104 protein-coding genes (1 of these 104 cut by a window edge) are annotated in these 113,732 nt (G+C 63.1%); 48 read left to right on the forward strand and 56 right to left on the reverse strand.

The window, feature by feature from the left end; translation table 11 throughout:
* Positions 1-1,360, forward strand: the final stretch of a protein-coding gene (locus ABIB73_RS00645) for a valine--tRNA ligase (RefSeq protein WP_354220419.1). Its footprint begins 1,508 nt before the window's first position; only the last 1,360 of its 2,868 coding nucleotides appear in the window; its start codon lies off the left edge, out of view; the stop codon is at positions 1,358-1,360.
* 2 nt (positions 1,361-1,362) lie between these two features.
* Here ABIB73_RS00645 and ABIB73_RS00650 read toward each other — a convergent pair whose 3' ends face one another.
* A complete protein-coding gene (locus tag ABIB73_RS00650) occupies positions 1,363-1,965 on the reverse strand; it encodes a DNA-3-methyladenine glycosylase (protein ID WP_354220421.1) in 603 nt (200 codons plus the stop codon).
* A 130-nt stretch (positions 1,966-2,095) separates the two neighbouring features.
* Between ABIB73_RS00650 and lipA the strand changes: the two genes are divergently transcribed.
* Together lipA and ABIB73_RS00660 are read left to right on the forward strand one after the other, a co-directional pair.
* Positions 2,096-3,052 (forward strand): lipoyl synthase, encoded by a 957-nt coding sequence (lipA, locus tag ABIB73_RS00655; protein ID WP_354220423.1) that lies wholly within the window; start codon positions 2,096-2,098, stop codon positions 3,050-3,052.
* Positions 3,053-3,058: 6 nt separating this feature from the next.
* Positions 3,059-3,541 carry a type II toxin-antitoxin system RatA family toxin gene (locus ABIB73_RS00660; RefSeq protein WP_354220425.1) on the forward strand — a complete coding sequence of 161 codons (483 nt, stop codon included), beginning with the start codon at positions 3,059-3,061 and terminating at the stop codon, positions 3,539-3,541.
* Positions 3,542-3,570: 29 nt separating this feature from the next.
* On the opposite strand, the gene ABIB73_RS00665 is transcribed toward ABIB73_RS00660, so the two are convergent.
* Genes ABIB73_RS00665 through ABIB73_RS00690 form a run of 6 tightly spaced genes read right to left on the reverse strand, consistent with a single transcriptional unit; the run spans position 3,571 to position 8,697 of the window.
* Complete coding sequence (locus ABIB73_RS00665; protein ID WP_354220427.1) at positions 3,571-4,386, reverse strand: c-type cytochrome; 816 nt, start codon at positions 4,384-4,386, stop codon at positions 3,571-3,573.
* Complete coding sequence (locus ABIB73_RS00670) at positions 4,386-6,008, reverse strand: b(o/a)3-type cytochrome-c oxidase subunit 1 (protein ID WP_354220429.1); 1,623 nt, start codon at positions 6,006-6,008, stop codon at positions 4,386-4,388. Before ABIB73_RS00670 ends, ABIB73_RS00665 begins: the two co-directional genes overlap by 1 nt.
* Complete coding sequence (locus ABIB73_RS00675; RefSeq protein WP_354220431.1) at positions 5,995-6,558, reverse strand: cupredoxin domain-containing protein; 564 nt, start codon at positions 6,556-6,558, stop codon at positions 5,995-5,997. Before ABIB73_RS00675 ends, ABIB73_RS00670 begins: the two co-directional genes overlap by 14 nt.
* Positions 6,555-6,731 carry a hypothetical protein gene (locus ABIB73_RS00680; protein ID WP_354220433.1) on the reverse strand — a complete coding sequence of 59 codons (177 nt, stop codon included), beginning with the start codon at positions 6,729-6,731 and terminating at the stop codon, positions 6,555-6,557. The genes ABIB73_RS00675 and ABIB73_RS00680 overlap by 4 nt, the downstream gene beginning before the upstream one ends.
* Positions 6,732-6,739: 8 nt before the next feature.
* Positions 6,740-7,978, reverse strand: a complete 1,239-nt coding sequence (locus tag ABIB73_RS00685) for a cytochrome c (protein WP_354220435.1) — start codon at positions 7,976-7,978, stop codon at positions 6,740-6,742.
* An 11-nt stretch (positions 7,979-7,989) separates the two neighbouring features.
* Positions 7,990-8,697 (reverse strand): c-type cytochrome, encoded by a 708-nt coding sequence (locus ABIB73_RS00690; RefSeq protein ID WP_354220437.1) that lies wholly within the window; start codon positions 8,695-8,697, stop codon positions 7,990-7,992.
* Between the two features lie 983 nt (positions 8,698-9,680).
* Here ABIB73_RS00690 and ABIB73_RS00695 point away from each other — a divergent pair.
* A complete protein-coding gene (locus tag ABIB73_RS00695; RefSeq protein ID WP_354220439.1) occupies positions 9,681-9,860 on the forward strand; it encodes a hypothetical protein in 180 nt (59 codons plus the stop codon).
* Positions 9,861-9,999: 139 nt separating this feature from the next.
* Positions 10,000-10,779, forward strand: a complete 780-nt coding sequence (locus tag ABIB73_RS00700; protein ID WP_354220441.1) for a mechanosensitive ion channel family protein — start codon at positions 10,000-10,002, stop codon at positions 10,777-10,779.
* 6 nt (positions 10,780-10,785) lie between these two features.
* On the opposite strand, the gene ABIB73_RS00705 is transcribed toward ABIB73_RS00700, so the two are convergent.
* On the reverse strand, positions 10,786-11,397 hold the full coding sequence (locus tag ABIB73_RS00705) for a CinA family protein (RefSeq protein WP_354220443.1): 612 nt from the start codon (positions 11,395-11,397) through the stop codon (positions 10,786-10,788).
* A 3-nt stretch (positions 11,398-11,400) separates the two neighbouring features.
* Positions 11,401-12,597, reverse strand: a complete 1,197-nt coding sequence (locus tag ABIB73_RS00710) for a bifunctional 2-C-methyl-D-erythritol 4-phosphate cytidylyltransferase/2-C-methyl-D-erythritol 2,4-cyclodiphosphate synthase (RefSeq protein WP_354220445.1) — start codon at positions 12,595-12,597, stop codon at positions 11,401-11,403.
* A gap of 281 nt (positions 12,598-12,878) precedes the next feature.
* Here ABIB73_RS00710 and dusB point away from each other — a divergent pair, with 281 nt between their 5' ends.
* Genes dusB through ntrC form a run of 3 tightly spaced genes read left to right on the forward strand, consistent with a single transcriptional unit; the run spans position 12,879 to position 16,504 of the window.
* Positions 12,879-13,880: a tRNA dihydrouridine synthase DusB gene (gene dusB / locus ABIB73_RS00715; protein ID WP_354220447.1), complete on the forward strand. Its 1,002-nt coding sequence runs from the start codon at positions 12,879-12,881 to the stop codon at positions 13,878-13,880.
* Positions 13,877-15,052, forward strand: coding sequence for a two-component system sensor histidine kinase NtrB (locus tag ABIB73_RS00720; RefSeq protein WP_354220449.1), 1,176 nt, complete (start codon positions 13,877-13,879; stop codon positions 15,050-15,052). The genes dusB and ABIB73_RS00720 overlap by 4 nt, the downstream gene beginning before the upstream one ends.
* A gap of 9 nt (positions 15,053-15,061) precedes the next feature.
* Positions 15,062-16,504, forward strand: a complete 1,443-nt coding sequence (ntrC, locus tag ABIB73_RS00725; protein ID WP_354220451.1) for a nitrogen regulation protein NR(I) — start codon at positions 15,062-15,064, stop codon at positions 16,502-16,504.
* 154 nt (positions 16,505-16,658) lie between these two features.
* Here ntrC and ABIB73_RS00730 read toward each other — a convergent pair whose 3' ends face one another.
* Positions 16,659-16,805, reverse strand: coding sequence for a hypothetical protein (locus tag ABIB73_RS00730; protein WP_354220453.1), 147 nt, complete (start codon positions 16,803-16,805; stop codon positions 16,659-16,661).
* 209 nt (positions 16,806-17,014) lie between these two features.
* Between ABIB73_RS00730 and ABIB73_RS00735 the strand changes: the two genes are divergently transcribed.
* From ABIB73_RS00735 to hflX, 4 genes are all read left to right on the forward strand, one after another.
* Entirely contained in the window at positions 17,015-19,426 is a 2,412-nt protein-coding gene (locus ABIB73_RS00735) for a sensor histidine kinase (RefSeq protein WP_354220454.1), read from the forward strand.
* 17 nt (positions 19,427-19,443) lie between these two features.
* Positions 19,444-20,814, forward strand: a complete 1,371-nt coding sequence (ntrX, locus tag ABIB73_RS00740; protein ID WP_354220456.1) for a nitrogen assimilation response regulator NtrX — start codon at positions 19,444-19,446, stop codon at positions 20,812-20,814.
* Positions 20,815-21,053: 239 nt separating this feature from the next.
* Complete coding sequence (gene hfq, locus ABIB73_RS00745; protein ID WP_007591126.1) at positions 21,054-21,302, forward strand: RNA chaperone Hfq; 249 nt, start codon at positions 21,054-21,056, stop codon at positions 21,300-21,302.
* An 11-nt stretch (positions 21,303-21,313) separates the two neighbouring features.
* Positions 21,314-22,696, forward strand: a complete 1,383-nt coding sequence (gene hflX / locus ABIB73_RS00750) for a GTPase HflX (RefSeq protein ID WP_354220458.1) — start codon at positions 21,314-21,316, stop codon at positions 22,694-22,696.
* Positions 22,697-22,998: 302 nt separating this feature from the next.
* On the opposite strand, the gene mazG is transcribed toward hflX, so the two are convergent.
* On the reverse strand, positions 22,999-23,856 hold the full coding sequence (gene mazG / locus ABIB73_RS00755; RefSeq protein ID WP_354220460.1) for a nucleoside triphosphate pyrophosphohydrolase: 858 nt from the start codon (positions 23,854-23,856) through the stop codon (positions 22,999-23,001).
* A gap of 125 nt (positions 23,857-23,981) precedes the next feature.
* Here mazG and queC point away from each other — a divergent pair, with 125 nt between their 5' ends.
* Complete coding sequence (gene queC / locus ABIB73_RS00760) at positions 23,982-24,695, forward strand: 7-cyano-7-deazaguanine synthase QueC (protein ID WP_354220462.1); 714 nt, start codon at positions 23,982-23,984, stop codon at positions 24,693-24,695.
* 193 nt (positions 24,696-24,888) lie between these two features.
* Here the strand turns inward: queC and ABIB73_RS00765 are convergent, their stop codons facing one another.
* From ABIB73_RS00765 to nthA, 3 genes are read right to left on the reverse strand one after another with little or no spacing between them, the layout of a single operon-like run.
* Positions 24,889-25,263 (reverse strand): nitrile hydratase accessory protein, encoded by a 375-nt coding sequence (locus ABIB73_RS00765; protein ID WP_502918379.1) that lies wholly within the window; start codon positions 25,261-25,263, stop codon positions 24,889-24,891.
* A complete protein-coding gene (nthB, locus tag ABIB73_RS00770) occupies positions 25,263-25,922 on the reverse strand; it encodes a nitrile hydratase subunit beta (RefSeq protein WP_354220466.1) in 660 nt (219 codons plus the stop codon). Before nthB ends, ABIB73_RS00765 begins: the two co-directional genes overlap by 1 nt.
* Positions 25,919-26,554, reverse strand: a complete 636-nt coding sequence (gene nthA / locus ABIB73_RS00775; RefSeq protein ID WP_354220468.1) for a nitrile hydratase subunit alpha — start codon at positions 26,552-26,554, stop codon at positions 25,919-25,921. The genes nthB and nthA overlap by 4 nt, the downstream gene beginning before the upstream one ends.
* A gap of 122 nt (positions 26,555-26,676) precedes the next feature.
* Here nthA and ABIB73_RS00780 point away from each other — a divergent pair, with 122 nt between their 5' ends.
* The 4 genes from ABIB73_RS00780 to ABIB73_RS00795 all read left to right on the forward strand — a co-directional run bounded on the left by ABIB73_RS00780 (position 26,677) and on the right by ABIB73_RS00795 (position 31,091).
* A complete protein-coding gene (locus tag ABIB73_RS00780; protein WP_354220470.1) occupies positions 26,677-27,483 on the forward strand; it encodes an enoyl-CoA hydratase/isomerase family protein in 807 nt (268 codons plus the stop codon).
* Between the two features lie 113 nt (positions 27,484-27,596).
* Positions 27,597-29,069 (forward strand): DASS family sodium-coupled anion symporter, encoded by a 1,473-nt coding sequence (locus ABIB73_RS00785; RefSeq protein ID WP_354220472.1) that lies wholly within the window; start codon positions 27,597-27,599, stop codon positions 29,067-29,069.
* Between the two features lie 236 nt (positions 29,070-29,305).
* Positions 29,306-30,436: a methionine ABC transporter ATP-binding protein gene (locus ABIB73_RS00790; RefSeq protein WP_502918380.1), complete on the forward strand. Its 1,131-nt coding sequence runs from the start codon at positions 29,306-29,308 to the stop codon at positions 30,434-30,436.
* Positions 30,426-31,091 (forward strand): methionine ABC transporter permease, encoded by a 666-nt coding sequence (locus tag ABIB73_RS00795; protein WP_354220476.1) that lies wholly within the window; start codon positions 30,426-30,428, stop codon positions 31,089-31,091. The genes ABIB73_RS00790 and ABIB73_RS00795 overlap by 11 nt, the downstream gene beginning before the upstream one ends.
* Positions 31,092-31,097: 6 nt before the next feature.
* Here ABIB73_RS00795 and ABIB73_RS00800 read toward each other — a convergent pair whose 3' ends face one another.
* Complete coding sequence (locus tag ABIB73_RS00800; protein ID WP_354220478.1) at positions 31,098-32,087, reverse strand: helix-turn-helix domain-containing protein; 990 nt, start codon at positions 32,085-32,087, stop codon at positions 31,098-31,100.
* A 182-nt stretch (positions 32,088-32,269) separates the two neighbouring features.
* Between ABIB73_RS00800 and ABIB73_RS00805 the strand changes: the two genes are divergently transcribed.
* The 3 genes from ABIB73_RS00805 (at position 32,270) to ABIB73_RS00815 (ending at position 36,881) form a co-directional block, all read left to right on the forward strand.
* Positions 32,270-33,466: a serine hydrolase domain-containing protein gene (locus tag ABIB73_RS00805; protein ID WP_354222505.1), complete on the forward strand. Its 1,197-nt coding sequence runs from the start codon at positions 32,270-32,272 to the stop codon at positions 33,464-33,466.
* Between the two features lie 15 nt (positions 33,467-33,481).
* Entirely contained in the window at positions 33,482-35,479 is a 1,998-nt protein-coding gene (locus ABIB73_RS00810) for a primary-amine oxidase (RefSeq protein ID WP_354220480.1), read from the forward strand.
* Positions 35,480-35,558: 79 nt separating this feature from the next.
* On the forward strand, positions 35,559-36,881 hold the full coding sequence (locus ABIB73_RS00815; RefSeq protein WP_354220482.1) for an adenylate/guanylate cyclase domain-containing protein: 1,323 nt from the start codon (positions 35,559-35,561) through the stop codon (positions 36,879-36,881).
* A 416-nt stretch (positions 36,882-37,297) separates the two neighbouring features.
* Here the strand turns inward: ABIB73_RS00815 and ABIB73_RS00820 are convergent, their stop codons facing one another.
* The gene (locus tag ABIB73_RS00820; RefSeq protein WP_354220484.1) at positions 37,298-37,855 is read right to left on the reverse strand and encodes a helix-turn-helix domain-containing protein; all 558 of its coding nucleotides are present in this window, start codon (positions 37,853-37,855) and stop codon (positions 37,298-37,300) included.
* A 226-nt stretch (positions 37,856-38,081) separates the two neighbouring features.
* Between ABIB73_RS00820 and ABIB73_RS00825 the strand changes: the two genes are divergently transcribed.
* Complete coding sequence (locus ABIB73_RS00825) at positions 38,082-38,909, forward strand: hypothetical protein (protein WP_354220486.1); 828 nt, start codon at positions 38,082-38,084, stop codon at positions 38,907-38,909.
* On the opposite strand, the gene ABIB73_RS00830 is transcribed toward ABIB73_RS00825, so the two are convergent.
* Entirely contained in the window at positions 38,866-40,101 is a 1,236-nt protein-coding gene (locus ABIB73_RS00830) for a M24 family metallopeptidase (RefSeq protein WP_354220488.1), read from the reverse strand. The two genes, ABIB73_RS00825 and ABIB73_RS00830, sit on opposite strands and share 44 nt — an antisense overlap.
* A 408-nt stretch (positions 40,102-40,509) precedes the next feature.
* On the opposite strand from ABIB73_RS00830, the gene ABIB73_RS00835 reads away from it, so the two are divergent.
* On the forward strand, positions 40,510-40,824 hold the full coding sequence (locus ABIB73_RS00835) for a hypothetical protein (protein WP_354220490.1): 315 nt from the start codon (positions 40,510-40,512) through the stop codon (positions 40,822-40,824).
* Here ABIB73_RS00835 and ABIB73_RS00840 read toward each other — a convergent pair.
* The 12 genes from ABIB73_RS00840 to ABIB73_RS00895 form a co-directional block, all read right to left on the reverse strand.
* Positions 40,766-41,800 (reverse strand): TniQ family protein, encoded by a 1,035-nt coding sequence (locus tag ABIB73_RS00840; protein WP_354220492.1) that lies wholly within the window; start codon positions 41,798-41,800, stop codon positions 40,766-40,768. The genes ABIB73_RS00835 and ABIB73_RS00840 overlap by 59 nt on opposite strands.
* Before the next feature lie 11 nt (positions 41,801-41,811).
* Positions 41,812-42,813 carry an ATP-binding protein gene (locus ABIB73_RS00845; RefSeq protein WP_354220494.1) on the reverse strand — a complete coding sequence of 334 codons (1,002 nt, stop codon included), beginning with the start codon at positions 42,811-42,813 and terminating at the stop codon, positions 41,812-41,814.
* A 13-nt stretch (positions 42,814-42,826) separates the two neighbouring features.
* Positions 42,827-45,175 carry an integrase catalytic domain-containing protein gene (locus ABIB73_RS00850; RefSeq protein WP_354220496.1) on the reverse strand — a complete coding sequence of 783 codons (2,349 nt, stop codon included), beginning with the start codon at positions 45,173-45,175 and terminating at the stop codon, positions 42,827-42,829.
* Positions 45,169-45,933 carry a hypothetical protein gene (locus ABIB73_RS00855; protein WP_354220498.1) on the reverse strand — a complete coding sequence of 255 codons (765 nt, stop codon included), beginning with the start codon at positions 45,931-45,933 and terminating at the stop codon, positions 45,169-45,171. Before ABIB73_RS00855 ends, ABIB73_RS00850 begins: the two co-directional genes overlap by 7 nt.
* Positions 45,926-46,135: a hypothetical protein gene (locus ABIB73_RS00860; protein ID WP_354220500.1), complete on the reverse strand. Its 210-nt coding sequence runs from the start codon at positions 46,133-46,135 to the stop codon at positions 45,926-45,928. The genes ABIB73_RS00855 and ABIB73_RS00860 overlap by 8 nt, the downstream gene beginning before the upstream one ends.
* 485 nt (positions 46,136-46,620) lie before the next feature.
* Positions 46,621-47,496, reverse strand: coding sequence for a tyrosine-type recombinase/integrase (locus ABIB73_RS00865; RefSeq protein ID WP_354220502.1), 876 nt, complete (start codon positions 47,494-47,496; stop codon positions 46,621-46,623).
* Entirely contained in the window at positions 47,497-47,763 is a 267-nt protein-coding gene (locus tag ABIB73_RS00870; RefSeq protein ID WP_354220504.1) for a hypothetical protein, read from the reverse strand.
* Positions 47,760-49,835: an AAA family ATPase gene (locus ABIB73_RS00875; RefSeq protein WP_354220506.1), complete on the reverse strand. Its 2,076-nt coding sequence runs from the start codon at positions 49,833-49,835 to the stop codon at positions 47,760-47,762. Before ABIB73_RS00875 ends, ABIB73_RS00870 begins: the two co-directional genes overlap by 4 nt.
* Entirely contained in the window at positions 49,832-50,419 is a 588-nt protein-coding gene (locus ABIB73_RS00880; RefSeq protein ID WP_354220508.1) for a hypothetical protein, read from the reverse strand. The genes ABIB73_RS00875 and ABIB73_RS00880 overlap by 4 nt, the downstream gene beginning before the upstream one ends.
* Positions 50,420-50,502: 83 nt before the next feature.
* Positions 50,503-51,306 carry a metallophosphoesterase gene (locus tag ABIB73_RS00885; protein ID WP_257194679.1) on the reverse strand — a complete coding sequence of 268 codons (804 nt, stop codon included), beginning with the start codon at positions 51,304-51,306 and terminating at the stop codon, positions 50,503-50,505.
* A 4-nt stretch (positions 51,307-51,310) separates the two neighbouring features.
* Positions 51,311-51,847: a hypothetical protein gene (locus ABIB73_RS00890; RefSeq protein WP_354220510.1), complete on the reverse strand. Its 537-nt coding sequence runs from the start codon at positions 51,845-51,847 to the stop codon at positions 51,311-51,313.
* A gap of 8 nt (positions 51,848-51,855) precedes the next feature.
* Positions 51,856-52,461, reverse strand: a complete 606-nt coding sequence (locus ABIB73_RS00895; RefSeq protein WP_354220512.1) for a hypothetical protein — start codon at positions 52,459-52,461, stop codon at positions 51,856-51,858.
* Positions 52,462-52,793: 332 nt separating this feature from the next.
* Between ABIB73_RS00895 and ABIB73_RS00900 the strand changes: the two genes are divergently transcribed.
* Positions 52,794-52,997 carry a hypothetical protein gene (locus ABIB73_RS00900; RefSeq protein ID WP_257194682.1) on the forward strand — a complete coding sequence of 68 codons (204 nt, stop codon included), beginning with the start codon at positions 52,794-52,796 and terminating at the stop codon, positions 52,995-52,997.
* A 48-nt stretch (positions 52,998-53,045) separates the two neighbouring features.
* On the opposite strand, the gene ABIB73_RS00905 is transcribed toward ABIB73_RS00900, so the two are convergent.
* On the reverse strand, positions 53,046-53,753 hold the full coding sequence (locus tag ABIB73_RS00905) for an outer membrane protein (protein ID WP_354220514.1): 708 nt from the start codon (positions 53,751-53,753) through the stop codon (positions 53,046-53,048).
* A 409-nt stretch (positions 53,754-54,162) separates the two neighbouring features.
* On the opposite strand from ABIB73_RS00905, the gene ABIB73_RS00910 reads away from it, so the two are divergent.
* The 5 genes from ABIB73_RS00910 (at position 54,163) to ABIB73_RS00930 (ending at position 59,218) form a co-directional block, all read left to right on the forward strand.
* Positions 54,163-55,884, forward strand: a complete 1,722-nt coding sequence (locus ABIB73_RS00910) for a hypothetical protein (protein ID WP_354220516.1) — start codon at positions 54,163-54,165, stop codon at positions 55,882-55,884.
* Positions 55,885-55,968: 84 nt separating this feature from the next.
* Entirely contained in the window at positions 55,969-57,177 is a 1,209-nt protein-coding gene (locus ABIB73_RS00915) for a hypothetical protein (RefSeq protein ID WP_354220518.1), read from the forward strand.
* A gap of 333 nt (positions 57,178-57,510) precedes the next feature.
* Positions 57,511-58,251, forward strand: a complete 741-nt coding sequence (locus ABIB73_RS00920) for a hypothetical protein (protein ID WP_354220520.1) — start codon at positions 57,511-57,513, stop codon at positions 58,249-58,251.
* Positions 58,252-58,272: 21 nt separating this feature from the next.
* Entirely contained in the window at positions 58,273-58,731 is a 459-nt protein-coding gene (locus ABIB73_RS00925; RefSeq protein ID WP_354220522.1) for a hypothetical protein, read from the forward strand.
* A 121-nt stretch (positions 58,732-58,852) separates the two neighbouring features.
* The gene (locus ABIB73_RS00930) at positions 58,853-59,218 is read left to right on the forward strand and encodes a hypothetical protein (RefSeq protein WP_354220524.1); all 366 of its coding nucleotides are present in this window, start codon (positions 58,853-58,855) and stop codon (positions 59,216-59,218) included.
* Between the two features lie 1,086 nt (positions 59,219-60,304).
* Here ABIB73_RS00930 and qatD read toward each other — a convergent pair.
* The 4 genes from qatD to ABIB73_RS00950 all read right to left on the reverse strand — a co-directional run bounded on the left by qatD (position 60,305) and on the right by ABIB73_RS00950 (position 65,046).
* The gene (qatD, locus tag ABIB73_RS00935) at positions 60,305-61,048 is read right to left on the reverse strand and encodes a Qat anti-phage system TatD family nuclease QatD (protein WP_354220526.1); all 744 of its coding nucleotides are present in this window, start codon (positions 61,046-61,048) and stop codon (positions 60,305-60,307) included.
* Positions 61,045-62,319, reverse strand: a complete 1,275-nt coding sequence (gene qatC, locus ABIB73_RS00940) for a Qat anti-phage system QueC-like protein QatC (RefSeq protein WP_354220528.1) — start codon at positions 62,317-62,319, stop codon at positions 61,045-61,047. The genes qatD and qatC overlap by 4 nt, the downstream gene beginning before the upstream one ends.
* Positions 62,316-62,948 carry a Qat anti-phage system associated protein QatB gene (qatB, locus tag ABIB73_RS00945; protein ID WP_354220530.1) on the reverse strand — a complete coding sequence of 211 codons (633 nt, stop codon included), beginning with the start codon at positions 62,946-62,948 and terminating at the stop codon, positions 62,316-62,318. Before qatB ends, qatC begins: the two co-directional genes overlap by 4 nt.
* Positions 62,949-63,165: 217 nt before the next feature.
* Entirely contained in the window at positions 63,166-65,046 is a 1,881-nt protein-coding gene (locus ABIB73_RS00950) for a KAP family P-loop NTPase fold protein (protein ID WP_354220532.1), read from the reverse strand.
* Between the two features lie 404 nt (positions 65,047-65,450).
* On the opposite strand from ABIB73_RS00950, the gene ABIB73_RS00955 reads away from it, so the two are divergent.
* The 3 genes from ABIB73_RS00955 (at position 65,451) to ABIB73_RS00965 (ending at position 66,993) form a co-directional block, all read left to right on the forward strand.
* Positions 65,451-65,837, forward strand: coding sequence for a hypothetical protein (locus tag ABIB73_RS00955; protein WP_354220534.1), 387 nt, complete (start codon positions 65,451-65,453; stop codon positions 65,835-65,837).
* Positions 65,837-66,463 (forward strand): DUF6036 family nucleotidyltransferase, encoded by a 627-nt coding sequence (locus tag ABIB73_RS00960; protein WP_354220536.1) that lies wholly within the window; start codon positions 65,837-65,839, stop codon positions 66,461-66,463. Before ABIB73_RS00955 ends, ABIB73_RS00960 begins: the two co-directional genes overlap by 1 nt.
* A gap of 260 nt (positions 66,464-66,723) precedes the next feature.
* The gene (locus ABIB73_RS00965; protein ID WP_354220538.1) at positions 66,724-66,993 is read left to right on the forward strand and encodes a hypothetical protein; all 270 of its coding nucleotides are present in this window, start codon (positions 66,724-66,726) and stop codon (positions 66,991-66,993) included.
* Between the two features lie 97 nt (positions 66,994-67,090).
* On the opposite strand, the gene ABIB73_RS00970 is transcribed toward ABIB73_RS00965, so the two are convergent.
* Together ABIB73_RS00970 and ABIB73_RS00975 are read right to left on the reverse strand one after the other, a co-directional pair.
* Entirely contained in the window at positions 67,091-67,636 is a 546-nt protein-coding gene (locus ABIB73_RS00970) for a hypothetical protein (RefSeq protein ID WP_354220540.1), read from the reverse strand.
* 18 nt (positions 67,637-67,654) lie between these two features.
* Positions 67,655-69,229, reverse strand: a complete 1,575-nt coding sequence (locus ABIB73_RS00975; protein ID WP_354220542.1) for a T6SS phospholipase effector Tle1-like catalytic domain-containing protein — start codon at positions 69,227-69,229, stop codon at positions 67,655-67,657.
* Between the two features lie 284 nt (positions 69,230-69,513).
* Between ABIB73_RS00975 and mblB the strand changes: the two genes are divergently transcribed.
* From mblB to ABIB73_RS01015, 8 genes are all read left to right on the forward strand, one after another.
* The gene (mblB, locus tag ABIB73_RS00980; RefSeq protein WP_354220544.1) at positions 69,514-70,665 is read left to right on the forward strand and encodes an anti-phage 6A-MBL system MBL-fold protein; all 1,152 of its coding nucleotides are present in this window, start codon (positions 69,514-69,516) and stop codon (positions 70,663-70,665) included.
* 4 nt (positions 70,666-70,669) lie between these two features.
* Positions 70,670-72,982 (forward strand): anti-phage 6A-MBL system cap2_3 protein, encoded by a 2,313-nt coding sequence (gene cap2-3 / locus ABIB73_RS00985; RefSeq protein ID WP_354220546.1) that lies wholly within the window; start codon positions 70,670-70,672, stop codon positions 72,980-72,982.
* Between the two features lie 61 nt (positions 72,983-73,043).
* Positions 73,044-73,931 carry a hypothetical protein gene (locus ABIB73_RS00990; RefSeq protein WP_354220548.1) on the forward strand — a complete coding sequence of 296 codons (888 nt, stop codon included), beginning with the start codon at positions 73,044-73,046 and terminating at the stop codon, positions 73,929-73,931.
* A 125-nt stretch (positions 73,932-74,056) separates the two neighbouring features.
* Positions 74,057-75,640 (forward strand): hypothetical protein, encoded by a 1,584-nt coding sequence (locus ABIB73_RS00995; protein ID WP_354220550.1) that lies wholly within the window; start codon positions 74,057-74,059, stop codon positions 75,638-75,640.
* Between the two features lie 516 nt (positions 75,641-76,156).
* Entirely contained in the window at positions 76,157-77,677 is a 1,521-nt protein-coding gene (locus ABIB73_RS01000) for a Wadjet anti-phage system protein JetA family protein (protein WP_354220552.1), read from the forward strand.
* Between the two features lie 49 nt (positions 77,678-77,726).
* The gene (locus ABIB73_RS01005) at positions 77,727-78,308 is read left to right on the forward strand and encodes a DUF4194 domain-containing protein (protein ID WP_354220554.1); all 582 of its coding nucleotides are present in this window, start codon (positions 77,727-77,729) and stop codon (positions 78,306-78,308) included.
* Positions 78,308-81,742 carry an SbcC/MukB-like Walker B domain-containing protein gene (locus ABIB73_RS01010; RefSeq protein ID WP_354222507.1) on the forward strand — a complete coding sequence of 1,145 codons (3,435 nt, stop codon included), beginning with the start codon at positions 78,308-78,310 and terminating at the stop codon, positions 81,740-81,742. Before ABIB73_RS01005 ends, ABIB73_RS01010 begins: the two co-directional genes overlap by 1 nt.
* A gap of 2 nt (positions 81,743-81,744) precedes the next feature.
* Positions 81,745-82,926, forward strand: a complete 1,182-nt coding sequence (locus ABIB73_RS01015) for a Wadjet anti-phage system protein JetD domain-containing protein (protein WP_354220556.1) — start codon at positions 81,745-81,747, stop codon at positions 82,924-82,926.
* A 155-nt stretch (positions 82,927-83,081) separates the two neighbouring features.
* Here the strand turns inward: ABIB73_RS01015 and ABIB73_RS01020 are convergent, their stop codons facing one another.
* The 4 genes from ABIB73_RS01020 to ABIB73_RS01035 form a co-directional block, all read right to left on the reverse strand.
* On the reverse strand, positions 83,082-84,347 hold the full coding sequence (locus tag ABIB73_RS01020; RefSeq protein ID WP_354220558.1) for a transposase: 1,266 nt from the start codon (positions 84,345-84,347) through the stop codon (positions 83,082-83,084).
* Between the two features lie 379 nt (positions 84,348-84,726).
* Positions 84,727-85,818, reverse strand: coding sequence for a ComEC/Rec2 family competence protein (locus ABIB73_RS01025; protein ID WP_354220560.1), 1,092 nt, complete (start codon positions 85,816-85,818; stop codon positions 84,727-84,729).
* A gap of 54 nt (positions 85,819-85,872) precedes the next feature.
* Positions 85,873-87,156: a type II toxin-antitoxin system HipA family toxin gene (locus ABIB73_RS01030; RefSeq protein WP_354220562.1), complete on the reverse strand. Its 1,284-nt coding sequence runs from the start codon at positions 87,154-87,156 to the stop codon at positions 85,873-85,875.
* Positions 87,153-87,455, reverse strand: a complete 303-nt coding sequence (locus ABIB73_RS01035; RefSeq protein WP_257194719.1) for a helix-turn-helix domain-containing protein — start codon at positions 87,453-87,455, stop codon at positions 87,153-87,155. Before ABIB73_RS01035 ends, ABIB73_RS01030 begins: the two co-directional genes overlap by 4 nt.
* A 1,290-nt stretch (positions 87,456-88,745) precedes the next feature.
* Between ABIB73_RS01035 and ABIB73_RS01040 the strand changes: the two genes are divergently transcribed.
* The 4 genes from ABIB73_RS01040 to ABIB73_RS01055 all read left to right on the forward strand — a co-directional run bounded on the left by ABIB73_RS01040 (position 88,746) and on the right by ABIB73_RS01055 (position 94,979).
* Positions 88,746-89,765, forward strand: a complete 1,020-nt coding sequence (locus ABIB73_RS01040; RefSeq protein ID WP_354220564.1) for a TRAP transporter substrate-binding protein — start codon at positions 88,746-88,748, stop codon at positions 89,763-89,765.
* Positions 89,766-89,789: 24 nt separating this feature from the next.
* A complete protein-coding gene (locus ABIB73_RS01045; RefSeq protein ID WP_354220566.1) occupies positions 89,790-91,673 on the forward strand; it encodes a TRAP transporter large permease in 1,884 nt (627 codons plus the stop codon).
* 22 nt (positions 91,674-91,695) lie between these two features.
* Positions 91,696-93,345: an acyl-CoA synthetase gene (locus ABIB73_RS01050; protein ID WP_354220568.1), complete on the forward strand. Its 1,650-nt coding sequence runs from the start codon at positions 91,696-91,698 to the stop codon at positions 93,343-93,345.
* Between the two features lie 257 nt (positions 93,346-93,602).
* Positions 93,603-94,979 (forward strand): autotransporter outer membrane beta-barrel domain-containing protein, encoded by a 1,377-nt coding sequence (locus tag ABIB73_RS01055; protein ID WP_354220570.1) that lies wholly within the window; start codon positions 93,603-93,605, stop codon positions 94,977-94,979.
* A gap of 79 nt (positions 94,980-95,058) precedes the next feature.
* Here the strand turns inward: ABIB73_RS01055 and ABIB73_RS01060 are convergent, their stop codons facing one another.
* The 9 genes from ABIB73_RS01060 to ABIB73_RS01100 form a co-directional block, all read right to left on the reverse strand.
* The gene (locus ABIB73_RS01060; RefSeq protein WP_354220572.1) at positions 95,059-96,036 is read right to left on the reverse strand and encodes a TRAP transporter substrate-binding protein; all 978 of its coding nucleotides are present in this window, start codon (positions 96,034-96,036) and stop codon (positions 95,059-95,061) included.
* A 40-nt stretch (positions 96,037-96,076) separates the two neighbouring features.
* Positions 96,077-97,390, reverse strand: coding sequence for a TRAP transporter large permease (locus ABIB73_RS01065; protein WP_354220574.1), 1,314 nt, complete (start codon positions 97,388-97,390; stop codon positions 96,077-96,079).
* A gap of 2 nt (positions 97,391-97,392) precedes the next feature.
* On the reverse strand, positions 97,393-97,992 hold the full coding sequence (locus ABIB73_RS01070) for a TRAP transporter small permease (RefSeq protein WP_354220576.1): 600 nt from the start codon (positions 97,990-97,992) through the stop codon (positions 97,393-97,395).
* Positions 97,993-98,148: 156 nt separating this feature from the next.
* Positions 98,149-98,946 (reverse strand): MBL fold metallo-hydrolase, encoded by a 798-nt coding sequence (locus ABIB73_RS01075; RefSeq protein WP_354220578.1) that lies wholly within the window; start codon positions 98,944-98,946, stop codon positions 98,149-98,151.
* Between the two features lie 13 nt (positions 98,947-98,959).
* Positions 98,960-99,736: a TatD family hydrolase gene (locus tag ABIB73_RS01080; protein WP_354220580.1), complete on the reverse strand. Its 777-nt coding sequence runs from the start codon at positions 99,734-99,736 to the stop codon at positions 98,960-98,962.
* A 12-nt stretch (positions 99,737-99,748) separates the two neighbouring features.
* The gene (gene metG / locus ABIB73_RS01085; protein ID WP_354220582.1) at positions 99,749-101,713 is read right to left on the reverse strand and encodes a methionine--tRNA ligase; all 1,965 of its coding nucleotides are present in this window, start codon (positions 101,711-101,713) and stop codon (positions 99,749-99,751) included.
* 47 nt (positions 101,714-101,760) lie between these two features.
* Positions 101,761-102,807: a DNA polymerase III subunit delta' gene (locus ABIB73_RS01090; protein ID WP_354220584.1), complete on the reverse strand. Its 1,047-nt coding sequence runs from the start codon at positions 102,805-102,807 to the stop codon at positions 101,761-101,763.
* Entirely contained in the window at positions 102,804-103,490 is a 687-nt protein-coding gene (tmk, locus tag ABIB73_RS01095; RefSeq protein ID WP_354220586.1) for a dTMP kinase, read from the reverse strand. Before tmk ends, ABIB73_RS01090 begins: the two co-directional genes overlap by 4 nt.
* Positions 103,491-103,492: 2 nt before the next feature.
* Complete coding sequence (locus tag ABIB73_RS01100) at positions 103,493-104,755, reverse strand: D-alanyl-D-alanine carboxypeptidase family protein (RefSeq protein WP_354220588.1); 1,263 nt, start codon at positions 104,753-104,755, stop codon at positions 103,493-103,495.
* A gap of 152 nt (positions 104,756-104,907) precedes the next feature.
* Here ABIB73_RS01100 and ABIB73_RS01105 point away from each other — a divergent pair, with 152 nt between their 5' ends.
* Positions 104,908-105,858, forward strand: a complete 951-nt coding sequence (locus tag ABIB73_RS01105; RefSeq protein WP_354220590.1) for an alpha/beta fold hydrolase — start codon at positions 104,908-104,910, stop codon at positions 105,856-105,858.
* Here ABIB73_RS01105 and ABIB73_RS01110 read toward each other — a convergent pair.
* Positions 105,855-106,793: a septal ring lytic transglycosylase RlpA family protein gene (locus ABIB73_RS01110; RefSeq protein WP_354220591.1), complete on the reverse strand. Its 939-nt coding sequence runs from the start codon at positions 106,791-106,793 to the stop codon at positions 105,855-105,857. The two genes, ABIB73_RS01105 and ABIB73_RS01110, sit on opposite strands and share 4 nt — an antisense overlap.
* Positions 106,794-107,623: 830 nt before the next feature.
* Here ABIB73_RS01110 and ABIB73_RS01115 point away from each other — a divergent pair.
* The gene (locus ABIB73_RS01115) at positions 107,624-107,752 is read left to right on the forward strand and encodes a hypothetical protein (protein ID WP_354220593.1); all 129 of its coding nucleotides are present in this window, start codon (positions 107,624-107,626) and stop codon (positions 107,750-107,752) included.
* A 33-nt stretch (positions 107,753-107,785) separates the two neighbouring features.
* Here ABIB73_RS01115 and ABIB73_RS01120 read toward each other — a convergent pair whose 3' ends face one another.
* On the reverse strand, positions 107,786-108,061 hold the full coding sequence (locus ABIB73_RS01120; protein WP_502918396.1) for a hypothetical protein: 276 nt from the start codon (positions 108,059-108,061) through the stop codon (positions 107,786-107,788).
* Between the two features lie 157 nt (positions 108,062-108,218).
* Between ABIB73_RS01120 and ABIB73_RS01125 the strand changes: the two genes are divergently transcribed.
* A complete protein-coding gene (locus ABIB73_RS01125) occupies positions 108,219-108,797 on the forward strand; it encodes a TIGR00645 family protein (RefSeq protein WP_354220597.1) in 579 nt (192 codons plus the stop codon).
* Positions 108,798-108,807: 10 nt separating this feature from the next.
* Here ABIB73_RS01125 and ABIB73_RS01130 read toward each other — a convergent pair whose 3' ends face one another.
* Complete coding sequence (locus ABIB73_RS01130; protein ID WP_354220599.1) at positions 108,808-109,125, reverse strand: DUF1476 domain-containing protein; 318 nt, start codon at positions 109,123-109,125, stop codon at positions 108,808-108,810.
* A gap of 241 nt (positions 109,126-109,366) precedes the next feature.
* Between ABIB73_RS01130 and ABIB73_RS01135 the strand changes: the two genes are divergently transcribed.
* Positions 109,367-109,594, forward strand: coding sequence for a hypothetical protein (locus ABIB73_RS01135; protein WP_354220600.1), 228 nt, complete (start codon positions 109,367-109,369; stop codon positions 109,592-109,594).
* Positions 109,595-109,641: 47 nt separating this feature from the next.
* Here the strand turns inward: ABIB73_RS01135 and ABIB73_RS01140 are convergent, their stop codons facing one another.
* Complete coding sequence (locus tag ABIB73_RS01140) at positions 109,642-109,851, reverse strand: hypothetical protein (protein ID WP_354220602.1); 210 nt, start codon at positions 109,849-109,851, stop codon at positions 109,642-109,644.
* A gap of 506 nt (positions 109,852-110,357) precedes the next feature.
* Between ABIB73_RS01140 and ABIB73_RS01145 the strand changes: the two genes are divergently transcribed.
* A complete protein-coding gene (locus ABIB73_RS01145) occupies positions 110,358-110,759 on the forward strand; it encodes a hypothetical protein (protein ID WP_354220604.1) in 402 nt (133 codons plus the stop codon).
* Positions 110,760-111,377: 618 nt separating this feature from the next.
* On the opposite strand, the gene ABIB73_RS01150 is transcribed toward ABIB73_RS01145, so the two are convergent.
* From ABIB73_RS01150 to ABIB73_RS01160, 3 genes are all read right to left on the reverse strand, one after another.
* Positions 111,378-112,463 carry a hypothetical protein gene (locus tag ABIB73_RS01150; RefSeq protein WP_354220606.1) on the reverse strand — a complete coding sequence of 362 codons (1,086 nt, stop codon included), beginning with the start codon at positions 112,461-112,463 and terminating at the stop codon, positions 111,378-111,380.
* A 32-nt stretch (positions 112,464-112,495) separates the two neighbouring features.
* Entirely contained in the window at positions 112,496-112,621 is a 126-nt protein-coding gene (locus tag ABIB73_RS01155) for a hypothetical protein (RefSeq protein WP_354220608.1), read from the reverse strand.
* Between the two features lie 180 nt (positions 112,622-112,801).
* The gene (locus tag ABIB73_RS01160) at positions 112,802-113,545 is read right to left on the reverse strand and encodes a DUF7168 domain-containing protein (protein ID WP_354220610.1); all 744 of its coding nucleotides are present in this window, start codon (positions 113,543-113,545) and stop codon (positions 112,802-112,804) included.
* Positions 113,546-113,732: the final 187 nt, after the last annotated feature.

Raw genomic sequence — 113,732 nt, forward strand, 5'->3', positions numbered from 1 at the left:
GCTGTGGCCGTTCTCGACGCTTGGCTGGCCCGACGACACGCCTGAGGTGAAGCGCTACTACCCGACCAATGTGCTGGTCACAGGCTGGGACATTATCTTCTTCTGGGTCGCGCGAATGATGATGATGGGCCTTCATTTCATGAAGGAGGCGCCGTTCTCGACCGTCTATATTCACCGTCTCGTTCGCGACGAGAAGGGCGCCAAGATGTCGAAGTCGAAAGGCAACGTCATCGATCCGCTCAGCCTCATCGACGAATACGGTGCTGACGCTCTCCGCTTTGCGTTGGCACGCGAGGCGGCCCACACGCATGACATCAAGCTTTCGTCGCAACTCGTCGAAATCAATCGCAATTTTGCGACCAAGCTCTGGAACGCCTGTCGCTTCGCGGAGATGAACGATTGCGTCCTGCCAGAAGGTTTTGAGCCGGCGAAGGCGAAGGAGCCGCTGAATCGCTGGATCGCACACGAGACTGCACAGGCCACTCGCGAGGTTACAGAGGCACTTGAGGCGCATACCTTCAACGAAGCTGCGACTGCAATGTACCGGTTCGTCTTGAACGTCTATTGCGACTGGTATGTCGAACTCGCAAAGCCTGCGCTGCTCGGCGTCGACGGCCCGCTGAGGGCGGAGACCCGCGCCATGGTCGCCTGGGCCCGCGACGAGATTTTGAAGCTGCTGCATCCCTTCATGCCCTTCATCACCGAAGAGCTGTGGGAGGTGACAGCCAAGCGCGATGGCCTGCTCGCACTGGCGCCGTGGCCGCTGAAGCCGGCCGCGCCGACGCCGGAGCAGCTCGCGGTGGCCGCTGGACCGACCGATCCGCTCATCTCGCCGGTATTGGTCATGCCGATCTTCGACCACGCGGACTTCACGGATCCGAAGGCGGAAGCCGAGATCGGCTGGGTGATCGACCTCGTTACGCAGATCCGCTCGGTGCGCGCCGAGATGAACATCCCGCCGGCGACGCTGACCGCGCTGGTGCTCGCGGGCGCTTCGGCCGGGACGAGGGAGCGCGCGCCGCGCTGGACCGAGGTCATCAAGCGGATGGCACGGCTGTCCGATATCTCCTTCGTCGACCGCGCGCCCGACGGCGCGGTTCAGCTCCTCGTGCGCGGCGAGGTGGCCGCGCTGCCGCTGAAGGGCGTCATCGACGTTGCCGCCGAGCGCGCACGCCTCGACAAGGAGATCGCAAAGGCGGACGCCGACATCAAGCGCGCCGAGTCCAAGCTGGCGAACGAGAAATTCGTCGCCAACGCGGCGGAAGAGGTCGTCGAGGAAGAGCGCGAAAAGCGCGAGGCAGCGCTCGCGCGCAAGGCCAAACTGCTCGAGGCGCTGGAGCGGCTCAAGCAGGCGTCCTAGGTCTATTTCGGGAATGGCTTGCTCAGGAATTTCGAGCCCTTGACGCCATAGCGCCAGGGCAATTCGACCGCCTTGGTGATCCCGATACGAATGCCCGCTGCCACCTCCACGTCCGCCGTTCGCGCATGCAGCGCGATCGGTGGCCGGTCCAGCGGCAAGGCGTTGTGGGCGATAGTGATGCCGAGGGCTTCCGTCAGTTTGCCGGGGCCCGAGCATAGTGCATGCACGTCGACGGTATGGCGGCGGCGGCGCATCGCGGCGATCCCATGTGTCGGCTCCAGTGCACGGATCAGCACGGCGGCGGCCGAGCCTTCTTCCTCGCAGACGAAGTTGATGCACCAGTGGATGCCGTAGGAGCGGTAGACATAGACGAAGCCGGGCGGGCCGAACATCACCTGGTTCCGCGGCGTCTGGCCGTTGTAGGAGTGCGCCGCCGGCTCGGTATGATGATAGGCCTCGACCTCGACGATGATGCCGCCGACGCCGTCGACCAGCATGGTGGCACCGATCAGGTCGCGTGCGACCTCGCGGACACTGCGGCCGAAAAAGGCACGCTTCAGCGGTTTGCCGAGCCGCGGGGTAGAGGTCTTCGATACTGGAGCCATTCGAGGTGAGAATCGCTTGAGAATGGAGCAGGATATTGCCCATATCTGCCATGTTCCCTGAAGCGGCGCGAGCCGGGTTGCGATGGCAAGCGAGACCGACTAGGTAGGACCTGAACAGACCGGACACCCCATGGTCGTTATTGTCGATACCATCTCGAACCCGTTGCGCCCGCGCCACCCCGAAAAGGTGAACCGTCCTGATTCCGCTTCGCCGCCGAAGCCGGACTGGATTCGCGTGCGCGCGCCCAACAGCCGCGGCTATGCCGACACCCGCAACATTGTGCGGGCCAACGGCCTGCACACGGTGTGCGAGGAGGCGGGCTGCCCGAATATCGGCGAGTGCTGGGACAAGAAGCACGCGACCTTCATGATCATGGGTGACACCTGCACCCGGGCCTGCGCCTTCTGCAACGTCAAGACCGGCATGCCGAACGCGCTGGACGCGGCTGAGCCGCAGAATGTCGCCGAGGCCGTCGCCAAGCTGGGGCTGGCGCACGTCGTCATCACCTCGGTGGACCGCGACGATCTTGCCGATGGCGGGGCCGAGCATTTCGCCCAGACCATCCGCGCCATCCGCGCCGCTTGTCCCTCGACCACGATCGAGATCCTGACGCCCGACTTCCTGCGCAAGGAGGGGGCGCTCGAGGTCGTCGTCGCGGCCAAGCCCGACGTCTTCAACCACAATCTCGAGACCGTGCCGTCGCGTTACCTGACGGTGCGGCCCGGGGCGCGCTACTTCCACTCGATCCGGCTGTTGCAGCGGGTCAAGGAGCTTGACCCGGCCATTTTCACCAAGTCCGGCATCATGGTCGGCCTCGGCGAGGAGCGGCACGAGGTGCAGCAGGTGATGGATGATCTGCGCTCGGCGGACGTCGACTTCCTCACCATCGGCCAATACCTCCAGCCGACCCGCAAGCATCACGCCGTGATGCGCTACGTGCCGCCGGACGAGTTCTCGTCCTACGAAAAGGTCGCCTACACGAAGGGATTCCTGATGGTGTCGGCGAGCCCGCTTACCCGTTCGTCGCATCACGCCGGCGAGGACTTCGCGAGACTGAAGGCTGCGCGGGCCGCGACAGCCCGCTGAACCGCTATGCCCAAATTTTCGAGCAAGCGCCGTGTCAATCACAGCGCATCCGAGATGTTTGATCTGGTCGCCGACGTCGAGCGCTATCCGGAATTCGTGCCGCTGTGCAGTGCGCTGAAGGTGCGCCAACGGCTTGCCAAGCCCGATGGCATCGAGGTGCTGGTCGCCGACATGACGGTGTCGTTCAAGCTGGTCAAGGAATCCTTCACCAGCCGCGTGACGCTCGACCGTGCCAATCTGAAGATCCTGGTCGAATATCTGCAAGGTCCTTTCAGCAACCTCGAAAATCGCTGGACGTTCGAACCCAGGGGTAACGAGGGGGGTGAGGGCGTTTGCGATGTTGGCTTCTTCCTCACCTATGAGTTCAGGAGCCGCATGCTGGCGCTGCTGATGGGCTCGATGTTCGACGCCGCGTTCGCACGCTTCTCCACCGCGTTCGAGAAGCGGGCGGACGCGATCTACGGTCGGCCGAAGTTGGCGTCGTCGTAGTTGTCATAGCCGGGCACGAGCTGCTCACCTCAATCCACCGCCTTCACGATATCCGGCGGCTGCGAGGCGTAATAAGCGGCGGCCGCCTCGATCTCCTGCGGCGTCATGGCGCGCGCAATGTTGCGCATCTGCTGGCTGATGTCGTTGCGGCGATCGCCGGCCGCAAACGCTTGGAGCTGCGCCTTCATATAGGCCTCCGACTGGCCCTCGAGCCACGGGCTGCCGGTCTTGTTGTCGAGGCTGCCATGGCAGGCGCCGCAGGGCGCGATACCCCGCATCGGCGCGCCGTAGATGACGATGTTCGGTTTCGGCAGCTGGGGCGTCGGGTGATAGGCCGGAAGCCGCGGCAGATAGGCGTAATAGTTCGAGAGATCAGCGATCTCCTGGTCGGTCAGGTTCACCGCAAACGGCGACATCACGGCATTGGTGCGCGCGCCGGAGTGGAAGTCGTGCAGCTCCTTGTAGATCACCGCCGCATACTGGCCGGCGAGGTTGGGCGAGTCCGCGCGGCTGATACCGGTCGGGCCGTGGCAGATCGCGCAGCGCTGCGCCAGCGTGGCGCCGCGACCGATCGCCTCCTGGCTTGGGCGTGACAGCGTGTGCGAGGTCAGCACGACCTCCGACAGACGGTTGTCCTGCGCCGGTGCCGCGACGCTCGCCGAGCGCTGCGGCACGCCGGCGGCGCTACAGATCGCATCCCAGACATTTGCGAACTGAATCCAGGGCTGCGCAAAGGGCAGCACGATGAAGCCGGCAATCGTTGTCACGATGAGCATGGCGACGGTGATGCCGACGCCCGTCGTGAAATGCCTGTTACGGAAGGTGAAGAGGTCGCGCGCGCTCATCACTGCGCTCCCACATAGACGGCCGGCACCGACGTGCCCTCGGTCAGCGCCAGCGTCAGGATCGGGTAGCCGTAATTGGTGATGGTGAGCACGATCATCAGCGCCACCCACAGCGCATGCGTGTTGAGTGCGATCGGCACGGTCGCCGACTGGTGCACGGCCAGCGCAAAGCGATAGGCGCCGGCCTCGGTCTGAGGCGCACGCATGCCGCGCGCCAGAATGACCAGGAACAGGATGCCTGATGTCAGCAGGATGAAGCCGCCAATCGCAGAGAAGGTGACCGACAGAGCCTGCGGTGCAATCGCCGGATCGCCGAAGTCGAAATAGGCCATGCGACGCGGCATGCCCAGGATGCCGACCCAGTGCCAGGGGAAGGTGGTGATGACCATGCCGACGAACCACAGCCAGAGCTGGGTGCGGATCAGCCGGAGATCGACCAGCTCGCGGCCGGTCAGGTGCGGCCAGAGGTCATAGGCGATGGCGAAATACATGATCACGATGGCGCCGCCGAAGATCAGGTGGAAATGGCCAGTGATCCATTGGGTGTTGTGAATGGACGCGTCGAGCTGATAGCTCATGTTGATCAGCCCGCCAGCGCCGCCGAAGCCGAGCATGACGAACGAGAAGGCGAGCGCCAGCATCATCGGATTGTCCCAGGGCAGGGCCCTGATCCAGCCGAACATGCCCCGGCCGCCGCGCAGGCGCGCCGCAATCTCGACCGAGGCGCAGATCGTGAACACCGTCAGCAGCGTCGGCAGCGCGACCAGCGCGGTGAAAGCCGAATGAATGAACTTGAAGCCGGCGCCGACCTGCGGATCGGCGAAGGTGTGGTGCATGCCGATCGGCATCGCCACCACCAGGAACAGGATGAAGGAGATCCGCGCCATGGTGTCGGAATAGACGCGGCCGCCGATCGCGCGCGGCACGATGGTGTAATAGGCGATGTAGGTCGGCATCAGCCAGAAATAGACGATGGCATGCAGCGTCCAGGAGAAGAAGACGCGGGCGAGACCGGCATCGATCGTTGCCTTCAGTCCGACCGAAACCGGGATGATCTGCAATAACAGCTCGAGCGCCGCGCCGACCGCGGTCCACGCCCACAGATAGGAGCCGGCGACATTGGCGAACATCGCCAGCGGCACCGGCGCGCCCGGATGGGCCTTCCGCCAGACGCGCAGGTTGATCGACATCAACGCGACCCAGACCCAGGAACCGACCACGACCAGCACGACGCCGATGTAATAGAACGGGCTGCCGATCAGCGGCGGATAAAACGTGTAGAGCACAGATGCGCGGCCCAGCGCGATCGGGATCACCGCCATGACGCTGCCGATGACGATCAGCCAGAAGCCGGCCCAAGCCCAGCGCGCGCCGACCAGGCGCTGCTCCAGCGCGGACTCGCTGATGGCATAGCCAAAGCCCATCGCGACCAGGGTCGGGAACACGTAGCCCATCACCGTGCCGTGCGCGGTGAGCGAGCGGTAGTAGAGCTCGGGATTGGAGAGCCAGGTGCCGATCGGGCTGCGGATGAACATCTGCCAGGCGCCGAGCGTCAGCGCGACGCCGAACACCGCAAAGGCCAGGCAGAAATGAGCGAGGATGAGCTTCCTATTGACCAACACAGCTCAGCCTCCCGCCGCCCTTCGCACGATTGGCGAAGTCAGCCTTGTCGATCACCCGGACCTTGCCCCACATGCCCTCATGGCCGAACGAACAAAACTCCTGGCAGGGCATCAGATAGTCGCCGGTCCTCGTAAAGCGCATGAGCTGCTCGGAGATGTAGCCCGGTACCAGCATGGTGTTGACGTTGGTGCCCTGGATCAGGATGCCGTGCACGACGTCAGCGCTGGTGGCACGCAGCGTGATCGGCGTATCGACGGGCACCACGATGCAGGCCGGGGTGAAGGAATATTGCTGGCCGATCGCGCGCACGGTGACATTGCCATTGGCCTCCAGCATGCTGCCGAGATTGCTTTCGACGAATTCGCCCGAGAGATGCAGCCGTGACGGATCGGTGGTCTCGACGCGCGCCTGCGGCATGGTCGCGCGATGAATGCCGGCGAAGGCTGCCAACAGCGCCATCATCACGATGATGATGACCGCAATGGTGGCCCAGCGACGTTCAACGCGGGCCGCGACCTCGGCGCCGCGATGAGTTTCCTCTGCGCTCATTGCAGCGACCCGCGCGGCAGGAAGACGAACAGATAGAACGCGAACCACATCGCGACCACGCAGGCGGTGGCGATGCCGGCGAGTGCAATCGCGCCTGACGGTCCCTGCGCGACGACCTCCTCGACGGCCTGGTCGGCGGCGGCTGGGCTGGTCGGCGGATCGGAATTGATCATGGCGGCCCTCAATTTAGCGGCGCGGAGCGCAGCTCGTTGGCCTCGCGCGCCGAGACCGGCGTGCCGCGATTGCCCCAGGCGGTGCGGATGTAGGAGACGACGGCGGCGACCTCGTTGTCGGAGAGAAGTCCCGCGAACGGCGGCATGCCGTAGGGCATCGGATTGCCCTTGGTCCCCGGCGGATAGCCGCCATTGAGCACCATGCGGATCGGATTGACCGCCGACTGCATCTCGATCGACTGGTTGTTGGCAAGCGGCGGCCAATGCGGCGGCTTGCCTTCACCTTGCGTGCCATGGCAGCTCGCGCAGTTCTTGTCATAGACGGTCCTGCCGAGGCTGATCAGCAGGCTGCTCTCGGTGGTTGGCAGCGCCGAGCTCGGCGCCGGTGGGGGTGAGGGCTCCGCGATGCCCTTGAGGTACACCGCCATCGCCCTGGTGTCCTCGTCGTTGAGATATTGCAGACTGTTGTGAACGACCTCGGCCATCGGGCCGTAGACGACGCCGCGCATGGAGACGCCGCTCTGGAGCAAATCGGTGATGTCCTTGATGCCCCAGTCGCCGAGACCGGCCTCGCGGTTGGACGTCAGCGAAGGCGCATACCAGTTCTGCATCGGGATCAGGCCGCCCTTGAAGGCATCCGATTGCGAGGTGCCGCCGAGCGCGTTGATCGGCGAATGGCACATGCCGCAATGGCCGAGACCCTCGACCAGATAGGCGCCGCGATTCCATTCGGCCGACTTGGTCGTATCGGGCTTGAACTCGCCCTCGCGGAAGTACAGCGTGCGCCAGCCGAGGATGAGCTGACGGTTGTCATAGGGGAAGCGCAGCTCGTGCGGCTTGTTCTTCTGGTTCGCCGGCGCGATCGAGCGGAGATAGGCGAAGATCGCATCGCTGTCGGCGCGCGTCACCTTGGTGTAGGACGCGAACGGCATCGCCGGGTAGATCAGCCCGCCGTCCGGGAAACGGCCGTTGTGCATGGTCCTGTAAAAGTCGTCCGCGCTCCATTTGCCGATGCCGGTCTCTGGATCTGGCGTGATGTTGGAGGTGTAGATCGTGCCGAACGGCGTCGGCATGGCGCGTCCGCCGGCGAACAGGCGGCCTTCCGACGCGGTGTGGCAGGCGGTGCAATCACCGGCGCGGGCGAGATATTCGCCGCGCGCGATGACATCGCTGCTCTTGTCCTGCGCCTGGGCGGCCGTGGTCAGCGCGGCGAGGGCCATGAGCGTGATCGTCAATTTCGAGCCCATCATCCGCCTCGTCAGTTGGGCTCGCTGCCGCACCCGAACGGCAGCGCGTAGGTGCCCTTCGGTACGGGAGCCGGGTTCGCAGGCGCAGGGCGCGTCGCGAGCCACGCCGCGACCGCCGTAACGTCGGCCTCGGTCAAATGGCCGGCGACGAGCTGCATGCAGTCAGGCGACTTCGCGGTGCGGGTGCCATAGCGCCAGGCGCCGAGCTGCGCGCTGACGTAAGCGGCGCGCAAGCCGAGCAGTCCGGGAATGCCGGGCTGCATGCCCGTAAGCCCCGGGCCGTGGCAGCTCACGCAGGCCGGAATGCCGCGGTCGGCGTCGCCACTGGTGGCGAGCGCCTCGCCCTGCGCCAGCACGTCCTTGCTGACCTCGCTCGGCGCCGGCTGCGGCAGCGGGGGATGCTCGCTGGCAAAATATTCCGCCATCGCTTCCAGATACGGATCAGGCAGAAATTCCAGCAGATAATTCATTGGCGGGTATTTACGCCGGCCGCTGCGGAAGGCGAGGAGCTGATTGTAGAGGTAACCGGCCGGCTTGCCGGCAAGACGTGGGAAATAGACGTCGCTGGTGCCTTCGCCCTTGTTGCCATGACAGGGCGTGCAGGCCTCGACCCGCGCCGCCATCGTATCCGGCGGCTGGTTCGCAGTCTGGGCGGCCGCACCATCAAAGGCGGCGAAGGTGGCGATGGCAGCGAGTGAAGCCGCGGTACGAGCGAACACAGCGTCGCCCTCCAAAGGGCTGGACCAGGTCGATTCCTGACCACAACGTAGAGCCGCATTATTGCGCCAATATAGTCGCGCGCAAGTTCGGAAGGATACAATGACGTTTAGTCGCGCCGCTGCGTCGCACATCATGATCGATTTCGACAAATTTGCGTGCAATTTGAAAAGCAAACATAACGCTGCGGTCTCGCGACGTGTCACGCCCGAGCTCTGCTTCGTTGTGTCGCCCTCCAACGTCAGAGGGCGCAGGGAAGACCGGGTGCCGGCTGGCACCCGCGGTCCACTGTGCGAAAGTTGCGCTACAAAATTGGCACAGCGGCATACAGGCGAAGCCGGAAACAACCCGGCCTTCCCTGCGCAGTGGTTTGACGGCTTATGCCGAGCTCTCCCCGGGGAGCGATGCACTATTGCCCCCGTCGCCTTGCAGATAGCTGATGTGCGCACCCGGTCGGGCACACCCATCACCGCAAGACTTGGCGCACAGACTCCGGGCGCCAGGACGACACGGTTTTGCCGTACGCGGACCGCACCGGTCGTGTGCGCGACACCCCTCGCTCACGGTTGCCCGCCCTGCGAAGCCCTTCGCGCCGACGTGGCCCAGCGTCCACCACAGCTCACCCCGCATGTCGTGACGATCGCGATACGCCCCTCTGACCGGGATGAGTTGGTGACGATCTACGGTAAATCCGGATTTCGGTAAAGTGGAATATTTTCGCGGGTGCGGATTGACCTGTCTTTTGGGTGTTTTGCCCGTCGGGTAACGCAAGCGATTGTGGCTGCCGAGTGCGTCGCAAGTTTAGAGCGCGACTCGTGATTCAAACTTCGCGCGCCGGGGATGACAAGTGCAGTTTGTGCCAAAGCGCCCAGTGCTGACGGAACACCCCTTGTCGTAAACGGTGCACCTGGAACAGCTGTGTTTCAAGAGTTGTTCAACTACCATCCGACTCGGGCGTGGGGCTCGTGTAGCGGGACCAAGGGACATGGCACGATGGAAGCAATCGTGGAGCGAAGAAGACCTCAGGCGGCTGAAGACACTCGCAGGTACCAAGCCGATCACGACCGTCGCGAAGGAACTCGGCCGGACCACAGGGACCGTGCTTGCGAAAGCGATCGAGCACAAGCTTCCCGTCCTGCATCGGATTGAGCGAACAACGCAGTGATCTCGGGGATTCGTGCCGGTTTGGAAGTCGCTCCCACCTATGCGATCCAGCGGCATGCGTTTGACGATGATTAGGGTCTGGGAACGGATCGTTTTCCATGACAGCGAGTTCTCAACCGATTGTTCCGGTTGGAGCTGCCATGGCCATCAATTTCGACACGTTGAAAGCTTCGCTCGTTCTGTACGGGCTGAACGTACTCTACGCCATCCTGCTGCTCGCTGTCGGCTGGTATCTGTCCGGCGCGATGCAGCGTTTCGTCACGCGCGTACTCAACGTCGCCCACGGCGTCGATCCGCTCGTCACCTTGTTCGTCGCCAGCGTCACACGCTACGGCGTGCTGGCGATCGTCGGCATCGCCGTGCTTCAGCTCTTCGGCATCCAGACCGCGAGCCTCGTTGCCGTGCTGGGCGCGACATCACTCGCCATTGGTCTCGCCTTGCAGGGCACCCTCTCCAATCTCGCTGCAGGCGTGATGCTGCTGTTGTTCCGGCCCTTTCACATCGGTGACGACGTCGAGGTGGGCGGCAAGGCCGGAAAGGTCAAATCGCTCTCGCTGTTCATGACCGAGTTGGTCGCGCCAGACAACACGCAGATCCTGCTGCCGAACGGGCAGGTCTGGGGTGCTGCGATCATCAACCACAGCGCGTATCCCGGTACGGGCGAGATCAAGGTGACGTTTCCTGTCAGGGCCGGTACGGCCAATGTCCTGGCCGACCGGATCCTGAAGGAGCTGCGCGAGGATCCGCGTATCGACGAGGGGGCCGCACCGACGGTCAATGTGTCGAAGGTCATCGATGCCGCCGATCCGGCAGCGCCCGTCGTGGAGTTGACGGTCAGCGCGAAGGTGAAGCCGTCCGATGCCGATGCGGTCAAGCAGCGCGTGCTCGACCATGCGAGTGCACTGCTCGCCGCGGCATGAGACGCTTCAGCCCCGTGGTGACCGCGGCGGCCGTCGCTTTGCCGCATGCCGCCGCGGCGAGCGGGTGACGCGTGGGCGCAGGCGCGTTGCGGCGGCGGCGCGGCGCGGCTTGACCTGGGCCTGTGGCCCGCGGGCGAGATCCATCAACATGCGCAGCGCCTCGACCACCGAGCGGGCGCGCACCGTGCTCCGGCCGATCGCGCCAAAGCGCTGCTCGCGGTGGATGATGCGGCCGTCGCGCGCGGCGGCGGCGAAATGGACGAGGCCGACCGGTTTGCCGGGCGTGGCCCCGCCCGGGCCGGCAATGCCGGTGATGGCAACGGCGAGATCGACGCCGGCGCGTTCCAGCGCACCGATCGCCATCGCAGTTGCGGTCTCCTTGCTGACCGCGCCGAAATTCGTCAGCGTACTGGCTTCGACGCCGAGCATCGCCCGCTTGGCATCATTGGAATAGGTGACGAAGCCGCGGTCGATCACGTCGGACGAGCCGGGGATGTCGGTCAAGGCGCCGGCGACGAGGCCGCCGGTGCAGGACTCAGCGGTCGCGATCGTCAGCTTGCGCATCCGGCACAGGTCGAGCAGCGAGCGGGAGAGGGCGCGTGCGTCGCTGCCGGCCATGGCCTACACGCTCCAAGTCTTCTCGTTAAACGGAAGACGGATGGTGGCGCTCGCGGTGGCCGCGATGCCTTCCTCGCGGCCGGTGAAGCCGAGCCGCTCGCTGGTCGTCGCCTTCACCGCGACGCGGGAGATGTCGACCCCGGAGATCTCGGCGATGCGCGCGCGCATGGTGTCGCGCAGCGGGCCGATCTTCGGCCGCTCGCAGATCATCGTTACCTCGAGATTGGCGACGCGGCCGCCGCGCGCGGTGACACGCTCGACGGCGTATTTCAGAAACTGGTCGGAAGGGGCGCCTTTCCACTTGGCATCGCTCGGCGGGAAGTGCGAGCCGATGTCGCCGTCGGCGAGCGCGCCGAGGATGGCGTCGACCAGCGCATGCAGGCCGACATCGCCGTCGGAATGCGCCAGGAAGCCCTTGCTGTGCGGCACGCGCACGCCGCAGATCATGACGTGGTCGCCTTCGCCAAAGGCGTGCACGTCATAGCCCGTGCCGGTCCTGATATCGCCGAGCAGGCTGGCCAGGCGCGCTTCCTCGCGTACGAAATCTTCGGGAGTGGTGAGCTTCATGTTGGCAACATCGCCTTCAAAGGTCGCAACCGTCAATCCCGCCCATTCGGCGATTGCGGCATCATCGGTGAAATCGCTGCGTCCGTCCTTTGCCGCGCGACGATGCGCCTCGAGGATGACGTCGAAACGAAAGGATTGCGGTGTCTGCGCGATTCGCAACTGCGCCCGGTCCGGCGTGTCCTCGACGTTGCCGTCCGCGCCGGTGAGCTTGATGGTGTCGGTGACGGGGACGGCGGGGATCGCCGCGCCGGTGCGGTTTGCCGCCTCGATCGCGCGGGAGATCAGGCCCGGCGAGACAAATGGCCGCGCCGCGTCGTGAATGAGGACGATGTCCGGCTTGTGCCTGGCGAGTGCTTCGAGGCCTGCAAGCACCGAGGCCTGCCGTGTCGCGCCGCCATGGGCCGGCGGCTCATGGCTCAAGCCTGCGACCGCTGCCGTGAACATGGCGCTGTCGTCGGGGTTGACCACCGGCTGCACCATGAACACGTCGGGGTGGCGGCTGAAGGCTTCCATGGCGCGGAAGATCACAGGCTGCCCGCCGATCGAGCGATATTGCTTCGGCCCCCCGGCCCCCGCACGCAGACCACGTCCGGCCGCGACGAGGACGACTGCGGTGCGCTGTGATTTCGCCATAGGACTCAAATACTCAGTTGCTGATGGAGAGTCGGGAGGTGGTGTGATTGCCGGCATGCCTCTAGCACGGCAGGCCCGCAAAAAAAGGGGGTTTCCCCGGATTGTCGGAAACAGCAATTTGCTGCACTGCACTTGAAAGATTTGCAGAACTGTCTAAACTGTAGGCATGACGCTTGACTGCACAAGAATTGTGCGCAAGATAGGTCATGGCAGACGCGATGAGGCGCTGCCTAGTCAATGAGACCACTGTGACCGGCCCGGCAAGATCAGGCTCTAAGCCTTTGAAAATTGGCGATATTGATGTCGCGACCCCGGTTCTCCTGGCACCGATGTCGGGGGTGACTGACTCGCCGGTCCGGCGGCTTTCCGCCGAGCTCGGGGCCGGTCTGGTCGTGTCCGAAATGACCGCGAGCGACGATCTCGTCAATGGCCACGCGATGTCGCGGTTGCGCTGCGAAGCCACCGGAATCGGTCCGCATGTGGTCCAGTTGGCCGGCTGCGAGGCGCACTGGATGGCGGAAGGCGCCCGGATCGCGGAAGCGGAAGGCGCCGATATCATCGACATCAACATGGGTTGTCCGGCCCGCCACGTCACCGGCGGCCAGTCCGGCTCGGCCTTGATGCGCGACCTCGACCACGCCGTCGGCCTGATCGAGGCGACCATTGCCGCCGTGAAAGTGCCGGTGACGCTGAAGATGCGGCTCGGCTGGGATGACCGCACCCGCAACGCGCCGGAATTGGCGCGGCGCGCGGAGGCCGCCGGCATCAAGCTCGTCACCGTGCATGGCCGCACCCGCTGCCAGTTCTACAAGGGCGACGCCGATTGGGACGCGATCCGCGCGGTGCGCGAGGCCATCTCCATTCCGCTCGTCGTCAATGGCGACATCACGTCCTATGAAAAGGCCCTCGCGGCGCTCGAGGCCTCCGGCGCCGACGCCGTGATGATCGGCCGCGGCGCGCAGGGCCAACCCTGGCTACCGGGCCAGATCGGTCGCCGCCTGAAGGGCGGGGCGGCGGAAGCTGTGCCCTCGCTCGAGACGCAACTCCATTATGTTCGCACGCTCTACGAGGGCGTCTGCGCGCTGTACGGCCTGCGCATCGGCCTCAGGCATGCGCGCAAGCATCTGGGCTGGGCGCTCGACGTCGCGGCGCAAGCGAGCTGCGCGCCGGCCGAGACGCTGAAAGCGTGGCGCCAGAAGATTCTTACCTCTGAAGATCCGCGCCTCGTCCACCGATCACTGCAAGATGCCTTCGACGACTTCGCATGGAGCGCTGCTGCATGAGCTCAGCTGCTGAACATCGTCGGCCAGTTTTGTCCGACAGCGATGCGATCCTGGACGCACTTCCCAATCCCGTGCTCCTGATCGGGCCGGACGGCAAGATCGTCGGTGCCAACATCGCCACCGAAGCCTTTTTCGAAATCTCGACGCAATTCCTTAAGCGGCAGTCGCTGAAGGAGCTGGTGCCGTTCGGAAGCCCCTTGCTGGCGCTGATCGACCAGGTGCGCTCTTCGAACTCGCCGGTCAACGAATACAAGGTCGATCTCGGCACGCCACGCATGGGTGGCGACCGCCAGGTCGATCTCCATGTCGCCCCGCTCACCGAGCGGCCGGGCCATATCGTGGTGATGCTCCAGGAGCGCACCATCGCCGACAAGATGGATCGTCAGCTCACGCATCGCAGCGCCGCGCGCTCGGTGATAGCGCTAGCAGCAATGCTCGCTCATGAGATCAAGAACCCGCTCTCGGGCATCCGTGGCGCGGCGCAACTGCTGGAGCAGCAGGCCTCGTCCGAGGACCGCATGCTGACGCGGCTGATCTGCGACGAGGCCGACCGCATCGTGACGCTGGTCGACCGCATGGAGGTGTTCGGCGACGAACGGCCCGTGGTGCGCGGCCCAGTCAACATCCATTCTGTGCTCGATCACGTGAAGCGGCTGGCGCAGTCGGGCTTTGCCCGCAACATCCGCTTCATCGAGGACTACGATCCGTCGCTGCCGCCGGTGCTCGCGAACCAGGATCAGCTGATCCAGGTGTTCCTCAATCTGGTGAAGAACGCCGCCGAAGCCCTGATCGACGTCTCCGACGCCGAGATCCAGCTCACCACCGCGTTCCGCCCCGGCGTGCGCCTGTCAGTCCCCGGTCAAAAATCCCGGGTATCCCTGCCGCTCGAGTTCTGCGTCAAGGACAATGGACCAGGCGTGCCCGACGATCTTCTGCCCAACCTGTTCGATCCCTTCGTCACCACCAAGCAGACCGGCTCAGGTCTGGGCCTGGCGCTGGTCGCAAAGATCATCGGGGATCACGGGGGCATCATCGAATGCGAGTCTCAGCCGCGCAAGACCACCTTCCGCGTGCTGATGCCGATGTACTCGACATCGGCCAAACATGCCGATCACAGCAGTCGCGACGGCTCTGCCGGGAAGTCGTCGTCTGCATCACAGGGGGCAAAATGAGGATCAACAATGCCCGCAGGTAGCATTCTCGTAGCTGATGACGACACCGCCATCCGCACGGTTCTCAATCAGGCTCTGTCCCGGGCCGGATACGAAGTCAGGCTCACCGGCAATGCCGCGACGCTGTGGCGCTGGGTCAGCCAGGGGGAGGGCGATCTGGTCATCACCGACGTGGTGATGCCGGACGAAAACGCCTTCGACCTGCTGCCGCGGATCAAGAAGATGCGGCCGAATTTGCCGGTCATCGTCATGAGCGCGCAAAACACCTTCATGACGGCGATCCGCGCCTCCGAGCGCGGGGCGTACGAATATCTGCCAAAGCCCTTCGACCTGAAGGAGCTGATCGCTATCGTCGGCCGCGCGCTCGCCGAGCCGAAGGAGCGCGTCTCGACGCCGGACGACGACGCCGAAATGGAGTCAATCCCGCTGGTCGGCCGCTCGCCGGCGATGCAGGAAATCTACCGCGTGCTCGCGCGGCTGATGCAGACCGACCTCACCGTGATGATCACGGGCGAGTCCGGCACCGGCAAGGAGCTGGTGGCGCGCGCGTTGCACGATTACGGCAAGCGCCGCAACGGCCCGTTCGTCGCGGTCAACATGGCGGCGATCCCGCGCGACCTGATCGAATCCGAGCTGTTCGGCCATGAGCGCGGCGCCTTCACCGGCGCCAACACCCGCGCCTCCGGCCGGTTCGAGCAGGCCGAGGGCGGCACGCTGTTCCTCGACGAAATCGGCGACATGCCGATGGAGGCGCAGACCCGCCTGCTGCGCGTGCTCCAGCAGGGCGAATACACCACCGTCGGCGGCCGCACCCCGATCAAGACCGACGTGCGGATCGTCGCGGCCTCCAACAAGGACCTGCGCGTGCTGATCCAGCAGGGCCTGTTCCGCGAGGATCTGTTCTTCCGCCTCAACGTCGTACCGCTGCGGCTGCCGCCATTGCGCGAACGCATCGAGGACCTGCCGGATCTCATCCGTCACTTCTTCGCGCTCGCCGAGAAGGATGGCCTGCCGCCGAAGAAGCTCGACTCGCTGGCGCTGGAGCGGCTGAAGCAGCATCGCTGGCCAGGCAACGTGCGCGAGCTCGAAAACCTCGCGCGGCGTCTCGCGGCGCTTTATCCGCAGGACGTGATCACGGCCTCCGTCATCGACGGCGAACTCGCGCCGCCATCGGTCAGCCCGGGTGCCGCGGTCCAGCAGGGCGTCGACAATCTCGGCGGCGCGGTGGAGGCGTATCTGTCCTCGCACTTCCAGGGTTTTCCGAACGGCGTGCCGCCGCCCGGCCTCTATCACCGCATCCTCAAGGAAATCGAGGTGCCGCTGCTCACGGCCGCGCTTGCGGCCACCCGCGGCAACCAGATCCGCGCCGCAGACCTGCTCGGCCTCAACCGCAACACGCTGCGGAAGAAGATCCGGGATCTCGATATCCAGGTGTATCGGAGCGGGGGCTGAGTTTTCGGCACGGTGGCTCAGCTCCTCCTACCAAAGCGGAGCTGAGCCTGTCCGGATTGCGCTGGCCTTTGTGGCTGACGCGGTGAGCCAAAGTCCCGATCAGCCCGAAATGTTCCGTTGCGACGTTCAAATCGGTCATCGGACCGCGGGGCGCTTATCTGACCAGGCGGCCTGATGCCGGTAAGATGTTGGCGACCTGCGCTGACGGCTGCTGAATGCCGGGGCCGTTGACCAAGAAGTCCTCGGCCACGATCAGCAGCAGAATGGCCGAAACCATCATTGCGAGAAAGAACCTGTCCATGCCGGGTCAAGCCGGAATGGCAGGAATCCGTTCCCGACGATGTGCGTAGGGTTCGAGGGCCTCCCTGACGGCCCAGTGGGCGGCCCTGTGGATGCGCCCCTCCGCCGCGGTACAGGCGCCGCGGAATTGTCGCAATTCGGCAACAATGTGGTACGAATACATCAGTATCCGCCGCCGCCGCGGACCCGTTTTCAGCACCCATTGCCAGAATGACCAGCGCAGACACCTCGGCCGCATCCTTCGACACGGCCCCAGCCGAAGAGCCCCGGCGCTGGTCGCTGCGGCGCTGGCTGGCGCCGTTTGCCGTGGCGCTGGCGCTGCTGTCGGCCCTCTTGACCTTCGTAGTCCTGACAGGACTGACGAACATCGAGCCGACGGCGGAGCTTGTCCGCTCGTTCTATCTGATCAATGCGGGCACGATCCTGCTGCTGGTCGGGATCATCATTCGCGAGCTCTGGCAGTTGATCCTGGCCCGCCGGCGCGGCCGGGCCGCGGCGCGCCTCCACGTCCAGATCGTGAGCCTGTTTTCGATCGTGGCCGTGCTGCCCGCGGTGCTGGTTGCGGTCGTCGCCAACGTCACCCTCGAGCGCGGCCTCGACCGGCTGTTCTCCGGGCCGACCAAGGAGGTGATCCAGAATTCGTTGACGATCGCACGGGCCTATATGCAGGACCATGCGCAGCTGATCCGCGGCGATATCATCGGCATGGCCAACGACATCGCGCATGCAAGGCCGCTCTACGACCAGGATCGCCGCTCGTTCCGCGAATTGCTGACGTCCAGCGCCGGCTCCCGCAATCTGCCGGGCGCGATGATCATCGACAAGAACACCAACATCCTGGAGTCCGCCGACACCGGCATGCGGCTGGCCTATTCGCCGCCGGCGCCGGACTTTCTCAGCAACGTCAACGAGTCCGAGCCCGAGATCGCCGTACTGCCGGATGCGAGCTTCGTCGCCGCGGTGATCCGCTTGCGCGCCTTCAGCGACACCTTCCTCTATGTCGCGCGGCCGCTCGATCCGAATGTCGTCAATCAGCTCAAGCAGACCGAGGTCAGCGTCGCCGAATACGCCCAGATCGAGTCGCGCCGGCTCGGCATCCAGGTCGCGTTTGCGCTGATGTTCGCGGTGATCGCACTGACCATCCTGATGGCCTCGGTGCTGATCGGCTTGAACTTCGCCAACTCGCTGGTGGCGCCGATCCGGCGGCTGATGAACGCGGCCCATACGGTCTCGACCGGCGACCTCCACGTCAAGGTGCCGGTGCATCAGTCGGAAGGCGACCTCGCGCAGCTCGGCGAGACCTTCAACAAGATGACGCAGGAATTGCGCAGCCAACGCGACGAGCTCGTCAACGCCAGCGACCTCATTGACAGCCGCCGTCGCTTCATCGAGGCGGTGCTGTCCTCGGCGAGCGCCGGCATCATCGGCGTCGACACGTCGGGCAGCGTCGGGATCCTCAACCGCTCCGCCGAAAAACTGATCGGGCATGCCGAGTCCGAAACGCTCGGCCATCCGCTCTCCGACGTGCTGCCCGAGCTCGACGAGATGATGAAGACGGCGCGGGAGGGGACCCAACGCCTGGTGCAGGGCCAGATCACGATCACGCGCGACGGACAGGAGCGCAACCTCTCGGTCCGCGTCAGCGCCGAGAAAACCAGCCAGCCGCATGACAGTTACATCATCACGCTCGACGACATCACCGAGCTGGTTTCGGCGCAGCGCACTTCGGCCTGGGGCGACGTGGCACGCCGCATCGCCCACGAGATCAAGAACCCGCTGACGCCGATCCAGCTCTCGGCCGAGCGCATCCGCCGCAAGTTCGGCAAGGCCATCACCGAGGCCAAGGACAAGCAGATTTTCGAGCAGTGCACCGACACCATCGTGCGCCAGGTCGACGATATCCGGCGCATGGTCGACGAATTCTCGCGGTTCGCGCGGATGCCCAAGCCGGTGATGGAAGGCGAGGACGTCGCCGACACCGTGCGGCAGGCGGTGTTCCTGATGAAGGTCGCCCATCCCGAGATCGATATCGAGGCCGAGTTCAAGGAAGATCCGCTGCGCGCCCAGTTCGACCGGCGCTTGATCTCGCAGGCGGTCACCAACATCGTCAAGAACGCCACCGAGGCGATTGAGCAGGTCCCGCCGGAGGAGTTCGGCCAGGACGGCGGAAAGGGCCGCATCGACGTCGTGGTCTCGCGCGACGGCGACGATGTGCTGATCGACGTCATCGACAACGGTATCGGCCTGCCCAAGGTCGCGCGCTCGCGCTTGCTCGAGCCCTATGTGACGACACGCGCCAAAGGCACCGGCCTTGGGCTTGCGATCGTCGGCCGCGTGCTGGAAGACCATGGCGGGCGCATCGAATTGAAGGACGCCTCCGACTTCCGGGAAGGCCAGCGCGGCGCCTGGATGCGGATGCGCTTTGCGATCTCCGGCACCCCCGCGAAAAGCGAGGGGACCGAACCCGCACCGGCCGCCAAGGAAGCGGTAGCGGACGTGGCGAAGGAAGCCGTCCCGGAAACCGTCAAAGACCCGGAAACAAAAGCGCCGGCCGCCGAAACCAAAGAGCCGGCTGAAAAGACCAATGATTCAACGAAGATCGAAGCCTCAACAGGCATCTGACAAGACAGGCGCGACCCATGGCAAGTGAAATTCTGATTGTCGATGATGAGGCCGATATTCGGGATCTCGTTGCGGGGATTCTCGAAGACGAGGGGTTCGTCACCCGGACCGCCCGCGACAGCGACACGGCGCTGACCGAGATCGCCAACCGCAGGCCGCATCTGGTGTTCCTCGACATCTGGCTCCAGGGCTCCAAGCTCGACGGCTTGCAGCTGCTGGAGCAGGTCAAGAAGGACAACGCCGATTTGCCGATCGTGATGATCTCCGGTCACGGCAACATCGAGACCGCGGTCGCCGCAATCAAGCGCGGCGCCTATGACTTCATCGAGAAGCCGTTCAAGGCCGACCGCCTGATCCTGGTCGCCACCCGCGCGCTGGAGAACTCGCGGCTCAAGCGCGAGGTCAAAGAGCTGAAGCAGCTCGCGCCGAGCGCAAGCTCGCTCGTCGGCCGCTCGCCCAGCATGAACCAGCTGCGCCAGACCATCGACCGCGCGGCGAAAGCCAACAGCCGAATCCTGATCGTCGGCCCCGCCGGCGCCGGCAAGGAATTGACTGCGCGCACGCTGCATACGGCCTCGGGCCGCGCCGACGGCCCCTTCGTCGTGATCAATGCCGCCGCGATCACGCCGGAGCGCATGGAGCACGAGATGTTCGGCATCGAGCAGTCCAACGGCGAGCACGCGCGCAAGCCGGGCGCGCTCGAGGAAGCCCATGGCGGCACGCTGTTCATCGACGAGATCGCGGACATGCCGCGCGAGACCCAGAACAAGATCTTGCGCGTGCTGGTCGAGCAGTCATTCCAGCGCGTCGGGGGCACGGGCAAGGTGCAGGTCGACGTGCGCATCATCTCGTCGACCGCCCGCAATCTGGAGGAAGAGATCGCGGCCGGCCATTTCCGGGAGGACCTCTATCATCGCCTCTCGGTGGTGCCGATCCGCGTGCCCGCGCTGTCGGAGCGCCGCGAGGACATCCCCGAGCTGATCGACTATTTCATGGAGCAGATTTCGGCCGGAAGCGGCCTGCCCAGGCGGCAGATCGGCCAGGACGCGATGGCGGTGCTGCAATCGCATGTCTGGCCTGGCAATGTGCGCCAGCTCCGCAACAACGTTGAGAGAGTCATGATTCTTGCCGCCGGCGGGCCGGAGGTCATCATCACCGCCGATATGCTGCCGCAGGATGTCGGCTCGATGGTGCCGGCGATGCCGACCAGCAACAATGGCGAGCACATCATGGGCCTGCCGCTGCGTGAGGCGCGGGAAGTGTTCGAACGCGACTATCTGATTGCGCAGATCAGCCGGTTTTCCGGCAATATCTCGCGTACCGCGGAGTTTGTCGGCATGGAACGCTCGGCGCTGCATCGCAAGTTGAAGGCGCTCGGCGTCGGTTGATGCCGCCGGTATGTCCAGATTAGGCGAGGAAAATCATCGATTTCCGTAGTTTTTCGGGGCAATAGGGCGGGCTCTGCCGCGTGAAGCGGCTTGCCTAATAACCCGACCTGTCCTCTAATCGTACCGCTGTCCCTCCGAGGGGGATCTCATGAGGGACGGCAACCGGAAGAGGCCCCAAAATTCTCAAAAGAGGGCCGCAACCGGCGCAATAAAAAGAAACTCAAAGCGAGAAAAAAACAATGGCGGCAGACCGCGCACAAAACCTGCAGGACACCTTCCTTAATCACGTTCGCAAAACCAAGACGCCACTGACGATCTTTCTGGTCAACGGAGTGAAGCTCCAGGGCATCGTGACCTGGTTCGACAATTTCTGTTTGCTGCTTCGGCGCGACGGTCACTCGCAGCTCGTCTACAAGCACGCGATCTCGACCATCATGCCGGGCGCTCCGATCCAGTTGTTCGAAGGTGGCGAGGATCAGCCGGCTTGAGAGTGATCTGATTGGAACCCCGGAATTTCGACGGGGATGCCGACCGTCCGCGGCCGGCAGGGGCTAAGCAAACAGGGCGGGTGCTTGTCATCGGCCCCTACTTGCGGGTGCGCGCAGGCACTGCCGACGCGCAATCGGAAAGCCATGTCTTGCGTGACGCCGAGGCCCGGCTCGACGAAGCCACGGGCCTCGCGCGCGCGATCGATCTCGTCATTGCGGACGCGATCATCGCGCCGATCAGCCAGATCCGGCCCGCGACCTATATCGGCAAGGGCAAGGTCGAGGAGATCGCCGGGCTGGCCAAGAGCCTCGATGCCGAACTCGTGGTGATGGATTGCGCGCTGGCGCCGATCCAGCAGCGCAATCTCGAGAAGGAGTTGCACGCCAAGGTGCTCGACCGCACCGGCCTGATCCTGGAAATCTTCGGCCGTCGTGCCAAGACCAAGGAAGGCTCGCTCCAGGTCGAGCTTGCGCATCTCAACTACCAGCGTTCGCGCCTAGTGCGTTCCTGGACCCATCTCGAGCGCCAGCGCGGCGGCTTTGGATTCATGGGCGGTCCCGGCGAGACGCAGATCGAAGCGGATCGCCGCCTGATCCAGGAGCGCATCTCGAAACTCGAGGGCGAGCTGAAGAAGGTGCAGGCGACGCGGCGCCTGCACCGTGCCGGCCGCCAGCGCGTGCCTTACCGCGTCGTCGCGCTGGTCGGCTACACCAATGCCGGCAAGTCGACGCTGTTCAACCGTTTGACGCGCGCCGACGTGCAGGCCGCTGACATGCTGTTTGCAACGCTGGATCCGACCTTGCGCGCGCTCAGTCTGCCGCATGGCGGCAAGGCGATGCTGTCAGACACCGTCGGCTTCATCTCGAACCTGCCGACCCAGCTCGTGGCCGCCTTCCGCGCCACGCTGGAGGAAGTGCTGGAGGCCGACGTCATCCTGCATGTGCGCGACATCTCGCACGAGGACGCCGAGGCGCAGCAGGGCGACGTCGACGCGGTACTGCGCCAGCTCGGCATCAACCCGGATGACTCAGGCCGCATCATCGAAGTCTGGAACAAGATCGACCGTTACGACGCCGAACAACGCGAGGAGCTGCTGAACATCGCCGCGCGCAGGCCTGAGGATCATCCGGCGATGCTGGTCTCGGCCGTGTCAGGCGAGGGGATTGATGCACTGCTCGCCGCGATCGAGGAACGGTTGGCTGCGACCCGCACCACGCTCGATCTCTCCATCGACGCCGCCGATGGCGCTGGCATCAGCTGGCTGCATCGCAATGCCGAGGTGCTGGCGAAAGAGCTGCACGACGGCCGCTTCGACATGACCGTGCGGGTGGATGAGACCAAGCGCGATATTGTGGTGAACCGGTTCGACGCCGTGCCGCGTCTGTCGGCTTAAGCCACTGTCGTCCCGGCGAAGGCCGGGACCCATACCGCATGGTCTCTCGTAGGCACGATGCGATCAGTACCGTGCACCAAACTACTTCCTGTGGTTATGGGTCCCGGCCTTCGCCGGGAAGACAGCCAGTGCGTTGAGCCAACTGCGACCTCAAGCAAAACTGTCGTCCCGGACAAGCGTAAGCGCAGATCCGGGACCCATAACCACAAGCGGTTGGAATTGGCACGCTGGTGGCTCCAGCCTGCTTCAACAATGTACAGTCGGGGTAATGGGTCCCGGCCTTCGCCGGGACGACAGCGGAGTCAGCGGCGAGCTTGATTGCCTCTCTCGACGGCAGGAAGCTTCCGCTCGTCGCCCTTCGCGGCATTCCAAAGCGCGTCCATTTCCGCGAGCGACGCCTGCTCCAGCGTGCGTCCCTGCGCCTCCAGCGCCCGCTCGATGAACGCAAACCGCCGCTCGAACTTCGCGTTGGTCGCACGTAGCGCGGTTTCCGGATCTGCGTTGACATGGCGGGCGAGGTTGACCAGCGCGAACATCAGGTCGCCGGTCTCCTCTGCCAGGCCCTCGCTGTCGTTGCGGTCCAGCGCGGCCTCGATCTCGTCGGCTTCCTCGCGGATCTTGTTCAGCACCGCGCGTGGGTCGTTCCAGTCGAAGCCGACGGTGGAGGCCTTGCGCTGGAGCTCCATGGCGCGCGTCAGCGCTGGCTGGCCGGCCTTCACGCCTGATAGCAGGGATTTGTGCGAGGTCTCTTCCGGCGGCCGGCGCGCGGCGCGCTCGGCTTTCTCCTCGGCCTTGATGCGGTCCCAGACCTCCTTGACATGGGAGGAGGCGAGGTTGCCCTCCTTGTCGGCGAAGACATGGGGGTGGCGCCGGATCATCTTGCGGGTGATGGCCTCGACGACGTCGCCGAAGGCAAAGGCGTTCTGCTCCTGGGCCATCTGGGCGTGGAACACCACCTGCAACAGGAGGTCGCCGAGCTCCTCGCGCAGATCATCGAGATCGCCGCGATCGATGGCGTCGACCACCTCATGGGCCTCCTCGATCGTGTAGGGCGCGATCGTCGCAAAATTCTGCTCGAGGTCCCAGGGGCAGCCTGTCACCGGCGTGCGCAGCGCCGCCATGATCTCGATCAGGCGGGAAATATCGCGGGAAGGGGTCATTGCGGGCCGTTCTCCTGGGTCCTCAGCCTTATGCCAAAAGCGGCCCGCCGTTCCCAGCACAAGCCGGCGGAACAGGCCGATTTCCACCGATTGGCGGGCCGGGCGCGCGGTGCTAAAGCGCGGCCATGAGTAACGCATTTTCAACTGAAACCGCACTGGTGCTGTTTTCCGGTGGCCAGGATTCCACCACCTGCCTCGCCTGGGCCTTGAGCCGCTTCGCGCACGTGGAGACGCTGGGGTTCGACTACGGCCAGCGCCACGCCGTTGAGCTTGCTTGCCGCGATCGGTTGTTCGACGGCCTCAAGGGATTGCGTCCGGATTGGGCGAGCAAGCTCGGCGAGAGCCACACGCTGTCGATCCCGACCTTGGCTGCGATCTCGGACACGGCGCTCACGCGCGATGTCGCGATCGCGATGGGCGCCGACGGCCTGCCCAACACCTTCGTGCCCGGCCGCAATCTGGTGTTTTTGACCTTTGCCGCTGCGCTGGCCTACCGCCGCGGCATCACGCACATCGTCGGCGGCATGTGCGAGACCGACTATTCCGGCTATCCCGACTGCCGCGACAACACCATCCGCGCGATGCAGGCCGCGCTCTCGCTCGGCATGGCCCGCAAATTCGAGCTGCATGCGCCCCTGATGTGGATCGACAAGGCTGCGACCTGGAAGCTTGCCCATGACCTCGGCGGCGACGGATTGGTCGACCTCATCCGCGAGCAATCGCACACCTGTTATCTCGGCGAACGCGGTGCACAGCATGATTGGGGCTATGGATGCGGAGAGTGCCCAGCGTGCAGCCTGCGGGCGAAGGGGTGGCGGGAGTATGTGGCGGCGGGTTGACGCCACGCCGCAGTCCTCTCTCGTGCCCCGGACGCAGCGCAGCACTTCTTCAGCGGAGCGCTGCAGAGCCGGGGCCCATCCTTCCATCACCTACCATGTTGCCACTGGGTCCCGGCTCTGCGCCGCAACGCTTACGCGTTGCAGCTTGTCCGGGACACGAGCTCCTCGCAATGACGGGTGTGGCACGAGCTAGCTAGCCGAAATCCTCCGGCCTCAGCTCGATCGGCTTGCCATGCGGGGTACGATCCGCAGCGTGATCCCAGGCGTCGCGGTACCGGTGCAGGGTCTCGGTGGACGCGACGCCCTTGCGCGCGACCAGTCCTTCCAGCGTCGCGAGCCAATGCAGGTAATAGGTCTCGCCCGTATCAGGATCACCCGCAGCTTGCGCGCGCTTGATCTCGGAGGCCAAGGCTGCGGCCCACTCCGGCCAGGTGAACACGCCGCGGTCATGCAGCGTCAGCGCCATCGCGAACGCTTGCGCCTCCCAGGGCGCGCGGAACACCGGGCCGTCGTCATCGCGCGGAATGCTTGGTATGGCCGCCGTCGCGGCGGCGGCATCGCCGCTCATCACACCGGGTCCAGATAGGGCTCGAACGCGTCGATCGAGACTTTCAAGGTCGGATCGCCGTCCGCACCCCAGAGATCGCGGCCTTCGAACACGACCGTGTAGAGCCATTGCGGATTTTCGCCGAGCTCCATCGCCGCCGAATCCGGAAACACGTGACAGCCGTGGTTGAGTTCGACCACACCGACATGGCCGCGCACATAGCGCGGCAGCCGCGTGTGCGTCGACGGGTGAATGTTTTTGGCGCGTACGCGGTCGCCAATCTTGAACTTTGCAGGCGCCGGGGCAGGGCGGCCGAACTTGCCGCGCACCATGATGCGCTCGACATTGGCGAGGTCGAACTTGCCGTGCTTGAGCGCCTTCGCGGGTTGCATCGCGTGGCCGGCGGCGACCTCCTCTCGGGCGAGGTAGCCTTTCTCGATCAGCATCTCCTCGAGCCCGAGGAACCATTTCTTGTAGTAGGAGCTCGAGAGATAGACATGCGGCGGCAGTGTCTCGCGGTAGAAGCGCGAGGTGTCGATGTTGTAGGCGCCGGCGGCGCCCATCGCGCGCACCATCGCCAGCACGCGCGCTTCCCAGTCGGCGTGGAACATCGGCTCATTCGGCTCGGGCTCGACCTTGCCGAAGCCGTCCATGCCGCCCATGTCGTGCACGCCGTTCATGATGGTGCTCCGGGCTTCCTGGGAAAGCCGGTGCCGATCATGGAATCGCGCGTGACGAGCGCGGCGAGCTGTTCCTCGCTCCAGCCGTCCGTGCCTTCGGGACGCATCGGCAGCACCAGGAAGCGCGTCTCGGCGGTGGAATCCCACACCCGGATTTCCATGTCCTTCGGCAGCGTGACGTCGAAATCGGCGAGCACACCGCGCGGATCCTTCACCGCGCGCGAGCGGTAGGGCGAGGCCTTGTACCAGACCGGTGGCAAGCCCAGCATCTCCCAAGGGTAGCAGGAGCACAACGTGCACACGACCATGTTGTGCCGCTGCGGCGTATTCTCGACCACGACGAGATGGTCGCCAACGCGGTTGACATGGCCGAGCGTGCCGATCGCCTTGGAGCCATCCTCCAGCAGCGCTGTCTTGAACGCCGGATCGATCCAGGCCTTGGCGACGACGCGCGCGCCGTTGTGCGGGCCGATCTTGGTCTCGTAGGCTTGGATGATCGCATCGAGCGCGGCCGGCTCGACATAGCCCTTTTCGGTCAAAATCGTCTCGAGCGCGCGCACGCGCAGTTCGGTCTCCGACAATTCCGAATGATCGTGGTCGTGGTGATGATGGTGGTCGTGATCGTGGCTCATGAAGGGAAGGATAGGCGAAATTTTCCCCGCCTGTCGAGGGTTCGTTGCAGCGCAATCCAGCCACGTATTCGTGACGCTGTTTGTGCGCTAGCATCGGCGAAAATCAGCTTCGGGAGGGCCTGATGAAAGAATTCGTCAAGATCGAGAAGGGCCACGGCCCCGAGGGACGGATCGCGATCGTGCGGTTCGACCGCAATGACGGCATCAACGCATTGTCGCCGGAGGCGTTGCGCCAGCTCACCGCAGCGGCGCGCAGCTTTGAGGATGACGCGACGACCTCCGTCGTGGTGTTGACCGGCGGCGCCAATACGTTCAGCGCCGGCTTCGACCTGAAGGACGCCGAAGGCCGCTCGCGCAAGGACATGGACCTCGGCACGCTGCGGCGGCATCTCAAGCTCGGGCCGCGCCTGACCCATGCCTGGCAGGAGATGGAGCAGATCACGATCGCGGCCATTGAAGGCTTTTGCGTTGGCGGTGGCGTGGCGCTTGCGGTCGCGCTCGACTTCCGCGTCATGGGCAGCGATGCGCATCTGCGCGTGCCCGAGATCGGGCTCGGCATGAACATGAGCTGGCAGAGCATCCCGCGCATGCTGCATCTGATCGGCCCGGCCCGCACCAAGCAGGCGGTGATTTTGGCCGACCAGCGCATCTCCGCAGATGAAGCCTACGAGTGGGGCCTGGTGGAACAGGTCGTCGATCCCGGCAAGGCGTTCGACGCGGCGATGGATCTCGCGTGGAAAGTCGCCGCGCAGCCGCCGCTTTCGGTCGCCATGACCAAACTTACGGTCAACCGGCTCGCGCATGCGCTGGATGATCTCGCGAGCCACATGGATCTCGACCAGTTCGCGCTGGCGAGCCTCACCGAGGACCACAAGGAGGGCGTCGAGGCGTTCCTGGGCCGCCGCAAGCCGCGCTTCAGGGGACGATAGAGGTCACGTCGGGCCATTGATCGCGCCGCGGACAGTCCGTATACGCCGCGCGGGGATAAAAGCGGCTCGGCCAACGGGCCGGCAAAATGCGACGAAAATGAAGGGGAGGGGTCATGGCTGGTTCGCAGGCGCCTGCGGCGAAAGGGTTTCGCTGGAAGCTGATCGCGCCGCTCGTGGTGTGGCTCGTGATCTATTTGTGGCCGGTGCCATCAGGGCTCAACGTCAACCAGTGGCACTATTTTGCCGTCTTCGCCGCGGTCATCACCGGCCTCATTCTGGAATCGATGCCGGTCGGCGCGGTCGGCCTGATCGGGCTCACTGTCGCGGGCGTCGGCGGCTATATCGATCCGGATCCCGGCAAATCGCTGCGCTGGATGCTGGCGGGCTTTGCCGAGAGCACGGTCTGGCTGATCGTCGGCGCCTTCGTGTTCTCGATCGGCTATCGCAAGAGCCAGCTCGGCCGGCGCATTGCGCTGGTGCTGGTACGGCGCCTGGGCACCAACACTCTCGGCCTCGGCTATGCGGTCGCGATGTCGGACTTCCTGCTGGCGCCGGCAACACCGTCCAACACCGCGCGCAGCGGCGGCATCGTCTATCCCATCATCAGCAACATCCCGCGCATCTATGGCTCCGAGCCCGGACCGACCGCGGGCAAGATCGGCACCTATGTGATGTGGACCGCCTTCGCGGCAACCGCGATCACGAGTTCGCTGTTCTTCACCGCGCTTGCACCGAACGCGGCGGCTCTTGCGATCGCCAAGAAGACGGTCGGCGTCGATGTGAGCTGGGGCCAGTGGTTCGTCGGCTTCGCACCGCTCGGCATCCTCCTCATGATCCTCGTTCCGTTGCTCAGCTACGCGATCTGCCGGCCGGAGGTGAAGCACAGCCCGGAGATCTCCGAATGGGCGGCGAAGGAGCTCGCGGAGATGGGCCCGATGTCGCGCAACGAGTGGATCATGCTGGCCTTGATCATCCTCGCGATGTTCCTGTGGATCGCGGGCTCGAGCCCGGACATCCGTGTGCCGCTGCTCGGCTCGAACTTCGTCAATGCCACCACCGTCGTCTTCATCGTGATCTCGCTGATGCTGGTCACGGGCGTGATCGAGTTTGCCGACATCGTCAGCGAGAAAAGCGCCTGGGAGGTGTTCTTCTATTTCACCTCGCTGTTGACGCTGGCCTCGGGATTGAACGAGATCGGATTCATCAAATGGTTTGCGAACGAATTCGCAAAACCGCTCGTGGGGCTGTCGCCGTCGACCGCGATGATCCTGCTGGTCGCGCTGTTCTTCTGGATCCACTATTTCTTCTCGAGCATCACCTCGCATGCGGCCGCCGTGCTGCCGGTGGTGCTCGCAGTCGGCTCCGGCATCCCCGACCTGCCGGTCACGACGCTCGCCATGCTCTGCATGTATTCGCTCGGCCTGATGGGCGTGATCTCGCCCTATGCGACCGGACCTGCGCCGATGTATTTCGGCAGCGGCTATATCGGGAAGGGACAGTTCTGGGGCTTTGGCCTGATCTTCGGGCTGATCTATTTCGCCGGGCTGCTGGTGATCGTGATGCCGTGGTTGCAGATGGTCCGCTGAGCCTGGCTACGCCGGCAGATGAATTTTCTTCTCCGGGGAGGGATTGTGAAAATTTCGTCCATCTCTCCGCAAATTTCTGAAATTGCGGGACAGACCTGAAAGGGCGATGGTGCATGGTGCAGTGCAGCGTTGCCCACGGGTTCCTGCCGCTGTTTCAACTCCCGTCGCTGATGCGACCTGGTTCTCGTGCGCCTTTCGGGCGGGCGAGCTAAATATCGTGCATGAAAGCAGCTTCCATGAACGCACACCCATCGCTGGTGGTCGGAGATCCCATCGAGACCCGAAACTCGCCCGCCGCGGCTGAGCCGGACGCGATGGTCCGTTTCGAGGGCATCTCGAAAACCTATCCGGCCTATCGCGGCAAGCCGGGCGTCGATGCGCTCGAAGGGATCGACTTCGCGATTGCGCGCGGCTCGATCACGGGGGTGATCGGCCGCTCCGGTGCCGGCAAGTCCAGCCTGGTCCGGCTGATCAATGGGCTGGAGAAGCCGACCACGGGCCGCGTCATCGTCGATAACAGCGATATCTCCGCGCTGACCGGCCGCGAGCTGCGGCTGGCGCAGCGGTCGATCGGCATGATCTTCCAGCACTTCAACCTGCTGTCGTCGCGCACGGCGGCCGACAACATCGCGCTGCCGCTGGAAATCGCCGGCTGGTCCAAGACCGACATCAAGGCTCGCGTCGCCGAGCTGCTCGCCCTCGTCGGCATCGCCGACAAGCACGACCGCTATCCGTCAGAGCTCTCCGGCGGCCAGAAGCAGCGCGTGGGTATTGCCCGTGCGCTCGCGACCCGGCCGAGCGTGCTGCTGTCGGACGAGGCGACTTCCGCACTCGATCCCCAGACGACCCGCGCGATCCTCGATCTGTTGGCCAACATCAACCGCGAGCTTGGCGTGACCATCGTGCTGATCACCCACGAAATGTCTGTGGTGCGTCAGCTCGCCAGGGAAGTCGTGGTGCTTGATGCTGGCCATGTCGTCGAGAGCGGCCATGTCGCCGACATCTTCACCCATCCAAAACATCCGATCACGCAGTCCTTTCTGGCCGAAGTGACCGGCGACAGCCTGCCGGTCTCGCTGGCAAGCCGGATCTTGCAGGAGCAGGTTGCGGGCAGCCACGCCGTGATCCGCGTCCAGGTGCGCGGAGCGGGGGCCGGCGACACGCTGGTCGCGCGGCTCGCGCGTGAACTCGGCCTCGACGTGTCGCTGTTGTCGGCCCGCATCGACGAAATCGGCGGCCAGCAGGTGGGCTCGCTGGTGCTCGGCATTCCTCTTAGCATTTCTTGCGGCGAAGACGCGGCGACGCGCACACTCGCCTGGCTCTCTCAATATCAATTCTCGGCGGAGCGTCTCGGCTATGTCGCCTGAACTCATCAACCTGATCGTCCAGGCCACCGGCGAAAGCCTGTTCATGGTCGGAGTCGCGGCGCTGATCGGCACCGCCTTCGGCCTGCCGATCGGCGTCTTTCTCGCAACCAGCCGCAAAGGGGAGCTGTTCGCGGCCCCTGCGGTCAATGGTGTGCTCGGCATCATCGTCAACGCGACACGCTCGACACCCTTCATCATCCTGGTCGTGGCCATCATCCCGTTCACCCGGCTCGTGGCCGGCACCTCGATCGGATCGACCGCGGCGATCGTGCCGCTGACGATCGCGTCGGCGCCGTTCATCGCGCGCCTCGTCGAAGCTGCGATCCGCGAGGTCGATGGCGGCCTGATCGAGACCGCGTCCTCTTTCGGCGCTTCACCCATCCAGATCGTGTTCAAGGTGCTGATCCCCGAGGCGCTGCCTGGCCTGTTGCTGGCGCTTACGCTCGCGGTGGTCAGCCTGCTCGGCTACTCCGCCATGGTCGGCGCGGTCGGCGGCGGCGGGCTCGGCGATCTCGGCATCCGCTACGGCTACCAGCGCTTCATGCCGGAGATGATGCTCGCTGTTGTCGTCGTGCTGATCGCGCTGGTGCAGCTCGTCCAGAGCGCGGGCGACTATCTCGCACGCCGGGTCAACCGCCGGCTGCGGCAGCGCTGACACACGTCAGGCTGCAAGCCTCGCGCGCCGCAGCGTCTCCGAGGGCAGCTCGGAGAAGTGGCGCTTGTAGTCGAGCGAGAACTGGCTGAAGTGCCAGAAGCCGTGCTGTACGGCGACGTCGTAGACGGAGGTCTCGCCGCCGCCGGCGTGCTTGAGGTCACGCCGCACGCGGTTCAGCCGCATCGCGCGCCAATAATGCATCGGGCTCGTGCCCACGACCTCCTGGAAGCAATAGCCGAGCTTGCGCGGGCTCGCGCCGACCGCCTTGCAGACTTCCAAAAGCGATAGCGAGCGGTCACCGCTGCCATGCATCAGCTCGCGCGCGCGGTCCACGGTCCGCTTGCGCGCCGTCGCGCTTCGCCCGGGATCGTTGGGGCGGGCGGTCGGCAACATGTCCATGATCTCGAAGAGGAGGGCGTCTTCCAGCGCCTGCCGCGCCGCCGGATCGTCGAACGCTTCAGGAGCGGTCGTGACGGTCTTGTGGACCGCGGCAAGATGGGCGCGCAACCGCGCGACCGGCGCCTCCGCCATCTCGATCACCCGCAGCTGATGCCAGACCGCGCGCGGCAACTCGATGTCGAGATGTGCAGCCAGCTCCTCGATCAGCGCCGCGCTGGTGACGACGCCGCGAAACTCGAAGGCCTTCGGCGTGCACATGTCGACCTCGGCGTCGATGCAGGCGATGACCTTGGCGCCTGCGACGCTGGCGCCGTTGCAATTGACCTCGCCGTCGCCGTGCCAGGGCAGGCCAATGCCAAAACTTCCGGCGCCAAGCTGGCCGTATTGGCGGACCTGCTGGCTGGTGATCTCGCGGAACACTTCGAGCCGGGGCAAAGAGAGTTGGGTAAAACTGCCCTGGAATGCGCCCGCGCTGATCTGGTCGTAGCTGAGCCGCCAGCGGCCGAGGCCGGCGCAATGCTCATCGACGTCCGTGCTGCGCGCCTGGAACAGGCTGGCAACCGAGTCTTGAATCGGAAGAGTTGCGTTTAAGGCCATGACAGCACGTCGAAATTTACTAGCCGGCAGCTAGCAAGAACCGCGCCAAGACTGGCACGCCCCGTGCGCGTGTCCAGCAAAATATTGCCGGATCTCGATAACGCCTGAACGGGACCAAGGCGCAGTGTTGCAGCCTTGCCGGTCCCGACATCGGAGTCGGGATGGCCCTGCGGAGGATCGAGATGCGACCGACCGAGATCATGCGCGGCAGCCCGCCCGCGTCCGAGGCCCAGGTGACCCGCGCCAACTGGCGCAGTTTTCCAGCCATCCGCTGGGGCTTTACCCACACCCGCGAAGTACTGCCGACAGCGGAGGTTCGCCGTTCGGCGCATCCGACGCCGATGCGAAGCGCGCCGCGCGAGCTTTCAAAGCTCGGCTTCACCGCACCCGATGGCAAGCCGACCACGATCGAGGCGACGCTGCGTGAGACCTTTGCCGATACGCTCCTTGTCATGCACCGGGGCACGCTGATCCACGAATGGTATGGCGACGGCATGAGCGTGACCACGCCGCATCTGATCTGCTCGATCAGCAAGGCGGTCGCCGGCACGCTCGGCGGCGTGCTGGCCGGGCGTGGGCTGGTCGATCCGGAGGCGAGGGTGGTGCGCTACGTGCCCGAGCTCGAGACATCGGTCTACGGCAGCTGCACCGTCCGCAACGTTCTCGACATGGCGGTCGCCATCAAGTTCGAGGAGGACTACGAGGATCCGGCCGGCGACGTCGCGCGCTACCGCTTCTCCTCAGGCTGGGACGTGCCGCCGCCCGGCGTCGAGCCCGGTCATCAGCGCGCCTATCTCACCACGCTGCGCGGCACCGGCAAGCCGCACGGCAAGGTGTTCCATTACGTCTCGACCAATACCGAGGTGCTCGGCTGGGTCTATGAGCGCGCCTGCGGCATGCCCTATCCGCGCATCCTGTCCGAATATCTCTGGCAGCCGATGGGCGCGGAGGAGGACGGCTCGCTCACGCTCGACAGCCACGGCATGGGGCGCATTGCAGGCGGCCTTTCGGTCACTGCGCGCGATCTCCTGCGTTTCGGCGAGATGATCCGCTGCCGCGGCGTGGTCGGGGGACGGCAGGTGGTGCCCGGCTGGTGGATCGACGACATCCACGAGAATGGCGATCCCCAGGCCTGGGCCGATGGCGACCTCGCCGAGTTCTTCCCGGGCGCGCGCTACCGCAGCAAATGGTTCACGATCGATCCGTCAAGCAACGCTCTCACCGCGATCGGCATTCACGGCCAGTTGCTCCATGTCGACCCGGCCTCCGACACCGTCATCGTCAAGCTCGCGACGCAGCCGAAGGCGATGGACGTGCCGCTCGACCTCCGTTGGCTCGGAGCCTTCGGCGCCATCACGGCGCATCTCGCTCCGCGCTGACATCAGGACATCATCATGCTCGACACTGTCACCACGAAATCGCCGACGCAAGGCACGGCACCGCATCCGCTCGATCCGCTAACGGCCGAGGAGATCACAGCGGCCTGCGCTCTGGCGCGCGCCGCAGCGACTTCGCCGGAGAATTGCCGCTTCCCGACGGTGCGGCTGGAAGAGCCGACCAAGCAGGAGCTGGCGGATGGGGCAGGGCTGCCGCGCCGCGCCTTCGTGCTGACGCTCGACGTGACGACGGGCGAGGCTATCGAGCACATCGTCGATCTCGGACGTGGCGAGATCGTCGACCGCAAGCTCTTGCCGAATCGTGAGGCCCCCTATGGGCAGCCTTCGGTGATGCTGGAGGAATTCTTCAAGTGCGAGGCCGTGGTCAAGGCCGATCCCGGCTGGCGCGCCGCGATGCATCGTCGTGGGCTGACCGATGACGATATCGAGCTGGTCCAGGTCGATCCGTTCTCCTCGGGCTTCTTCGACATGGAATTCGAGCGCGGCGCCCGCATCGTGCGTGCCGTGAGTTATTTTCGCGAGCACCTCCAGGACAACGGCTATGCCCATCCGATCGAGGGCGTGGTTGCGGTGGTCGACCTGATCGGGGGCAGGGTGATTGATCTCACCGACGAGGACCCGATCGTGCCGATCCCGCGCAAGAGGCGGAACTACGGCGCTCACGAGATCACCAACCCGCGCACCGACATCAAGCCGCTGCATATCGAGCAGCCCGAAGGCGCGAGTTTTCGCGTGGATGGCTGGAAGGTCGACTGGCAGAAATGGAGCTTTCGCATCGGCTTCACGCCGCGTGAGGGCCTGGTGTTGCATCAGCTCAGCTATCAGGACGGCGAGTGCAACCGTTCCCTGATCCATCGCGCCAGCGTCACCGAGATGGTCGTGCCCTACGCCGATCCGACCGCCAACCACTTCTGGAAGTCGGCGTTCGACGCCGGCGAATACGGCCTCGGCATGCTTGCGAACGCGCTCGCGCTCGGCTGCGACTGCCTCGGCAACATCCACTATTTCGACGTCCCGGCCGCCGACAACAAGGGCGAGCCCTTCGTCATGCAGAACGCCATCTGCATGCATGAAGAAGATTACGGAATTGCCTGGAAGCACTACGAATTTCGCAACGGCCTGTTCGAGGTCCGCCGCTCGCGGCGGCTCGTCATCTCGTTCTTCGCCACCGTCGGCAATTACGATTACGGCTTCTACTGGTACCTATATCAGGACGGCACGATCCAGCTCGAGACCAAGCTCACCGGCATCATCCAGACCGCCGCCGTACAGCCCGGCGAGAAATATAGATGGGGCGGCATGGTCGACGACAATCTGGGTGGCCCGACGCACCAGCACTTCTTCAACGTGCGCCTGCACATGGATATCGACGGCGGCGGCAACACCGTTACCGAGCATGATTTCGTGCCGCGGCCCTGGGGGCACGACAATCCCCATGGCAACGTGTTCGACACCACGACGCGCGTGCTGTCACGCGAGCGCGACGCGGCCGCGATCGCCAATGGCGAGACCGGCCGGTTCTGGAAGATCAGCAATCCCAACCGGACCAACTCCGTCGGCAATGCGCCGGCCTACAAGCTCGTCGTCAATCCGAGCCCGCTGATGCTGGCGCAGGAGGGCAGCTACGTACGCAAGCGCGGCGGCTTTGCGACGAAGCATGTCTGGGTGACCGCGTTCGACAAGGACGAGAAATACGCCAGCGGCGACTATCCCAACGTCCATGCCGGCGGCGACGGCCTGCCGCGCTACGCAGCCCAAAACCGCAATATCGAGAACGCCGACATCGTGGTGTGGCACTCCTTCGGCCATACCCATGTCTGCAAGCCCGAGGACTTTCCGATCATGCCGGTCGAATATGCCGGCTTCGTGCTGAAGCCGACCGGCTTCTTCGCGGCCAATGCGGCCGGCGACATCCCGCCGGATCGCAACAGCCGCAGCGTGCTGGCCGGCGATGCGAAGGGCGCGAGCGGCGGGTCGTGCTGCCACAAGAGCTAGGCCTTCGGACCGCGCGGTAAGGGCTTGCTCGAGCGAGGGCAGGGGCGCACCATCCACGGCAATCGTGGAGGGGCGTCCGATGAGCGATTTCGAATTGCCTGTGACCCGCTACGCGCTAAGCGGCGAACTGAACATCGCATATCAAACGATCGGTGAAGGACCGATCGATCTCATCATCGTGCCCGGCATGGTGTCTCACGTCGAGTTCATGCACGAAGGCCCGGGATACACTGCCTCGTTGCGGCGCCTGGCTCATTTCGCCCGTGTCGTCACCTTTGACAAGCGAGGCCAGGGCCTGTCCGACAGAATGTCGGACGCTCCCTCGCTCGAGCAGCGAATGGATGACGTCCGAGCCGTCATGGATGAGATCGGCTCGCCACGCGCGGCCCTTATGGGCATTTCTGAAGGTTCGGCAATGAGCATTTTATTTGCTGCGACATACCCCGATCGTGTGTCTCATCTCATCCTGTACGCCGGCTTTGCGAGTTCTCCCGCCCAAAAGGTCGGTAACTACGCGGCAATCGTGTCTGAACGGGCAAAGGCGTGGGGGACGGGCAAGTTGATCAATCTGATCAATCCTAGCCAGGCACATAATCCGGACGCCGTGAGGCAATTTGCCAAGTTTGAAAGGCTGTCTGCCAGCCCAGGGGCGTTCAAGTCCTTTTCCTTGCTGAACGCCGCTATCGATGTCGAATCCATATTGTCGGCAGTGCGAGTACCGACATTGGTCCTTCACCGCGTGACAGACACCTTGATTCCGGTTCAGGCTGGTCGAGATCTCGCCAGGCAAATTCCTGGCGCTAAATATCTCGAGTACCCGGATGGCGATCACATCCTCGGCTATGGTGACGTCAAGACTCTGCTGGGAGACATCGAAGAGTTCATCACGGGCAGCCGCGAAAGCTTGTCGAGCGAAAATGAGCGCGTTCTCGCGACGGTGCTTTTCACTGATATCGTCGACTCCACGCGCAATGCCGCCGATATGGGAGACCTGAAATGGAGACAGGTTCTGGACCGGCACGATCAGTTGGCGAAAGAAGTCGTCCGGCAGCATCGCGGTACGTTCATAAAAAGCACCGGTGATGGCATCCTGGCGACATTCGACGGTCCCGGTCGCGCCGTTCGTTGCGCGCTTGCTTTCAGCGCCTCTTCGAAGCAACTGGGGTTGGCAGTGCGAGCGGGTCTTCACACCGGTGAGATCGAGATAAGAGGCCGCGACATCGGCGGGATTGCCGTGCACGCCGCGGCGCGAGTCATGGGGCATTCGAACGCTGACGAGGTTCTCGTCTCAAGGGTGGTAACCGATCTGGTGGCCGGTGCGGGTTTGAGCTTCGCCGATCGTGGCTCGCACGAATTCAAGGGCCTTCCGGGCCGATGGGATATCTTCGCGGCCAGCCTGTAATGCTGACCGCCGGAGCCCTAGCCACGCCAACAACGAAGTTGACGCTCCGCGCCGCCGCTACACCGCCGGCGGGCGGTAGAGAAACTCGATCATCAGGCAGCCGTCGCGGGTGAAGAACGGTCCATGCTCGACATGGGCCGGCCTCACGGCGTAGGTCCAGCGCGTCGAAAAACTCCCTGTGGTCCTTCATGAACCGGCCGAAGCCGGGCTCCGCCATGCAATCATCTCCCGCGCCGACACTGACACGGGCTCTACAGCAGGGCGATGGCGTTTCCCGCTGCTTGGCCCGCATGGTTCGAGACACCCGCTCTGGCGGCTCCTCATCATGAGGGTCTGATATTTCGCCGCAAAACGTGACCTCATCCTGAGGGCCCGCCGTAGGCGGGCGTCTCGAAGGATGGGCTACAAGGCGACCTTTACTGAGCCACCAATTCGACGTCACTCTCGTGCGGCAGTCCGATCGACGCCGGGCCAGCAATGAGCCTGTCGAGGTCGACCAGCAAGAGATCAGCAATATGTGTGAGCTGATGGAGGGGGATGCTCGTCTCGCCGCGCTCGGCACGTGACACAAACTCGGGCGAGACGTTCAAGAGGTTCGCAATCTGGCTCTCGGTATAGCCGCGCGCCTCGCGGGCGCCTCTCACCTGCGCGCCAATATGGCGCCGGTGCAGAAGTTGCTCCTCTTCGGTCATCATGAGGGCCTGTTCGTTCGGGCTCGCGACTCCATCCGCGAACGCGACGCCGAGCAGCCGCCGCTTCTGCCATGCAACACGACAGGCCTTTCGCAGCCCGTCGGCAAAGATCAGCGTGGCCTCTTTCGGAAACGACAGCGACCAGTCGAGCTTCAGTCGTGCTCCCGTGCCGGAAACGTCGCAGATCGTGCACGGGATGCTCACGGTGCCCCTGGCGCCGTCAAACGCGATGATTCCGGTCCTCGCCGTGGATTGTCTGGTCGCGGCGCGCAATTCGTCCATGTCCATCGAACCCCGGATGCCCAGCACGCGCTGGCGCAGAACGTTGCGGCCGTTCCGCAAAATCAACGAAGAATCCGCAGCCGATTTTAGCTCTGGGGTTCCCTGGGCTCAATCGAACCCCGAGGGCATGGTGAAGGATTCGTTCTCCGCGCTCCCCGGCCGCATGAACCTTCCCACCCGGCACCGCCACAAAGACTGGAGATCGCCCAGTCGTTCGGAAATTGCAATGAGATCGCTTGCCTTGCTCTGTCTGCTCGTGGTCGCCACGCCCGCACACGCGGCCTCGTCCGACCAGCACTACCTCGACCTGCGCGACCGCTATATCGCAAAGTTCTCGAAGGCTCCAGAAAACGACGAGACTTACAAGCAGCACGACGCCGCGCTTGCGGAGATGACCGGCTTGTTGCGCAGCCTGGTCGGGCCGATCACTATCAAGGGGCTGCCCACGGAGGGGAAATCCAATGTGGACACGCTGTACAAGGGGGACTCAGGCTTCGGCCATCTCGACGGACTCGGTTTCGCTTCGGAAGGCGACAAGCTTCAAGCCGTGGTGACCACGACCGCGCTGCTCAAGCACTGGCTTGGCGAGCAGCGCGAGGTCGGCATGCCGCAGGAGATCGGCGCCGCGTTCAAGTCGGACCGCTTCTACTATCAGGCGATCCAGGACTCCGCCTTCGCCAAATACGCGGAGCTGCCGATCACCAAGCCCGCCGTGGCGAGCGTCGCGGTCGCCGTGCTCGGCGTTCGCGGCAATGGCGATCTGAAGGGGCCGCCGCATGAAATCGACGTCGTCGCGATCCAGGGCGACAAGGTCTTCTTCGTCGCCGTGAGCGACGCCGTGAAGACGGCTGAGATTCCAACCTGCGAGCGCGTGTGGAAGCAGATGGTGGCCAAGCCGGTCAACAAGAAGGACCCGCGGGGCGACATGACCCGCGAAGACCAGGCGATGGACGCGTACACAGCGTGTTTCGCCAAGGAAGCGCCGGGCCAGAGCTGGTACGCAACGGCCGTCAAGAAGGCGCAGAGCCAGCTGGACTTGCTGCCGCTGCACTAAGACGCGCTCCACCGCGATTCCAACCGCGCCCGCCTTCACCAAAAATCTCGTAACCCGTCGGCGTCACCACAACAGTGTCCTCGAGCTTGATGAAGCCGCGCTTCGGATGCTTCATCGTGGTCTCGATCGACACCACCATGCCGGGCTCGAGCGGCAGGCGGGCGTCGGTGTCGTCGTAGGGAACCGGACCCTTGGCGGTCAGGCGAGGGGCCTCGTGGCTGACCAGGCCCATGCCGTGGGCGAGGAAGTCGGTGCAGTTGCGCTGGCTGATCTGGGCAAGCTGCCGCTCGGCCGCGACGTAGATGTCGCCGCCCATGGCGCCCGGCCGGACTGCGGCGAAGGCGGCGCGCTGGACCGCCTCGATCTCGGCGAGACAATCCTTCAGCTCAGCGTCCGGCTCGCCCAGCACGGCCATGCGCGCGAGGTCGCCGATATAGCCGTGATAATTGCCGCCGGAGTCGAGCGACAGCACGTCGCCTTGCTCCCAGCGCTGCGACGACGGCGCCCGGTTGTGGCTGCTGCCGCAGGCGAGCAGGCAGTATTCGAAGGTCAGCCCGCGGTTGGCTTCGGCAACGCGCAACGCATCCGACAATTGCTGCTTGGTCGTGCCCGGGCCGTGCTTGCCGATCACCTCCAGCATCGATGCGATCACGAGCTCCGAGGCTGTCTTGAGCTGCCCCAGTTCATCCGCCGACTTGACCGCACGCAACCGCTCCAGCACCAGCAACGCGTCCTTGAGCTCGGTGCCGGGCAGGGCGTCGGCAAGTGCGCGTCCTGCGTCCATCGGCAGGAACGCCATCTCGACCCCGATCCGCTTCATCGGCACGCCGGCATCCTTCAAGGCTGCGACAGCCCGTGTGATGGCGTCGACCGAACCGTTGGACTCGGTCCGGACCTGCGTCACCCAGGGCGGCGCCACGGCGCGCTGATGGGTTTCCAGCCGGTGGCCGATATAGACCGACTTCTCGGGCGCGCCCTTGGGATAGACCAGAACCGGCAGATAGCGGCTGACGCCCATGGCGTCCATGTAGTCGAAGAAGATCGCGCGCTCGGCGCCCAGCAGGTACTGCACATTGTGCTTCGACGTGGCGATCAGGACGTCGAGGCCGGCTGCCTCCATCAGACGATCGAGCTTGGCCGCATCGAACGGAATGGCGCGAGAGCCGCTGGCGCGGGCGACGTTCTCCTGCATGACGAGCCTCCCAATGGCGGCGCGGCGTTCAATCGCCGTGGCGTTGTCTGGCGCACTCTTTGGCGCGCTATTCTGAGCCGGGAGCGGGGTTGTTGGTAGCCTCGGATGTAATCCGCGTTAGATTTTGGCACTGGAGCCGATTTATCCACACGCTATGTGCCTGAGTGTGTTCAATCTTTTTTTCGCGCAGTTAGCAGATTTTGGCACTCAAGACCCAAATTTGGCACTGCCGTCATTTCTGAAACTCCATTTTGGCACTGTTGACGCGTCCAAAAGAGGTGGGTTTCCCCAGCTCCCGGATGGCCGTTCCGTTGACTTTCGGGCGCTTTGGGGTCGGGTTAAAAGCGCGGTCTCGCGGAGCCGCAGCGCGCTCGGAAGTCGTGGCGTGCTAACCGACAGAGGTTTGGCATGGTCGACTTTGACGATCCTAACAATCAGCTTTTTCTGACACGGGTGCTCCAGGCCCTCGCCAACATCAATACCCGCAAGATCCTCGAGACCTTGGCCCTAGGTCCTTGCTCCCGTGGGGACCTGCTGCTGGTCATGGACACCTCCGCCAACCGCATCGGCGAGGCGATGGAGATCCTCCACACAATCGGACTAGTTGCGGAGAAGGAGACGCGTGAGGGCACAGTTTACGTGTTCAACCCCGCAGGGTTAGACCTCACTCGGTCTTGGCTCGAGCGGCTTTACTCGATCGTTGACGGTCGGTCGCCGAAATAGCGAGCCTGATCGACAACACGGGTTCCGTTACGTCGCGGAAAGCTTCAGTAAAGTCGTGACCGAGGTCCAGAAGTTCCAAAAGACGCGTCGTCAGGATAGCGCGGGCCTTGAACGAGGGTAGGCGGTCGATGGCGGCCATAACGCCCGCAGCGCCCTTATGGCGCGAGATTGCGTCTCCGGCAGTCAAGTCGGCAGCGGTCGAGGCCCCGAGCAGGTCGAAGACGACCTCATCGAAGGAACCTGGCCATCGTTTGAGTTGCAAGAATCCCGCAGCAGCGTTTTTCGCGGTGATGCCGAGCAACAGCTCCTGGGGAATAGCTCTAAAGTAGGCCAGCCATCCGCTAAGCTTGAGAATGTCCACCGACGACAGGTCGTCGAGAGGTGCCGGCAAGCCGGGCTTGCAGTCGAGGATGTAGTCGGCCAACGCTCTTGCCGAGGCGACGGTCTCATGCGGGCAGGTTTTTGGCGTCGCAGTCCGCATGTCGAAGCCACAGATCTGGCAGGACCACACGTTGGTGAGATTTCGCCAGCCTAACAGGTTGATACATGACGGGCATCTGTCGAGCAGCACTTCGCCGCTTTCGATGTCGCAGGAAAAGGCCGAGACGAGCCAGAGGTTCCTGATGCGCGCATCGTTGCCATCCGCTGCCAAACGAGCGGGGGCGACCCTACGACGCTCTGGCAAGAACCAACCCACAGGCAATTCGCGACCGAGGAATTCGATGCGGTCTTTGAATATTTTCCAAGTGCCCATCGAAAGCCTTTGGAGATCGAACGAACCCAAGGCCGCCAGTTCGGCGACCGCCTCGGGTTTACCGGCGATCGCCGAGACCGATTCCCAGCGCATGTCGAGATGAAGCCGGAGTAGCTTGTCCGCGCCGATGCGCCCCACCGGGGCCAACCGGACCGCGACAGACGCGATGGCCTCATCGTCGAACTGACGTACGGTCTTGAGCCACGGCGTGTTCGGAATCATCGTTTCGATGCCTACTCGCTGGTCGCTTCCTGTTCCACGTTCAGGGGAAACGGGGGAAGTCTGATGTAGTCCTCGTCACGAAACGGGTTCCGGCCATGCATGATCTCCTGGCTCAGGAAGACACGATCAAAACCCGCGGCGATGTCTTCTTTCGTCAGCTCCTTCGGCTCAGCCCCGCCGGTGCGCATGAAGGCATGAGGTACGGCCGCCTCCACCAGCAACGAGTGTCGTCCGGGCCGCCCGCGCTGGGCGAAGAAAGTCGCACGCAGCATGTGATGATCGTCTTCATTTTCCTTGAACCAGTTCGATTCAAAGGGAAGCTGTTCCGAGAAGGCAGCCACGAACGCGGAGTGGACCTCCCTTTGTTCGTCGTTCGCGATCCCGAAGGGTTTGAGAATCTTGATGCCGCCCGACCTTTGGCCCATCGCATCCGCCTTGGCCATCATCTTGATCAGGGACGGCGGCCCCACGACGAACAGGGGCGCGTTGCAGGAATTCTCGAAGGCCAGGATAAACCGTGCCAGCTTCTTTACGCCGTCTTCGGCGAGATTTTGTCCCTCGTCCAGAATGACGGCGTCGACCGCGTGCTCGTTGAGATTGGTGATGAGAGCGTCTGTTCCTTCTTCCTCGCTGAGGCGCATGCCGAGCCGATCGTTAAAGATCGTGAAGTTGATCTTCCGGGCCAAGATCCGCGGTGTGGACCCTCCCATGAGATCGACGTACAGGTAGCGCCTTCCGTTGCCTTGGAGGAGCTGAACCTTCTCTTTGGAAACGGGCCTGCCAGTGCGCTCCGTGAGCATCCGCTTGACGATCTCGCTCTTGCCGCAACGAGACCAGCCGATTAGATAAGTGCTCGAGTTTTCGCGTAGACGTCTCGCAAACGAGAGCGACAACAGCAACATCTCCCGCGCTTCTTCCGCTTTTGTGTGTCTGACAAAGATGCCTCGAATAGCGTCGAGCTTGCTTGTGACGAGCGGAGAATTGAGGATGCCTTCAAGATTCGACATGGGCATGCGGCGCCTGTCCTTACTCGGACCTGTTCAGCGGCGCGTCCACTGCGAAACGCAGCTTCTTCCGGGGCGCTGGAGGGGGGTCGGAAGCGACCGCTTCGGGCGGAGCTGCGACGGCAGCAGAGGCTGACGGCGTTTCGGGAGAAGACTTGAAAAATCCGGTCTTCTCGATCAACTCATCAGTGACGGCGAGTGCATGCTCTTCGGCGCCGCGACCGAGGACGCCGGCTATACGGGGATAGTACCCGTTCGAGAGCACGGCTTTCGTCGGAGGCCGCTCGCCGGTCGGCACCGCGCCCATAGCTTTCAGTGCTTCCTCGAGGAGGTGGTTGAATCCGACCTTGTGGGAGGGATGCTCCGTGGGGGCATGTTTCTTTGCGAGGCGCAGTTTGCTCAGCGCCTCCCACTGGAATTTTGTGAGGCCGTGCGCCTCCTCGTCGGTCGACATCACCACGAACTCCTCCGGGAGGTGTTCGTTACCGGGGAAGCGGCTAGTGTGATCGACCACCACGCAGCGGCCTACGTTCGCCAGCGGGATGCGCACCGTGACCGGCGTGTTCGTTCGCTTTCTCATTCCCATGCTGCCCGATCGGGCTCGCATCGCCTGGATTTGCGGTGACTGATAGACGAGGTTGTTCCAGAGGATGCCGTCCTTGCCCGCGGTAAGCTTCAACTCCAAACTCGGGATCAAGTCCCACTTCTTCGCTTCGTCCACGGTGAGCGGCTGCGGGCGGCTCGAGTCGCTCGACGCACCTCGGAGCCACCTCTCTTCCGGAGTGTCCCAGTCCATTCCTTCCTGCTTGCGCCGGGCGTAGACCTCGATCAGCCACAAATGAAATAGCATGATGAAGTCGTCGATCGTGATGCACGCGTCGAGCAGGGGCTTGCGCGCGCCTCGCTTTTGCGGACTGGATCCGGTCGACCCCTTAAGCCACGACACGAAATCAGACTCGAGCGTTCCGAAAAACCGCTCCACATAGGGTTTGGTGTCCGGCTGGTGCGGTACCGCCATCTCGAACCCGATCCTGACGCGAGCCAAGGCCAGCGCCATCTGTTCCGAAACGAACTCCTTCCCGTTGTCGTACCGGACCTTTCTTGGCTTGCCGTAGCTCAGAAGAGAGCCGCGAATATGCGGAAATCGGTTATCGACGTAAGTCTTGACCTTGATCCCGTGGTCGATCGCGGCCAGTGCTGGGTAAAGCCCGCCAGGTTCGAACGACGGAAAGAATCCGACAGGGTACCCGCTGTAGGTATCCAAACCGAGGCAAATCCAGAACCTGTCGATCCCGGCCTTCGACCAGACACGACCGAGCGGGGTCTCGCCCAAGACGCCCGCGAAATCGAATTGGTGGTGATCGTACTCGACAACGTCCAGGATGCGTTTCGGACGCTCGAAACTTCCTTGGCCGCCGAACTGAAGATCTGCAGCCTGTACACCTTGCTCCTTTGCGAGCCTGATCCACGCGTCGAAACGACGGTACTGAACCTGTACCGTCGTCAAACCGACGGTCGGAAGTTCATCAAGCAACGGCCTTTCCGAAAGTTCGCCGTTCTCGATGAGCTTTTTGATCTCTTCGTTGCGGATCCGGATCTCCGCGTTGCGGCCATCGATCCTCTGGTTCGCGAACATTTGAATCTTGGTCGGGCCGAACTCGGCCGAGATTTCGACCAGGTAACGGATGGTCGCGGAGATGATAGAAAACACCTCCTTGGGCAGCTTCTGCTCGCGGGACTTGATCGCATTCTTGTGCACGAAGGTGGCTTCTTGCATGCCGTGCACCAGTTCGGCGGCCACCCAGCGAAGAACCGTTCGCGTCGTCTTCTTGGGCTTCTTGATCTGTTTCCCTTGCGGCCGCTTCCGGTTCTCGAGGTCGATCGTGCCGTCGACCCGTTCTATGATCGTTTCAGCGTTTGCATGGTTCTGGTAGAACGGCTTCCCGGCCGGCGCGATGAGCATCTCGTTGATGAACGCGCCGACGTAACGCCAGATGCCGGCCGCGCGTCCGCGCGGCTTGGCGTTGAGGGTGTGGTAAACCTTGCCGATCAACGCGCGCGTTTCGTCGATAGCCTTCTTCTCGTCGACCAGAGGCGGCTTCCTGAGAGGGTTGTAGTAGCGCCCCTCCTGGAATAGCTCGATGAGCCGGGTCGTTGTTAAGCGCGCGGTCTCGCCGGTATGGTGGTTGATGAGGAGGTGGGGGCCTTCGCCCTCCATCTTCTTGAAGAACTGGTGAGGTTTGCTGTCGATGAGAACAGTCTGGTTGGGCGTCAGGTTATCGAAGAGAAGATAGTCGATAGTGGGACGCGGTTCCTCGTCCACGGGCGTGGACAAGGCGGCGGCCTCGCTCGCATCGAGAATCTTCAGCATGAGATCGCTCCCTTGTGGACGATCGTCTCGGGGCCGATCGAGGCGAACAGGTCGATGTAGACGATGCGCTCCGGGATGCGCGACAGTACGACGCCGCGCGGATGCGGCGCCTCCTCGAAGAGGGCCTGGCAACGCGACAGGGGCAGGGAGCCGCCGGCGTCGTTCAGCGCCGTAACGAGCCGGTCGAGCTCCTCCGGTTCGATGTCCCAGCGGTCGTTGGCCGCGATCTCGTCCACGACGTCGCGGTCTCCCCAACGCAAGCCGATGCCGCGCTCCGTGATGACGCGGAAGGGAAGGCCCGCCCGCCGGTAGGCCTCGCGGATGCGACGGAGACGCGCGTGGAGCAGGACCGCGTCATCCCAGCGCCTCTGCGCCTTTTCGTCGCCGACGGTCGGCAGCGGTGGACGAAGTTCACGCCACTCCTTGATTTCGTAGCGGACGAAGCCGGTGTCGTGTTCGACGAGGTAGTCGGGCGTGTAGATCTCGTTCGGGAACTCAGGACAGACGTTCATCCGGATCGTCTCCGGCTGTGCCCAGATACGCTTGACGCCGAGCACGTAGTCGCAGACCCGGACGAAGCGCTCTTCGATGCCGCCTTCGTGGACGATGTGCCCGTTCATCTTCATCGAATAGTGACCGCCGACTACGTGATTGCGACGGCCAGTGATCACGCGGCGCGTCGCCTCATTGGCTTCGAGGCGGAAGACCTCGACGCCGTCGCAGAGGGCGGTCCAGACGCGCTCGATCTTCTTAGGCATCGGCGTCCTCGTCGGGGCGTTTGCGCAGGTCTGCGCAGACGAGATCGACCTGCTCTTGGACAAAAGAGTCCAGAGTGCTGAGGCTGCAGAATTCGCGCGAATTGTCGTAGTAGATGCGCGTCGGGAGTCCGAACGTGCGATCGATGGCACCGAAGATGCGCTCGACGATCGGGGAGAGATGGTGATGGACGAAACGCACCATGTCGCAGACCTTTCTTGCCTTGGCCGAAGGAGTCGCGCAGCGATACCCAGCGCGACGCTTGTTCGGCGGAAAGGATTCAAGAAGGACTTGCGACTTGGAATCGGACGTGCGATTCTCCTGTCGTCCAAGAGTTCTTCTTGGTCGTTACTGCCGAGCGATGCCGGACTTTCGTCCGGGATTTGCGGACTTGGATCTCTCGGAACGGCTTTGCGGGCGTGGTCCGGAGATCCTTCGATACCTGCGCGACCGGAGTCCGCTCCGGTCGCGCATAGTCCGTTGACTACATCATTCCGCTGTCCCCGTGGTGTCGCCGCTGCGGCGTATCTCATTGAATACCATTGGCCTTCCGGAATCCTAGCGAAATGAATCCCGTGGATTTCTTCGGGCCGTTTCGGAGCATTTCCTAGAAATTCTCAGGACGGCTCTGCGTTTGTCGCCAGATTTTGCACTCTTGCGTTTTTCCTGAATTCGTGCCGCCGCGCACATCACAGCGTCTGCGGCGTGTCGAAGTAGCGCCACGCCGCAGCGACGCCGATGCCCAAGGTCTTCGCCACCAATTCGGGCGCCGCGCCCGAGCGGACCAGGTTCGCGGCGAGAGCGTTGCGCAATGACGTGGGCACGGCGTCCGGACTGACTCCGTTCGCCTGTCGCAGCCGGCGGCAAGCCAGTTGAAGCGATCTCGCGCTGAAGCGGGTCCCCCGCGACGTAACGAACAAAGGTGCGCTCGGCGTAAGCTCGAAGGGCTGTGCTCGCAGGTACCGCTCCAGCCACTCCTTGGCCTCCGGCGAAACGATGCCAGGCCGCCCGTTCAGATGGGAGCCCGTTACCCTGACCGTGGACAGTCGCGGATTGTAGTCGCCTCGATTCAAGCCGACCAGCTCGGCGGTCGTGAGTCCGGATGATGCAGCCAAGCGAAGCGCAGCGTGATCGCGCGCGTATGTCCATGACTCGTCGCGATCGTTCGACGACACCGCGAGCATGATCTCGATGACGTCGTCGTCGACGGCCGCGCGGCGGACCCTGCCGCACGGCGGGAAGCGGCAGCTCAGCAGCTTCGAGCAGTCATAGGAACGCTCCAGGCTGAGAAAGCGGGCAAAACTTCGCAACGCGGAGAAGCGTCTAAAGATGGTGGACTGCGCCGTCCCGGTCGCAGCCCAGGTAGCCGCGATGCCGTCGACGACCGACTGGTCGATCCGCACGATCGCGCCTACCTCGTCGGAGCCGAGCGCAGCCGCAAGATCCCGAATGTCCCGTGAATAACAGTCCATCGTCGACGCCGATGCATGCGCATCCCTCAAGCCGTCCAACCAGGCAGAGCTCTCCGGAGCAAATGGCGACGTCGTGGGCGACCGGATCTTCATTCAGAGCTCCACGAAATCGGCGCTTTCGATGGCATTCACCACCTTGGCCAGCAACGCCCAGATCGACTGCCGTCGGTAGTGGTCGAACACCTTGGTGCTGGCGAGCCGCGGCGGGGTCCCTGCGAGCGGGTTGGCGGTCTCCAGCACGTCGATGCCGTAGTCGGATCGGTCGGCCAGATCGCTCAGATTGGATATCCGAACACTCGCGATGGAGCGCCGAAGTTGCGTCGAGCCTCCCGGCAGAAGTTCGATATGGATGCGGATCATGGGGTATTCCTCGGCGTATTGTTCGCGGCGGCTGCGACTGGTTGGCGGACGGACGCTCGGCCCAGGAAGAGATCCTTCGCTTCGTCGCCGCTTACGTAACGTCTGGCTACCAAAGCGTCCGCGATCCGGACGACGGCGGCCGCGTGCCGCATGACTATCCCGGTCGCTCGCCGCTCGAGCATTTTCAGTCGATCGTCGACCTGCTTGGCGAGCGCCGCATCTCTACTGACCATGGCCAGCGCTTCGCCATCGGCGCAGCGGTAGACGAGCCTGCCGAGCAGGGGCGTGGACGTAAAGGCGGCCGCGAGGAGCGACGTGCAGATCGCCATGTCGCTCCTCTGAGTGCCACCGGCCCCCGTGGAAACCGAACCAAGCATCACCTTTTCTGCACAGAGTCCCCCGAGCAGAAAGACGATATGGTTCTCGAGACGATCGAGCGTCCACACATGGTTCTCCTCGAAATTCAGGCGGGCGTCGCCACCGATATGTCCCCGGTTGAGAATCCTGGCGCTGAGAGGTTTGCCCCCGGTCGCGATGCAGGCGACCATGTGGCCCGCCTCATGTACGGCGATGCGACGCAAGACCGTCTGGGGAAGTGCCGGCCCGCTACCTTCCCTGACGAGGTCGTCGACGTTGAGAGGCCGGCCGGCACGCCTTGCGGCGCGCCTCGCCGCTCTTACGACGTCCATCGCTTCGGCCGGGGAGATGCCTTCGAGGAGACGCGCCGCGGATGACAGATCCATACCCTCGAGAGCCGTACCGCGAAGATGATATCGCAGGACGTTGGCCAGGCCTGCCGCGTCGGGTCGGGGAATCTCGATCGTGCGTTCGAAGCGCCCGGGACGCAGGAGTGCGGGATCGATGGCGTCGAGCCGGTTGGTCATTCCCAACACGCACAGCCCGACGTTGCTCTCATTGTCGGACATGACGGAATCCAAACTCGTCAACATCTCGCCTACGACGACCGAAAAAAAGTCGCTGTTGTGCCGCGACAGCCGGTTTCTAGAAGGCAGTTCATCCAATTCGTCGAATGCCAAAAGACATCCGCGCTGCCCCGACGGTCCAAAACGAGCCGCTTCCGCTCGAGCCTTGCTGAACACGGCCTTGAGCGACTTGACGACATCGCCCAAGTGTCCTTCGCGTTCGGCGAAAAAATCTGAGATCTTCGCGACGACGAGGCCGGTGCCTGCCGCCAAGGCGAGAGAATTTACGAAAAAATTTTTCCCGTGGCCCGGCTCTGAATGCAGAATCGCGCCGTGGTCCGCTTCCGCCCACTGTATGGATCCTCGTCTCCAATCTTGGACATCCTTCACGAAGTTCAGGCCAAAAATTCGAGCGGCACCGCCGAACTCGATCGCGTCAGAGAGGATCGGCGCACCTTCGACATGGGGCGAGCTCTGCCGCCGGCGCATCGCGAGAGTCGCAAGCCGCTCCAGCGCGTCGGAAGCCGTCGATCCGCTCCTGAAGATGGAAACCAGATCGTTCAGATCGAGACCTGACGTGTCGGCGATGCTTCTGCTCGGTATGCGTCCCGTCAGTGGCAGCAGAGTTCTGAGAAGGACGCGGACCGACTTGGCGTCGAGCGGAACCAGTTTCACGGTGACGTCGGCCGACAGCAGCAGAGTGGTCGGCAAGAAACGCTGCGGATCCGTCGATATCCCGACGACGCTGCGTCCCGCGACCAGGCACTTCGCTACCTCTTCGTTTCCGACGTGATTGACGTCGATCGACTTGTTCGAGCCGGCACGTGCGATAGTCATGACGCGAGCCTCGCTTAGATATTCGTCGACTGCCTCCATCCATGCCGAGGAGGGGACCTGAACGACGCTCGCGACCGGGCGTCCCGCCGCAATGGCCCGCCTCAGCGACGGAGGGGCGGCCCGCCGAAAAGCCTCGGCTACGATCGCGCCGCGAACCTTTTTCGCATTCAGCCGCGCGTCAGGTCGATCGGAACGGCGAGCGGGAACTTCATCCGGTGGACCTTCGATCGCTGCCTCCAGGTCGGTGACCTCCGGATCGTCTTCCGGAGCGGGCAACATACCGTGCCGCAGTTTGGAGAACCCCCCGGTCATGAGCGAGACCTCACGGTCGTCGACGGGCTTAGCGGCGTCGAAATGTCGATCTCGACCTCGTTGCGGCATGCGAGCGATAGCACCGACGCAAACGGATCGAGAGGTCCGGGTACCAAAGTGCAGAGATGATGGAGCGACATCGGCCCGTCCTCCGCCAAGGCCGCGAGCAGCCGGTGACGCATGTCCGGCAGGACCGAAAAGCGTCGGTACGTCCAGATCGCGCGAGCCGTGGAGAAGCGGGGCTCCTTGAGAATATCCGCTCCGGTCAATGTGTAGGGCGCCAGGCCGCGTGCCCGAAGTTCCCGATCGAAGGCATCGGCTTCCCCGAGCGACCGCAGCGGCCGGCAGACCTCGATGTCCAGATACCGCCAGCCGGCATTTGTCCGGAAGGTGACGACTTGAAGATCTACCGGCCGCGCTTCGGTCCCCGCCGTCCCGAGGAAGCCGATTTCAAGAATCTCGGGGTCCAACGTTGCCTGTAGCAAGGCGTCCCTGACGATCCCGCCAGCGTGCGGAATCGGTCGTGAAGCCTTTGGCGAAACGAAATCGGCAGATCGGGGGCGGATCCTGTGGTCGAAGCGCATGGCTCATGTCCGGTCGAAGGTTGGGTCGAGTAGAAGCCGTTGTCGTGCGGCGCGGGGGTGATCTCGTCGTCCATCGCGTCCTCCTAGATGTCGAACGTGAAGCAGGGATCGAAGTCATCGTTTTCCCAGCGCGAGACAGCGTCCCAGGGGCCGTATCCCTTGCAGTTCGCGATGAGCTTCACGCCCTCGACCGCCAGCTCGAAGCTGACGTGCGTGTGCCCGCTGATGGCCGCATCCAGACCGAGAGCGAACACTTCCGGGCAGCGCGAAGCGTAGGCCGGGCCCAAGAGATCCTGCTCGTCCGTGGTCGACGCCGGACGGCTCCGACCGCCGAAAGCGTGGAGAGGATGATGGGTGACGAGGAGCCGTTTCGATGTCTTCGGGCCGCCGAACGTCGACGAGATGAACTCGCGGGTCTTGCGATGGCGGGCGAGCGTGTCTCGAGGACGGAGCCGCCGGGCATAGCGATCCGTCCGGATCCGACGGTAGTCGTTCATGCCGGCGGCGGCCGCGAGCATGGAGTTCTCCGGCGTGCCGTACAGTTCGAAGTCGGTCCACCCGACGGCGCCGGCGATGAGGACGCCGCCTTTGCCGCCGATCAACTTGGCTTCGTCATCAAGTACGACGACGTTGGTGCCGAAGGCGGCCTCGCGGGCCTTCTCGATCTCGCGGTCGATGTCCCGCCCAAAGAATTCGTGATTGCCGGCCACCACCACGACCGGATGGTCGTCGATGCGCTCGGCCAACCACTTCACGCCCCGCGCGAAGCCCGGCATGAGATCGCCGGCGCAAACGAACACGTCATAGGTGGGCCGCTTCGAAGGAGAGGGCAGGTCCCAGCCCCTCGCGGTTTCGATATGGAGATCGCTCATGGTCCAGATGCGCACGCGCTCACTCCTTTGCCGGGAGCGAGCGCGGATCGACCGCGACGAAGACGTCGGTAATCCGGTCATAACGACCAAGAATGATCGGCCCCTGACGTTTGCCGTCGAACGACCGCACGACATGCAGGTTTTCGAAGCCACGCACCTCGCGCACCTTCACCCCGTTCGCATGCGCCAGACACGCGGTGACAAGTTCCGAGCCGACTTGGTGAAGACATCCCTCGCGGCCGCACCGCTCGCACGTGCACGCCGAACCGGCCTCCGCCAGCGCGATGGCGTACTGGATCGCGGCCTCGATATCCGGCAGACGCGCGATCGACGAGGAACGGTCGTAATCTAGCCTCAGCACTCCGGATCGTCTGGAGATCGCCGTGACCTTGAGTGGCGATGTGCCGACCGCCGTCGAGATCCGGGCGATGGCTCGGCACACGATCTGCTGCCAGCCATCATCCACAAGCGACAGGCCGGGGACATGCCCGGCGACCGTGGCGCCGTCGAACAACTCGGGAAACCGATCGATGAGCCGCTGACGCCATTCGCACATCCGGAACCTCAGCGCGGTGCGTGGGAGCGGAGTGGCGGGACCGGGGCAAACCGGCCAAGACAAACGCGGGCGTCGACGATCGGGTCGCGGTCGATGTCGATCGTGACGGCGCCCTCGCAGGCGAGCGCGAAGACCCAGTCGCGGAGACCAAAGCCCAGACTGGCAACGGTGCAGTCGCCGTCGTTCTCGATGGCCGCGAAGATCCGCTCTCGGCCATCGGCGGGAACCAGGCGCTTACGGTAGGCCCAGATCAGCCTGGCGTTCGATGACCTCGGTAGTGCCTGCACCTGGTCCGACGAGAGAGGCACGATCATCGCCCGAAGTTCGTCGGCCGCAAGCAGAAGTGTTCCTTCGTCGTCGAGATCGCGAAGCGGAGGTCCGATGTCGAGGATCAACCGAGCGTTACCGCGCGTCGCAAGCAAAAGATCCAGCGGGTAGGCGACCCCGCAAAGAGTGACCGAAGCGACGTGCTCGATGGCCGTCACAGCAGGATCGAGGGCCAACTGAATCAAGAGATCGAGCCGGACCACGTCGCCGACCGGAATCGGGGTCGGGCTTTTGGCGGTCAGGAAGGGGCGGAGGTCGGACGGATGGCCGGGAATATCGACGCACATGACTGAAGAACTCCTTGGACGATGAACTGCGCGATCCGTACCGTCGCCCTGTCGTTCTCTTCGTCGTCGTTCATGTTGATCGCCGCATTTCCAATCCGATCACAGCCAAATAGCTGTGCGCCCACGTTGAGTCAATAGATAGCTAGCTATCTAGGGACGCGGAAAAGTACAGTCGTGGGCATGGAACCAGTGCGGCGAGGAGCAGGCGATGTGTTACGAAGCTGTGAACAGAGGCATCAAAATCGTCCGTTTCGGCTATTCGGGAACGGGTCTCGATGGTATGCGTCTTTTGATAGTCAGCTATCCACGATTGACTTTGCGGAGATCGGCGAATGAAGCGGCCCAAGATCGATGTGTCGGAGGCCCGAGAGGGGGAGGAGGGCAGGCGGCAGATTTTGCTTTATTTGCCCAAGGACCTCATCAAGGCTCTCAAGTCGGCGGCGATCGAGGACGGCAAGCCGGCCTATATTCTCGCTGAGAAGGCGATCGACGCTTATCTCAAAGGACGCAAGGTGAGGTCCCGCTCGGCGAAGTGAGAGGCCTCTCTCGTCGGAGGAAAGGGGCCTTCCAGCGGCGCCCGTGGTTCATCCGGGCCCTTGCGCGCTCATCGGGGCATTGCGTTCCGCAGCGGCCCCTGCGAACGCTTTCTCTTTCGTCCCGAAGTCCGTGTAGAGATATTCGAACCGCGCCGACCAGTTTGCCGACAGGGCCACTTCGGCGCCGGCGCCCCAAGCGGAGCCGAGCCGAGTGAAACCGATCTTGTCTCCCGGGGTGCCGTCGAGCGGGTCGAGCGTCGCCTGGTCGTAGCTCCATGCGAAGCCGCCCGTGGCGTAGAACAACCAGGGCCCCGACGCGTATCCCAGGCGGGCCCTCAGCGTTCCCGATGTCAGGACAGTTTCCTTCAGGGCCGCCGGCCCTTGAGCGCCGACGACGGAAGTTGTCCCGGAGATCGTATTGGGAAAGGTGAGGTCGCCTTCGATACCGAGAAGCACGTGGGAAGGCAGCACGTAGTTGTAGCCGGCGCCCAGTCCGAGAGCGTAGGAGCCGGTCCCCTTGAACGCGTTGAGGGAGTTCGTCAGGTCGATCGATCCGGACGACAGAGCTAGTCCCGGGACGCCGAAAGCGTACTGCGAGGACCCGACGCCATAGGCGAAATGGCCGCCGACGAAGGGACCGCTCCAGTCGACGGCCTGGCCGGACCGGACCACGCCGAGATCGGCTGAAAGTCCCTCGGCCGCGGAGCCCGCCACCAGGATCATGCCAAGGATGACCTTCTTCATCGCCTCGATCATTCGCCTCTTCAGACCGTATTCGACACGGCGGCAGCGGCTTGGCAACAATTTGAATCCGGCCTGCACGCCGCCAATCCTGTCGCCGAGTTGACCGCGGCGTGCGTTCGCCGCGAGATATTCAGAGCAACTCCGCGCCCGTGATTGTGCATACGCCGCCGCGAGGGTGGGCGGAGGCTAGGCTTGCGCCAAAGGAGACGAGTAGGCCGAGGGCGATGCCCGCGAATTCTCGCGATCGGCGAGACATCGTCACCCCACTAGCAAAAATCCTACATCTTCAACGGGTACACGGAACGGGAGATGCCCACGTGCCATTGTTATTGCGAATAAGTCTTAATTGGAACAAGCGCCGCCAGTGGGTTATCGTTTCGCAATCGCGCCGTGATGAAACTGCAACAGTTGTCGGAGGTCGGTGTCTCAGCACGTCTACCTCGTGCAAGAATTCCTCGGGGTGGTAATAAAACCTATGGAATTGCACCTCGTCGCCGATACCAATTTGTTTTTCGAATTCAAGCCGATCGAACAGTTGCCTTGGGGCGAACTGGGTGCGGATCTGGTCGTCATCGTGTTGACCAAGCCCGTGGTCGACGAGATCGACAAGCATAAGAAAAGCAACGGCCGCACGCGGGATCGCGCCCTCGACATCTTCAACCGCATCCGCGCGATGCTGACATCGGACGCGATCGAGGTAGACATCCAGGAATCCGGGCCCCGGGTCGTGCTTCGGCGCCAGACGAGCGTCGGACCCGATCCCAAGCTGGCGGACCGCTTGGACTACGGCAAGCCGGATGAGAAGCTGGTCGGAATCGTTTCCACATTGGCCGGGCAGGCAGTTGGCTACGGAGTGAAGCTGTTCACCGACGACGCTGGCGCTGCAGGCACGGCAGCCGACTTCGGAGTGCCGTTCCAACTGATCGACCCCGCTTGGCGGCGACCGCCCGCGGAATCGACTGAAGCGAAGCAGCTCAAGGAGGCCAAGAAGGATCTGGCGATGTACCGGTCGCTGGAGCCCAGGATCGCCATCCGCTGCGAGACCGCCGACGCGGACGGCGTCGTCAAGGTCGTCGACAAGGTCGCGACGCCGCTTGCCGAGCCGGAGGTGGACGCGCTGATCGAGGCGCTCCGCGCGAAGCATCCGCTGCGCGTCGACTTCTCGGCGCCTCCGACGTCGACGTCGACGGACGTCTATGGCGAGACGAAGACGATCGAGTATTCGTCGCCGTTGGACGACGACGTCGCGAACTACCGTGACGTGCGCTACCCCGCCTGGATCGAAACATGCCGGCAGTCGCTGCGGAGCCTGCATGTCGGCCGAGACGAGGCTGCTCCGCTCGTCCTGCTGCGCTGGGCGATGTCGAATGACGGATCGCGTCCGGCCAAGGATGTTCGCGTGGAATTCGAGACGGGCGGTCACCTGGCGCTACAACGGTCTGATCGCTCCGACGACGAGACCGACGCTGCTCCTTCGAAAAATGCGACTTTGGGGTCTCGGACTTTGGGGTTGCCGAGTCCGCCGCAGCCGCCGGCTTTCGTCGAAAAGGTGACTCGCACGCCGCCGGCTGCGAAGCAGAATGCTCGCGCGGGCATCCCGTTGTCGTCGCTCCGCGGGATGCCTTCGTCGGTCACCGCGGACCATCGGCGCATCATGGAGGCCGCCAGCGGCTTCTCTTCGGCGCGCCGCCTGATGGAGCGGGCCCAGGGCGCAGCGGCCGAGTACAGACGTTTCCAAGACACCGTAAAGGGCTTGCCGGGCTTCGACGCAACTCTGAGATCGACGCTCGTCGATCCCATCGTGACGCCGCATTTGGAGTCAATTCGCAGCCTGTCAGCTCACAACTTTCGCCATCTGGACCCCCAGAAGCCTGAGGAATTCCTCTACGATTCCTGGCCGACGAAACGCAAGGTCCTGAAGGGCGCGTTGACTTGTCAACTCTGGCGGCATCAGACCGAAGAAGAAATCTTCGAGTTCACCGTGTCGTTCGTCAAAGAGGGCGCGGCGCGGGGCGTCGTCGAATGTACAGTTCACGCCGAAAATCTCACGGAGCCGGCGCAGCGCAAAATCATCGTAGAGCGCACCATCGAGACCGTCAGCTTGTTCGATCTCGCGAACGCCATGGTCGAGGCTTGCGGCTAACGGCGGATGCCGTTCCGACACGGCGCGCGCTCCGCCGAAGGCGCTCGCCGGCCGAACACGATCCCAGACCGGGCGGAAGGTTACATGCCTAAGAAGTCGAGGAAAGCGAGCGCGACGGCCAAGCCCGGCAAGCAACAGGATGTCTCAACATACCGCGTCCTGGCCAAACAGGCGCTGTCGTTGGAGGTCGGCGATGGCCGTGTCGAAAGCTTCTCAATTCAGGGAATGGAATGTCGCATTGCCGTCAAGCCGTCGAACGACGATCCGGCTAAGCAACGAGAATTCGGCGGATCGACCATCGCCGTCGAATTCAAAGCCACGACGACCGATGATCTTTTCTTAGCCGGGCGCGCCGGCATGGAGCTCATCGAAGACTTCCTCTCCGCGATCACGGTGGTATCCAACACGACATTCGGTCCGTGCGAGTTAGTGCAAGTTGCGCGACTGGACGCGGGCCGCCGGCACAATTGCGAATTCATGCAGATGCTGCCGCTTCCGCTCAACCACTGGCACGAACGGATCGCCGGTGCAAAGTTGCGCTCCGCGCGGAATCTCCTCGCGCACTGGGACGGCATGGAGGGCGGCAAGCGGCTTCGTCGGGCCGCGCGCAACTACCGGTCGGCCGCCGGCGTTGCCGACGACGTCACGGCCTTCCAAGAGGCATATGTCGGGTTGGAGGTCATGGAAAAGCCGCTTGCGGCCAACGCCGGCTTCGCAAAGCACGGCACGGAGCAGGTAAAGGGATCGTGTGAAAAGTGTGGGCACGAATACGTGCGCAACCGCACGACCCTGGTCGGCGTCCGCGCCTTCGTCGCCGGAGATGTCGATCTCGACAAGGCGGACGAAGGCCGGGTGGCGGACTGGAAGCTGATCAACAAGCTGCGCAACGATCTGATGCATGGACTTGTCGACGATGACGACCTGGGCGACAGGCCCTTACGGGCTCTGCTGGCGTCGATGCACTATCTCCATCACGCGATCTGTACTTGCTCCCATGCTTCCGATTTAGCCAGCCAGCAGTACAAGCTCGCGAGGGGCGGGGCACAATTCGTCATGCTCGGCAAATACTCGGCTCGAACGTGGCCGCCTCTGACCGACTGGCGGCAGATCGTCGAAACCAAGTCGCCGATGTTCGAGTGGGTGCCGCACGAGAACTACGGATTGGTGCCGGAATTGAGCTTCCGGAACGACGGTGTGAAGGACCTGCGGGTCGGGGTCGGTCGTCTAAACCAGCCGCTTTCGACCGCCACGATGACCGACATCGGACGGGTGCAAACGGAGCGCGATTTCTAGGGTGGACGTGCCGCGCCGCGGTACAACCAAAAATTGCTACGGTGTTGTAGTTGGGCGACAGACTTCCGCACCCCTTGCCGGCTAATCTCGCGCCGATTTCAAGTCTGCCGGCTCGATCCAGGTTTTGGCGGACGATGGTGTTTCGCATCCGGGCCGCGCGTCGAAGAACCGGTAGACGGTACCGCATATTTTTGACTCGCCGAAGGCGGCGCACCAATGAAGTTGTTCAGGTTATCTATAGGTACTCTCCTATGTATCGCGCAGGTCGGGTGCGGCACGTACATTCCCAGCCAACGCGACTGGCCGAATACGCGCCCCCGAGACGTAGAAGACATGAACATTGCGCTTGTTCGCACCATCGTGTGCGAGTTGAGCTATGCCGTCACTGCCGTCATCCGGAACGATCGGGACGGCGCCCGCCGGCGGCGAAACGGACGAACCTACACGGGCTTTCTTGAGCACTGGGGTGTAGAGGTCGCAACCGACCTCACCGTCTCCGAGACCTCGACCGTAAATCCGAGCGGACTATGGGCACCAGCTTCACCGGCGTCGACGATATTCACGCTGGGTGGCGGCATCAGCGGTTCGGCTGTCGCGTCCAACGAGAACAAGTTCAACGTGTTCTACCCCTTGGCAGCGCTGTACCAACCGACGGTATTCCGGGCGGACGATCCGGAACGTCCGTGTCGAAATCCGACCGGGAATAAGGATGGGTCACCGCTCGTCGACATCGACCTGAAGATCCAGCCGTTGCTCGAATCCAGGGCGCAGCTCGTCGAAATAGGTGTCGCGTCCGACCCGGACCGGACGGCGAAGATCTATAGCGTGAAGAACGTTCTTAGCCAGACCGTTTCGATCAAGGAAACGGTGTCGGGCGATGTCACGCCTACCTGGAAGTTCACGACGGGCTCAGTGAACCAATCGGGCACCTTCTTGAGCGCCAACCGTGAACGTACGCACCAGATCGTCTTTACTTTCGGTCCTTTGGCCGGTGACGGACGGTCGCTCACCGACCTGGCCGAGGCGTATCATCTGAACGAACAATTGAGAGCCGGCTTGCGCAGTGTGCGCTGACCGAAACGATGGGGGCAAAAGATGGCTTCGACACGCAAGATGGAGGCCAAGCGAAAGGCGAAGAAGTCCAAGCCGAAGAAATCCAAATCGAAGAGGCCCGCCCCAAAGAAGGCCGTCAAGAAATCGGCCGCCAAGCAGGCCTCAGTCCCTCTAGATGGCACGACGAGAGCGACGGCCGCCGCACTTGCGCCCGCGCGGCCAAAGAACGACCAAGAGATGCGCTCGCTCATCGAGGGGATCGGCGCTCCATCGCTGCACGACGAAGACATCGCGGTCACGCTAAAGCACCTCAATTCGGTTGTGGCCTTCCGGCGGGCGGTCGGACAACCAGGGGCTACTTCGAGGCGGGCGCTGACAGGCAAATGCTATTTGAAATCGGCCGGAGATCCAATCGTTAGCATTTACGAAGGCCCGTACCATGTCGGCTCTATGTCGGAAGAAAGTGCCATCGCACTGGGGATACCGCGCTGTGGCTCTTAGACGGGAGACGGTCTGGCAGCCGCGCACCTGTCGTTGGTTTGTAGAGCACTGTGTTCGAGATGAACTTCCAAGCCGATGATGAGTTTGCGATTCTAAGGTCCTACTTTTATGGATACTTTCGATGGTTGACGAAGGAAGCGCCCCCAATCCCAAGAATCCTATCGTAAAATTTCTGGGCATCGCGACCGCTATCATCGTTGCGCTCACCGCACTGATCGTGGCGATCAAGCATTTTTCGGAAGCCGTTAGGCCTGAACCTGAGAAGCCCCTCCCGGTTCTGGCATCCACGGATGTCGGCAACATCAAGGGAAGCGGTCACACCGTGTTGACTGAATGCGAAAAGCAACGTCAACTCTACGCGGTTCAAAATCCTGACTTCAACGTCTCGATCGACGAGAACGTCCAGCCTTCGGCGGACAAAGATATCCTGGGCACTGTGACCTATACGTTTCACTGCCACTTCCTTGCGACGAGAAGGCCGAAGTAGGGTGGCCCGCTAGGCTCGGCGGGAACGCCGCAGCCCGGCTCACGGCCACCTCCTGTGGAGTTCATCGATCACGAACGAATGGGCGTAGGTGCGCTCATGCCCCTCCAAAGGTGGGTGGTCGGCGGCAAGGTTGGCATGTTGGTGTGGGACTACGTCCGGATCCGCAGCGGGCCAGAGACTGACGGCTAACGCGGCGGCGATCAGAGCCACCGCAGCGAGCGCGAACATGGAGGCGACGCGCTCGTTCTCGCGCAACGGCTTTGCAAAGATGGTTTGCGCTGGCAAGCGCGGCCGCTTGTCGGATTTCCGTGCGGAATCCGGCCAACCTCGCCGGCGGCGAGGCCGGTCCCAATGCGCGCAACTTCCCCCTCGTTCAGACAAGCGCAGCGCGCGAGCCTGCCCCCGTCGCAGCGGCACCGGCCTCGCGATCTCTTGCGCCGTTCGATCGCGTCATGGGCCTTAAGCTCGTCTGCCGCACGGACTCCAAACGCGGGTCGGAAGTCGAATGCCGCTCTGCCGGGTCATCCGACCTCCCACAGCGGACCCAAGGGCCATCGCGTGGGAGATGCCTCGGGTACCGTGCGATACCTCTCTCGTCGGCGGAAACGGGGGTCTCAGCAGCGATCGGCGAGGAAATGTGTCGGGGGCTTCACCATCGGAAGTTCCAGACCGCCCTGCGGCCGGACATAGGGACCCGTTCTCGATGGGCCAATCGGAAAGCAAGACGACTTAGCTTCCCATACCTCCGGAGACCACCAAACCGGCACCGAATCCCCGCTCGGGCCTGCTTGGTACCTCTCCCTCCGCGCTTGGCGCCGACCTTACCAGCCGAGAGCGAGGCGAGCGGGAGCAAGACCTCCGCGGAAGGACTGCCCCGGCGTAGGATCCGACCGTGGCTTCAAAAGCTGGACGATGTCACCCGTCGCGCCAAGCTGGCCGGCTCGATCGTCGCGCTGAAGCTCTGTTATTCGAATTTTACGGACATTCGGCCTGACTAGGGTCGCTTAGTCGACTAATACAATCATAGTTCCAATTCGACTTTGATGGACGGAAAGCGTGTCCGTGGATTGCACGGCTTCCATCGGTCTACTCCATCGGAGCGATCCGCGTCGTGAGTCGTTTGAGGTTCGCAAGCAATTGGCCCCGGACCTCGCCTTCGTCCACGGCCCATAGATCGGCGAGAATCGGCTCGGCCTTGGCAACCTCCCAGGGAAACAGGGAGCGCCCCTCGATCTGTGCGAAGGGACCGTCCGTCTCAGTCAGTATCCTGTCGCGGGGCATCTGGGCAACGAGGCCGCGTCCTCTCTCGCCGGCGAGCATCGCCGGGCCGACGCTGAACCAGCAACCCTGATCGACCGCGCGTTTGAGCTCGCGGCGCGTCCCGGAAAACCAGTGCAGGACGGCCACACCGGCGTCGGCTTCGGACGCGAGAGCGTCGAGAACCGGCGTGGCCGCACGTCGACTGTGGATCGTCATGACTCGGCCTCCGGCGACATGGCACATACGAAGGATCTCGACGAACACGCTGCGCTGGGTGTCCCACGTGGCCTTGAGCTCGGGTCCGCCGTCCAGTCCGATCTCGCCGACATACCGCGATCGCGGGAGCAATTCCTCGAAGAGCCCGAGTTCGCCCCGGCGTTCCTGCGCGATCTGAGGATGCAACCCGATCGCGGTGCGGATACGCGCCGCATCCTTGGCCAAGGCGGCCGTTCCCGACCAGGCCGAGGGCGTCGTCGTCACCGACAGAACGAAAAGGTTGCGCTCGATGCATTCCTTCGTTGTCGCGACCGGATCCGGATAAAGATCGAGATGGGCGTGAAGGTCGATCACTTGACACCGAATTTTGCGTGCAAGGCGCCGAGTTCGCCAAGTCCCCTGCGTAGCACATCCTTTAGCGCGTCGCGCTCCTCGATCCCTTGCCACGAAAGGGCTCCGCCAAGCCAATCGTCGAAGCCCGCACCCTTCGCTGCCGCCAGCGCCATGCCGACCGAGCGGACGTCATCGAATCCGGCGTGATCCGGATCGTCCCGACCGAGATGTTCGTAGACGTAGTCGGTCGGATCGTCTTCGCCCCAAGCGAGGAAGGCCGCTCTGCGGACCTGACACGGCACGCACCGCCCGCAATGGCGGTAGTTGTAGCGCTGAAAGCGGCCGCAACTCGTCGAGTTCGCCGCCAGCGTGCGCAGCAAGTCCTGGTCCGCGCACGTCTTCAGCATCTCGCCCTTGGTCGTGTATCCATAAGGAGTGTGGATACTCACACCTAGGTTCGCGGCGTCGAGAACGTCTTGGAACCTTGAGAGGAAGTAAGGGTGCGCCGTACGGGTGCTCAAACTCCCAATGCGGCTTCCCGTCAGAGGCGGGTTGATGGCGATGAAGCCGTTTTCGCAGACGTAAAGCGGCAAGCTGCCGCCGGGACGATATGGCTTGAGCGCCGTGGCGACGAGAACGCCGAAGGCAAGGAAGATGATCGAGCGCGCCCGCTGGGAGGTATCTTCGGTGCCCGGCACTGCCGCGTTGTCGTTCAACTGGAAGTGCCGCAGACCACCGCCGATCAACGACGCGAACCTGATCTGTTTTTCTCCATCGCCCCGGACTGTCTTGCTGATGGCGACGGGTCGCTGTCCGGACGCCGCAAGGTCGATGGCGCCGCTCAAGCTGTCTAGCCCACCGGACAGGAGCACGACGCTGCCTTCGGGCGGTCGGAAAACTTCCGCCGGCGGTTGCGGCGCTGCACCGCCGGCGATGAAACGGAATTGCCATCGGTCGGTCGTGAGAAACGTCAACGCGTCGGCGAGGAGGTCCGCGGACTTGTTCCAGAATGCCGGGTCGGCGACCGCGACTTCCATCTCGAACTCGCGTGTCCAGCCGTCCGGACTTAGGCTACGTCGTCCCGCTGCGTCAGCCGCCATGACGGACATCGCGATGGACAGCAGATCCCACGCCCTGCGGTTCGGAGCCAGACGCGCTCTGCGAATGTCGTTGCGCACGGCCGCACCCGCGCTGCCGCGATCTTCAGCCCCAGGCTGGCCGTAGAGGACGACCCTGAGCGTGTCACTCTCCTTCAGTCGACCAACCTCGGTCGGTGCGCAAAACAATTTCACTCTTCGTACCCCTCGAAGACCTCGAACGTCTCGCGCAACGCGGCCTGGACGACGCGCGCGACGCGTCCGGCGGTGAGCCTGCGTCCCTGTTCCTTGAGTTTGCGGAAGGAGGCGGCCACAGTCTCGGCGATGTACGACCGCATCTGTTTCAGTCGAGCCAGCGCGACGGACGCGGTGGGCGCTCTCTCCAGCAACGTCTTGCCGACATCCAGCTCGAAGCGTCGTGCCACGTCGATGGCCGTGAATTTCTCGATGACGAACTCGCGTTCAGGATCGGACAGATCGAGGAGATCGGCGTCCGGGTATTCCGTCAGCAATTCGGACATCGCGTCGTGGATGGACGCACGTTCGGCTTCCGCATCCTGAGTCCCGTCGATCGGTCTGACAGCCTCGATGATCGCGCTCGCGATCTCTTCGGTGGACCGGCCAGCGAGCGCGGCCGCATCGACGGGAGCGTTCGCATCCCCCTGCGCGGTGGAATAGAGGGCATGGCCGAGCGATCCCGCCGTTTGAGCGGTGCCGCCGAACCGCTGCGTCGCGAAATTCGATCCCCCGTAGCCATTGCGGACGTAGTGTCCGAGCCCGCGTCGAAGGTCGCGGCCGTCCCCGGATCGCGCGAAATTGCCCAAGCTAGAGCGAACGCCGCCGAACCGTCGTTCGGGTGCCAACGGCGCCGGCTGCGGGCTTGACGATGGCGCTGCGGGAGGCGGGGGCAGGGCGCCATCGGCCGGAGGAGCGTCCGGCGGGACGTCCGGAGATCCGGGCTGGGGTACGGGGGGTACGGGATCCTGTGGGGCGGCCGGTGTCCAGGGAGGGACCAACGGCACGCCTGGGCCGGGACCGTCACTAGATTGCGACGTTCCCATGCTCTCTCGTCTTTCTGATTGCCGTCTTCACCGGGCGCGAAACGTCAGGAGACGAATTCCATGCATCGAGGACACTTCTCGACCATGGACGGTCGCCGATCTTCGGTACGATGTTCGGTTGGATCTGTTGCAAAGGACGGTCCGCGAGGAATGCAGCGATACGGGCTCCTTGTGGCGGGTCGGCATCTGCGAGAGCGATGCAGGCGTTGAGGATAGGCGGGACACCCCAGTCCTGCTCCTTTCTGGCGCGCTCGAGCAGGCGATCCATCATCACCGTGACTTCGATACGCGAGACTCGGGTCAGCCTATCCTTGAGCTGGTGGGCCATGTCGGGGTGCTCGAGCAGGGCCGTGAGCAACTCGGCTGCCTCCGACGACAGGCGGTCTTCGGGCGTGATAAGCGGCGCTTGCTCGCGGCCGACGTAGAGCGCGCCGCGCAGGTCATGGTCGTGAAGGGGCGGCGTGAGCGCCAACCATTCCTTCACGAAGGGAGCGTTCCACGGCGCCTTCAGATCGAGATCGCGCCCCGCTGTCGCCGCGTCTTCCCATTCTTGGAGGAACGTAGGCTTTCCCTCACCCGAGGCGCTGACGCTCTTGACCAGTTCGGCATACGCTGCGGTGTCGCCGATGCGCTCGAAAAGCAACAGCTTGGCGAGCACCGCTTCGTCGACGCCGACGCCCTGCGCTTTCGAGATCGTCATCCGGATCGAGAGCGCGTTCAGGAAGCGCTTGATCAGCCGCGGATTTCCCAGAATCCCCGACGCCGTCGTCATGAGCGAGGCGAGCCTCTCGGCCGTGTCGAATTGACCGACAAGATGCTCGGGCAACTTCACGCCAAGCGATTGGACGAAGGCCCGGTCGACCTTCTTTCCCTGCCACGTCCGCTTGAGCTGGCCAATCATGCCAGCGCGGATCTTCTCCTTGTCGTCGTCGGACAACTCGCTGTTGTCCACGAACAGGAGCATCATGTAGGCGCGGACCTCCTGGGTCCCGAGCTGCGGCACCCGAATGGGAACTTGGATGAGCTTGTCGAAGTAGTTGGTGACCAGCAGGTCGTCGCTGACCCCGACGAAGTGCTTCCGGACGGCGTGCTTGATCATGTCGTTGTCGGCCGCGATCACGAAGGCGGTGTTCTTGAGGAACAGAAAGAGGCGGATCGCCTCCAGCGTCGAGATCGTGGTTTCCGGCAGGCATCGGTCGAGATCGTCGATCAGGACGACCAAAGTTATCCCGAGCTCCTCGAGCGCCTGTTCGAACGCGTCGCGCAACGCCTGAATCTCCTTGGGCGGTGAAGTTTCCTCCTTCGGGTTCAGCAGTTCGCCACCTTCCTGCGCCGCGTCCGCCGCAGCTTTTTTGGCGGCTTCACCGGTTTCCTTCCCGACCCCTTCGGACCAGACCTTCTTGGCGAGCTCGAAGATCTCGCCAACGGCCCCGACCGGGGGCACTCCGAAATAGATCGAGGCGGCCGAGGTCGCTGCGAGTTTCGCGGCCCGGAGCCATTTCACGCGCTTGGCAAGGGACGCGACCTTGTCGAGTGCCGTCTGTCGGCTCTCCGCTTCCTTCGCGAGCTTGTCAGCGATCACATCCATCAACGCAGCACGCGCGTCGTCATACCCCTGGTAGAGCCAGGCATTGAACTCGACGAAGACGTACTTGTCGGCGGTCTTCTTCCCGCTCTCGTCCTTCCTGGCGGCGATCGCCGAGCGGGTGAGCTTGATCATCGAGGATTTGCCGATGCCCCAGGCGCCAGACACGCCGATCGAGATCGGGCGTCCCTTGGCCTGCACAATGATCTCGGCCACGGTTTCGGCGACGCCGGAGAAGTTCAGGAAGTCCCGCTCGGTCTCGTTATCGGGCCACATCGGCAATCTCTCGCCTGAAAAAGCTTTTGGAAGCGAAATATCTGTTGCGCGAGCAGAGGAAAGGCAGCGCGACTGCCGAGCGCTGCGTTGTTACGTTCCGTTCTCCGAAAATGCAACCCAGACCTTCTTCTTACGTCCTATGGTTGCTGCTCTGCACACGCGCTTCAAGTCTCCATCGCTTCGGCCATTATCGCGAAAGTGACCTGCAGGACGCTGCAAAGAGGCGGGGATGCGGCCGACGGCCCCGCCGGGACCACTGCGACGAAACTCCTAGGCAGTCGCCGCCGAAGCGGTAACCATCTCCTATCCGCTTCGGTTTGCGCCCTTTTTTGTTGCCCACTGCTTGTTTATATTCTGAGGTCCACACGACGGTCGGAAAAGCGGGCGGAGAGGCGCTCCACGCGATGGGCGACGGGCTAAATGAAGGCATAGTGGGCGACACCGCGAAGCTGATGATGCATCGGCTGATCGTGCGGATGCTTCGCCGCGACCCGTCATTGGTCGAGAAGGCGAAGTTGGCTCATGAGCGCCAAGCCAATCAGTTCGCCGGCTGGCCCTTCGTGCGCGAGTGGCAGGAATTGCTTGCGCTACCGCCCAAGGAACTAGCCTCTAAGCTCATCAGCCGCGACCGCGAGATGGTGCGGCTGCGTAATACCTCGCCGTTCTGGCTCGCCGAGGGAGTCGATTTTGGCGACTACCATGCCCGTGTCCGCTTGAGGAAGGCGGCGAGACGGATCGTCAAACGCAGCCTGTCTGCGCAGCCTGACTTCCTTGTTCCGGGAGGTCCTTGATGGCCGACGATCGCGGCATACGGACTTTGGATGACCTTCTCCGGGTCGTCCGAGCCTTGGCCTTCGAATTCAACACGGACAACGTCTTCGTCGTCGGCAGCCAAGCCATTCTGGCATCGATGCCCGATGCGCCTGAGCCGGCAAGGGCATCGCCGGAGATCGACGCTTTCCCGGAGAACGCTAGGATCTGGGAGCTGGAAGAGAATGCCAAGTCGCCGGGCGGTGATCCGAACGTTGCGTCGGAGCACATCGACGGCTTGTTCGGTGAGAGCAGCCAATTCCACCGTACTCACGGCTTCTACATCGACGGCGTCGACGAGACGACGGCGAAACTGCCGGCGGGCTGGCAGGTTCGCGCGATCAAAGTAAGGACCGAAGTCGCAGGACGAAGCGTGTACGGCATAGCGCCGGCTCCGGAGGATTTGATCGCCTCCAAACTTGCGCGACTGGACGACAGGGACAAGCAATTCGTCGAGGCGATTCATGCGCAACGCCCGCTTGACCTTGAACTCGTCGAACGCCGGATCCATGAGACAAATCTGGATCCGGCACTCCAGCAACGAGCGATTGCCTACATCAGAAGCTTGAGGCCCGAGGAAAAGCCGGAAGCACCGAAGTTGCCATAGGTCATCGCGGTTCGAGGGGAGGGCGAAGGGATCAAGTGCCCTACATCTTCCCGATCTTTAGCGTCACGGCGGCAGCCGATGGCAATAGCCATGGCTCGATCGAGGGCCGTCAACGTATCTTTCGATGCCTCCAACGATCTTTTGCGCCGCACCCCATCGCAATCGAGATGATCTAACTGCGCGAAACGGAAGCAAGTCGAGGCAGCCGACACCGGCTTTTTGTCGGAGCGGCCGGACCGGTGGCCCCAAGGAACATCTTCATGCTCGCGATCGTAGTTTGCGTCTGGCATCCGGAGACCGACGAGCTACTCTTTGAGGGTGCGAGCACGTCCTTGAGCGTCCAGAACGTTCGCGACATCGTCGGGCCGAGCTTTCCGGAAGATCCGGAAATTATGACAGCGCACCCTGTGCCTGTTGTGCATGGGCGCGCGCTTCTTCACTTAATGGGAAAGAGGTTCGACGGTGATGGCGAGTTTCAGGTTTCCTGCGAGCCTCTAAGGTTCGCCGAGGTCTCCCGATTGTCGCACTAGCGCCCCGAACCGATCTCTCGGCAAGCCCCCGTCAATTGACGACGGTGCCGGAAATTGCGCGGCACCACTTGCTCGATCGACGGCGACCAGAACCGCGTCAGCTATCCAGAATCTCTCCATCGGCGTGCTTCGCCGCCCAAACATCGTGGATGACGGAAGGGCGAGTGATGCGTTGCTTCTTCAATTCCGGCTCAGGAACGCTTTGCAGGAAAGTGAGCGAGTAGACTCGATGATTGCCGTCGAGGATACTTAGGCCCGTTTCTATCGGCATGGTGACAGGCACGCGGGGGAATTGTCCTTTCACCGCCAGATAGCTCACGCAAGATTCAAAGCGCTTCTTGCTGTTGTCGCCGCCATAGCCATTCTCGATTCCGAGGACCAACGCCTCGAACATGGAGTTCATGATCTTGCGGGAATTAAGCGACAGCTCGTCGAAGCTACAGTCGCGCGATTCCTTCGTCCACGTGACCTTCTTCCACCACGATACCGGCTTTACGATGATGTACTGCCACCGATGGCCGTTGAAGGGGACCGGTGGGGGCCAGCTCATGCCCTCCTGGTTCGCCAAATTCAATAGCCATTGATCCACCACGTCGTCCGGCCAATCCGGCAGGTCAGCTTTGATGTCGGTAAGCGCGACCAAGAGCGTCTCCTCGAGCGTTCAGGCGGACCCGCTCGACTGTGCTGTCGACTCCACCTGCGGATAGTAGCGTTTGAAGTCGTCATGGCTCGCCAGTGCGGTTGGGCGATATGCGCCGACGCCAGCACATTGTCTGACTTCCGGCAGGTCGAAGCGCGTGCGCACGGTCGGATGTACCGGCGCCTGGTGGTTGATCTCGCGGACTTCGACTTCCCAGTTCCTGGTGCCGACGAGGTTTTGCAGCCATCGCCATTTCGGCAGACTGGCGGCGTAGGCGTCGAGCGTGTCGCGCATGCCCGCGATCTCGCAATGCTGAACGCCGTTCGCGCCAGGGAAGACGTTCAGTGCCGGTCCGTTGTCATCAGTCTTCGGCATCCTGATCCCGTCCACGTAGATCGGCCCGGTGATCAAGCCGTCCGGGATGGACGTGGCCTGCTCGCACATCCAGGCGAGGGCGATATCCGACAAACGCGATTCCGGTTCCGGATAAGATCCGCCGATATCCGAGTGGTTTCCTGCGAACCAGAGCTGGATGAGACGCGGAACACCCGGCGTTGCGGGGTGCACAGACGGCTCGGTGCCGCCCCAGCCGACCCGGGCGAAATCCTTGCGCGTCTCGTCGATCGCGTTCGCCGAGCGCGCAAAACGTACATGTTTGCTGAGAAGGCGATCGAAATTCTTGCCGGTCCACTCGGCGGTATGAGAGCGCGGCGGATCGCCCTTGTTCGGGAAGTCGTAGATGGTCTTGAGATTGACCGTCCGCTGCCGTTTCCAGAACCAGGTGACGGCAATCAGCATCGCCAAATGCGTGACCAGCCACGCCGGCACGATGAAGCCCCATAGCAGGCCGGCCTCCGAGACGATGGCCGTCAGCGCACCGATGATCGCGGCCGGAACGAGCGAAGCGAAGAAGGCGAGGGCAGCGACGCCGAGAGTCAACCCGGCCTGGATCATCCGGCGTCGCGGACCGCTGGCGCCGAGGGCAGCGACCGTATCGAACACGCCGACGAAATATGCCGCGGCGTTGGCATCCAAGCCGTCGCCGGAGCCGTACTTGGTCTGAAATCGCCGCGCCAGTTCGAGCCTCTCCGCCTCGAACTGCTCACGCGGGTGGCCCGCGCCGTGTTCCAGCACGGTATCCACGGCTTCCCAAGCGATGTCCTTCGCGGCCTTGCGGTAGCGCATCAATGGGCCGGAGGGCGTCTTCTTGGGGACGCCGCAGAGCATCAGCAGGTTCGCCAGGCTTCGGACCGTGTAGGCGCCCCGGCTGAACCCGAAGAGGAATATCCGGTCACCGTCTTCGTAGTGGTTGATGATGAATTCGTAGCAGTCGGCAATGTTGCGCTTGATGCCGTCGCCCGCGATGGATCCAAGCATCTTCTGGACGAAGCGCACCGGAGCGGTGAGGGCGGTAGCGCCGATATCCGTCCCAAGGCCAGCGTCGTAGAAGACCACTTGCCTGGACGGATCGATGGCCGTGTCCGCGTGGTCACGGCTCACACGGTACATCTTGTAGATGTTGCTGATGCGCTGCTCCGGACGCGCGCCGCCGTCTTGGCCGGTTCCGTCGGAATAGACGACGATGTTCTTGCTCATCCTGAACCTGTTTATCCGCTGCGGGGCCGGCCTCGCGCCGGTGCCGCCCTAATTCCGCGATCATGCCGCCTCTCGGCTAGAAAACCAAGAACACCGGGTGAACAAAGCCGGTTCAAGATGATTAATACTTGAACAATTTCATATATATAGCGTGATAAAATTAATCTGGTAGCACATCTTGCGTGGCCAAATTGCCATCATATCTTCTTAAGTGCGCGCCTTTGATCTGCAATCGGTCAAGGAGCCGCGACCGATCTTTCGATCGTTGAATCAGGGGGATGGGAATGGTAGTTAAAGCATCACTTTTCAAAGTCGACAACGGCGACATGGTGCTGTTCGAGACCGAGTCCGGTCGCCGGATCCTGACCGACATCAACATCCGGGAGGCGGCCGACGACGAGGACGACGACACCCCCAACGTGGGGAAACAGCTCCGGAACAAGCTCGATCGGGACGATAAGGGGAGGCTGTTCGTCGATGGCTTTCTGAACACCCATCCGGACGCCGACCACATCCGGGGCCTGGTCAAGCACTTCCATCTCGGCGACCCGTCGACCTGGGTGAAGGCCGACGACAAGATCATCATCCGTGAAATGTGGTCCTCGCCGATCGTGTTCCGCCGGGCGAAGGCGAAGGACGAGGATCACGTCCTTTGCGCCGATGCCGAGGCTTGGCGCGACGAGGCCCGCCGCCGCGCCAACAGGTTCAAGAAGGAACGGACCGCCGAGGACGGCAACCGCATCCTGATCTTGGGCGAGGACGTCGACGGCAAGACCGATGACCTGACGGAAATCCTGGTGAAGGTCGACGAGGTGTTCTCGAAGATCTGCGGCGTACAGGACACTTCCTTCGAGGCGCGGCTGCTGGCGCCGATGCCTGCCGACGAGGAAGCGGAGGAGGAGGTTCTGACGAAGAACAACTCCAGCGTCATCATGCGTCTGGACCTGAAGGTGTCCAAGGTCACCCGCGGGCGCTTCCTTCTCGGCGGCGACGCCGAGGTCGCGATCTGGGACCGCATCTGGGAGCGCAACAAGAAGTGGCCCGAGCGTCTGCAGTACGACGTTCTGATCGCTCCGCACCATTGTTCGTGGCACAGCCTTTCCTACGATAGCTGGTCCGAAAAGGGCGAGAAAGCCAAGGTGTCCGAGCCCGCCCGGAGCGCCCTCGGGCAGCCGCTGGATGGCGCGCTGATCGTGGCCAGCAGCAAGACCATCAAGGACGACAAGAACGATCCGCCGTGCATCCGTGCGAAGCGCGAATACATCGATATCCTCGATCCCGTGAAGGGAGAATTCAAGTGCGTCGCCGACAGTCCGGGCGACGATCCGCTGGCGATCGAGGTCACTTCGGTCGGACCGCGCATCAAGCGCGCTGCGGTCGCCGTCAGCGTCGCCGCCGGCACCGGTATCGGAAGCCAGCCGCTCGCCCACGGATGAGCCGATGGCGGCGATCTCCGCGGCAGACGATATTCCCATACCCGTCCGACGGGCGCTGCGCCTCATCGAGGCTCACCCGTCCGTCGAACGGGTGACCGCCGAACGGATCGAAGGAAGCGACGCCGTCCGGGCCATGGTGGAGATCCGGACCGAACTCCCGAACGCGTGGAGGGCCGCGGGCGAGAGCCCGTCGGGCGTCCGCGCGGTCGAGCCCGTAACGTTCATCTTCACGGCAGGATATCCCTTGGGGGCGCCGCTTATCCGCCTGCGCGCGGACTTCAATCGCACCCATCCTCACATTCAGCCCTTGAGGAATGGCGGTCCACCCGAACCGTGTCTCGTCGCAGGTTCGCCGCGTGAGGTACTGCGCGTTCGCGGAATAGGCGGCCTTTTCGAACAACTGGTCGACTGGCTGGACAAGGCCGCGATGGCTCAGCTGATCGATCCGGAGCACGGCTGGGAGCCGGTGCGGCGGGACGGGATCGACGACGTGATCGTTGCGGATCCGACCTGGTTGACGGGTCTGCCCACCCGCGACGGCGGCTGCGCTGCCTTCGCGGCCTGGTACTACGCCTCCGATCGCGGCGATCTCGTCACCTATCGCATGGAGGTTCCGCAAGGTGAAAAGTTGCCGCTGCGACCGGAAATGGCCGACCAGTGGTGGTTCGAGCCGGTCGGTGCCCGAGGGAGAAGAGGCATCACCAATGCCTTGGTCGCGTGGTCGGGAAAGCTCCCGACCGGTCGGCCGTTCGTGGCGGATCGCTATCTTCCGGAAACGGTCACGACGATTGACGAGCTCTTGAAGCGGGCGGCCGAGCTGGGCTGCCGCGAATTCCTGGAGCCGAAGCTCGGAATCCTGCAGGAGCGGGTTTCGCAATCGAAATTGAAGGAGAAGCAGCCGATAGCCGTCATTCTGTTGGCGCGCCGCCCGTTCGAGGTGATCGGCACGACTTCGCCGATCGAGATATGCCCCTACGTCGTGGAATTGCGCGGCGGCGAGGCGCTCTCGTCAGGCAGCGGCAAGCTGGTCAGGACCGCCACGCACCGAGATGAGGTATCCCCCGAATTGCTGCGACGCGCTGCGGGCGACGACGGGCAGGCGCTGCGTCCCTGGACGCTCCTCGGCTGCGGAAGCATCGGATCCAAACTCGCCGTTCATCTCGCTAGGTCCGGACGGGGACCCGCGGCCCTCATCGACGACGGCATCCTGCAACCTCACAATTTCGCGCGCTACGCCACGCTTCCGTCTGACACGAAAGTCGAAAGCTTCTGGTCCATTCCAAAGGCGCACTACCTGGCCGAGGCACTCGCGACCCTCAAGCAGCCGACGGTGCCGCACGTCGTGGACGTCGTCGCGCGCGCATTCGATGACCAATCGATCACTCCTTTGGTCGCCCGAGACAGCTTTGCCGTAGTCAATACGACCGGCTCCGCAAGCGTGCGCGAGGCGCTGGTCTTGCCTGGAGTCACGATCGACCGGCCCCGGGTGGTCGAGGCATGCATGCTGGGCATCGGAAGCGTCGGCCTGATGTCGGTGGAGGGACCGGCGGCCAACCCGTCGGCGACCGATCTGATCTGCGAGGCCTATCGCCTGATCCATTCGGATCCCACCCTCAGGAACGAGGTCTTCAACACGAAGGCCGAAGCGATCGCGATCGGTCAGGGCTGCGCGGCCATCACGATGCCGCTGTCGGACGGCCGCTTGTCCTCGTTCGCGGCGCCGATGTCCGAGCATATTCGCCGGCTCCAACGCGACGGTCTTCCCGAGACCGGCGAGGTGCTGGTCGGCAGTTTGGCGGCCGATGGGCTGAACCAGATATGGCATCGCAAGGATATCCGGCCACGCATCGTCGTAGGCGACGGCACGGACAGTGTCGTGCGCCTTAGTCCGGAGGTCGACGACACGATTCAGCGAGAGGTCGCTGCGCGCCGTGGCTCGGAGACGGGCGGCATCATCCTCGGCCGCTATTCGGACGTCGCCAACGTCTTCCACGTCGTCGGCACGATGCCCGCACCGCCCGACAGCAAATTCTCGCGCGACGAGTTCGTGCTGGGTACCGAGGGACTGAGGCCCATGCTGGAAGATCTGATCGAAGGATCTGGCGGCGCGCTCTACGCGCTCGGGACCTGGCACAATCATCTCGTCCCCAGTGGCCCGTCCAGGAAGGACGTGAAGACCGCCGCTCTGCTTTCGATACGCCAGTATTTTCCGTTGCTGATGCTGATCCACACGCCGGCTGGATATGTCCATTTCACCGCTGAAGCCTTATCCGGAGCCGGCAGCTCACACAGCGCCGTGGTCAAGGTGGCAAGATGAAGAATCCGAGATCTCCAGACCCGTCGCCGGCCAGCGCCCATGACTGCACAGAGGCGATCCGATGATCGATATTTCGAAGCTCTTCGATCCCTATTCACGACAGGCTCGCCTGTTTCCGGGCTTGCTCACGCTGTTTCCGATCATCCTCACTGCGATCGCGTGGTTTCCCCGGCTGGTCACCTCGAGCTGGGGCGCCACGCTGGTGACCATCGCGACGTCCTGCGGGCTCCTGTATGGCTTGAGCGTCCTGAGCAGATCGCGCGGCAAGAAGGTGGAGAAGCGTCTCCTGGCTGAATGGGGAGGTTGGCCATCGACGATCTGGCTGCGCCATAGGGAAGAACATCTTCCGCCGCCGGTGTTGGCCCGATACCACGCGTTCTTCGTGAAGAACGTGCCGTTGTTCGTTACGCCAAGCCCGGAGCAGGAGAGGGCGGATCCGAAGGCCGCGGACGCCATGTACGCATCGGGGGTGAAGTGGCTTCAGGAACGTTGCCGTGGGAAAGCCTATCCGCTCGTCGAGAAGGAGAATGCCGAATATGGCTTTCGCCGGAACCTGCGCGGATTGAAACCGATAGGGGTCGCCGCCTGCTTGGCGGCTCTTCTGATTTCGGTTCTCACGGTCGTCTGGCGTTACGACAACATCATCCCAGCCGTGTCCAGTTTCTCCATGTCGGCACTTCTCGCGGCGTTGGCGGCCATTAAGCCCGCAGCGATCGGAGCGATTTGCGTCGATCTGGTCGCATTGACGGCCTGGTTTACCGTCGTACGCGACGATTGGGTTCGGGACGCCGGCGATCAGTTCGCACGGGCCTTGCTGGCCTGCTGCGACACGCTTGAGGTGCCGGCTGCTGCTCAGCCGGCCTCATCCGGAAAACGTCCACGGCGGGCATCGACCGCGACCGGGGAAACCAGGTCCCGGCAGACTCGCTCGGAAGGCGGGGAATCATGATCTCAGACGCGAGGAGGAGATGCATCTCCTCGCGTCGATCCATCGGCTCAATATCAACTATCCGAGGTGGACTCATGCGCTTGCGGAATTTGGAGAAGTATAAGACGGGTGGCTCTGGCAACAACTTGACGCTTGGCATTCCGCTACCGAAGACGCCGGATGGCCGGGTGTACCGGTATTCACCCAACGAAGACGCACATCCGCGCCTCTTTCTTCTGGGCGATCGAGTATCGGATTTCACCCTACCCGAGGCCTTGACGTCTCGCATGACGCACGCACCCGGTACGCCAGGCACAGTCTGTCCGTATAGCGGCGTTCTGGACGACGACGAGAACTTTACGCATCCCGACGACCTCGCGGCTGCCAAGGAAATCGTCGCTCATGCCTTTCACGCCGACGCCGCGGCGGCAATCCATGGCATGTTCGATGACCTCGCCCGGAAGAACGCTGGCAACAAATTTTTCAAGGTGACGACTGGCACACGGCCGTCGCCCAAACCCGCACCGCGGTTCGCTCGAAACGATCTTCTCCGCGAGTTGGTATGCGACGAGTGCGGCCGGGACTACGGCGTCTACGCCATTTCCTTGTTCTGTCCGGATTGCGGAGCGCCGAACATTCACTTGCACTTTGCGCGGGAAATCGCGCTCGTCCGGGAGCAGGTGGAGCTCGCGGGCCAACTCGGCTCGGAAAGGCATGAACTCGCATACAGGATGATGGGCAATGCGCATGAAGACGTACTGACGGCCTTCGAAGCGACCTTAAAGACGGTATACCTGTACAAGGCGACCACTCGGCCGCCCGATGTCGCGGCGACGAAGCCGGTCGCCAACGACTTCCAGAACATCGAGCGCGGCCGCAAGCGCTTCGCCGAGTTCGACTTCGATCCGTTCGGAACTCTGACGGCCGACGCTCTTGCCGTCCTGACGCTGAACATCCAGAAGCGGCATGTCATCGGACACAATCTCGGCGTGGCCGACGCGAAGTTCGCCGAACATGCCGCTGAGGCCCGACTGGGCGAAACCGTGCCTTTGGTCGGCGACGACATCCTGCAATTCGCCGCGATTGGTCAGTTGGTGATCGACGGTCTCGACGGATGGCTCGCTGCAGGCGGAGCTCCGCCGCCGGCTAAAGACAGGCTGAGCATTCCGCTGATCGCGCCGCCAGCAAAGAAGAAGTCCGAGCTGAAGATCGGCGAACTCGGGCCATTGGCGATTCGGATAGGATTGTGGGTATCGGAACAATCCCAAAAGGGCTTCGACTGCTTCATTCCCGAGCAAGACCTCATCGAGGCGTTTCCGGAATCCAACATCGACGATTTGGCGTTTGCCGTCGCCGAGCTCGAAAGCGATGGCTATCTGAGAACGAACTCGATGATTTCCACGCGGCTTCCGCGGATGTTCACCACCGCAGAGCTTTTTATCACGTTCGATCCCCATACCGGGCAAAGCACCCCCGAAACGGACGTGGTTGCGCTCGTCGATCTTGCTCTCGACAAATCTGGGACCGGGACTGTCGATGCGGAAGAATTGCATGCGGCCTCCGGCTGGCCGCTTCGACGCTTCAATCCACCTTTCGCCTACCTGGTGTCGCGGATCGACGATAGACGGGTCCTTCATGGAGGCACGGAAGACTATCCATCACGCGGCTTTCTGATGACCGATGGCGATCGGGTTACGCTTCAGCGCTTCGCGGCCCGTTTGCGCCGATGATGGTCATCTTATGCCGGCCTAGGTCGATCCTATGCGGGGGGGGGCGCCCCCAAATCCGCACCCCGCTCGCCCGGCGAGCGGAATTCGCGCTGATGCTCGCGGCCGGGCTCGTCAAGATCTTGCCCGAGACCGGAGCGGCACCGTTCCTGCTCGGGGCACACTATGCGCTCAGCGCATCGCTTTGGTCACTTGCATTTCTGACCTGGCTGATCGGCTTCTTCCCGCTACTGAGGCATCCGCTCCGTGAATCGAATTCGGGGGGGCCCTACGCAGGACATGATGCCATAGCGGCGCCTACATGAATGGGGGCGTCAGCCGCTGCGGGAGGCGCGTGCGACTTTCGGAGCCTCGACAACCCCGGGAGTTGGACGCTATATTGGAACATAGTAAGAACTAATGCTTTGGTTGCACTCTTTCGAACCACCCTCAATAGCAATATTACCCAGCATATCATTAGTTTAAGGGGCCGACTCGACGAATCCATCGCGATGAAGTCGGTCCAAGGAGCGGCGTCCATTGTCCTTGTTCCGCCACATACACGACGACGCGTTTCTGGCCTTTTCGCGCGATCACAAGCACCTGTATGCGGCGTGTCTGCTCGACCTCCATGAGCGCTTCTTTTCGGGTGCGCCGGCGTTTCCGACACCTCAACAGGTTGTCCACGCCGTCTATGACGTCATGCGAGCGAACCCTGCGTTGTGGAACGAGGGTGACGATTTTGGCGCGCTACCGGAAATGATCTCGGCGGGCCGCCGCCGCATCCGTAAGGTGGATGTCGCGTTCGCCTCCGAGAAGGGCGACAAAGCCCTCGGCTTGGCACGGCAACTCTACGCCCGGCTAGTCGCCTGGGGATGGCTCGAGGAGGAGGAATACGGCCTCCGGGTCACCGTCGACATGGCGATGGGACCTCTCTTGGTCATCCAGCGCTTGGCGAGTCTCAACAAGGACCTCTCGCAGCGGTTTGGCGGCTTGATCGTCCAGATCCGCCTCAACCTCGAGGCCGTCGAAAAACTCAAGCCTGAGATCACCGACCGCAAGCAGCGCGAAGCCGCACTCGCTGTCCGAGAGGCGCGCAACCAGGCCGACCAGTTCACCAAGAGCCTGCGGGCCATTCTCGCCGACCTCAAGCGCATCCGCCGGACGGTGATGGAATCGAAGACCGTGGGCACTCGCCTGGAGGCCTTCTTCGAAGAGTTTGTCGACCAACTCTTGCTGAAGGACTTCGAGTCCATCCTGACCGTCAACCATCCCTACCGATTCCGCGACGCCATCGTCGACCTCGCCCGACGGATCTCCTACACCCCGGAAACAATGCAGGTGCTCGCCGAGGAATACGTGGCCGCCAGTATGGCATCCGATGTCGAGGACGGGCGAATGGCCGCCGCGGACGATCTTTTGGCCATCGAAAACATCTTCGAGCAGATCGGCGAGATGTTCGATCGGATCGAGACCTTCCGCAGGCAGCTCGAGGCCCGGGTCCGCAACACGATCAAGTACGCCGAACGCGGAGCCCAGGGACTCGTCGGACGGGCTGGCGATTTGGTGCGGCGCCTCGATGCCCTGCTGCGCGATGGCAAGCACGACAAGGCGACCGTCGAGTGGAGCGTCGAGCCGCTGCGCTCGCCGTGGTCGGAGCATCACCAGGCGCCGACGAGGCAGCCGCGCCGCCCCGTCGAGGCAAGGGAGCTCGCCGGACCGCCGTCCGATCCCCTTTACGAACTGCGCAAGCAACTCCGGCTCGAGTACATCGCGCGCGTTGCGCCGCGTCCGGAGGACGTCCGCAGGTTCCTCGAGGGACAGGTCCCGCCCTTCGGAACCAGGGAGGCGCGCTTCCTCGAAATCGCGACGGTCGACGACTTCCTCGCGTTCGACACCGCGCGCCGGTACGCCCTGACCGGTGAAGTGCCGGCGCATGTCGCCGGCAGTTTCGACCTCGAGCCGTCGCTCGATACTCCGCCGCACGACAGCGAATGGCTCAGATGCGCGAATTTCGTGATCCGGCGCGGCGGCGTCCGCAAGGGAGAAGCGCATGCTTAGCGAGTTCGAAAATATCGAGCGCTCGGCGGGTGCCGATAAGGCCGCCGATTTGCGCAAGGCCTTGCACTTCCTGCTGCGCCGGCAGTTCGTGTTCGCGGGCGATCCCCGAACCGGCACCGTCTACAACACGATCATGGACGGGCGCTTCCGCGACGCGGTCGACGGCTTCTTCGACACTTGCGGCTATCGCGTCCATCGCGATCCGGAAGCGCAATGGGCCGGCATCGTCGCCATGGACGAAGACGTGCCGCTGCCGCGGATGAAACTGGACGAAACCATCGTGATGCTGGTTCTCGCCGCGTACTGGCAGCAGGAGATCAACGCCGGCGCGATGGAAGACCGGGCGGTGGTCGTCGCCACCCTCAACGATCTTTTCGACCGCTATCGGGAGATGGTGCAGCCCAACGGCGGCAGCGCCATCTCCGGTCAGCGCTTCCGCGACATCCTCAGAGAGGCTGGCCAGCGCAGCCTGGTCGAGATCGGAGACTTCGATAACGAGCAGCAGGACTGCGAGGTCCGGATCCGCCCCATGATCAAGCTGATCAGCGGCGGCGACGCCCTGCACAGACTGGAGCGCTACGTCCGCAGCGAGGAAGCCCGCTTTCCGCGGGACGCTGGAGGCGAGGCATGATGGAATTGCGACACCTTGCCATGGTGAACTGGCACCTGTTCGACGTCGCCGACATCGCTGTTGCCGGCCACATTGGGGTGCTGGGCGAGAACAGGTCCGGCAAGTCGACCATCCTCGACATGGCGCAGGTCGTTCTCACTGGCGGCAACCGGCGTTTCCTGCGGCTGAACGCCGTCGCCGGAGATAGCGGAAAGTCCCGCAGTGGATCCAAGAGATCCGTCGTCGACTACTGCCTCGGCACGCTCGGCGAAGACCAGCGCCGTCGCGATGAGGCCCGAACCTACGTTGCGCTCGGATTTGAGGATACCGACGGGGAGCGACCGCCGGTCACGATCGGCATGGCTTTTGAGGCGCGAAAGTCCGATAGCAAGGAGACGGTGCTCGCGCTCTTCGTCGTCGTCGGCACTCTGCTGACCACGGAGAACTTCATCGAGCGTCGCGGGTCGCGGCAATTTCCGGCGCAATGGGAGGACGTCCGCGCCCGGATAATCGCCTCCGTGGGCGAGCAGAATTTCATCAATCACCGGGATCGGGCCGGCGACTACGTGCGCGAATACATGCGCCATCTGGTACCACACGCGCCGTACGGCGAGCAGAATGCCAGCGCGTTGCAGAAGTCCATCGTGAACGCGATGACCCTTGACCATAACCAGACCGCCACGCAGTTCGTCCGAGACTACATTCTGGAAGACAGCCGTATCGGCATCAAGGAGCTGCGTGAGTCGATCCAGACCTACCGCAACATCAGCGAGACCATCAGGAAGATGAGGGAGAAGCTCGACGCCTTGAAGGAACTGCGGGCGATCCTGACGAGGATGGAGGCGGTCCTCGAGACGAAATTCCGCGAGGAATGGATCGCCAGGCGAGCCAACTGGCTGGCGGCTAGGGCCGCGAATCGCGACTTCCGGGCCAAGCTGGGCGACGAAAAGGCGCAGCGGGCCACGGCGACCGCCGAGCTCGCTTTCATCGACGCGGACGTCAAGGCCATCGACAAGGAAATCGAGCGCCTCGCGACGGCGATCGCGGAACACGATCTGAAATCCGGCAGGAAGGAATTGGCTCAGAGCGCCATGATGGCCGATCAGGCTGCACAGAGGGCTATGTCCGAGTTCCGGAGCCGGGTCGAGAGTATACAACGGCTCCGTCCGTTGGTCGCCATGTATGGCTGCGGCTTCGACGACTTCATTCCCGCGGTCGAGAAGCTCCTCGGCGCAGCCAAGAACGTCGAAATTCGCGCCGTATCCGACGACCTCTCGGCGGCCGAGCAGGTATTCTTGTCGTCGGCGCCGACGTGGTCGGCCAGGGTCGACGAAGCGAGACAGGCCATCATGGCCGAGACGTCGAAACTACGGGCCCAGCGCGGCGAACTGCTCGAGCGTATCAGCCAGCACGCATCCGGAGGGGCGCGGGCGCATCTCGAACCGGACACCGACAAGCTGTGTCTCAGACTTCGGCAAAAGGGAATGGCGCCGCGTGTGCTGTGCGAACTGATCGAGGTGACCGAGCCCGAATGGGTGGGGGCCGCCGAAGCGCTTCTCGGCCGCGACCGGGATGCGGTGTTCGTCGACCGACCGGACATCGGCGCTGCGACGGCGATGTTCAAGGAAGGTCGCCGCGAATTCCGGAAAACCTCGCTGGTCAGCCTCAACAAGCTGGAGCAGTTCAAGGCCAAGCCGGATCGTGGAACGTTTCCTTCGATCTTCCGTACGGATGATCCGGATGCGTTGTCGTTCATCATGCGGCGCTACGGTTCCGTACGCCTGGCCGATACGCTCGAACAATTCAACAAGCCGGGCCGCGCCATCATGAAGGACGGCCTCTACGACGACGGTTTGGTGCGTACCCATCGCTCGATCGACCCTGCGCAGCACAAGATCGGCAAGGCCGCCCAGGCGAACGCGCTCCGCGCGCTGCAGGACCAGGCGGATGCGCTGCTGGACGCGCTTTCCGGGAAGACGAGGGAGGCGGAGGCGGCCGACGGTGCGTTCGCGGCTCTAAGGTCGCTTTGCGCCGACCAGAACGCCAGCCTGAAGACGTGTGCGGCCGCCTTCTCCGTCGCCGAGGCCGAGAAGGCAGATGTGCAGGCCAGGCTATCGGCCCTAGACGACGCCAGCGACGGCGGTCTTCGCGCGAAGAAGAAGGTGCAGCTCGAGTTGAAGGAACGCCGCCGCGGCGAGCGGGAGACGCAGCAGAAGGCTTTCAACCAGCACGACCGCGAGGTGCGGTTCATCGAAGGAAAGCTGGGCGACGGAGAAAACGTGCCAGGCTCCGAACTCAGCTTGAGGGTCGCCCGGTCGATCTTCCTCAGGAATCGGCCGCTCTACTCCGCGATGAAGGGCCGCGCCGCCTACCGGTCGCGTCTTGATACGCGCGCTCAAAAGAACGAAGCCGAGAAGCATCGCTCCATCGCAGACAAGGCGCTGAAGGATGCCGATTCGTCGGACGCGGAGCGTAAGGGGATCGAGCGCCAGGTACGGGAGTTCCTGGACGGATACTTCGAAGAATTCGGCACGAGCTCTCAAGTCGGCATCGAAAGTGAGCCGCTCCAGGAAGTGAAGCCTTGGATGGAGCAGTTGATCGAGGACATCGAATCCAACGAACTGCGGAGATACGAACGGCAGGCGCGCGAGGCGGCCGAGAAGGCTTCGACGCTGCTGCGCGGCGAGTTCATCAACGCGCTGACCTCCCGGATCGGAAAGATGGAGCGGGATCTGCAGTCACTGAACCGCAGCCTTCAGGCCCACCCCTTCCACAGCGAGCGCTACTCGTTCCACCGCACCCAGGTCGTGGAATTCCAACCCATCCTGAAGATCATCGAGATCGGCAAAACGTCTCCGGAGGCATTGGACATGCTCTTCCGCGGCAACGTCCCCGACGACTTCCCCCACAAGGACACGATCTTGGCGCTGGAGGCGCTGCTTGAGGATCCGGCGAAGGACTTCACTCAATTCGAAGACTACCGCAACTTCTACACTTTCGAGATCCACATGGAGGACGTCGCCACAGGCCGGTCGACCCGCTGGGAGCAGCGGCGCGGCACCGGTTCCGGAGCCGAACAGCAGGTGCCGATCTATGTCGCCATCGGCGCTTCGCTCGCTGCCGTCTACGGCAGCGCCGAGCGGCGCACCGGCAAGCCGTCCGGCTTCGCGCTCGCCATGTTCGACGAGGCTTTCTCCAAGATGGACGGCAAGAACCAGCGGCAGATGATGAGCTTCTACAAGAATCTTGGACTGCAGTTCGTAATCGCGGCGCCGTTCGAAAAGCGGGTCGCGGTGCTGGAGCACATGGACACCATCGTGGAAGTGGATCGCATCGGCGAGCAGTCGAGAGCAACCGTGGTCGTGCTGAAGGAAAGGGCCAAGCGCGAACTGATGGCAATTGACCCGGACCTGATGTCTGAAGATCAACTCGCCGCGCGCCTTGCGGCTGAGTAGCCATGGCTCCGCGCTTTACCGATGCCGACGAATTGCTGAACGACCTCTTGGACCGTCACGAAAGGGGGGCCGCGAGCCCCATCGCGCATCCGGATTACGACGCGTTTCCTTCCGTGGTGGCTGCCGACACCTTCCTGAAGCAAATTGCGCGCGCCGGCGAGGCGGGCGCGGTCGGTCTCGGAATGGGGAAGGGCGCCAGGCGGGATCAGATCGCGCACGTCAGGCTCCGCTCGGCCGACGCCCTCTATGGTTATCTTGGTCGCGTTCCGGCCGGACGGCTCGCGCAAGACGCCGGCACGCGGCTCGTCGCAGGCCTCGCTTTAGATGCCCGCCTGGTCGGGGCTGTCTCCTTGATCACGGATGCCTGGGGGAGGGGGAAGAGCTGGCACGGATTCGCCTCGGCCGATGTCGACAAACTGCGCGACGGCTTCGCTCTCGCCCAGGCGATCCTGAACAACAAGCATCTCGACGTCGATTACAAGACGTTTTCACGAAGGACTGTGGGCCATAGCAAGACGCTGGAACACATCGAAGGCGTCGTCGTGCGGCTTCTCGGCGGCATCCTCGAATTTCCGCCCGGCGCCCGTCCCAGAGAGGCACTGCGGACTATCGGCCTGGAACGTTTCGCTCCACCTCTTTTGATTTCGGGGCAGATTGATCTGGAGGGAGCCGATCTGTCCCGGACCTACCTCCATTATCTCGGAATTGCGCCCAAGGAGGCGGATCGCATCCGCTTCCGAAAGCCGCCCACCTATTTTCTGACCATCGAAAACTTCGCAAGCTTCAACAGGCACATCGCCGAGGCGGATCCCGGTCGGCTCGGAACGACGATGTACGTGGGCGGGTATCCGTCGCTCGCCACCCAACAGGCGCTGCGGACGATCGCGGGAATGGTATCAGAACGCACGCCGCTCTTTCATTGGTCGGACATCGACCCGGACGGCACCTGGATCTTCCATACGATCGAGCGCGCCGTCGGCCGCCGAATTTATCCTCATCTGATGAACGTCGAGATCGCTGAAAGATCCGGGCATGTACCGCAGAGGAAGGCCGCGCCTGCGCGGTCTCCTCCAGGCTCCGGCATTGCGGCGTTGGCGGCGTACTTGGCCAAGGATGGCGCCAAGACGCTCGAGCAAGAGGAGCTCGATCCAGTACTACCGGTGCCTTTCTCGAGCGATACATGAAGCGCGTTGTCGGCGGCCCACTATCGGGCTTTTTTGCAACTTTCAGTCCTAGCGCATCAGCAGAAATTCCAACCCAACAAGGTTAGGCCCATTTCAGCGCCTTGCGACGCGTGCCGTCGGGGTCTTTATCGGATCCTAGACGTAGATTGGCGTTCTCAACGCCAGTGAGGTCCTTCGCGAACGCCCTCGGCCGGAAGGATCAGCATGGTTTCTCCGAGGGGATGAGGACCGGTCGGCGCGATGCCCACCCACTGGAGCGTCTCGTCGAACGCCCACGCCTGGTCAGGCGGGCTTTCGGGTACGAAGTAATGGCAATACACGTACTCCAGAGGTTTTCCCCTCGGATCGAAAGCCTGCGCTCGCTCGATGATCTTCCGATGTCGGGCGCGCTCTACATCGTCTCCTTCGACGGCCTCGAAGCCGATGTGAACGATACCGGGGCGACCCGCAGGAAGTTGGTCGCTGGCTTCCGATAGCTTCGTCGTAATGTCGCGGGCCTTGGCATCGATGGCTTCGGGAGAGGCCGATTCCCAACGGAGCAGCACGGCAAGATCGCACTCGCGCACATATCTCGGGTTTTCCGCGAGCTTTAAGCGGCTCAACTGAATGTAATTGGCGTGCCTCACGTAGCGGCCCGAGAGCAGCTCCAGCATACGTGAGCTCGACGCGAGCACATGGTGATCGTCGAGAACCTCGCGCAACGGATCGAGATCGAGCTCGCCCATCGCGCCATACGATATATCGTCGCTCCAAAGCAGCGAAGGCATGTCGGACCGGAGCCACTCGAGCGACTTCTCGGTCAGATAAGCGGGTGGCACCCGATCGATAGGGATGCGGAAATGGACATCGCAAAATGCGCTCTGCTCATTCTGGGAAAACCCTGCCGCGCTGGGGCGCCATAACTCGCGCATCGCGGCTCGTTCCCGTTCGCCGTATTGGCTCGTTTCCAAGCGCTTGCACTCGACCGCGAAGGAGCGCGAGCCGATTTCGACGTCCATATCGTATGTCCGGCTCAGCCCGCGTCGCTCAGGTACGAATTTTACCCGCGCGCCCGACGAGCGATAGGCGGATGCGACGAGCAGCTCGAAGAGCCCGCCATTTGGTTGACGCCGTTCACTGCCGACCAGGCGACGTGCCCGTTCTTCGACGCCGTCGACCGAAAGAAGCAGATCGAGACCGCGCCCGATCGCCTTGAACACCGGCACTACCCGCGATCCGAACGTCGGCTCGAAATTCCAGACATGATCGATGAAAGCCTCGGCCAGGAAGAGATACCAGCCGAATGCGTCGGACTCATCGAAATATCTGCCGCGGTCGGTCTCGTCGACACGACCCAGCGACGCCGCGTACAGGCGATTGGCCGCAGCATTGCGCCGCTTCTTCCACTCGTCCTGGCCAATAAGGTCGCGAAAGTAGGTCACAGCCCGCCGGACATCCGGCTCATCCGGCCAGTCATCGCTCCGTTTGTCTGGAGGTCGAAAGAGTGTTGCCGGAAATTCCTTTGGGGCGAAGGCGTCTCGACGCTTGCTTTTCATGAGTTAAAGAACGCGCAGTTGCTCGGGTTTCTGATTGATAACCAAGGGCGCGCCGCGCTCTTTTCACGCCGAAAGAGAGCGGGCAGGCCGATTACACCCAAGTATGCCTCCGTTGCCAACGAGGCAACGCAGGTTCAAAGAAGTTACGAGTTCCGATCGCCAAGCAACTCGAGCAGCACTTACTCGCAATGTGACCGTCGGGGGGATGAAACGATCCCCGCAAGTCACCTGTCGGATCTTGGCCGGGGAAGACGTCGATACCATCTCAGTCATAGGCTTCCACCCGCGTGGCAAACTCCAGCGTGCGTGCGGGACTGAAGCCCGCCCGATTCGAAACGCCGTGATTGAAAAGAAGTATGCCCTTCTTCGTGTCCTGGGGTTCGACCCCACGACGCAGGAGAGCGTTCACCACGACTTGTCGCGGATGAGTTTCATCCTCGGGCCCGGCGGAGATGACGCAACCAATCGACCTTCTGGATCCGAACCCCGAGACATTTCCGACGATCCGATTGAGCAATGCAGGGGAGATGTTGTTGCGGCTGCCGTGATGCGGGACCTGGAATACGTTCAGAGCGGTACCGAACTGAAGACCGATGGCGATCCCGTACGACACGGCAGCGTCAAGAGCCCTCAAGCCGGCGTCCGCCGTCAGGAGGATGTTTCGACCGTCGATCTGACCGTACAAGACCACACTGGATTCGTTTTCCGCCGCCGTGATGCCGCCTTCACGGAGCGTCTCGGTGAACAGGTCCTCCGCGATGATGCGCCGAATCTCCGCCGCCACGCGTCGCCCGATCCCTGTGAGCCAATGCCCCAGGAAGACGAGGAGTTGCTGCGCGGGCTTTGGGGTGTCCCGGAATTGGGGGAGGAGGCCCTCGTACATCGCCAGCGTCGGCGAAAGCACCGTGAAGGGTCCGATCCTCGCGCCTTGAAACGGAGGCTGAAGCGACGTGCCCCGCTTCAGAGCCAAGTCTCGGATTTCGCTGACGATCGGGTAGGCGCGCCGCAAGTCCGCAGTGAGACCTTCCAGCGTCCATCGAGGATCGTGGAAGTAATCCATCATATTTTTCGCGTGGTATTCGGGAACGTGCATCCAGAGATTCTGCACATTCAGTTGCGAGATGACTGCGCGGAGACCGCTGATGTGATCGTTATCCGGATGCGTGCTGACGACGTGCTCAACCGTGTTCGTGCCGTACACCGACCGCACATGCTCGACGATTGCTTCGCCGGTTTCCTGGAATCCAGCATCGATGACAATCACGCGCCACTCCGCGCCCGTCCAGTAGCGCATTGTTATCGCGTCGCCGCTGTTGGTCCCCGACCCGACGGGATGAAAATCTATTTCGTAGGCCATAGGGTGGTGTCCAGAAAGCAATGTTGGCTACGTTTGGGGAGAAATGCCGCCGCCCTAAGCGGCACCCGGTCCACGCTTGTTCAACAGCCGGTCGATTTCCTGGAGACGTTTCTCCGTCAATCCGGCTTCTTTTGCATATTCGGGCCAGCGATCTATGGCACGCTGAACTTGTTCGACGAACTGCTCGGCTTCCGTCTGCGGAATCGACGCATTTTGCGCAACCTTTAGAATGTGCTTTTTGGTCGGGTTCTTCCCTTCACCGTCCACAGCTAGATTGTGTTCGCCCCCGGGGCCCTCCGAGAGCGTGAGGTCGTACGCCGGCGTCGGATGCCAAACTCCATCCTTTGCAAGCAGGAAAGCGTGATTTTTCGCGTGATCGTCCCGGTTGTGTGCGAGGACATTGAAGATCATCCGGACGAACATCTGGCGCACGTGACGCTCGTCGCGCGTCAGAAGCCGCGTGACTTTCAGCAGCGTATCGTAGTCGATGGACGGAGCCCGATGATCGGCCTCCAACAGCCCGCTCACCGTCTGTACATGCGCGCTCCCACCCTCGGTTCTGTCGAACCTTTGGACGGCGAAATAGCTGCCCTTCTTGGTTTTGATGAGCTTAGTGGCGGGCATATCGACGCCGGCTGCCTTCGCCATAAGAGAGTAGGCGTACTCTTCTTTTCCTATTTCGGAGTGATCGACGTTCGATTTGAACTTTACCAGCCAAGCTTCGAAGCCTTCCGGAAGCTCGGTGCCGGTATCGGCTACGATCTTACCGGTCTTGCCATTCAAGCCGATCATAATCTTGGGGCGGACGCCGGCGGAGCCACCTTGGATTTCGAGCAGACGATCCACGTCGGCTTCGTCGACCTCGCCTTGGACCGCCTCAGCTTGTGCAGCAAGCCAATCGAGGTCGACGGCGTCGCCGGCGGCTTTGCTAAGGGAATTATCGGGAATGTAGCGCAACGCTCCCATGCCGGTCTGGCCGACGTATGCCAGGCGGTCTAGAGGCGTGAGGAGCCTGAAGTCGTATCCGAGGTTTTGCAGATGACGGTCAAGGAGTAGGCGGCCCCAACCGTCGGGGAGGCTATCGTTGAACATGCCGTGCAGCCCGGCGAACGGCGAATTCGGCGCCGGCTTTGCTCCCTCGCCGACGGGAAGCTTGAATGGAGATACGTTGAGGCGCCTCGCGGCGAAATCGGGGTGGTACTCGAAATACGCCCGGCGTTCCTCTTTGCTCCATGCCAATGTTCCTACCTCGATCTTTTCGCCGTAGAAATCGAGCGACACCCCCAGCTTTTGGATGCCTTGGGGCGGTTTTCCGTTTGGGACCTTCGGCTTCTTCACTTTCTGCGTCCCCGAATTCTGACAGGCTTGGAAATCACGTCTTCGATCGACCTGTGCGGCTTCGGAGGAAACAGCCCCTCGAATTCCTTTTCGGCGCCGAGAGCGAACGCGATGGCTATGAGGAACTCTAAGGAAGATTTGCCTGTGCGCTCGAATTGCTTCAGCGTGCCCAAGCTGACCTGAGCGCGAGCGGCAAGCCCCGACTGGGTTAAGTTGGCCTCTAATCGCCGTTGCTTTGCGCGGTTCGCTATATCGGAGGCAACGTCTTGGGGTGAGCTTAAATTAAGGGATATATCCATAGCCTCTGTTCCCATTATTTGCCAATAATAGATATTATATTATCTCTTATAAGTCAAGATTGGCGGGTCTCCCAGGCGCGTCCTCGCGACCCTTCCCAATGGGATGTAATCCTGGCCGCGGAAGGAGAGGGCGCCGATGCCGGGTTTTCGTTAGGTGGGTCGAAGGCTATTCGCAGCTCTGCGATCGTCCTTGGACGGCGGACCGGAACCTGCGCAATCGGGAGAGACCGTCTCGGTGATCGTTGTGGATCCCGAAACTGGATTGATTGATCGCGCCGAGATGGGACGGACTGCGGCCGGGATTGATCACGTTCTGGGAGGAGCAGCAGTGCCGTTGCTGAATGCTCCCGGCGGCGACGTCGTCTACGGGAAGGCCCAAGAGGACGGCTGACGCTGGAAAAAGGACGACTGCGTGTTTGGTGGCCGCTGCGTGATTGTCGGGAGCGACGCGACGAACACGCCCGCCGAGCCCGTCGCCAGCGTCAGGGTACTTCGACGGGACGTGCGCTTCGGTCCGCCAGGCAGACACTCTGGTTCGGATACGACAAGCATCCCATGAGGATGACCGCTCCTCCGAGCGCTTGCCCCTAGGCCGATCCAATCAAGCGCCGCAGCCTGCACAGGCTCAGGGTGCGCCAGCAACAGCCCAAACCCAGTCCCGATGACGGCCGGTAGATCCCGTCGACGAGCGCAGCGTGGCTCGGCCTATCGCAGTGTAAGTTATCCTGCGATAGGCCGAGCTATCGCTCAGTGCCAAAATTGAATCTCGAAGCGCCAACACCGCCGGTGACAGAATTGAGTCTTCCAGAACCAGGGGCCGATCGAGCCGCGACAAGCGTGAAGACGCCGCCGGCCAGAAAGGCCAATTGCATCAGTAGGCGAGTGACAAAATCAACCAGAGGCCCCAGTGACAAATTCAAACGCGAACGACATCGGATTTGGCTGGCCTGACCTGCATGCCCGTATCTGTAATTCGCATAAGGTATATTATGGAATATCTTTATATATAATTAGATCAGATGTTTAGGCGTAATTCCTACCATTGCGTCTTCGGTTCAGCTCCGTTTGCGCCGCCGACGATTGAGTTCCCACCGAGCTCTTGACGGCTACTGTGCATGGGGTTGTTTTCGCGTTTTTGTGCCGGGCCCGATCACGCCGAAAGCCGATGTTGCCGCGACCTTGTCCGGCTGCAATAAGCGAGGCTTCGCGAGATCGCAGATGACCTTCGAGCCTTCCGTCCGTATAGGTTTGCATCTCACAACAAAAACAAACTTCCGAGGAAGCAGACCCATGAGTTTTTCCCGCCGCACGCTTCTCAAGGCCTCCGCCGCGACCGCCGTCTTTGGCGGCATCAGCGCGCCCTATGTGGCCCGTGCCCAGGCCGCCGAGTTCTCCTACAAGTTCGCCAACAATCTGCCGGAGTCGCATCCGTTCGTGGCGCGCGCCCGTGAGATGGCCGCCGCCATCAAGACCGAGACCAACGGCCGGTTCGACTTGCAGGTGTTCCCGAACAGCCAGCTCGGCTCCGACACCGACATGCTGAGCCAGGTGCGCTCCGGCGGCGTCGAGTTTTTCACGCTGTCCGGCCTGATCTTGGCGACGCTGGTGCCGGCGGCCTCGATCAACGGCATCGGGTTCGCGTTCCCGGATTATCCCACGGTCTGGAAGGCCATGGACGGCGATCTCGGCGCCTATGTGCGCGGCGAGATCAACAAGGCCGGCCTCGAGGTGATGGACAAGATCTGGGACAACGGCTTCCGCCAGACCACGTCCTCGACCAAGCCGATCAACGGCCCGGACGACCTCAAGGGCTTCAAGATCCGCGTGCCGGTGTCGCCGCTGTGGACCTCGATGTTCAAGGCATTCGATGCCTCGCCCGCCTCGATCAATTTCAGCGAGGTCTATTCGGCGCTCCAGACCAAGATCGTCGAGGGCCAGGAGAACCCGCTGGCGCTGATCTCGGCGGCCAAGCTGTATGAAGTGCAGAAGTACTGCTCGCTCACCAACCACATGTGGGACGGCTTCTGGTTCCTGATGAACCGCCGCGCCTGGCAGGCGCTGCCGGACGATATCAAGACGATCGTCGCCAAGAACGTCAACGCCGCAGCCGTCAAGGAGCGCGAGGACACCGAGAAGCTCAATGCGACCGTCAAGCAGGAGCTGTCGGGCAAAGGCCTGGCGTTCAACCAGCCCGAGGTCGGGCCGTTCCGCGACAAGCTGCGTGCGGCCGGCTTCTACAACGAGTGGAAAGGCAAGTACGGCGAGAAGGCCTGGGAGCTGCTCGAAAAGTCCGTCGGCAAGCTGTCGTAACGCGTCAACAATAGGGGCCTTGCCATGGCTCATGTCGAGATGACGCCAGCCGTGGCCGGCGAGGTGGCAACACCCCCTCGCCGCCGGCCCGTGCTCGGGTCCATCGAGCTCGCACTGAAATGGCTGGTCGAGATCCCGGCGGCGATCCTGGTCGTCGCCGAGGTCGTGATCCTGTTTGCCGGCGTGGTCTCGCGCTACGTGCTGCATGCGCCGCTGGTGTGGTCCGACGAGCTGGCCTCGATGCTGTTCCTGTGGCTGGCGATGCTGGGCTCGGCGGTCGCGTTCCGCCGCAGCGAGCACATGCGGATGACGGCGCTGGTCGCAAGCGCAGGACCAAGGCTCTGGGCCTACCTGGACGTGGTCGCGACCTGCGCCGCGCTGGCGTTCCTGCTGCTGATCGTCCATCCGGCCTATGAATACGCCTACGAGGAAAGCTTCATCACCACGCCGGCGCTGCAGATCTCCAACACCTGGCGCGCCGCGGCGCTACCCGTCGGCATCTGCCTGATGGTGCTGTTCGCGCTGCTGCGGCTGCTCCGCGTCGGCGATCTCAAGACGTTTCTGATGGCCGTGGCGACGGTCGTCGTCGTGATCGGGCTGTTCTGGCTGGCGCAGCCGGTGCTCAAGCCGCTCGGCAACATCAACCTGGTCATCTTCTTCGTCGGCGTGGTCGGCTTCTGCGTGTTTGCAGGCGTGCCGATCGCGTTTGCCTTTGGTCTGGCGATCTTCGGCTATCTGGCGCTGACCACGCGGACTCCGCTGATGGTGCTGGTCGGGCGGATGGACGAGGGCATGAGCCATCTGATCCTGCTCTCGGTGCCGCTGTTTGTATTCCTGGGGCTGCTGATCGAGATGACCGGCATGGCGCGGGCCATGGTGGCATTTCTGGCGAGCCTACTCGGCCATGTCCGCGGCGGCCTGCATTACGTGCTGGTCGGCGCGATGTACCTGGTCTCCGGCATTTCCGGCGCCAAGGCGGCGGACATGGCGGCGGTGGCACCAGTGCTGTTTCCGGAGATGAAGCAGCGCGGCGCCCGCCCCGGCGATCTCGTCGCGCTGCTGGCGGCGACCGGCGCCCAGACCGAAACCATTCCGCCGAGCCTCGTACTGATCACCATCGGATCGGTGACGGGCGTCTCGATCTCGGCGCTGTTCACCGGCGGCCTGCTGCCCGGCGTCGTGCTGGCGATGACGCTGTCGGGGCTGGTGTGGTGGCGCTATCGCGGCGAGGATCTGAGCCATGTCACGCGTGCAACGTCGGGTGAGATCGGCCGTGCGTTCGTGGTCTCGATCCCTGCCCTGGCCCTGCCCTTCGTGATCCGCTACGCGGTCGTCGAAGGCATCGCGACCGCCACCGAAGTCTCGACCATCGGCATCGTCTACGCGCTGATTATCGGCCTTCTGATCTATCGCCAGTTCAACTGGCGGCGGCTGTTGCCGATGTTGATCGAGACGGCCTGCCTGTCCGGCGCCATCCTGCTGATCATTGGCACGGCGACCGGCATGGCCTGGGGCCTGACCCAATCCGGCTTCTCGCGGGCGCTGGCGGCCGCCATGACCGGCCTGCCCGGGGGCTCCGCAACCTTCATCGCGGTCTCGATCCTGGCCTTCGTGATCCTTGGCAGCGTGCTGGAGGGCATTCCCGCAATCGTACTGTTCGGGCCGCTGCTGTTTCCGATCGCGCGCCTGGTTGGGGTGCACGAGGTGCACTACGCCATGATCATCATTCTGGCGATGGGTATCGGGCTATTCGCCCCGCCGTTCGGCGTCGGCTATTATGCCGCCTGCGCCATCGGGAAGGTCGATCCGGCCGAGGGCATCCGGCCGATCTGGGGTTATCTGCTGGCGCTGCTGGTGGGATTGATCATCGTCGCGGTCTTCCCGTGGATCTCGATCGGATTCCTTTGAGGCGGCGTGAAGGAGGGTGTCGATGAGTGAGCGGCAGAACCAGTACAATGTCGGCCTGGACAAGACCCCCGCCAATTACGTGCCGCTGTCGCCTCTGAGCTTTCTCGCGCGTAGCGCCGCGGTCTATCCTGATCACGTCAGCACGGTTTATGAGGGCCGCAGCTTCACGTGGGCGCAAACCTACGAGCGCTGCAAGCGCTTGGCCTCGTATCTCGCCGGCAAGGGCATCGGCGTTGGCGATACCGTCGCAGCGATGCTGCCGAATATCCCCGCTATGAACGAGGTGCATTTCGCGGTCCCGATGACGGGCGGTGTTCTCAATGCGCTGAACATCCGCCTCGATGCCCCATCGATCGCGTTTCAGCTCGATCATGGTGGCGCCAGGATCATCCTGGTCGACCCCGAGTTTTCCGGCGTGATCACCGATGCGCTGTCGCAGATGAGCGGGCCAAAACCGTTCGTCATCGACGTCGACGACGCATCCTTCAAGGGCGGCAAGCGCATTGGCGAGATCGAATACGAAGCCGCTGTCGCGCAGGGCGACCCGAATTTCACCGCCATCCCGCCCAAGGACGAATGGGACGCCATCGCGCTGAGCTACACCTCGGGCACGACGGGCAATCCCAAGGGCGTCGTCACCCATCATCGTGGCGCCTATCTGAACGCCGTCAGCAACATCCTCGCGGGCAACCTTGGCCAGCACCCCGTCTATCTCTGGACGCTGCCGATGTTCCACTGCAACGGCTGGTGCTTCCCCTGGACCATCGCGGCGGCCGCCGGCATCAATGTCTGCCTGCGCAAGGTCGAGCCGACCAAGATCTTCGAACTGATCAAGACGCACGGCGTCACCCACATGTGCGGCGCGCCGATCGTCTACAACACGCTGATCAATGCACCGGACGCGCCGAAAGGCAATGCTGCCCGCCGCGTCGTCGGCCTGATCGCCGGCGCGGCGCCGCCGGTCGCGGTGCTCGAAGGCGCGGAAAACATCGGCATCAGGCTCACCCATGTCTACGGCCTGACCGAGGTCTACGGCCCCGCCTCCGTCTGCGCCGAGCAACCCGGCTGGGACGAGCTTCCGGCCGCCGACCGCGCGCGGATGAAGCGCCGGCAGGGCGTACCCTACCCGCTCGAGGAAGGCGTCACCGTCATCAACCCGCAGACCATGCAGGAGGTGCCGCGCGACGGCGAGACCATCGGCGAGGTCATGTTCCGCGGCAACATCGTGATGAAGGGCTACCTCAAGAACGAGAAGGCGACGAAGGAAGCCTTCGAAGGCGGCTGGTTTCACACCGGCGATCTCGGCGTGCTCGACGCGCACGGCTACGTCATCATCAAGGACCGCTCCAAGGACATCATCATCTCCGGCGGCGAGAACATCTCCTCCGTCGAGGTCGAGGACATCCTCTACAAGCACCCGGCCGTGCTGTTCGCCGCCGTGGTGGCAAAACCCGATCCGAAATGGGGTGAAGTGCCCTGCGCTTTCGTCGAATTGAAGGACGGCGCAAGCGCAACGGAGGCCGAGATCATCGCCTTCTGCCGCGGCCACATGAGTGGCTTCAAGACGCCGAAGGCGGTCCTGTTCGGGCCGATCCCGAAGACATCGACGGGAAAGATCCAGAAATTCCTGCTGCGCAACGAGGTCGGCTCGGCGAAGGCGATTTCAGCGTGAGCTGAATTCCCGTCTCGTATTCCCGTAGGAGCGCGGATTGAGCTGCGCCTCCGCGGCCTGCTGCGATTCGCCTGAAACCGATCGGGCATATTTGGCGACATCGGGACACCACAGGAAAAGATTGGAAAACGTTAGAGACACATTTACGTTTCCATCTCGTCGGATTCGCTGATTCCAGGTGATTCGCCGCGCAGGCTGCGCGGCTGGCGACCGGCGCGGTTGGGGCGCTTCATGCGGTTTGTGTCTTGAGCGCAGACGTGCGTGCGCGTCTGGCGCTGCTGCTATTGACGGCCGGATTGCTGCTGCCGCGCGCGGCTGACGCGCAGGTCATGCGCGAGTTCGGTGCGTTCGGGGGCGCCGAGAGTTTTGGCCCTCCAGGTCCGAACGGACCCGGCAACGGCTTCAACAATTTTGGCGGCATGGGTGGTCCCACGTTTGGCGGCCCGCAAGGATCAGGCTTTGCCGGCGTTCAGTTCGGCAACGGCAATGGTGGCAGCGCGGGGATGCAGCCCAACTACGGCTGGAATGCCGAACCGCCAGGCCTCGCCGGCGCGGCCCGGTTCGGCATGCGGCAGGCCTTTGGCGGCGGCTCCGACGCCGCGTCACAGACCGAGACGGCGCAGGCCACGTTCCTGGCGATGACGCAGTTCACCCAGACCCTGCTCGATCCCGCCATCGACGGGCGCGGGATCGGTCAGGCCGAGCTCGACGCGGACCTCGCGGCCTACGCCGATCTGGGCAACGACCGTACCCATGGCGGCATCGGACGCGAGGCCTATGAGGCAATCTACGGCAGACCGTCGCTCGCGGCCCAGCACTGGAACATCTGGGCCACCGGCTTCGGCGGTTCGCAAATGTCGACCGGCGGCACCGGCTCGACCAGCCGGAGTTTTGGCACCGTGGTCGGCGCCGACTATTCGCTCTCGCCGCGGACGCGGATGGGTTTTGCGCTTGCCGGCGGCGGCACCGGCTTTGCCAATAATTTTTCCAGCGGCCGCTCCGATCTGTTTCAGGCCGGCACCTTCGTCAGGCACTCCGTCGGCTCGGCCTATGTCGCGGCCGCGCTGGCCTATGGCTGGCAGGCCATCACCAGCGATCATCCGGTGACGCCGGCCGGCACCGACCAGCTCAACGCGGCCGTCAACGCCAATGCCTATTCCGGCCGCATCGAGAGCGGCTACCGCTTTGCGACGCCCCGGCTAGGCATCACCCCCTATGCGGCCGGCCAGATCACCATGTTCCGCCTGGCCGCCACCGCGGCCCAGCCATCTGACCCGGCGACTCCGTCCCCTACGGGTTCCCAAAACGATGGTTTCACCGACAGCCGCAGCGAGCTCGGCTTGCGCGCCAGCACATCGTTCGTACTGGCTGGCGGCCTCCTCGACCTGCGTGGGCGTCTGGCCTGGGCGCATGACTTCAGCGCGGCACGGTCGATGCCGGCGGTCTTTCAGGCCGTGTCCGGTCAAGGCTTCATCGTCGGAAGCACGGCGCTTGCGCCGAACTCCGCACTGACCGGCGTGTCGCTCGAGCTGCGAGCCATGAACGGGTGGTCCGCCTCGGCGAACTTCGATGGCGAACTATCGAGCCTGGCGCGCTCCTATACCGGCAAGGCTGTCCTGCGCTACACTTGGTGATCTCGCCATTTTGTCGATGGAAGCGAGCGCGCAGGAGACTTCCGCCCGCTCGCGCGGCGGACGAAAGTCCTCCCCGTTCTCACATCTTCTTGTAGGCGTCGATCAATGCCTGGCCGTCAGCGCCTGTTTTCTTGAGCCAGTCGGCTGTGAGCTGCTCGCCGATCTTCTGGAAACCGGCCTTCAACGCCGGGCTGGGCGGCTCAACGGTCATGCCCTTGGCTTTGAGCTGATCGATGTACCAACTGGCCTTGTCTTCCCAGGCCTTCCAGCCGCGTGTTTCCGCAGTGGCGGCAGCCTTGAGGATGGCGTCCTGCGTGGGCTTGTCGAGCGCCTCGAACGCAGCCTTGTTGACGAAGGTGTAGTCCTTCGGAATCCAGGCCTGCACGTCATAGAAATACTTCAGGGACTCCCACGCTTTGGAATCGTAACCCGTGCCGCCAGACGACATGAAGGAATTCACCACGCCGGTCGCAAGGGCTTGTGGCAGTTCGGCCGCCTGGATCGTGACCGACTGGGCGCCGACCAGCTCGCCGATGCGCGCCGTTCCGACGTTGTAGGCGCGCCATTTCAGTCCCTTCATATCCTCGATCGTGGGAAGCGGCTTGTTGACATAGACGCCTTGCGGCGCCCAGGGCACGGCGAAGAGCAGCTTGAGGCCCTGCGCATCGAGTTTCTTCGCGATTGCCGGCTTCGAGGCCTGATACAGCTTCATCGACTCCGCGAAACTGGTCGCGAGAAACGGCACGACGTCGATCCCGAAGACGGGATCCTCGTTTTCGTGGATTGAAAGCAGCAGCTCACCCATTTGCGCCTGCCCGGTCACGACCGCGCGCTTGATGTCGGGCGCCTTGAACAGCGAAGCGTTCGGATGAACGGTGATCAGGAGCTTTCCCGACGTGGCTGCTTCGACGTCCTTGGCGAAGGCAACCAGATTCTCCGAGTGCGGATTGTCCGACGGGTATGCTGCCGGCAGATTCCATTTCGTCTGGGCAAAGGCGGGCCCAGCGGCCAACACGGCGCCGGCAATCAGGCCTGCGCGGAGTAAATGAAACGTCATCGTACTTCTCCTCACGGTCAATTTCGAAAGTCAGGTGCGATCAGTCAGGAAAGGCTAGCTTGGGCAGGAACAGCACAATCTGCGGATATTCGGTGATGATGAATACGGCGACCAGCAGCAGGACGAAGAAGGGGAACGCCGCACGCGCCACGGTGAAAGTATCGCGGCCGCTCATGTTCTGGAGCACGAACAGGTTGAAGCCGACGGGCGGCGTGATTTGCGCCATCTCCACGTGAATGATGAGGTAGACGCCGAACCAGACCAGATCGAGCCCGGCCTGCTTGACCATCGGCAGCACGATGACCGCGGTCAGCACGATCATCGAGATGCCGTCAATCAGGCATCCGAGAATGATATACATGATGCTCAGATACAGCGCGAGCATGCCGGGCGTGAGCTGCTGTCCCTGGACCCAGGTGGCAAGCGCCGCCGGGATGCCCGTATAGGCCATCGCGGCCGTCGTATAGGCAGCGCCCGCCAGGATCAGCATAATCATGCAGGTCAGGCGCGTCGCACTCATGATGCTTTCGAAGAAGCTCTTGCGCGTGAGCGTGCCGCTCCACCACGCTAGCAGCAGCGCGCCGGTAACGCCCCAGGCGGCACATTCGGTCGCGGTCGCAAAACCCAGCACGAGCGAGAGGAAGACGGCCAGGATCAGAAGCAGGCACGGGACGAGCTTGGCGGACTCTTGCAGCTTCCGGCGAAACGGCATCGGCGGGTCGCGCGACGGAATCTTTTTTGGATTGAGCAGCGACCAGATGATGATGTAGCCGGAATAGAGCACCATCACGAGCACGCCCGGCAGGAAGCCGCCGAGGAACACCTGAAGCACGGACACGTTCGCCGTCACCGCGTAGACGACCATCGGGATCGACGGCGGGATCAGCAGGCCGAGCGTGCCGGAGCCTGCCAGCGATCCGAGGCTGAGTCCCTTGTCATAGCCGCGCTTGTCGAGCTCCGGCAGTGCGATCTTGCCAATGGTTGCGCAGGTCGCAGCCGAGGAGCCCGACACAGCTGCAAAGATGCCGCAACCGATGACGTTGACATGGGTCAGGCGCCCCGGCAGCCACTGAACCCAGGGCGAAAGTCCGCGGAACATCTCTTCCGACAGTTTTGTTCGGAACAATATCTCGCCCATCCAGATGAACAGCGGCAATGCCGCCAGCGTCCAGGACGCGCTCGCGCTCCAAGTGGTGGTCGCTAGCACCGACCCTAGCGGCAGGCTCGTGGTCAGCGCCATCGCCACGAAGCCGACGAGCCCGAGCGAAACGGCGATCCAGATGCCGCTTCCCAGCAGCAGGATCATGACCCCGAGGAGGACGAACGACAGCTCGATCATGCCAAGATTGGCCATGGTCAACCGCCGCCGCCTTGAGAGATACGTTCGATGAATTCGTCCGGCGTCTCATCCGGGGAGCTCTTCTCGTAGCTCGGACGGTGGCCGCCGACGACATTGACCAATTCGTCGATCAGCGCGATCGACAGGATCGCAAGACCGCCGGCAAAGCCGAGCTGGGGAATCCAGAGAGGAAGCGCAACGACGCCCTGCGCCACGTCGTTGAAGCGCCAGGAATCGTAAGTCATCTGCACCGCATGTCGGGTGAAGTAGAGAACGAAGGACGTCGCAATGCCGAGCGCCACGATCTCGGCGACCTGCTTGCTTCGCCCGTGCAAGCGCTCGAGCAGCAGGCCGACCCGGATCATCTCGCCGCGCTTGAAGGTGTGGGCGAGGCCCAGAAACGCCATCGCGGCCATGCACCACGATGCAAAATCATCACCGGCCGGGATGTTGAGCGCAAACTGCCGCCCGATCGACATGACCATCATGATGGCGAAGATCGCGAACAGGAAGACCGCGGCAGCGTAGCCCGCACCGAGGTAGAGCAGATCCAGGACGCGTCGGACAAGTCCAACAGCCGTTACGTCGTCGCCGTGCCCTGCCAACCAGGCCCCCATCCTCACATTGCGGCTCAATCAAGCCCGGCGATGTCGCCAGCCTCGCCTGATTATCGCCTCCATCCAACGCCTGTCTTTGAGACGTTAGACCAACACGACGGGGCTCGCGAAAGCAAGGAGCATGCCGGTCTACAGCAAAGTTTCCGCTGGATACGCTCAGTGCGTCTCCAGCCGCAGGCCGTCGTAGGCCGGCACCACGCCTGATGGCAGCGATTGCCGGATCACTTCGTAGTCGACGTCCGCCGTCATGTTGGTGATGACGGCGCGCTTCGGCTTGAAGCGCTCGATCCAGGACAGCGCGTCGTTGATGCTGAAATGGCTGGGATGGCCGGTGTAGCGCAGGCCGTCGACGACCCACAGATCGAGATTCTCCAGCGCGCCCCAGCTCTCGCGCGGGATGTCGTTGAGGTCGGGCGTGTAGGCGGCGTTGCCGATGCGATAGCCGAGTGCGGGGATCTGGCCGTGCTGTACCAGGAAGGCGGTCAGCGTCACCGCACCGCCCTTCCCCAAGATGGTCCGGCTCTCGCCCGCCTCGATCGAATGGCGGGTCAGGATCGGCGGATAGTCGCTGCCCTCCGGCGAGATGAAGCAATAGGAGAACCGCGCCATGATGTCCTTGGCGGTCGACTGGTTGAAATAGGTCGGAATACGCTTGCGCATATGGATCACGACCGAGCGCAGATCGTCCATGCCGTGGGTCTGGTCGGCATGCTCATGGGTGAGAAATACCGCGTCAATGTGATCGACCTCGGCGTCGATGAGCTGCTCGCGCAGATCGGGCGAGGTGTCGATGACGATCCGCGTGGTACCGTGCTCAGCGGTTTGCTCGACCAGCAGCGAGCAGCGGCGGCGGCGGTTCTTGGGATTGGCGGGATCGCAGGCGCCCCATCCCAGTGCGGGGCGCGGGACGCCGGCGGAGGAGCCGCAGCCCAGGATCGTCAGCGTCAGTGTCATGCGGCTCCCAAATTCAGGCTTTCACCTTGGAGAACAGGCGGAAGAAGTTTTCAGTGGTCTGGCGCGAGATCTCCTCGAGCGACACGCCGCGCGCCTCAGCAAGCACTTTTGCGACCTCGACCACATAGGCCGGCTCGTTGCGTTTGCCCCGGAACTTGCCGGGCGCAAGATACGGAGAATCTGTTTCAACCAAAATACGATCGGACGGCAGCTCGGCTGCAAGCGCCCGCAGGGCCTCGGATTTCTTGAAGGTGAGGATGCCCGTGAAGCCGATATAGAGCCCGAGCGACACCGCCTTCAGCGCCAGTTCGCGCCCGCCCGTGTAACAATGCAGCACGGCGCCAAACGATCCACGTCGCGCCTCCTCTTCCAGGATGCGGCCACAGTCCTCGTCGGCCTCGCGGGTGTGGATCACGAGCGGCAGGCCCGTCGCGCGGGCTGCGGCAATGTGGGCGCGAAAGCCCCTCGCCTGCGCCTCGGGCGAGCCGTTGTCGTAGAAATAGTCGAGCCCGGCCTCCCCGAGTGCGACGACCTTGGGATGCTGCGTCAGCGCGATCAGCTCGTCCGGCGAGATGCCGTCCTCCTCATCCGCGTTGTGCGGATGGGTGCCGACCGAGCAATAGACGTCATCGTACTGTTCGGCGATGGCGATGAGATCGTTCAGCCGGCGCACCCGCGTCGAGATCGTGACCATGCGGCCAATGCCGGCCGCCCGCGCCCGCGACACGATCCCGTCGAGATCTTCCGCAAAGTCCGGAAAATCCAGATGGCAATGGCTGTCGATCAGCATCGCGCGAGCGCCTCAGGCCGCCGGTTCGATGTAGCGCGGGAACGCCGGTGTCGGCGCCGGCAGCGTCGTTCCCGGCGCGATGCGCTTGGCGCCGCCGAGCGTCGCGAAATTGCGCTCTCCTTCCGGGACGCCAAGGCTGTCGAGCAGCAATCCCGAGGCGCTCGGCATCGCCGGCTGAGCCAGGATCGCGATCTCGCGCACGACCTCGGCGGTGACATAGAGCACCGTCTTCTGCCGCGCGGGATCGGTCTTGGCCAGCGCCCAGGGCGCCTCGCCTGCAAAGTAGCGGTTGGCTTCCGCGACCACGGCCCACACGGCGTTGAGCCAGTGATGGATCTGCTGCGTCGCCATCGCCTCGCGGCTGGCCGCGATCATGCCGTCGGCCTGCGCCAGAATCGCCTTGTCGTTATCGCTGAACTCACCCGGCTCGGGCAGCACGCCGCCGAGTTGCTTGGCGATCATCGACAGCGAGCGCTGCGCCAGGTTGCCGAGATCGTTGGCAAGATCGGCATTGATACGCGCGACGATGGCTTCGTGGTTGTAGTTGCCGTCCTGGCCGAACGGCACCTCGCGCAGGAAGAAATAGCGCATCTGGTCGACGCCATACTGGTCGGCGAGATTGAAGGGGTCGACGACGTTGCCGACCGACTTCGACATCTTCTCGCCCCTGTTGAACAGGAAGCCGTGGGCATAGACCCGCTTCTGCACGGGAATGCCGGCCGACATCAGGAACGCCGGCCAATAGACCGCGTGGAAGCGGATGATGTCCTTGCCGATGATGTGAACGTCCGCCGGCCAGTAGCGCCAGTTCTTGTCGCCTTCGTCGGGGAAGCCGACACCCGTGATGTAGTTGGTCAGCGCATCGACCCAGACATACATCACGTGCTCTTCGTCGCCGGGCACTTTCACGCCCCAGTCGAACGTGGTGCGCGAGATCGAGAGATCGCGCAAGCCGCCCTCGACGAATCTCACCACCTCATTGCGGCGCGAGTCCGGGCCGATGAAATCAGGATGCTCCTCATAGAGCTTCAGCAGCTTGTCCTGATAGTCAGACAGGCGGAAGAAGTAACTCTTCTCCTCGACCCACTCGACCGGCGTGCCCTGCGGACCAAGTCGGACGCTGTCGTCATTCAGACGGGTCTCGTCCTCGGCGTAATAGGCTTCATCACGCACCGAGTACCAACCGGCGTAGGTATCGGCATAGATGTCGCCATTGGCGGCCATGCGCCGCCAAATCTCCTGGCTCGAGCGATGGTGCTGTTCCTCGGTGGTGCGGATGAAGCGGTCGAACGACACGTTTAGACGCTCGTCCATCTCCTTGAATCGGCCGGCATTGCGGGCGGCGAGCGCGGCCGGGGTCAGGCCCTCGTTCTGCGCGGTCTGGATCATCTTCAGGCCGTGTTCGTCGGTGCCGGTCAGGAAGAATACGTCCTTGCCGTCGAGCCGCGCAAAGCGCGCCAGCGTGTCGGTCGCGATCGCCTCATAGGCGTGGCCGATATGCGGGCTGCCGTTGGGATACGCGATCGCGGTCGTGATGTAGAAGACGTTGTCGCGCGCCGGCGCGGCAACGGGCGATGTGGCCTTCGGGGCAGCATTCCTCGGCGCGCGCGGCGCCTTCGGTTTTACAGCTTTCGGCGGCGCAACGACGGGAGCCGGCGCCGGGGACGGTGCAACGGCCCTCGCCTTTTGGGCGACCTTCTTCGCCGGTGCCGGGTTCTTCGAAGGTGCCTTGGCTGGCCTCTTGGCAACGGCCTTTTTCTTTGTGGCCTTCTTGGCGACGACTTGCTTTTTCGCAACCTTCTTGCTGGCTCTCTTTGCCGTCTTCGTCACACGCGTCTTGGAGGCAGCTTTCTTGGTTTTTTTCTTGGCCTTCTTGGCGACCTTGGACGCGCGAGCTTTCACAGCCTTCTTCGCTGGCTTCTTCGCAGCCTTCTTGCCGCTCTTGCGTTTGACGGTTTTCTTAGCGCGCGATGCCACCACGAATTCCTTTACCGGCTTCTCAAAATTTGGAAACGAACCTGCGCCTAGCGCGTTGCGTCCGCCAGCCAGCCGAACACCGAGAAAACCAAGGGCTTTCGCTCCAGATTGTAGGTTTCGGTGTCGCGCGCGGCGCGGACGATCTTTTCCCATACCTCCGCAAGGCGCGCAAGGCGCGGCAGGTTCTGGTTGGCATTGGCTTCGTCCGCATGCAGGCGTTCTGCGATCCAGCGGTCGATGCCATCGATGAAGGCTGCGAGCGCGACGCGGTCGCTGGTGCCGAGCGATTCGCCGAGCGTGTGCAGTTCGCGCGGATCGACTTGCGGCAGGCGCGCAAGCAGCGTCGCCGTGCGCTGCTGAAGTTTCAGGGCATCGCCGCCGAGCAGTGTCAACGCCCGCGCGACGCTGCCCTCGGAGGCCTCCGCCGTCTCGCGCAGCGCGGGGTCGTTCGGATCGAGGCCCGCGGTTGCGGCGGCTGCGGCTATCACGTCATCCGTTGAGAGTGTGCGCAGGCGCAGCTTGCGGCAACGCGACTGGATCGTGGCGAGCACGCGCGCCGGCGCATGGCTCACCAACAGGAACAATGATTGCTGCGGCGGTTCCTCGAGAATCTTGAGAAGTGCGTTCGCCGCATTCGGATTGAGCTCGTCGACGGTATCAACGATGCAGACGCGCCAGCCTTCTGCGGCCGCGGTCGAGCCGAAGAACGAGATTGTTTCGCGCGTCTCGTCGACGGTGATCACGGTCCGCATCACACCACGGTCGTTGGCGGTGCGCTCCAGCGTCAACAGTCCGCCGTGCGAGCCGGCGGCAACCTGCCGCGCCACGGCGTCGTCGGGATCAATCGCGAGGTTCTCAGCGCGCTGCACGGAAGGCGCCAGTGGCTGGCCGTGGCCGAGCACGAAGCGCGCCATACGATAGGCCAGTGTCGCCTTGCCGATCCCCTGCGGCCCGCCGATCAGCCAGGCATGCGGGATGCGCCCGCTGCGATAGGCAGCGAGCAACGCCGTCTCGGCCTCGCGATGGCCAAACAGAAGGCTCGTCTCGCGCGGATGCGGAATGGCGTTTTCGTGCTCGGCCTGACGCGGGCTCATGCTGAAATCACTGATGCCGGCGTGGGAAGCAGACGGTCGCGCAGCGCGCTCCAGACGCGCCCGGCGACCGTATCGGGGTCGGAATTGGCGTCGATCAGCACGCAGCGCGCAGGCTCGTCCGCGGCGATCTTGCGATAGGCCTCGCGCAGACCCTGGTGGAAGCTGAGCTTCTCCCCCTCGAACCTGTCAGGCGTGCCGCTGCCGCGCCGTGCGGCGGCGCGCTGCAAGCCGATCTCGACCGGCAGGTCGAGGATGATGGTGAGGTCGGGCTTGAGGTCGCCGATCGTGACCCGCTGCATCGCGTTGATCAGGCCTGCCGGCACGTTGCCGAGGCTGCCCTGATAGGCGCGCGTCGAGTCGGCGAAACGGTCGCACAGGACCCATGTGCCCTGATTGAGCGCGGGCGCGATCACGGTGCGGACATGGTCGTCGCGCGCGGCGGCGAACAACAGCGTCTCGGCCTCGGGCCCGAGCAGCTTGCCTATTCCGGAGAGCACAAGATGGCGCATGATCTCGGCGCCCGGCGAGCCGCCAGGCTCACGCGTCACGATGGTGCGAAGCTTCGCCGATTTGAGACGGTCGGCGAGCTTCTTGATCTGGGTCGACTTGCCTGTCCCCTCGCCGCCTTCAAAGGTGATGAAGCGTCCGCGTCCGGACGGGCGCTGTTCCGCGATCTCGGTCATGATCAGAGCTTCTCGGCGCCTGCGCGGAACATGCCGATCACGAGCTCGCTGGCACCGTCGATCGCGCGCCGCATCGTCGAGCCGGTGCCGATCGCTTCAGCCGCATAGACCGGCGTCTCCACTGCGATATTGCCACTGCGCCAGACCCGAACCACGCCGACCTTCTGACCGACCTCGACAGGCGCGCGCACCGGCCCGCTATAGACGATGCGCGCGATCAGCTTGTCGCCGCCGCTTTTGTGCACCATCACCTTCACGGGCTCTTTCGCGACGAGCTTCACCGAGCGGCTCTCGCCGCCAAACACCTTGGCGTAGCCGACCTGCTGGTCGGCGGCGATCAGCGTCCGGGTCTCGAAATTGCGAAAGCCCCATTCCAGCATCTTCTTGGCTTCGGTGGCACGGTCTTCAGGGTCTTCCAGCCCGTTGACCACGACGATCAGCCGCGTGCCGTTCTGGACCGCCGATCCGACCATGCCGTAGCCGCCTTCCTTGGTGTAGCCGGTCTTGAGACCATCGGCGCCTTCCATCGAATTGAGCAGCGGATTGCGGTTGGGCTGGCGGATCTTGTTCCAGGTGAACTCCTTCTCGCCGAACAGTTTGTAGAATTCGGGGAAGTCCAGGATGATGTGACGGGCGAGGATGCCGAGCTCGCGCACTGTCATCTTGTTGCCGGGGTCGGGCAAGCCGTTGGAGTTGCCGAAGGTCGATTTGGTCATGCCGAGTTCGCGGGCGCGCTTGGTCATGAAATCGGATGCAAAAATCCGCTCGCTGCCGGCAATGCCTTCGGCAAGCGCGATGCAGGAGTCGTTGCCACTCTGGATGATGGCGCCATGCAGGAGGTCGTCGACCGAGACCTTGCTGTTGATAGCCGCGAACATAGTCGAGCCGCCGGACGGCGCCCCGCCCTTGCGCCAGGCGTTCTCGCTGATCCGGTATTCGTCGGTCAGCTTGATGTCGCCCTTCTTGATCGCGTTGAACACGACTTCCGCGGTCACGAGCTTCATCATGCTGGAGGGCGCACGCAATTCGTCAGCGTTCTTCTCGAACAGCACGCTGCCGCTGGAGGCCTCGATCAGGATCGCCGTGGGGGCATCGCCGTCGAAGCCGGCGTCTTCGGTTTTCTTGGCGCCCTGGACGCTCTGGTTGGCGGCGTAGAGCACCCCGCCCCAGCCGACGCTCGCCGCCAGAACCGTCGCGATCAGCCCGCGCGCCAGTGCTCCGGCCGTGAACCGGGGGCGACGGAGCGAAATGAGACGAAATGCCATGGCGAAGCCCTGAGAGCGGCGTTCTAACAGTTGGAACTGGTGCGAACAACACGAGGATGGGCGCTTGCCCCGAGATTGCACGATTCTCGTCGCATCCCTATCGTGGCACCTCATGTTTCGCGACCAAACCCCTGAAACAAGGCGGAAAAGCGATGTCCTCCACCCGCGTGATCAAGGCCAATGGGATCGACCTCTTCATCCGCGAGGCGGGTCAGGGACCGCTGGTGGTGCTGTGCCATGGCTGGCCGGAACTTTCGTATTCCTGGCGACACCAGATCCCGGCGCTCGCGGCCGCCGGATTTCACGTCGTCGCCCCCGACATGCGCGGCTACGGCCAGAGTGCGGCACCGCCTGACGTGGCCGCCTATTCGATCTTCGACATGGTCGGCGACGTGGTCGGCCTCGTCCAGGCGCTCGGCGAGACCAGCGCGATGGTGGTCGGCCACGACTGGGGCGCGCCTGTCGCCTGGCATGCGGCGCTGTTCCGTCCCGACATCTTCACGGCGGTCGCGGGTCTCAGCGTGCCACCGCCGTTCCGCGGCCGCGGCAAGCCGCTCGAGCTGCTGCGCCAGGGCGGCGTCACCAACTTCTACTGGCAGTATTTCCAGGCGCCCGGTGTCGCCGAGACCGAGCTGGAGCATGACGTCGCCCGCACCATGCGCGTCGTGCTCGGCGGGCGCGGACTTGCCGATCCAACCGCCGCAATGTTCGTGCAGGAGGACAAAGGATTTCTCGGCCACGCGACGACAGACGAGCCGCTGCCGGCGTGGCTCAGCGAGGCCGATCTCGCCTGTTTCACCGACGCCTTCCGCAAGTCGGGCTTCCGCGGCGGGCTGAACTGGTATCGCAACATCGACCGCAATTGGGAGCTGACCGCGCCCTGGCAGGATGCGCAGATCCACCAACCCTCCCTCTTCATCGCTGGCTCGAAGGACGCCGTCATCACCGGGCTGATCGGCGCCAAGCGCGTCAACGAGCTGGAGCGCGTGCTGCCCAATCTCACGCGAAAGCTGATCATCGAGGGCGCAGGCCATTGGGTGCAGCAGGAGCGTCCCGACGAGGTCAACGCCGCACTGGTGCGGTTCCTGAACGAGAGCGCTTAGTACAGGCCGCGCCCGCTCAGGATGCCGCGAGCCTCGGCCGCGCCGCTGTCGGAGACGTAGGCCGCGGACGGGCCGTTGTCCGTGGTGTAGCGACCATCCTCGTCATAGGACACGCCGCGCGCGTTCTGGAGCGCCCGGCCACGGCTGCGGCTCGAGGCGGACATCTCCGAGGTCGCGTTGATCGAGGCGACATCGGCCGAGGTATTGCCGAGATTGTAGGGCCGCCCCTCCGGCGTCGGAACGTCGCCACGGATGGCGCCGCGGGTCGATGACGGTAGCTCTGGCACGAATGGCCGGGCCGACGCAACCCGGACCATCGAGGGCGACGGGGCAGGAACCCCCGTGCGCAAGGTGGCCATCAGCTGGCGGTCGTCGGAGCCTTCCAACGGCGCCCGGCCGACATATTCGACGCGGACCCTGGCGACGCCATTGCCTTTGAATTCAAGCAGTTCAGCAGCTTTGTTCGAAACATCGATGAGCCGGTCGCCATGATAGGGCCCGCGGTCATTGACGCGGACGATCAGCGACTTGCCGTTCAAGAGATTGGTCACCCGCGCATAGCATGGCATCGGCAGGGTCGGATGCGCCGCCGTGAGCGAACCCATGTCGAACACTTCGCCGTTCGCGGTCTGGCGGCCGTGGAAATCGTCGCCGTACCAGGACGCCATGCCCTCGGCGCGGTAGTTGACGTCTTCCTCCGGCACGTAGGTCCGGCCCGCCACCACATAAGGCTTGCCGACGCGGTAGGTGCCGCCGCCCTTGGGGACCGGGTCACCCCAGGCCACGACCCGGGGGCTTGAGGACACGCCGTATTTCGGGTCGACGCGGCCGGCAAATTTGCCCGACGAGGCGCAATTGGCGAGCGCTAGGCAGGTGGCGACCGCCGCAACGCTACGCGCGACCCGCACCACCGAATCTGACCGTCGGATCCCCATTCGCCCCAAATACCATTTCGCCGGAGACGGACCCATCCCGCTTTGCCTACGGGGGAGCGCCTTCCGGTCCTTAAGCTCCGAAACGGCCCACCACCGCGTCAGAAGTGGTGACGATATCGCAACCCGAACACGGCGGAAATGGGGAGCGCGCGGCGTTCGCACCGAGATGGTAAACGGGAGGTTCGTATTCCCCGGTTGATCTACGGATCGTCGGCGCCTCGCAGCGGCCTGGTCTGTACCACTCCTGCACAAGCTGTTGCGCCAAATCCTCACTCCACCCCCATTGTCTTGGTTCTCACTGGAATTCTTTTGACTGTGCAAGGCCGCCCGCGTTTTCTCGGGTGCAAGGGCGGATTTGGAATTTAACGATGATCGAGACGGTTTCGGCACTGATGGGTCTGGTAAGCGCGGGGATCTTCCTGGCCCATGCGTTTGAAGGTTACCGCTCGAGGGCCTGAAGGCACTCGCGCGGGCGGCATTGCATCACCTCTTCAAGACGGCACGTTCGGACAATTTTAATCGATCCGATCGAGCATCGTAGACGAGAGCGGCAGGTGTCCCATGCGCAACCATGACCTCGTATCCGATGGCTTCCTGGCATTGACCGCTGGCGGTCTGGTCCTGCTCTGCTCGAGCCTTGTGGCGCTGGCCTTCGGCTGAGCACCGAGCACCAACAACACTTCCTCACTTCCTCACTTTCCAACGACGGCCATTTCGCGACGCAGCATGCGTGTTTGTACGGAATTGTCGTGATCCCGTTTAGTTGATTGAATTTCGCGTTCGGCGCCTCGACTCATTTCAAGAGGCCATCACCAACGAGGGTGACGCACATGCTAGCCGAGAAATTTTTCCTGGTTCTGGAATCGCTGATCCGCGGCGACCGCACCGATCCGGACGGAAGTCCCCGGGTCATCAGCTCCTCCCCGCACGTGCCGGTGAAGCTGCCAAGCCAGAAATAGCCGGACCTTCTCCGGGCCGAGGCCACGTGCCGTTCAGCGCAAACCCAACAGCGAGCGGCGATAGAGACTGTCTCGGGCTTCATTCAAGCAGACGAAGCTGCCATCAAAACCCTGGCCGTAGCGCTTCTGTCCCTTGCTGTAGTAAACGCCCTTCCTGAAATCCAGCCACACCACCTTGTCGCCCGGGCAATGGCGCTGCGCCTGCGCCTGGTCGCGAAACGGCGTCAGCGGCAGCGCCGACACGTCTGCGATACCGGTGCCGAGGATCGCGATAAGGATCGCGATCGCGCCGAAAGCTTTGCTGGGGATATTGCAGGACACCTGTCCGCCTCCGATCCGGGACGACCAGCTGGACGATAGCATGGGACGGCGCGATCCCCAGGCCGCGGCGAGCAGGATCGCGTCTTCCGCCGGCCATCTTGCCGGGCTACATGGGACCAGCGTCACCTCGATAATTGGACACTGAATGTCAGTTGAGCCTGAAGCCACAACCGTCCCGCGCCCGCCCTTGCCGCGCCTGGGCCTGTTGCCGATGATCATCTTCGGCTCGCGCTGGCTGCAATTGCCGCTCTATCTCGGGCTGATCGTGGCGCAGTGCGTCTACATCGTGCTGTTCCTCAAGGAGCTCTGGCACCTCTCCTGGCACGCGATCGATCTCACAGAACAGCAGATCATGATGAGCGTGCTTGCACTCATCGACGTCGTGATGATCTCCAACCTGCTCGTCATGGTCATCGTCGGCGGCTACGAGACCTTCGTCTCACGGCTCGACCTTCAGGGTCATCCGGACGAGCCGGAATGGCTCGGCCACGTCAATGCCAGCGTGCTCAAGATCAAGCTCGCCATGGCCATCATCGGCATTTCTTCGATCGCGCTTTTGCGCACCTTCATCGAGGCCGGCAATCTCGGCTCGGACCGCGCCGGATTTACCGAGACAGGCGTGATGTGGCAGGTGCTGATCCACATCACCTTCGTGGTTTCGGCGATCGGCATTGCCTTCGTCGACAAGCTCAGCGACAGCGGTATGCGCAGACACGCCGACTGAGGCAGTCGCCTCACCCTTTCGCCTCGAGCTGCTGCACGGCCTGATGCAGGCACTCCTGGAGCTTCGCGGCGACCTGCTCGCGCGACACGCCCTTGTCGGCGAGATCGACTGACACCTTGCGCAGGATATCGTCGATGGTCTGGCTTTCGAGATTGTCCGTCACCAGCGTGGTCGCATAGCTTGCTGCGGCATCACCGCTGAGCCCGAGCTGGCTTGCGGCCCACAGGCCAAGCAGCTTGTTCGACCGGGCCGTGGCCTTGAACATGAGCTCCTCGTCGTGGGCGAATTTGGCCTCAAAGCCCTGCTCGCGCTTGTCGAACGTGGTCATGGTCAGCTCCGTTTGCGTTTTCGCTGATGGGTCTGGACCGGGAGCGTATGTCTCCATGGTTCTCGTCAGTTGAGGATCATTTGAATCTTCCGGCGGAAGGCCCACGCCGTCAAGCCGCCGGGTGCGCCGGTGCGGAGCCAGCGTCAGGTCCGCACCAGCCTGATCGGCTAAGCAGCCATGTTTACTGTTTGTTAAGCGGACTCACGGCCGCATGGCGCCTGGGGATATCGAGAGCCGACGCATGAACAGAGAGCTGCGGGAATTTCGACGGCTTGAGCGTGTGTGCCTGGAGCAGGCCGCACTCTCCACCATGGACCTCGCGCGAACCGCACTGCTCAAGGTGGCCGAAGACTGCCGCCTGGCGGCCGAAGCCATCGAAGCGCAGTCGCCGCCCCACGGTGCATTCGCCGGCGCCGTTCAGGCACTGAAGATCGCCCTGACCGCGACGCGCCCATCCAGCCGGCACTAAGCTAAGCCGTCCGTACGTTGGAGACTACAAGCGCGTGGCTTGACCGGTCAGCCTTTGCCCAAGGCCGCCTCTTTGCCCTCAGCTTGCTCGCGCGCGAGCCGCTCGGCCCTCAGCCGCTCGCGGTTGGCATAAAATGCCTTCTGCGCAGCCTCATGGTCGCGCATGGCCTTTTCCGCCTCGATCCGGCGTGTGGCATCCCGCGCCTGGCGCTGTTCAGGTGTCAGGGGTTTGCGTCGGAAGGAAAGATCTTCAGTCATGGCAAGCTAACGCGGAGGTAAGGAAAAAGTTCCGCGTGCGCCTCGAACGGACGCATCGGGGTCAAACCGAAATGTACGGCTATTCAGACTCTTAGCAGCACTGCACCGCCGGTTTTCAAGATCCGGAGCCTGCCGCTCCGCTAAAATGTCGAAAACAACCCCATGCAAAGTAGACCATGCGTGTCGGATCAAGACCTTACGCGTTTCACTCTGCGCTTCCCACAGAGCTGTTTGACGCGTCGGGCAAAACAGTGGCATCCTGTCAACTTCGGAAAATCCGTCAAGAGTGTCGCAGGTGTTTTGCTGACGAGCCCTCGGTAATCCGCGGAAGCAACGGCAGAGCTATATACCCGCGCTAACTCAGCCCGCTCTTTGGCGGAAGGGACGTCCCCCGGCGAGACCACGCAGCGCCCCGCTCCTCTCCGCCGTCGCGATGACATTCTTTGCCGGACCACCGCCGCACATGAACGTGCTAGGGCGACAAGAGCAACTTCGGACGCAGGCTGATGCTAGTCACCGCACGTGGCTGCGGCTGTCTTGAGGAGGCCAACCGGTTCAGTGCGATGGATTTATTGCCCCTCAATGCAATTCTGGGTCGCAGTCGAGATCTGAGCGCTATCGTCCTCTCTCAGCAACAATCCCTCATCGATCTTCGCAGGATCGAGATACTGCGGATTTGTCAGAAGAACATTGAGCACGAAGCGGCCGCGTGCTTTCCTTTGACTTGGACCAGCGCAACGCGGGATGCAGTGACGGAAGCGTTCAGCACCGGGGGAAATAATTCGTGCGGTGGTGGCGCCCATACCAGCACCACAGGAAGCGTGACCCCGACAGTTGGCACCGCCAATGGCACCTTTGGTTTTGCCGGAACCTCCGGCGCTACAGCCATCGCGACTTGGGGCCCCTAATTCGAAGCGTCGTCGTCGGGAAGCCTAAGTGCCACTACGATGGGCGCCCCGATCAGAAGCAAGACGGAGAGCGCCGGGTGTTCCAGCGTTGGAACACGTTTTTTGAGCCGTAGCTCACAGCGTTGCTCCACCGTCGTCAAACTTCAGCCTAAAAATGTAGATGCCATAGTCGGAATTCCATGCCGAAGCGGCGCGCGCCTAGAAAAAATACGTCCGCTACGCGCTTCATGGAGAAATGTGAATGGTGAGCGTCGTAAGCGTTGGTGTGAATGAGCGCATTCCGTTCCGGCTGTTGCACATGCCGTGCTGCGGGCATCGCCTATGTTGGGTGAGCCCGCGTCTTCCGAATTATTGCCCGCAGTGCGGACGACATGTGCTCTTGGAGTTGAAGACGGGGGAGCATACTTGGATCAGTGACGACGACGCTTGGATCAGATACAAAAGATGAGGAATTCGTTTGCCGATAAACAAAGCCGACGCGCCGAGTATGATGGCGCGCCGACTTCGCCACGCTGGACCCGGACGGATGGGGGCAATTGTCCGGTTGAGTTACCGTAATCGGGCAAACGAGAGGCGCAACCAAACTCCGGAATTAAGCTAGATCGGTAGCAGCTGCGATCACTCCGGCAGCTCCCGTGACAGCTTGAAAGGATCAAGTTCGGTCCTGAACGTCTTCCATCGTTCAAGCAACAACTCTTGCAACCGAATTGTCTGCTCCGTCGCACGTTTTAATCCTTCTTCGCTTTGCGGTTCTGCCTCAATCGTTCCTGTCGATATGAACCTAATTGTAAGTCCCCAGCTTTCGAGAGCGAACTTAAAGGCGCTCTGTGCCCGACCCTCATCGAGCACAAAATTCAGCACAAGTTGCTCTTGCAAAACCGCGAGCACGGTGGTGAACCGATGGAGAAATGGCGGATGCGGAAGTGCTAAGACATCGTCGTCGCTCAGTTCCTTCATCTCGGATTTGAAGAGAAAGAATAGGCCGACGATCCCCATCAAGTGAATTGCGACGTACAGACGCCGCTTCGGCTCATCGGAAAAGTCCGGCTTTGGACCGGGATATTCGGCCGTAGCGACCCAGTTCAGCATTATCCAGTGCGCGCTGACCGCGTCGGCATCCATTTCGAGCGTTTGTCGGTCCAATGAAGAGATTGCGCAGTCCGCTGCCGGCTTGTCCAGGCTATCCTGAATACGACTGATATTGTGAGTTGCGCGAAGCCAACGTGTGTGACCGAAGAGACAATGAACAAGCTCGTGGGCTACAAGAACATAAAGGGCCGCCCAAAACAGCATATCGGCAACCATCTCACGATTTTCGTGGCGTGGTCGGGATGGTCTGGCACTGCCGCCTAGAGCCGCCTCAACGTCAATCGCAGTGGCGTTTAGGGGGTATTCTCCTCGATACGACTCGGCTTCCCTGCCCACAATTGTGGGAAACGTTCGAGGGTCCGACATCAAGCCATCGAAATGATCTCTCAGGATGAAGATCGTGCCAAGGTTTACTTCTATAATGTCTGTCCCGCCTTGGATGTCAGCGAAGGCACCGAATTCGCCATTGCGCAGGAATTCTACGTCGATCTCGACCTCATCAGGCGCCGGGCATTTTTCCTTGATCTGCCAGGCAACGTAGGCCTTTAAGCGGTCGCGAACGACCGCCAGCCATTGGTCTAATTCACCGCGCTCGGGATCCGGATTGTACCTCATGGGTTTTTCACTCCCGTTTCCACGACAGCCGGTTAAGAGTCAGCTTTCTTGTTCTTCGCGAGCTTTAGAGCCTCCGCCTTGGCCAGACTGAGCGCCGTGATCTCGGCCAGCCGCTTCGCCCGTTTGTCGCGCTCGACGTACCACTCATCAAACAGCATCTCGATCAGATCGATCAGATTTGTGCTTCACCCGGCTCGATCTCGATAATGAGGTCGTAATTACGGCGGCGCTGCACTTTATTAGCACGGGCAGCATCGACGACAGAAGGCAGCTGATTAACCGGCATGATATCGCCATGCTCTTAGCCCCGGCTGAAGCCGCGCCCCTCCCCTACGCGTTCAGCTTTCTTTGCGAGTGGTCCCTGACTGCGACCCGCCAAGGCCGGGATTGATAGCCAGCGACGCTCCGGCAGCGCCACCGGCTTCATAGGCCGTCATCGACACCATCCGGCCGCCGCTGCGCTGGGTCCGGAGCTTGAGGTCGAGCTTGTCGAATTCTGCATCGACCACCGAGGTTTTGAGGACGACCAGCCCGCGGCCGGTGCTTGCGTTGACCTGATCGCGACTGGCCTTGATCGCCACCAGCCTGTCCGCGACTGACGCCACCATCCCGAGCGCGAAGGAGGCATTGGCCAGATGGCGCTCCTGGTGCCGGAACCGGGCGTAGTCGATCGAGGTCTTGAAGCGGCCAAGTTCAGCGCGCACGGCGCCGTCGATCAATTCGGCCAGATAATGCGCGACCTCGACATCCGCGCCGAGACCGAAGAACACATAGCTGCTCTCGCCGGCCGCGTTCTTCTCGCGCCAGACCCGACAATCGCAGAAATGAGCGATCGCGCCGATGCAGTCGTCCAGGGGAATTCGCTTCTTGCGATGGGTCTCGTAGACCTTCCGTTCGCACGGCGACGCGCGCAGCTCGACGTCGGAGAGCGATAAATCGTGGCGATCCAGCAGTTCGGCAACCTTGGCGGCGGCAGACAGCGCCTCGTCCTCGGTGCAGCCATTGGCGATGGTTTTGGCGCGCAACGCCTGAATGCGGAGCTTCAGCTTGTCGAGCCCGGCCGGATTGAACGTCTGATTCACCGATCACCTGCCCGGGAAAGCCCGACTGAAATACCCCGGTCGTATAGATTGGCGGAAGGGGTGTCCTGTCAACCTCGTTGATTTCACCCACTTTTCCGTGCGCTTAGGAGCAATAACTACGGTCCTTACAACGGATATTTTCGCGCGGTCCCGACCGTAGTTTTCCGCCCGCGAATGTGGCGTTGCC

Origin of the sequence: Bradyrhizobium sp. F1.4.3, assembly GCF_040548375.1 — a bacterium.
GTDB lineage: Bacteria > Pseudomonadota > Alphaproteobacteria > Rhizobiales > Xanthobacteraceae > Bradyrhizobium.

Coding starts and splice junctions, on each gene's coding strand:
- ABIB73_RS00965 (WP_354220538.1), top strand. CDS start 66,724: ATGCTCGCGATCGTAGTTTGCGTCTGGCATCCGGAGACCGACGAGCTA.
- ABIB73_RS01105 (WP_354220590.1), top strand. CDS start 104,908: ATGTCCTCCACCCGCGTGATCAAGGCCAATGGGATCGACCTCTTCATC.
- ntrX (WP_354220456.1), top strand. CDS start 19,444: ATGGCAAGTGAAATTCTGATTGTCGATGATGAGGCCGATATTCGGGAT.
- ABIB73_RS01110 (WP_354220591.1), bottom strand. CDS start 106,793: ATGGGGATCCGACGGTCAGATTCGGTGGTGCGGGTCGCGCGTAGCGTT.
- ABIB73_RS00905 (WP_354220514.1), bottom strand. CDS start 53,753: ATGATCGAGGCGATGAAGAAGGTCATCCTTGGCATGATCCTGGTGGCG.
- ABIB73_RS01145 (WP_354220604.1), top strand. CDS start 110,358: ATGCTAGTCACCGCACGTGGCTGCGGCTGTCTTGAGGAGGCCAACCGG.
- ABIB73_RS00805 (WP_354222505.1), top strand. CDS start 32,270: ATGCGACCGACCGAGATCATGCGCGGCAGCCCGCCCGCGTCCGAGGCC.
- ABIB73_RS00700 (WP_354220441.1), top strand. CDS start 10,000: ATGGCCATCAATTTCGACACGTTGAAAGCTTCGCTCGTTCTGTACGGG.
- ABIB73_RS00685 (WP_354220435.1), bottom strand. CDS start 7,978: ATGGGCTCGAAATTGACGATCACGCTCATGGCCCTCGCCGCGCTGACC.
- ABIB73_RS00730 (WP_354220453.1), bottom strand. CDS start 16,805: ATGGACAGGTTCTTTCTCGCAATGATGGTTTCGGCCATTCTGCTGCTG.
- lipA (WP_354220423.1), top strand. CDS start 2,096: ATGGTCGTTATTGTCGATACCATCTCGAACCCGTTGCGCCCGCGCCAC.
- ABIB73_RS01035 (WP_257194719.1), bottom strand. CDS start 87,455: ATGGATATATCCCTTAATTTAAGCTCACCCCAAGACGTTGCCTCCGAT.
- ABIB73_RS00865 (WP_354220502.1), bottom strand. CDS start 47,496: ATGAAGATCCGGTCGCCCACGACGTCGCCATTTGCTCCGGAGAGCTCT.
- ABIB73_RS00675 (WP_354220431.1), bottom strand. CDS start 6,558: ATGAGCGCAGAGGAAACTCATCGCGGCGCCGAGGTCGCGGCCCGCGTT.
- ABIB73_RS00735 (WP_354220454.1), top strand. CDS start 17,015: ATGACCAGCGCAGACACCTCGGCCGCATCCTTCGACACGGCCCCAGCC.
- ABIB73_RS00785 (WP_354220472.1), top strand. CDS start 27,597: ATGGCTGGTTCGCAGGCGCCTGCGGCGAAAGGGTTTCGCTGGAAGCTG.
- ABIB73_RS00830 (WP_354220488.1), bottom strand. CDS start 40,101: ATGCAGGAGAACGTCGCCCGCGCCAGCGGCTCTCGCGCCATTCCGTTC.
- ABIB73_RS00695 (WP_354220439.1), top strand. CDS start 9,681: ATGGCACGATGGAAGCAATCGTGGAGCGAAGAAGACCTCAGGCGGCTG.
- ABIB73_RS00660 (WP_354220425.1), top strand. CDS start 3,059: ATGCCCAAATTTTCGAGCAAGCGCCGTGTCAATCACAGCGCATCCGAG.
- queC (WP_354220462.1), top strand. CDS start 23,982: ATGAGTAACGCATTTTCAACTGAAACCGCACTGGTGCTGTTTTCCGGT.
- tmk (WP_354220586.1), bottom strand. CDS start 103,490: ATGACCGAGATCGCGGAACAGCGCCCGTCCGGACGCGGACGCTTCATC.
- ABIB73_RS00930 (WP_354220524.1), top strand. CDS start 58,853: ATGGTTGACGAAGGAAGCGCCCCCAATCCCAAGAATCCTATCGTAAAA.
- ABIB73_RS01140 (WP_354220602.1), bottom strand. CDS start 109,851: ATGACTGAAGATCTTTCCTTCCGACGCAAACCCCTGACACCTGAACAG.
- nthA (WP_354220468.1), bottom strand. CDS start 26,554: ATGAGCCACGATCACGACCACCATCATCACCACGACCACGATCATTCG.
- ABIB73_RS00810 (WP_354220480.1), top strand. CDS start 33,482: ATGCTCGACACTGTCACCACGAAATCGCCGACGCAAGGCACGGCACCG.
- ABIB73_RS00975 (WP_354220542.1), bottom strand. CDS start 69,229: ATGAGCAAGAACATCGTCGTCTATTCCGACGGAACCGGCCAAGACGGC.
- ABIB73_RS01135 (WP_354220600.1), top strand. CDS start 109,367: ATGAACAGAGAGCTGCGGGAATTTCGACGGCTTGAGCGTGTGTGCCTG.
- ABIB73_RS01080 (WP_354220580.1), bottom strand. CDS start 99,736: ATGCTGATCGACAGCCATTGCCATCTGGATTTTCCGGACTTTGCGGAA.
- ABIB73_RS00870 (WP_354220504.1), bottom strand. CDS start 47,763: ATGATCCGCATCCATATCGAACTTCTGCCGGGAGGCTCGACGCAACTT.
- ABIB73_RS01130 (WP_354220599.1), bottom strand. CDS start 109,125: ATGACCACGTTCGACAAGCGCGAGCAGGGCTTTGAGGCCAAATTCGCC.
- ABIB73_RS01075 (WP_354220578.1), bottom strand. CDS start 98,946: ATGACACTGACGCTGACGATCCTGGGCTGCGGCTCCTCCGCCGGCGTC.
- ABIB73_RS01040 (WP_354220564.1), top strand. CDS start 88,746: ATGAGTTTTTCCCGCCGCACGCTTCTCAAGGCCTCCGCCGCGACCGCC.
- ABIB73_RS00720 (WP_354220449.1), top strand. CDS start 13,877: ATGAGCTCAGCTGCTGAACATCGTCGGCCAGTTTTGTCCGACAGCGAT.
- ABIB73_RS00710 (WP_354220445.1), bottom strand. CDS start 12,597: ATGGCGAAATCACAGCGCACCGCAGTCGTCCTCGTCGCGGCCGGACGT.
- ABIB73_RS00860 (WP_354220500.1), bottom strand. CDS start 46,135: ATGGTGCGTTTCGTCCATCACCATCTCTCCCCGATCGTCGAGCGCATC.
- ABIB73_RS00815 (WP_354220482.1), top strand. CDS start 35,559: ATGAGCGATTTCGAATTGCCTGTGACCCGCTACGCGCTAAGCGGCGAA.
- ABIB73_RS00850 (WP_354220496.1), bottom strand. CDS start 45,175: ATGCTGAAGATTCTCGATGCGAGCGAGGCCGCCGCCTTGTCCACGCCC.
- ABIB73_RS00845 (WP_354220494.1), bottom strand. CDS start 42,813: ATGCCCATGTCGAATCTTGAAGGCATCCTCAATTCTCCGCTCGTCACA.
- ABIB73_RS00855 (WP_354220498.1), bottom strand. CDS start 45,933: ATGCCTAAGAAGATCGAGCGCGTCTGGACCGCCCTCTGCGACGGCGTC.
- ABIB73_RS01115 (WP_354220593.1), top strand. CDS start 107,624: ATGCTAGCCGAGAAATTTTTCCTGGTTCTGGAATCGCTGATCCGCGGC.
- ABIB73_RS01155 (WP_354220608.1), bottom strand. CDS start 112,621: ATGCTGTTTGATGAGTGGTACGTCGAGCGCGACAAACGGGCGAAGCGG.
- ABIB73_RS00895 (WP_354220512.1), bottom strand. CDS start 52,461: ATGTGCGTCGATATTCCCGGCCATCCGTCCGACCTCCGCCCCTTCCTG.
- mblB (WP_354220544.1), top strand. CDS start 69,514: ATGGTAGTTAAAGCATCACTTTTCAAAGTCGACAACGGCGACATGGTG.
- mazG (WP_354220460.1), bottom strand. CDS start 23,856: ATGACCCCTTCCCGCGATATTTCCCGCCTGATCGAGATCATGGCGGCG.
- ABIB73_RS00875 (WP_354220506.1), bottom strand. CDS start 49,835: ATGACCGGGGGGTTCTCCAAACTGCGGCACGGTATGTTGCCCGCTCCG.
- ABIB73_RS00990 (WP_354220548.1), top strand. CDS start 73,044: ATGATCGATATTTCGAAGCTCTTCGATCCCTATTCACGACAGGCTCGC.
- ABIB73_RS01015 (WP_354220556.1), top strand. CDS start 81,745: ATGGCTCCGCGCTTTACCGATGCCGACGAATTGCTGAACGACCTCTTG.
- ABIB73_RS00780 (WP_354220470.1), top strand. CDS start 26,677: ATGAAAGAATTCGTCAAGATCGAGAAGGGCCACGGCCCCGAGGGACGG.
- ABIB73_RS01125 (WP_354220597.1), top strand. CDS start 108,219: ATGTCAGTTGAGCCTGAAGCCACAACCGTCCCGCGCCCGCCCTTGCCG.
- ABIB73_RS00765 (WP_502918379.1), bottom strand. CDS start 25,263: ATGAGCGGCGATGCCGCCGCCGCGACGGCGGCCATACCAAGCATTCCG.
- ABIB73_RS01100 (WP_354220588.1), bottom strand. CDS start 104,755: ATGGCATTTCGTCTCATTTCGCTCCGTCGCCCCCGGTTCACGGCCGGA.
- ABIB73_RS00680 (WP_354220433.1), bottom strand. CDS start 6,731: ATGATCAATTCCGATCCGCCGACCAGCCCAGCCGCCGCCGACCAGGCC.
- ABIB73_RS00820 (WP_354220484.1), bottom strand. CDS start 37,855: ATGGACGAATTGCGCGCCGCGACCAGACAATCCACGGCGAGGACCGGA.
- ABIB73_RS00925 (WP_354220522.1), top strand. CDS start 58,273: ATGGCTTCGACACGCAAGATGGAGGCCAAGCGAAAGGCGAAGAAGTCC.
- ABIB73_RS01010 (WP_354222507.1), top strand. CDS start 78,308: ATGGAATTGCGACACCTTGCCATGGTGAACTGGCACCTGTTCGACGTC.
- ABIB73_RS01090 (WP_354220584.1), bottom strand. CDS start 102,807: ATGAGCCCGCGTCAGGCCGAGCACGAAAACGCCATTCCGCATCCGCGC.
- ABIB73_RS00835 (WP_354220490.1), top strand. CDS start 40,510: ATGGTCGACTTTGACGATCCTAACAATCAGCTTTTTCTGACACGGGTG.
- ABIB73_RS00795 (WP_354220476.1), top strand. CDS start 30,426: ATGTCGCCTGAACTCATCAACCTGATCGTCCAGGCCACCGGCGAAAGC.
- ABIB73_RS01150 (WP_354220606.1), bottom strand. CDS start 112,463: ATGAGGTACAATCCGGATCCCGAGCGCGGTGAATTAGACCAATGGCTG.
- hfq (WP_007591126.1), top strand. CDS start 21,054: ATGGCGGCAGACCGCGCACAAAACCTGCAGGACACCTTCCTTAATCAC.
- ABIB73_RS00825 (WP_354220486.1), top strand. CDS start 38,082: ATGAGATCGCTTGCCTTGCTCTGTCTGCTCGTGGTCGCCACGCCCGCA.
- ABIB73_RS00920 (WP_354220520.1), top strand. CDS start 57,511: ATGAACATTGCGCTTGTTCGCACCATCGTGTGCGAGTTGAGCTATGCC.
- ABIB73_RS01025 (WP_354220560.1), bottom strand. CDS start 85,818: ATGGCCTACGAAATAGATTTTCATCCCGTCGGGTCGGGGACCAACAGC.
- ABIB73_RS00790 (WP_502918380.1), top strand. CDS start 29,306: ATGAACGCACACCCATCGCTGGTGGTCGGAGATCCCATCGAGACCCGA.
- ABIB73_RS00960 (WP_354220536.1), top strand. CDS start 65,837: ATGGCCGACGATCGCGGCATACGGACTTTGGATGACCTTCTCCGGGTC.
- ABIB73_RS00800 (WP_354220478.1), bottom strand. CDS start 32,087: ATGGCCTTAAACGCAACTCTTCCGATTCAAGACTCGGTTGCCAGCCTG.
- nthB (WP_354220466.1), bottom strand. CDS start 25,922: ATGAACGGCGTGCACGACATGGGCGGCATGGACGGCTTCGGCAAGGTC.
- ABIB73_RS00840 (WP_354220492.1), bottom strand. CDS start 41,800: ATGATTCCGAACACGCCGTGGCTCAAGACCGTACGTCAGTTCGACGAT.
- ABIB73_RS01050 (WP_354220568.1), top strand. CDS start 91,696: ATGAGTGAGCGGCAGAACCAGTACAATGTCGGCCTGGACAAGACCCCC.
- ABIB73_RS00880 (WP_354220508.1), bottom strand. CDS start 50,419: ATGCGCTTCGACCACAGGATCCGCCCCCGATCTGCCGATTTCGTTTCG.
- ABIB73_RS00915 (WP_354220518.1), top strand. CDS start 55,969: ATGCCTAAGAAGTCGAGGAAAGCGAGCGCGACGGCCAAGCCCGGCAAG.
- ABIB73_RS01070 (WP_354220576.1), bottom strand. CDS start 97,992: ATGGGGGCCTGGTTGGCAGGGCACGGCGACGACGTAACGGCTGTTGGA.
- cap2-3 (WP_354220546.1), top strand. CDS start 70,670: ATGGCGGCGATCTCCGCGGCAGACGATATTCCCATACCCGTCCGACGG.
- ntrC (WP_354220451.1), top strand. CDS start 15,062: ATGCCCGCAGGTAGCATTCTCGTAGCTGATGACGACACCGCCATCCGC.
- ABIB73_RS00950 (WP_354220532.1), bottom strand. CDS start 65,046: ATGTGGCCCGATAACGAGACCGAGCGGGACTTCCTGAACTTCTCCGGC.
- ABIB73_RS00900 (WP_257194682.1), top strand. CDS start 52,794: ATGAAGCGGCCCAAGATCGATGTGTCGGAGGCCCGAGAGGGGGAGGAG.
- ABIB73_RS01045 (WP_354220566.1), top strand. CDS start 89,790: ATGGCTCATGTCGAGATGACGCCAGCCGTGGCCGGCGAGGTGGCAACA.
- ABIB73_RS00705 (WP_354220443.1), bottom strand. CDS start 11,397: ATGGCCGGCAGCGACGCACGCGCCCTCTCCCGCTCGCTGCTCGACCTG.
- ABIB73_RS00955 (WP_354220534.1), top strand. CDS start 65,451: ATGGGCGACGGGCTAAATGAAGGCATAGTGGGCGACACCGCGAAGCTG.
- ABIB73_RS00665 (WP_354220427.1), bottom strand. CDS start 4,386: ATGAGCGCGCGCGACCTCTTCACCTTCCGTAACAGGCATTTCACGACG.
- ABIB73_RS00650 (WP_354220421.1), bottom strand. CDS start 1,965: ATGGCTCCAGTATCGAAGACCTCTACCCCGCGGCTCGGCAAACCGCTG.
- ABIB73_RS01065 (WP_354220574.1), bottom strand. CDS start 97,390: ATGGCCAATCTTGGCATGATCGAGCTGTCGTTCGTCCTCCTCGGGGTC.
- ABIB73_RS01060 (WP_354220572.1), bottom strand. CDS start 96,036: ATGACGTTTCATTTACTCCGCGCAGGCCTGATTGCCGGCGCCGTGTTG.
- ABIB73_RS00890 (WP_354220510.1), bottom strand. CDS start 51,847: ATGTGCGAATGGCGTCAGCGGCTCATCGATCGGTTTCCCGAGTTGTTC.